Below are 109,397 nucleotides of genomic sequence, written 5' to 3'. Positions count from 1 at the left end.
CCGACCAGCAACGGCCAGACCAGCCGTGGCATCAGCAGCAGGGCGGCGAGCGCCAGTTCGGCCACGCCGGCGGCCTGTGACAACCAGGTGGCGTGTGCCAGCCCGTGGGCTTGCAGCAGCACCTGTTCACCGGGGCTGAGAATGATCAGCTTGGGCACCAGCCCATGGTAGGCGAACACGAAGGCCAGGCTGGCCCGGGCCAACCAATGGACCTGGTTTAGACGGTTCATGGCTGCTCCTCGAGGAAACGACGCTTGTGGTCCGGGCTGGGTAGCAGGCATTGGTCGTATCGGCCGAACAGCCGATAGCGGTTGAGCGCCACGCGGTCGTACAGCCAGTCCCGCAATCTGCGGGGACACAGGCGCAGCACGCGCAGCAGCGGCCAGGCACCGGGCAGCTGGCGGACCACCTCGAAGAAGGCCTCGGAGCGTACCCAGTAGTGTCGATCGCGGATCACCGCCATGGTGTCGAACGCTGTCACCGGCAGGCCTGCCCAGGCCAGCAGGGCCTGGCCTTGCGCTGATTGGACCGTGGCCAGGCGGATACGCCGGTGGCGATCATGGCGGATAACGAACCTCGCCCAGCCGTTGCACAGCCTGCACACGCCGTCGAACAGCAACACGGTTTCCCCTGGCGCAAGCAGTGGGGCAGCGGAAGGGCGTATCAGTGAGGCGGGCATGGCTTGCTTCCGTTCAGGCTGGAAGTGGCATTTTAGAGGGCTTGAGCGGGAAATGGCGAGCCACCGGCGCCGCTCCCTCGGGGATTGGTCGGTTCAAGGGCGATAGCCGAACCGTTATCATGCGCGCCCGACATTGGAGCGCCCCATGGCCAAAGACATCGACAACCCCTGCGTCTCGCTGTGCCAGCTCAACAGCGAGTTGTGCGTGAGCTGCGGCCGTACCCGGGACGAGATCCGCAAATGGCGGGGCATGAAACGCCCGGAGAAGATGGCGACCGTGCAGCGGGCCGCGACGCGGATGAAGGCCATCGTCAAGAAAAACGCCAGGCGTTCGATCTGAGAGACGCTGAACACCTTCAGAGGGCTGGCCTAGACTTGCGCTGACGACCGTATCCGTGGGAGAGCGCCCATGCGCAGACTCTGGCAAAAGTACCTCGCACTGCTCGACGCCGACCTCAGTGCCAAGGTCTTCGACAATTTCAAGAACCTGCTGGTGTGCGCGCTGCTGTTCGCCGCAGGCACCGAGGCGATCCACGGCAACCAGCAGGTCCTGCTGGGGCTGTGGGTGTTCAGTTTCACCGGCTGGGGGTTGATCCTGGTGTCGGCGCTGCTGTTTCTGCTGAATGTCAGCGATACCTTGCACCGCTTGGCGAAGTTGCCCTATCACACGGTACTGCAGGTGATCCTGTGCCTGGTCTACCTGATCCTGGCGTCGCGGGTGGTCGAGATCGTCTGGAGTTTCAGGGCGGAGTAGGCATCGCGGCGGATTCGGGCCTGGGGTTGTCCCTTTTATGGCCTTTGGGGTGTAAGGGTTATTGACCGGGTGAGGGCCTCCAGGTGTCCACCGCAACCGTTACAGCGCCTATCAGATCGAGCGCCGCCCGCGCGGCGCATCGCGGCACAAGGCCACTCCCACAGGGATCGCGCCAGATTCTAAAAATTGAGCAAGACAGTTGCTCCCACATCTGTTTCGGGCCAATTTCTCCTGTGCCATTACCTGGTCCGCCTTGTTGGTACAACGCGGTTTCAGCGTGGGCGCCACTGTCGCTCCACCTGTCTCAAGACATGCGCCAAGGCGGGCAACCATGGCCTGACAGGTTCGGCACGTTGCAACAAATGTGGGAGCGGCCTTGCGTCGCGATGCGCCGCGCGGGCGGCGCTCGATCTCATAGGCGCTGCAACGCTAACGTCGAACACCTTGAAAGGCCTGGGCACCGCGTGCAGGTGAGCGGCCGACCTCCTACTCGTCGCCAGCCAACACTTCCCGGCAAAAATCCCGGATAATGCCCGCCATTTATCCGTTCCCGCCCGCTTTTGGTACCCCTGCGCATGGAAATCAAGGTCAATTTTCTCGACAACCTTCGTCTCGAAGCCAAGTTCGACGACTTCACGGTGATCGCCGACCAGCCGATCCGCTACAAGGGCGACGGCTCGGCCCCGGGGCCGTTCGACTACTTCCTGGCGTCGTCGGCCCTGTGCGCGGCGTACTTCGTCAAGCTGTACTGCCAGACCCGCGATATTCCGACCGAGAACATCCGCCTGTCGCAGAACAACATCGTCGACCCCGAGAACCGCTACAACCAGATCTTCAAGATCCAGGTCGAGCTGCCCGAGGACATTTCCGAAAAGGACCGCCAGGGCATCCTGCGCTCCATCGACCGCTGCACCGTGAAGAAGGTGGTGCAGACCGGCCCCGAGTTCATCATCGAGGAGGTCGACAACCTCGACGCCGATGCCCAGGCACTGTTGATGCCGGTGTCCGACAGCACCACCTACATCCCGGGCAAGGACCTGCCGCTGGAGCAGACCATCGCCAACATGTCGGCGATCCTCGCAGGCCTGGGGATGAAGATCGAGATCGCCTCGTGGCGCAACATCGTGCCCAACGTCTGGTCGCTGCACGTGCGCGACGCGCAGTCGCCGATGTGCTTTACCAACGGCAAGGGTGCCACCAAGGAAGCGGCGCTGGCCTCGGCGCTGGGCGAGTTCATCGAGCGGCTGAACTGCAACTTCTTCTACAACGACCAGTTCTGGGGCGAGGACATCGCCAACGCGGCGTTCGTGCACTACCCGAACGAGCAGTGGTTCAAACCAGGGCCCAAGGACGCGCTGCCGGCCGAGATCCTCGACGAGCACTGCCTGCAGATCTTCAACCCCGACGGCGAGCTGCGCGGTTCGCACCTGTACGACACCAACTCGGGCAACAAGGAGCGTGGCATCTGCTCGCTGCCGTTCGTGCGCCAGTCGGACGGTGAGACGGTGTACTTCCCGTCCAACCTGATCGAGAACCTGTACCTGAGCAACGGCATGAGCGCCGGCAACACCCTGGCCGAGGCGCAGGTGCAGTGCCTGTCGGAGATCTTCGAGCGGGCGGTCAAGCGCGAGATCCTCGAAGGCGAGCTGTGCCTGCCGGACGTGCCGCAGGAAGTGCTGGCCAAGTACCCGGGTATCCTCGCCGGCATCCAGGGGCTGGAGGAGCAGGGCTTCCCGGTGCTGGTCAAGGACGCGTCGCTGGGCGGTGAGTTCCCGGTGATGTGCGTGACCCTGATGAACCCGCGCACCGGTGGCGTGTTCGCCTCGTTCGGCGCCCACCCGAGCTTCGAGGTGGCGCTGGAGCGCAGCCTCACCGAGCTGCTCCAGGGCCGCAGCTTCGAGGGCCTGAACGACCTGCCGCAACCGACCTTCGACAGCCTGGCGCTGACCGAGCCGAACAACTTCGTCGAGCACTTCATCGATTCCAGCGGCGTGGTGTCGTGGCGCTTCTTCGGCGCCAAGGCCGACTTCGAGTTCGTCGAGTGGGACTTCTCGGGCCATGGTGAGGACTCCAACCAGCAGGAGGCGCAGACCCTGTTCGGCATCCTCGAGGACCTGGGCAAGGAAGTGTACATGGCCGTGTACGACGACCTCGGCGCCACCGCCTGCCGTATCCTGGTGCCGGGCTATTCCGAGATCTACCCGGTCGAGGACCTGATCTGGGACAACACCAACCGCGCCCTGGGTTTCCGGGCCGACATCCTCAACCTGCACAAGCTGGACAACCGTTCGCTGAAGCTGCTGCTCAAGCGCCTGGACAATGCCGAGGTGGACGACTACACCACCATCACCACGCTGATCGGCGTCGAGTTCGACGACAACACGGTGTGGGGCCAGCTGACCATCCTCGAGTTGAAGCTGCTGATCCACCTGGTGCTGCAGCGCTTCGAGGAGGCCAAGGAGCTGGTCGAGATGTTCCTGCAGTTCAACGACAACACCGTCGAGCGCGGGCTGTTCTACCAGGCGCTGAACGTGGTGCTGGAGGTGGTGCTGGACGATGAGCTGGAGATGGCCGACTACGAGCACAACTTCCGGCGCATGTTCGGCAATGAGCGGATGGACGCGGTGCTGGGCTCGGTGGATGGCAGCGTGCGCTTCCATGGGCTGACGCCGACCAACCTGCAGCTCGAAGGGCTGGACCGCCACCTGCGCCTGGTGGAAAGCTACAAGAAACTGCACGCGGCGCGGGCGCGGGCGGCAGGGCTCTGAACCGAGCCGCTCGAATGAGTGAAATGGGTCGCCTGGCGACTAATGCCAGTCAGTTAAGACCGTTGGGTCGCTGCGCGACCCTTCGCGGGTAAACCCGCTCCCACAAGTACAGCGCTCGCTTCAGCGTTTGCGCGATCCTGTGGGAGCGGGTTTACCCGCGAAGGGCTGCAAAGCAGCCCCAATAAGTGCGATGAAGCGCAATCCCACAGGCATTAGCCTGGCAACCCTTTTTCTTTAGCGCAACCGCAGCACCCGGTCCAGGGACAGTGCCCCGCCGCCCCGGGCGATCAGCAGCAGGAGCAGGCCGGCCCAGGAAAGGTGGGTGGGCCAGGCATCCGGGTAGACGAAGATCTCGATCACCAGGGTCATGCCCAGCAGGGCCAGGGCCGACAGTCGGGTGAACAGGCCGAGCACCAGCAACAGCGGGAACAGGTGCTCGGCGTAAGTCGCCAAGTGCGCCGCCAGCCAGGGTGACACCAGTGGCAAGGCGTACTCGCTCTGGAACAGCTCGTAGGTGCCGGGGGTGATGCTCAGCAGGCCTTCGACCTTGGTCCGACCGGACAGAAAGAAGATCGAGGCGATGCCCAGGCGGGCGACCAGGCACAGGACACTGTCGCCGAGCAAGCGTTGCAGCTGTGCGGCGGCGCGGTTCCAGTAAAGGCGCAGGCCGTGGGGCGATGGGCTGGCGTGGCTGATGTCCATGGCGTTTTCCTCAGGTGAAGGCGAGCGGGCGCAAGGCCCGGGCATTCAGCAGCCCGCCAAGCAGGTCACTGAAGTCCAGGTCGGGTTGGGCGTGCAGGGCAAGCTGTGAGGCCTTGTCCAATGTGTAGCCGGCGGCACAGGCATCGAGGAAGGTGCATCCCCCCAGGCTCAACGGCTGGTGGACGACGCCTTCACGGGCGCCGCTGAGCAGGGCGCCCTCGGCCACCCAGGGCCGATCCTCGGGCCAGGCCCTGCCGTCGCGGCTGTGGTGCCAGAGGCTGTAGGCAGGATGCTGGTCGAACCAGTGCCAGCGTACGCCGGAGCGCGGGCTCAAGTGGCTGCGTTCGAGGTCCGAGGCGGTCATGCCGGCCAGGTCGGCCAATGTCAGCCAGGGCTCGTCGTCGGCGCCGAACGCTTCGCACCAGGCGAAGTCCAGCCGTGCGACGTCCGCCAGGTAGCAAAGCCCATGGACGGGCTGCAACGCCTCGAGAAATGCCGGAAACGCCGCGCCATAGCGGATCAGTCGCACATCACAGGGCGGCGATTGCCGGGCATATTCCGCGGTGGCGTCGTGCATCCATTGGCGCCCGACCAGGGTTTCGACGCTGGGAAAGTTGGCGCGCAGGGCCTCGACGCAACCGGCCAGCACCGTGTTGCGGTACACCGTGAACGCGGGCTGTGCTGTCAGTGCCGCCAGCTCAGGCGCGGGGCGCTGATAGACGGCGTCGATGAAGGCATTCTGGAACTGTCCGAGGCGCAGGTTCATGGCAAGGCTCCTGCCAGGTCGAGGGTGGCCTGGGCGAGGGCGCGTTCGGCGAGCAGTTCGTCAAACGCGGGGATGTTGCCGTCGCGTTCAATCAGGGTCGGACGCGGACCGATGCGGGCGATCAACTGCTGGTACAGCGACCACACCGGCGCGGCGATGGCGGCATCGTGGGAATCGACCAGCAGTGCGCCCTGGTCGTCGTGACGGTGTCCGGCCAGGTGGATCTCGGTGATGGCCTGGGCAGGGAAGCGGGCGAGGTAGTTGGCGGCATCGAAGCCGAGATTGTAGGCACTGACGTACACATTGTTGACGTCCAGCAACAGGCCGCAGCCGGTGCGTCGCACCAGCTCGGCGAGGAAGTCGATCTCATCCAGGTCATGGCCCTGCAGGTGCAGGTAGTGGCTGGGGTTCTCGATGGAGATGCGGCACCCCAAAGCGTCCTGGGTGCGCTGGATGTTGTCGGCAATGCGGGCCAGGGCCTCGTCGCTGCGGGGGAAGGGCAGCAGGTCCGGATGATACTGGCCGCGCCAGGTCGACCAGGCCAGGTGTTCCGACACCAGGGCCGGGTGTACCTGGTCGATCAGGGTACGCAGGCGCCGCAGGTGCGTGGCGTCAGGTTCGGCATCCGCCGCCAGTGACAGTGCCACGCCGTGCAGCGACAGCGGATGGCGCTCGGCCATCCGCGCCAGCCAGGCCAGGCGAGGGCCGCCGACCATGTAGTTTTCCGGATGGACTTCGAACCACAACCCTTCGGCGTGGCAGGCCCAGGCCTGGTCATAGTGCTCGGCCTTGAGGCCGAGCCCTGCGCCCATCGGCGTATTTCCGTTCATGGTCGATGGCCTGTGCTCAGGATTTGATCGGGGTCAGCGAACCCATGCCGTTGGGGGTCTTGATCGAGGTGCAGGTACCCGTCGGCACGTTTTTCCACTGCATGCCGTCGTAGTCTTTTTTCGCGCTGCCGGCGCAGGTGGTGCCGGCGCCGGCCTTGCAGTCGTTCTTGCCGGCCATGGCCACGCCGTAGCATTTCTCCATGGTGGCCGCCTTGGTGGTGTCGTCGGCCAGGGCTGCGCCTGCCAGCGAGGCAAGGGCGAGGGCGGCGGTGGCGAGGGCGAGGGTTTTCATGGTGTCGTCTCCAGAAGATGGGGCCGTGGCGATGTACCGGCGGCTCATGGAGTAGTTCGCGGCGATAGGCGAGGCGGTTACAGCGCTTGCAAAATATTTTTCGCCACCTGCGCCGGCCACCTAAGGTAAGGAAGCGGCGTCGGTGCTTGCGCAGGGCGTTGCGGCGATGGTTGGATAAAAAAGAAACCCACAGACGGTGTAACCCCGGCGGCCGATGCAACGAACTAACCCACAGGATGTGCTCAGTGCACGCGAATCACAGCTGCAGGCCCTGCTGTTGCTTGGTCTGGCCGGTGACGCCGGGGCCTATCGCGAATTCCTCGCGGCGCTGGCGGTGCACTTGCGTGGTTTTTTGCGTCGGCGCCTGGCGCAACGACCGGCCGAGGTCGAAGACTTGCTGCAGGAGGTGCTGCTGGCGGTGCACAATGCCCGCCACACCTACCAGGCGCAGCAACCGTTGACCGCCTGGGTGCAGGCGATCGCCCGCTACAAGCTGGCCGACCACTGGCGCGGCCAGGCCCGGCGCGAGGCGCGCCACGAGCCGCTGGAGGATGACAGCGAGTTGTTCGCCTGTGGCGAAGAAGAGCCGGCCCAGGCCAGCCGGGACCTGAACAAGCTGCTTGGGCAGTTGCCCGACCGCCAGCGCCTGCCCATCGTCCACGTCAAGCTGGAAGGGCTGTCGGTGGAGGAAACCGCGCGTATCACCGGGTTGTCCAGTTCGGCGGTGAAGGTGGGCATACACCGGGGGCTCAAGGCCCTGGGAAGGTTGATTCGAGGTAAAGACGACCATGAAGACCGATGAGTTGATCAGCCTTTTGGCGACCGCCGCAGAGCCGGTGGATCGTCACGTGCTGGCGCGCCGCCTGCTGCTGGCGCTGCTGGCCGGCATGCTGGGCGCATTGTTGATGACCGTGGCCATCTACGGCGTGCGCAGCGATCTGGCCGAGGTGGCGCGCACGCCGTTGTTCTGGGCCAAGCTGGCCTTGCCCACCAGCCTGGGCCTGCTGGCCCTGTGGCTGACCCAGCGCCTGGCCAGGCCAGGTGTGCGCGGCGGCGCGCTGTGGGGATTGCTCGGCCTGCCGCTGCTGCTGGTGTGGCTGGGGGCAGCCGTCAGCCTGGCCGGCGCGCCGGTGGAGGCCCGCGCCGACCTGATCTTCGGCCGCACCTGGCGCACCTGTGCGTTGAACATCGCCCTGCTCTCGGCACCCGTATTCGCCGCCGTGTTCTGGGCCCTGCGCGGCCTGGCGCCGACCCGGCTGCGCCAGGCAGGCGCCGCCGGCGGGTTGCTCGCCGGATCCACCGCGACCCTCGTGTACTGCCTGCACTGCCCGGAAATGACGGTGCCGTTCTGGGGGCTGTGGTACCTGCTGGGGATGTTGCTGCCGACCGTCGTCGGGGCGTTGGCAGGGCCTCGGCTGCTGCGTTGGTGATTGGGTGCGGTTTTGCCGCACTAGACATTGGTCTATTGGTGCATTTGCGGGGATGGTCTTTTCTGTTGCATGCCCGACGTTCGAGCGTATGGGCGCAATCGATGTTTCGACCAGGGAGGTCATCATGAATGGAAAATGGCTGGCAGCCGCGATGCTGCTGTGGATGTTCTCGCTGACGGCACAGGCCGACTGCGCGGTACTGGGGCCAGGGGAGGATCCGTGCGCAGGTCCGGTGCTGGGCCCCACGACCTGCGTGTGCGAGCCCTGATCGCCTGAGGGCGCAAGGAAGAATCAATCATTGACCAGGAGGTTATCCGTGAAGAAAGCCATGTTGGCTGTGCTGCTATCGTGGGGGCTCGTCGCCACGGCCCAGGCGTCGTGCCCGGTGTTTGGTCCAGGTAAGGATCCATGTGCCGGGCCGGTGTTCGGCCCAACCACCTGCCAGTGTCCCTGAAGCTCGATCAGGGCAGGAGCCGCGCTTGTGTTCCCCTGTAGGAGCGGCCTTGTGCCGCGAAAGGGCCGCAAAGCGGCCCCGGCGATTGTTGCATCAACGCTGAAATCCTGGGGCCGCTGCGCAGCCCTTTCGCGGCACAAGGCCGCTCTCATGGAACAAACCGTAACTCATTGATTTAGCTCGACCCTGTGGGAGCGGGTTTACCCGCGAAGAAACCAGCGCGGTGTATGGCACCGGCTCCGCCGGTGTTCGCGGGTAAACCCGCTCCCACAGGGATAACAGTTCCCTGCGCGACAGCGCAGCCCGAAGGGCTGGGCGATCTCCTACAGGGCAACGTGTGAAGCCTTCAAGCTGTGGTGACCAGAGGCAATGTCACCTGCAGCGCCAGCCCGCCCTCGGCCCGGCGCTGCGCCGAAATGCGGCCGCCATGGGCCTCGCAGATCGCCTGGGCGATCGACAGGCCCAGGCCACCACCACCGCTGACCCGTGCCCGTGACTGTTCGGCGCGCCAGAAGCGCACGAACATGTTGCCCAGGTCCTTCTGCTCGACCGCTTGCCCACGATCAAGAAACTCCAACTGCACGCAGCCTTTGGCCTGACGCACGGCAACGCTGAGCTCGCGGCCGTCGGAGGCATATTTCAGGGCATTCTCGATCAGGATGTTGATCAGCTGGCCAACCCGCGCGGGGTCGGCCTCGATCACCACGTCATCGGCAAGCGCCGTGTGCAACTGCATCCCGGCGGCCTCGAACTGCGGCGCGAACCAGGCCAGGCGCTCCTCGACCAGTCTGGCCGGGGAGAACAGGCTGATGTGCAGGGGCAACTGCCCGGCATGGGCCAGGGACAGCAGGTGCAGGTCGCCGACCAGGGTGTTGAGGTTGTACAGCTGGTTCTGCACCAGGCGCAATTGCTCGGGGCACAGCGGGAACACCTCGTCGAGCATGCCCTGTACCCGACCCAGGGCGGCATTGAGCGGGGTGCGCAGTTCATGGGCCAGGTTGGAGCTCGACTCGGCCACTTCGCTTTCGTACAGCGCCAGGCGTTCGACCAGTTTGTTGAAGTCGGTGCACAGGCGCTGCATTTCCTTGGGCTGGCGCGGGTGCTGGCTGACCCGCACGCTGAGGTCGCCCTCGGCCACCCGCCGTGCCCCTACGGCGATCTGGCGGAACTGCCGGGACAGCGGCCTGGACAGGTACAGGCCGACCATCAGGGTGAACGGGATGACCACGATGACGAAGCCGTACAGCACCAGCCAGTCGATGCTGTTGCCGGGGCCGGGGAGAAAATCGTGGATGTCGTAGTAGGTCTGCAGCAACTGCCACAGTCGGGACTCGTTGTGCGGCACATCGGCCAGGCCGGCCAGCAGCGCGGCACGGTCCTCGGGCCGCATCGACTGCAGTACCAGGTAGTCGCTGATCCAGAAGTACAGGTACATGCACAGGGTGATGGTGATCACCGCGCCAACGGCAAGCAGGGTCATTCTCAGGCCGACCCACAGCCATAGCGGACGCTTGCTCATGGCGGTCAGCGGAACCGATAGCCAACGGAGCGGACGGTCACCAGCACGCCAGTGACGCCCAGGGCCGCTAGCTTGCGCCGCAGGTTGAGCACGTGGGTGTCGATGATGCGCATCAGTGCATCGCTCTCGGGCATGCACAGCTCTAGCAGTTCCTCGCGGCTGAAGGCCTTGGTCGGGGTGCGCAGCAGCGCGGCGAGCAGCAGCAGTTCCGAACGGGTCAGGTCGAGCACCTGCTCTTCGCCATCGCCGGCCCGCACTCCAGCCACGAAGCGCTCTGCATCGACCCAGACACCCTGGCACTCCAGGCGCTGGCGACTGTCGGCCGGCGCGCCGTAGCGGCGCAGCACCGCGTGTACCCGGGCCACCACTTCCTTGGGGTTGCAGGGTTTGACCACGTAGTCGTCGGCGCCGTAGCGCAGGGCGCCGATCTTGTCCGGCTCGTCGCCGATGGCGGTGACCATGATCACCGGGGTGTCGGCGCCGCGGCGGATCTCGGTCAGCAGTTCCGGCCCGGACATTTTCGGCAGCATCATGTCCAGCAGCACGATCGCCGGCATGCGCTGGCGGAACAGGGCCAGCCCACGGGCACCGTCTTCGGCGATGTCCACCTCGAAGCCGTCGCGCTTCAGGTAGGCCTCGAGGATGCTTGCACCATCGGCGTCGTCCTCGACGATCAATACGCGCTTGGCGGTCATGGGTTGCCTCGTGGGTCGCGCAGCCCGGCCAGTACCTCGGCGGCGGTGGTGACGTGGCCGAAATGGTGTTTCCACAGGTCGATGCCCAGCTGCCCGGAACGGTCCAGCGAGGAGCCCATGGTCAGGTCGGTAACCAGCGTCGGCGTCAGGCCCGCATCGAACAGGGCGAAGCCGGCGGCCAGTACGCAGGTCTCGGTCTGCAGCCCGCACACCAGCACGCGCTCGACGCCCAGGCGCTTGATGTAGTCCAGTGTCTCGGCGGTCTGGCCATAGCCATGCTTGACGAACACCTTGTCCGCCTCGACCAGGGCCACGTCCTCAGCGGCCGGGTGCCAGCCGAGCTGGCGCTGGAACGGGGTGACCTGCTCGTCGTGCAGCTCGATCGAGGCGATGGTGGGGATGTGCGCCGACAGCACGCGGATGCCATCCACCAGTTTCTCGGAGGGGCTGAAGGTGGATTGCACATCGACGATGAGCAGGACTTGCTGCATGGCGGATTCCCGGGCGCGGTTCGAAGGTGGGCGAGTATACCGCCGCGTGGGGGAATTTTGCGCCAAGGGGCATGTACCGGGCCCAGCCAAGGCTCACGGAAGGTGCATGGGTAACGTGGGAGCGGGCTTGTCGGAACGCCGCACCGCCCGGAACACCGGCAGAGCCGGTGCCATGCATCGCGTCGCCTGCATCGCGGGGCAAGCCCGCTCCCACGCAGCCCGCTCCCACGCAGCCCTCTCACCGCCAGGGCTCATACAAGCGGCTAGGCCGCCAACCGCCCGCTGGCAATCGCCTCCGAGGCCGCCAGCATGGCCCGCAGCAGCACCGCGCAACCGGCCGCGAGGTCCTCGGGGGCGGCGTTCTCGATTTCGTTGTGGCTGATGCCGCCCTCGCAGGGCACGAAGATCATCCCGGCCGGGCCCAGCTCGGCGAGGAAGATCGCGTCGTGCCCGGCGCCGCTGACGATGTCCATGTGCGCCAGGCCCAGGTTGCGCGCAGAGTTGCGCACCGCCTCGACACAGCCCTTGTCGAAGTACAAGGCGGGGAAGTCGGCGGTGGGCACCAGCTCGTAGCTCAATCCGTGCTTGGCGGTGGTGGCCTCGATCACTTGGCGCACCTCGGCGATCATCGCGTCGAGTTGCTGGCCTTCGAGGTGACGGAAATCCAGAGTCATGCGCACTTCGCCGGGGATCACGTTGCGTGAGCCGGGATAGGCCTGCAGGCAGCCGACAGTGCCGCAGGCATGGGGTTGGTGGGCGAGGGCGGTGCGGTTGACTGCCTCGACCACGGCGGCGGCGCCGACCAAGGCGTCCTTGCGCAGGTGCATGGGGGTGGGGCCGGCGTGGGCCTCGACACCGCGCAGGGTCAGGTCGAACCACTTCTGGCCGAGGGCGCCGAGCACCACGCCGATGGTCTTGCGCTGGTCCTCGAGGATCGGGCCCTGTTCGATGTGCGCCTCGAAGTAGGCGCCCACCGGGTGGCCGGTCACGACGCGGCTGCCGGCATAACCGATGGCGTTCAGCGCCTCGCCGACGCTCACGCCCTGGGCGTCGCGCTTGGCCAGGGTCTGTTCGAGGGTGAACTTGCTGGCGAACACCCCCGAGCCCATCATGCACGGGGCGAAGCGCGAGCCTTCCTCGTTGGTCCACACCACCACCTCCAGCGGTGCCTCGGTCTCCACGCCCAGGTCGTTGAGGGTGCGGATCACCTCCAGCCCGGCCATCACACCGAAGCAACCGTCGAACTTGCCACCGGTGGGCTGGGTGTCGATATGGCTGCCGGTCATCACCGGTGGCAGCTTGGGATTGCGGCCTGGGCGGCGGGCGAATATGTTGCCGACCGCGTCGATGCTCACCGTGCAGCCGGCCGCCTCGCACCACTGCACGAACAGGTCGCGGGCCTGGCGGTCGAGGTCGGTCAGCGCCAGGCGGCAGACGCCGCCCTTGGCCGTGGCGCCGAGGCGGGCGAGGTCCATCAGTGACTGCCACAGGCGGGCGCTGCTGACATGCTGTTCGGTGGACTGCAGGACTTCCTTGGCGGGAGTGGTCATGGGTGCCTCCTCAGGTTGTTTTATTCTTCGGCCCTGTTCGCCGGCAAGTCGGCTCTCATGGCGCTGCACATCACTTATCGATTTTGCAGGGGCCTGTGGGAGCGGCTTTAGCCGCGAACACCGGCCAAGCCGGTGCCATCCACCGCGTCGCTTGCTTCGCGGCTGAAGCCGCTCCCACAGGGAGCATCACGGCAACGGCTTGGCCAGCCGCGCCGGCCCGCGCACCGCGAGGCCGCCGAGTGCGTAGTAGAGCCCGCCGCCGAGCAGCGAGCCGGTGAACCAGCCATAGTCGTAGAACCAGCTGAAACTGCTGTTGCCGATGGCCATCACGGTCAGCGCCACCGGCACGCCGAAGGCGACGAACCCGGCCCAGTTCCAGGCCGGGTACACGTCGTCGCGGTACAGCCCGGCCAGGTCCAGGTGCTGGCGGCGCACCAGGAAGTAGTCCACCACCATGATCCCGGCGATCGGCCCGAGCAGGCTGGAGTAGCCCAGCAGCCAGTTGGAGTACACGCTCTCAAGGCTCAGGTCGGAGACGATCCAGCCGAGCTTCTTGAGCAGCTCGTGGCCCATCAGCGCCAGGCCGATGAAACCGGTCAGCCAGACCGCGCGGCTGCGCCCGATCAGGCGCGGGGCGATGTTCTGGAAGTCGTTGGTGGGCGAGACGATGTTAGCCGCAGTGTTGGTCGACAGCGTGGCGATGATGATCAGCGCCATGGCCAGGGCCACCCAGCCGGGGCTCTGGATATGGCCGATCAGGCTCACCGGGTCGGACACTGTCTTGCCCACCAGCGAGGCGGACGCGGCGGTCATGATCACGCCCAGCGAAGCGAACAGGAACATGGTCAGGGGCAGGCCGAAGATCTGCCCGAGGATCTGGTCCTTCTGGCTTTTCGCGTAACGGCTGAAATCGGGGATGTTCAGCGACAGCGTGGCCCAGAAGCCGACCATGGCGGTAAGCCCGGCGCAGAAGTAGCCGACCACGCTGGCGCCCTCGGGGCGCTTGGGTGGCTGCGCCAGCAGCTCGCTCATCGACATGTGCGGCAGCGCCCAGAACAGCAGGCCGACACCCACCGCCACCAGCAGCGGCGCCGACAGCGTCTCCAGCCACTTGATCGATTCGGCGCCGCGCAGCACCACCCACAGGTTCAGCGACCAGAACAGCATGAAGCCGATCACCTCGCCGGTGCCGCCCAGGGCCTTCCACTCGGGGAACAGCGAACCGAGGAACAGGTGGATGGCCAGCCCGCCGAACATCGTCTGGATACCGAACCAGCCGCAGGCCACCACGGCGCGGATCAGGCACGGTACGTTGGAGCCGAAGACGCCGAACGAGGCGCGCAGCAGCACCGGGAACGGGATGCCGTACTTGGTGCCGGGGAAGGCGTTGAGGGTCAGCGGAATCAGCACGATGAGGTTGGCCAGCAGGATCGCCAGCAGCGCCTCGCCCACGCTCAGGCCGAAGTAGGCGGTGAGCACGCCGCCGAGGGTGTAGGTGGGCACGCAGATGGACATGCCCACCCACAGCGCGGTGATGTGCCACTTGTTCCAGGTGCGCTGGTGCACCTTGGTCGGGGCGATGTCGTGGTTGTAGCGGGGGCTGTCGAGGACGTCGCTGCCGGCGTCGAGCTCGAACAGGCCATGCTGCTCGACCACTTGCGATCTGCTCTGTTGCATGGGGTTCTCCAGGTCTTTTTTCTTGTAGTTGTCGCTCATCGGGCTGACGCGATGGCCGGAGTACACACACCACCAGTACTGCACCTGCGGCCCGGCCAGGCGGTTGTGGCCTGCGTTTTCAACAAACGTGCCGGGAAAGCCCGCGCCTTCCCGACGGCCGCCGCCAACCGGAGGTAACTCACTGTCTTGCAAAGGCATTCTTCAGCGCGACGACGAGGGCGGGGTGGGCACCCTGGTACGCCGTCTGTCTGGCCGGTCCATCACCCGCGTGGTTCAAACGGGTGCAACCTGGGAAACCACCGGCGCGGCCTGCGCCATCCAGCCAGGAAACAAACAGCTGATTTTGCATAGGAAATCTTGACCAATTTGGCTTCCTGTCAAGTGCGTCAAAATGGTGAAGGGGTGTCACATTTTGGTGATTTTGATAAATTATTGTTAATAATCAATAAGATACAAAATAAGATATTTGCATATATTTTTTCTTGATCAATATCCGATCAGATACTAGCCTCGATTCTTGTCAGGCCTGACAGGATTGAACGAATCGCCTCCAGCGCCCGGCCCGAAACAATTCCAAGAACCGGCCAGAAGACCGGTCAGCCTGCGAGGAAAACGGCATGTCCCTGTTGATCCGTGGCGCCACCGTGGTTACCCATGAAGAGAGCTACCGTGCAGATGTCCTGTGTGTCGATGGCCTGATCCGCGCCATCGGCAGCCACCTCGAAACCCCCACCGATTGCGAAGTCCTCGACGGTTCTGGCCAGTACCTGATGCCCGGTGGCATCGATCCGCATACCCACATGCAACTGCCGTTCATGGGCACGGTGGCCAGCGAGGACTTCTTCAGCGGCACCGCCGCGGGCTTGGCCGGGGGCACCACCTCGATCATCGACTTCGTCATCCCCAACCCGCAGCAATCGCTGCTCGAGGCGTTCCACACCTGGCGCGGCTGGGCGCAGAAGAGCGCCAGCGACTACGGCTTCCACGTCGCCATCACCTGGTGGAGCGAGCAGGTGGCCGAGGAGATGGGCGAGCTGGTGGCCAAGCATGGGGTGAACAGCTTCAAGCACTTCATGGCCTACAAGAACGCGATCATGGCCGCCGACGACACCCTGGTGGCCAGCTTCGAACGCTGCCTGCAACTGGGCGCGGTGCCGACGGTGCACGCCGAGAACGGCGAGCTGGTGTATCACCTGCAGAAGAAACTGCTGGCCCAGGGCTTGACCGGGCCCGAGGCGCATCCGCTGTCGCGCCCGTCGCAGGTGGAGGGCGAGGCCGCCAGCCGCGCCATTCGCATCGCCGAGACCCTCGGCACGCCGCTGTACCTGGTGCATGTCTCCAGCCGCGAGGCGCTGGACGAGATCACCTATGCCCGGGCCAAGGGCCAGCCGGTGTACGGCGAGGTGCTGCCGGGCCACCTGCTGCTGGACGACAGCGTCTACCGCGACCCGGACTGGGCCACCGCCGCCGGCTACGTGATGAGCCCGCCGTTCCGCCCGCGCGAGCACCAGGACGCACTGTGGGGGGGCCTGCAGTCGGGCAACCTGCACACCACGGCCACCGACCACTGCTGCTTCTGCGCCGAGCAGAAGGCCATGGGCCGCGACGACTTCAGCCGCATTCCCAACGGCACCGCCGGCATCGAGGACCGCATGGCGGTGCTGTGGGATGCCGGGGTGAACAGCGGGCGCCTGTCGATCCACGAGTTCGTCGCGCTGACCTCCACCAATACCGCGAAGATCTTCAACCTGTTCCCGCACAAGGGCGCCATCCGCGTCGGTGTCGACGCCGACCTGGTGCTGTGGGATCCGCAGGGCACGCGCACGATCAGCGCCCAGACCCATCACCAGCGGGTCGACTTCAACATCTTCGAAGGCCGCACCGTGCGCGGCATCCCCAGCCACACCATCAGCCAGGGCAGGGTGCTCTGGGCCGATGGCGACCTGCGTGCCGAGCCGGGCGCGGGGCGCTACGTGGAGCGGCCGGCGTATCCGTCGGTGTACGAGGTGCTGGAGCGTCGGGCCGAGCACCAGCGGCCGACACCGGTTCAGCGCTGAGGCCTTTCGCGGCACAAGGCCGCTCCTACAGCAGAACGCGATCCCTTGTAGGAGCGGCCTTGTGCCGCGAAAGGGGCGCAAAGCTCCCCCTGATAACAACACACTTGCTCCTGTTGACTGCCATCCCCAGAACGGACCGATGCCTGACCAGCATCGAGTTCAATAAAAATGAGAGAGGCTACAACCGTGATCGACGCCCTGAACCACTTGCCGCGCCCCCGGGCCGGCGCCGACCAGCTGGCCGAGGCCTTCAGCGACCTCGCGCCCCCGCTCACCGCCCGCCAGGCCGCCGTCGAAAGCGCGCGCTGCCTGTACTGCTACGACGCGCCCTGCGTCAATGCGTGCCCCAGCGAGATCGACATCCCCTCGTTCATCCACCGCATCAGCGACGAGAACCTGCAGGGCGCCGCCGAACGCATCCTTTCGGCCAACATCCTCGGCGGCAGCTGCGCCCGGGTGTGCCCGACCGAGATCCTCTGCCAGCAGGCCTGCGTGCGCAACAACGCCCAGGAATGCGCGCCGGTGCTGATCGGCCAGCTGCAGCGCTACGCCCTGGACCACGCCGGCTTCACCGAACATCCGTTCCAGCGCTCGCCGGCCAGCGGCAAGCGCATCGCCGTGGTCGGCGCCGGCCCCGCCGGGCTGTCCTGCGCGCACCGCCTGGCCATGCACGGCCATGACGTGGTGATCTTCGAGGCGCGGGAGAAAGCCGGTGGCCTCAATGAGTACGGCATCGCCCGCTACAAGCTGGTGGACGACTACGCCCAGCGCGAGGTGGAGTTCCTGCTGGGCATTGGCGGTATCGAGATCCGCCATGGCCAGCGCCTGGGCGGCAACCTGTCGCTGGGCGAGCTGCATGCCCAGTACGACGCGGTGTTCCTCGGCCTGGGCCTGGCTGCCGTGCGCCAGCTGGGCCTGGCGGACGAGGACGCGCCGGGCCTGCTCGCCGCCACCGAGTACATTAGCGAGCTGCGCCAGGCCGACGACCTCACCCAGCTGCCGCTGGCCGACCGCTGCCTGGTGCTCGGCGCCGGCAACACCGCCATCGACATGGCCGTGCAGATGAGTTGCCTGGGCGCCCGCGACGTCAACCTGGTGTACCGCCGTGGCGTGTCCGACATGGGCGCCACCGACCATGAGCAGGAGATTGCCAAGCACAATCAGGTGCGTCTGCACACCTGGGCCCGGCCCGATGCCGTGCTGCTGGATGAGGCAGGGCGTGTACGCGGCATGCGTTTCGCGCGCACCCAGCTGGTCGACGGACGCCTGGGCGATACCGGCGAGACTTTCGAGCTGGCGGCCGACGCCATCTTCAAGGCCATCGGCCAGCGCTTCGACGACACAAGCCTGGCTGATCCGCTGGCGGCGCAACTGGCCCGTGACGGCGAGCGCATCCAGGTAGACGCGCACCTGCAAACCTCCATACCGGGCATCTACGCCGGCGGCGACTGCACCGCGCTGGGCCAGGACCTCACCGTCCAGGCCGTGCAACATGGCAAGGTGGCCGCCGAAGCCATTCATGCCCAACTCATGCTCAACGTGGAGGCTGCGTAAATGGCCGACCTGTCCATCGAATTCGCCGGCATCAAGGCACCCAACCCATTCTGGCTGGCCTCCGCGCCACCCACCGACAAGGCCTACAATGTGGTCCGCGCCTTCGAGGCCGGGTGGGGCGGGGTGGTGTGGAAGACCCTGGGCGAGGACCCGGCGGCGGTCAACGTGTCGTCGCGCTACTCGGCGCACTTCGGCGCCAACCGCCAGGTGCAGGGCATCAACAACATCGAGCTGATCACCGACCGCTCGCTGGAGATCAACCTGCGCGAGATCACCCAGGTGAAGAAGGACTGGCCCGACCGCGCGCTGATCGTGTCGCTGATGGTGCCGTGTATCGAAGAGTCCTGGAAGTTTATCCTGCCGTTGGTGGAGGCCACCGGCGCCGACGGCATCGAACTCAATTTCGGCTGCCCCCACGGCATGCCCGAGCGCGGCATGGGCGCCGCCGTCGGCCAAGTGCCGGAGTACGTGGAGATGGTCACCCGCTGGTGCAAGACCCACTGCGCGCTGCCGGTGATCGTCAAGCTCACCCCCAATATCACCGACATCCGCCAGTCGGCGCGCGCCGCGCACCGGGGCGGGGCGGATGCGGTGTCATTGATCAACACCATCAACTCGATCACCAGCGTCGACCTCGACCGCATGGTCGCCCACCCCATCGTCGGCGACCAGAGCACCCATGGCGGCTACTGCGGTTCGGCGGTCAAGCCGATCGCCCTGAACATGGTCGCGGAAATCGCCCGTGACCCGGAGACCCATGGGCTGCCGATCTGCGGCATCGGTGGCATCGGCACCTGGCGCGACGCCGCCGAGTTCATCGCCCTGGGCAGTGGCGCGGTGCAGGTATGCACGGCGGCGATGCTGCACGGCTTTCGCATCGTCGACGACATGAAGGACGGCCTGGCGCGCTGGATGGACCAGCACGGCCACCGCAACCTCGAGGCGTTTCGCGGCCAGGCCGTGGGGCACACCACCGACTGGAAGTACCTGGACATCAACTACCAGTCGGTGGCGCACATCGACCAGGACGCCTGCATCGGCTGCGGGCGCTGCCACATCGCCTGCGAGGACACCTCGCACCAGGCCATCGCCAGCACCCTCAAGGCCGATGGCACCCACGCCTACAGCGTGATCGAGGCCGAGTGCGTCGGCTGCAACCTGTGCCAGATCACCTGCCCGGTGGAGGGCTGCATCGACATGCAGGCGCAGGACACCGGCAAGCCTTATATGAACTGGACGCAGGATCCCCGTAATCCCTATCGCGAGGCGGGTTGAGGTCGGCGCAAGGCAGACCTCATGCAGTTCTCTCGTGGGAGCGGGCTTGCCCCGCGATAGCGTTGGACGCAGGTCGAACGCTATCGCGGGGCAAGCCCGCTCCCACGAAGTTTTCGTCTACCCGGCCAGACCGCCGCGCAAGGTTTGCTCGATCACCTCGACGAACGCCCGCACCAGCGGGCTGCGCTCGTGCCTGCGGGTCAGCACCAGCAGCGGCGCGCAGGCGCCGGGCTCGGCCAGCGGCAGATAGGACACGCCACGCCTGACCAAGGTCCGGGTGCACTGCGGCACCACCGCGACACCACGACCCGCGGCAACCAGGGCGATGATCGAGGTGATCTGCCGACCGCTTGGCGCCGGGCGCGGCGTCAGCCCGTGGCGGCGGTACAGGCCGAGGATGATTTCGTTCAAGCCAGAGCCGTAGTCCGGGGGGAAGGTGATCAGCGGCAGTTCGCCGAGCTCGGCCAGGCTGACCTGCAACTGCTGGGCGAGGGGGCTGTCGCTGGGAACGGCCACGACCAGCGGCTCGTTGTCCACACAGATGGCCTGGACCTGAGGGTTGTCGCCCGGCGGGTGCATGCGGCTCATGCCGATATCCAGGCGGCCTTCGATCAGTTGCGTCCACTGGGTGCTGGAAGCACCTTCCTCCACATTCAGCTGCACATCCGGGTACTTCGAGCAGAACGCCTGGATGGTATGGCTGAAGGTGTCCGACAGGGCGATCGAACTGGCGTAGCCGACCGTCAGTTGGCCGGCCGAGCCTGCCGCCAGCTTGCTGGTGATCGCCGTGGTCAGGTCGACCTGTTCGAGCACGCCGCGGGCGTAGGGCAGCAGGTGACGGCCCGCGGTGGTAAGGCTGACGTTGCGCGTGCTGCGGTCGAACAGGCGAAACCCGAGTTCCGTCTCCAGGGCCGATATCTGTCGGGTCAGCGGCGGCTGGGCCATGTGCAGGCGCGCTGCCGCTCGGCCGAAGTGCAATTCCTCGCTGACCACCAGGAAACAGCGCAGACGGCGCAAATCCATCATGTTCTTCCTTGAGTATCAATCGGTCGGGAATAGGTATTGGATCCAAAGTTCGTCCTACCTTATAAACCTGTAACAATTTTTTACGAGTGTTTGTATGCGTTTTCCCGCCGATTTCCCCCGAATTGCCCTATTTCTTGGCGGATGTGCCGCATTTCTCAACCTCTATTCCACCCAGGGCCTGCTCACGGAATTGACCCGGGCCTTTCCGGTCACGCTGCGCCAGGCCAGTTGGAGCATTACCGTGACCATCCTTGCCGTGGCCTTGACCGCGCCTTTTGTCGGCTGGCTGACGGCACGCGGCGAACAGCACCGGGTCATCGCCGGGGCGGCGCTGTTGCTGGCGCTGCCTGCATTGTTGGCGGCGTGGGCGGGCAGCTATGGCGAATTCCTGCTGTGGCGTTCGGTGCAGGGGATGTTCATCCCGATGGTGTTCGCCACCAGCGTGGCCTACATCGGCGTGCGCTGGCAGGGCGGTGCTGTGACCGAAATGACCAGCGTCTATGTTGCCGGCACGATCTTCGGCGGTTTCTGTGGGCGTTTCCTCACCGGTCTGGTCACCGAGCTTGCCGACTGGCGCGTGGCATTGACGGTCCAGGCGGGGCTCAGCCTGGCGGTCGCGCTGGGCATCGCGCTGCTGTTGCCGCGCAACCCGCCCGCAGCCAGGCGCGAGCCGCTGGCGCTTGGCGAGCTCGCCAGCAGGCCATTGCTGGGGGCCTATGCCGTGGGGTTCTGCGTCTTGTTTGCCCAGGTCGCGACCTTCACCTACGTCGGCCTGCACCTGAGCGAGGCCCCGTTTGCCCTGGGCACCGCCGCGCTGGGTGCCATCTACGCCGTGTTCCTGCTGGCGCTGGTGGTGGTGCCGCTGGCCGGACGCCTGAGCAAGGCGCGGCCCCATGCCGACCTGGTGCGGGTAGCCGGTTGCCTGGGCATCGCCGGCTCGGCCCTGACCCTGTCCGCGTCGCTGTGGTTGATCGTGCTGGGCCTGGCGCTCAGCTCCACCGGCGTGTTTCTCGCCCAGGCCGCTGCCAATGCCTTCATCACCGCCCAGGCGCCACGGCAGAAATCCGCCGCGGTCGGCCTGTACCTGAGCTGCTACTACCTGGGTGGCAGCTTCGGCGCCTTCGTGCCCGGCGGGCTGTGGGAACGCTGGGGGTGGGGCGGCTGCGTCGCCCTGATCGTGGTGTTCCAGCTGCTGCCGCTGCTGATCGCGCGGGGCAGCTGGCGGGTGGCGCCGGTCCGTGGGCCGGCGGTCCAGCCATTGCAATGAATCGCTTCCTCAACGCGCTACATCATCATCCAACAAGGAAAAGAGTGAGATGACCGTGAGTAACTTGCCGACCGTGCACAGCCAGTTGCTGTATGTGATTGAACCGGTGTTGCAGGAGATGCCTGCCGGTGTGCTGAAACAGGCGCTATGGGATGAGTTCCGCAACCAGGAGGCCGCGCTGGTCGACATCGAGCAGGCGTTCCAGGTGCTGACTTCGCGGCGCCATGGCGCCGCGGCGTTGCGCAAGTTCTTCGCCAGTTGGTCGAAGACCAACAATTCAGCCGCCAGCGTCTCCGGCCTGGCCAATCGCCTGACCCTGCTGGCGCGTTCCGAGCAGGGCAGCGCCGCGGCGCAGCAGATCTACCAGGTGTGTGGCAGTCTGCAGCGGATCACCGACGAGGACCTGGGGGCGCTGGGCAACACCTTGCATGCCGACCTGTTCTACAACATGGCCACGCCCCTCTGCGGCGACGACCAGTGGTTGCTCAAGGAAAACTGCCTGCCGTCCGCGCAGGCGTTCAAGGACTGGACCGATGCCCGCCGCCTGCGTGATCGCGACCTGCTCCAGGGCCTGCTGACCACGCTGGTGCATGAGGTCTACACCCACGGTGAGGTGGAGTACATCCATCCGCTGTACACCCGCTGGTTCGAGCGCGACATGGGTGTCCCGCCCGAGCAGGTGCGCAAGACCGTGGCCTGGGTCACCGTGCACACCGGGGGGACCGAGAGCAATCATTTCGCCCACGCGGTCGAGGCGGTCGAGGCCTTCGTCAAGGCCATGGGCATCGCGGTGGACAGGACCACGGCCCGTGAAGTCTTTGCCCAGTACCTGCAGCGCAAGGCCGAGGTGATGCGCGACTGCGCCGCCTGCCTGATCTGACCGGCTGAATCCTGCGTGAAAGTCGCCTGCCATGTTCCCCGACATGGCAGCGCTTTCGCGCGCCTTGCAAACCGCCTGCGCGGGCAAGGCGAGGAGTATCAATAACGACTGAATCGGTATTGGCATCGGCCACCGACTCCTCAGCAGAATCATTGGTGAGCCTGGCCCTGATGCCTGGTCACTTTCTGACTCATGTAAGCACGCAAGGAACGCCCCATGCAGCTGATCGTCTTCTGTCCCCCCAAGATCATTCTCCAGCACAGCGCGCAAAGCTGGGCCGACGCGCTAGGGCCGGGAGGCATGCTGCTGAGCTGCAACTCCCGCGCCCAGGAAATCACCGCGCACCTTGGCGAACAGGTGGCGTACCGGTTGTTCGACTATTTCAACGACAACGCGCTGGTCGAGGTGGATGTCCATGACATGGCCCGCGAGATGCGCGATCCGCTGTGCGTGGCACTGGCCGAGATCGACGTGCTGCGGGTGGCGCGCATCAATGACCGACTGGGTGTCAGCCAGGGCGCCGAGGGGCGCGCGATGTTCTATCGCGACAAGTTCTTCATGAAGCAGCGGGCCCGCGACCGTGGTTTCGCCGTCGCCGACATGGCGCCGCTGACCCACGCCACCGGGGCGATCCAGTTCAGTGAGCAACACGGCTTCCCGGTGGTGGTCAAACCGCGCGATGGTCGTGGCTCGAACGGCGTGGAAGTGCTCAGGGACCTGCCGCAGCTGCGCCAATGGCTGGCCGCGCGCGGCGCCACCACTTTCCACAACCTGATGATCGAGCGCTATGTGCGGGGCAGCCACTACATCGTCAACGGCCTGTACATCGACGGCAAGCCGATCCTGGTGTCGCCGGTACGGGTGATGACCTCGGCGCTGGACTTCCTCGGCGGCAAGGCCCACGACCTGCACATGCTCGATGCCGGCAATCCGATGCGCGACAAGCTGGTGCGCTACGCCCGCGCGCTGGTCGAGGACGTGTTGCCTTCCGAGCCGACCCTGCTGTTCCACCTCGAACTGTTCGTCACCGACGCGGGCGAGATCGTCCTGTGCGAAATCGCTTCGCGGCTGGGCGGGGTGTTCTTCAACCAGGAGATCAGCCATGCCTGGGGCCTGGACCCGCGCATGAGCTTCCTGCGCGCGCTGCGCGATCCCGAGTATCGTCCGGCGGCCATGATCGAGCCGCGGCAGATGGTCGGGCACATCAGCATTCCACCGCGGGTCGGCCTGTTGCGCGAGGTGCCGAGCGACTGCCCGCTCGACGGCGTGCTGGAGTACCGCATCTCGGCGAGCCGGATGACCGCCTACCGGTCGATGGAGTTCACCAACTCGGAAATCCTCAACGCCATCGTCGCCGGGCGCAATGAGCGTGAACTGCAATTGCGCCTTGGCGAAGTCGAGCGCTGGTTCCACGAAAGCTGCGACTGGGCGGGCAACGAAGCGGCCGTCGTCTAGCCGCTGATCCGTCCCGTTCCTCCATCACTTTTGCTGACCGTGCCGCCAGTCGGGACGGTCATGCCTGCAGACAGGTGACGATGCCATGAAACCTTTGATCGAGAGCCTCATCCCCATTCCGGTCGCGGCCCTGGGCGCCTGGCTGGGATTTCTCACCGGGCTGCCGCTCGGTGAACTGATCGGCGCCATCTGCGCGGTCACGGCGCTGAGCAAGTGGGGCGTGCGCATGCGCATGCCGTTTCCGTTCGTGGCCACCGTGCAGTTGCTGCTCGGCATCAGCGTCGGCTCCACGGTCACCGCCTCGATGATGCACGAGCTCACCGACGTCAGCATCCTGCTCGGGCTGCTGGTGTGCATGACCACGCAGATCCTGGTGGGCTACAACTGGCTGCGACGCATGGAGAAGTGGGGCCATATCGAAAGCCTGCTCAGTGCCATCCCGGGCGCCATGGCGGCGGTGATGACGGTGTCGGGGGAAGAGGGGCCGGCCTCCGGACGCATCGCCTTCGTGCACATCGTCCGCCTGCTCGCGCTGTTGCTGGTGGTCACCCTGATCGCCGGCGGCCATGGCGACAGCGCGGCGCATGCGGCCGGAACCCTGGGCGACTACCTGCGCATCGTGCCGGTCGCGGTCGTCGCGGTCGTTGCCGGCTACTTGCTGGAACGTCTGGACGTGCCTGCGCCCTACATGCTGACCGGGCTGGTGTGCGCCGCCGCGGTGAACATCGGCATGCCCCAGTTCAACCTGCATGTGCCCGACCCGGTGGCGATGGTGGCGTTGATCCTGCTGGGCGGCTTGATCGGCATCCGCCTGCGCGACATCACCCTGGGGGACGTGCTGCGCTACGTGCGTGCTGGCCTGGTGGTGACCACGCTGACGTTCTGCACCACCTTGCTGGTGGCCGCGCTCGCCGCCCAGATCACCGGCAAGCCCTTCCTGGCGCTGTTCATGTCCTGGGTGCCGGGCGGTGTCGAGGTGATGACCGCGGCAGCCCTGTTGCTCAAGCTCGACCCTGCCTTCGTCATGCTCAACCACGTGGTGCGCATGTCGATCATCCATATCTCGCCGGCGTTCCTGCCCAAGCGGCTGCTCCAGCCCGAGCCGGCTGCCGACGCTCCACGCAACTGAACCTTCGATCACAAGGACTCGATCTCGATGACCGCTGCAATCGCCATTCATGATCCGACCCTGCGCGACGGCAACCATGCCGTTTCCCATTCGTTGAGCCTGGAGGATATCGCCGCCTATTGCCGTGCCGTCGACGGCTGCGGCCTGAGCGTGGTCGAGGTGGGCCACGGCAACGGCCTGGGGGCATCGTCCCTGCAGCTGGGCCTGGCCCGCCATGCCGACACCGAGATGCTCGAGACGGCGCGTGCCAACCTCAGTCGCACGCGCCTGGGCATCCATATGATTCCCGGCTTCGCCAGGCTCGACGATATCGATACCGCGTTGCGGATCGGTGTCGAGGTGTTGCGCATCGCCTCCCATTGCACCGAGGCGAGCGTGACCGAAAGCTATATCGAGCATGCCCGTGGCAACGGCGCCTATGTGCATGGCGTGCTGATGATGTGCCACATGGCCAGCCCCGAGCGCTTGCTCGAGGAGGCGATGAAGCAACAGGGCTATGGTGCCAATGCCATCGTGCTGATGGACTCGGCGGGTCACCTCGATCCGGACAGCACCCGCGAGCGTATTGCCTTGCTCAGCAGTGAACTGTCGATTCCGCTGGGCTTCCATGGCCACAACAACCTGGGCCTGGCCATCGCCAACTCGCTGGCCGCGGTCCAGGCCGGGGCGACCATCGTCGATGGCTGCATGCGCGGCTTCGGCGCCGGCGCCGGCAACACCCAGCTGGAGACCCTGTGCGCGGTGCTGGAGCGCTACCGCTTCGCCACCGGCGTGGACATCTTCGCCCTGTGCCGCGCCATCGAGCAGCTGGAGAGCATCGCCCCGGTCAGCACGCCCACGGTCGTCAAGACCGCCAACCTGATCAGTGGCCTGTACGGCGTGTGCAGCGGTTTCGAGAAACATGTCGCGCGCGCCGCCAGCGAGTTCGGCGTCGAACCACGGCGAATCTACGAAGCCCTGGCCCAGTGCAATGCGGTGGCCGGCCAGGAAGACCTGATCATCTCGGTGGCAAGCCGCCTTTCCCAACCTTCTGTTGCCTGACCCTGGAGTGCGTTCATGTCCCTGAAAACCGCCATTATCGGCAGCGGCAACATCGGTTGCGACATCCTGTGCAAGGTCCTGGCCCACCCGGACCTGGACTGCACGCTGGTTGCCGGACGTTCCCCGCATTCCGCGGGCCTTGCCTTCGCCCGGGAGCGCGGGGTCGCCACCACCGCCGATGGCATCGACGGTCTGTTCGCCCGGATCGGCGAGTTCGACCTGGTGTTCGACGCCACCTCGGCCGCCGACCATGAGCGCCACGCGCCACGCCTGATCGAGGCCGGCAAGGTGATCATCAACCTCACCCCGGCGGCCCTGGGCCAACTGTGCGTGCCTTCGCTCAACGGCCTGGAACTGACCGGGGCGAGCAACGTCAACATGATCACCTGTGGGGGGCAGGCCTCAATCCCGCTGGCCGCCGCCATCGCCCGGGCCAACCCGGGGGTGCGCTACATCGAGGTGGTGTCGTCGATCAGCGCCGAAAGCGCAGGCCCCGCCACCCGCCGCAACCTGAGCAACTACATCACCACCACCGAACAGGCGTTGCGGCGCTTCACCGGCTGCGCTCAGGTCAAGGCGATCCTCAACATCAACCCGGCCAAGCCCAATGTCTACATGCAGACGGCGGTCTCGGCACTGATCGCCCAGGCCGACCTGGCCGCCACCCGTCGCGAGGTGGAGCGGGCCGTGGCGCTGGTGCGCGAGGCCGTGCCGGGCTACGAGGTGATCGTCGACCTGCATTACAGCGAAGGTCGCCTGTTCACCATGGTGCGGGTCGAGGGGGCGGGGGACTACCTCGATCCGAGTGCCGGCAATCTCGACATCATCACCGCGACGGCCACCCACATGGCCGCGCTCATGGCGCGTGGCCGCATGGCCGTGCGCGCCGCCTGAAACGGACTTCTGGAGAATCCTGCATGCCTACGCTTTCAGCAGACCTGGAATTCGCGCGATTCTGTCCGATCCTCGGGGTGGCGCAGAAGGTCAGGGAGGCGCCGCAGCCGGTCATCGACCTGGGTGTCGGCGTGCCCGGCTTCCTGCCGGCACCCCATATCGTCGAGGCAGCAGTGCGGGCGGCCCACGAGGACACCGGCGGCTATGGCGCCAGCCGTGGCGACCCGGCATTGCTCAAGGCCTACCTGGGCTACCTGCGGCGCCTTGGCCACGTGCATTTCGACGAACGCAACCTGGTCGCCGGCCTCGGCGCCAAGCACCTGCTGTTCAGCGTGCTGCGGGCGATCATCCGCCCGGGCGACAAGCTGCTGGTGTCGACCCCGTGCTGGCCGACCTACTTCGATATCGCCGATCTGGTCGGGGCGGGCGTCGTCGATGTGCGCTGCACCGCGCAGAGCGGCTACAAGATGTCCCCCCAGGCCCTGGAACAGGCGCTCGACGAACAGGTGCGGGTGGTGCTGCTCAATTCACCCGGCAACCCTACGGGCGCCGTGTACTCGGTCGAGGAGCTCCAGGGGCTGGCGCAAGTGCTGCGCAAGCATGACGTCTGGATCATTTGCGATGACGTCTACCAGCGCTTCGTCTACGACATGGACCGCTGTCCCGACCTGCTGACGGTAGCGCCGGATCTCGCCGGGCGCATCATCAAGATCGACAGCGTCTCCAAACTCTATGGCATGCCGGGGTGGCGGGTCGGCTTGCTGGCGGCGGACCGGCGGATCGCCGACGCGGTCACCACGCTCAACTCCAACTCGATCTCCAACCTGCCGGCCCCCGCGGCGGCGGCGGCAACGGCGGCACTCGACGGTGACCAGGCGTTCTCCATCGCCGCCCGGCAGCGTCTGGCCGGGCAGCGCCAGGCCTTGCTCGAGGTGCTGCGCGGTACGCCGTTGCTGCGCTTTTGCGAGCCGGCCGGGGCGTTCTACCTGTTCCTCGATATCGGCCAGGCGCTGGGCCGGTCGTTCCGCGGGCAGGTGATCAGTGATGACGAGTCGTTCTGCGACGTACTGCTCAGGGACTTCGGCGTTGCCCTGATTCCCGGCAGTTTCTTCGGCGCGGCGGGGCATGCCCGGCTGTCGTATTCCGGCGAAGCCGGCAAGGTCCTGGGCGGTGCCGAGCGCATCAAGGCCTTCCTGGGCGAGCTCGCCTGAGGCTGGAACGCAATCCGTGGACAGGGACGCATTACTGGAGAGGGACGCACGTTGATGAAAAACACCTTTGCAATCGTCGGCTGCGGCGCGACGGCCATCGCCTTCCTGCAACGCCATCTGGACCGCGTGGCCGCCGGCAGCGCGCCGGCCGGCGTCATCCACCTGTTCGAGAAGCGGGATGATTTCGGGCGCGGCGCGGCCTACGAGGCCGACCTGGAGAGCAACCTGCTCAACACCAGGACCGGCCTCATTACGCCATACCCGCATCTGCCCGGGCATTTCCTGCAGTGGTTGCAGCAGAGCCCGCAGGCCTGGCGCCGCGCGTACCCCGATTTTCGTCCCGAGGCGGACGGTTTCGCGCCTCGGGCCCTGTTCGGCATCTACCTGCAGCATCAGCTCAAGCAGATCGTGCTGCGCGGCGCGACCCTGGGTTGCCAGTTGGTGCAATTGCACGCGGAGGTCTGCGCCATCGACCTGATCGATGGCGTGGAAACCCTGCGCACCCGCTGCGGCCTCAGCCTGCCGACCGGCAAGGTCGTGCTGTGTTGCGGACCGTTGGGCAAGAAGCCGGAGCCGTCCGGCGACCCGCGGGTGCTGGATACGCCGTATCCGGTTTCCCGCCTGCTGCGCGTGGTGGCGCCCCACGAGCGGGTGGCGGTGGTCGGCGCACGGCTGAGCGCCATCGACACCGTCATAGCCCTGATCGAGCGGGGGCATAGAGGCCCCATCCGCATGCATTCGCGCAGTGGCTACTTTCCCGTGGTGCGGGGTACCCAGGAGCCGGTCACGCTGCGCTACCTCACCCGCGAAGGCCTCCATGCGCTGGTGGCGCAGAACGGCCGCCTGCAGATCAGCGACCTGGTCGGCCTGTTCCGCAAGGAGCTGGCCTTCCAGGACCCGGGCAAGGCCAGCGCGGTGATCCCCATGCCCGCGCCACCGGCCGACATCGCCGGTTTCATCGAGGCTGAACTCGAGCATGCCCGCTCACCGCGGACCTGGCAGGCGATCCTCTATGCCACCAATGGGTTCGTCGAGGACATCTGGCAAGCACTGGACGATGCCGCGCAGGCGCGTTTCCTGCGCGAGTACTTCAGCTTCTTCATGGCCTATCGGGTTTCCATCCCGGCGCAGAATGCGCGCAAGATCCTCAGCTACCTGCGCAGTGGCCAACTGGAGTTCGTCGCCGGGCCATTCACCGCGCCGCAGCAGGGCGGCGACGGGGTGGTCCTGCAGGGCAGCGGCTGGCGCCATGTCTACGATCGGCTGATCCATGCCATCGGCTCTCCGCGCGACGCCGACCTGCTCGACTCGCCGTTGCTCGCCACGCTGCTGGAAAACGGCACGGTCACCCGCCACCCGCAGGGGGGGATCTGCATCGATCCGACGAGCTATCGCGTGCAGGGGCGGGCCGGCAGCAACCGGCAGATTCATGCGGTGGGCGAGCTGACGGTTGGCCAGTTCTTCTTCACCTCCGCGTTGGACATCAATGGTCGCCACGCCGCCAGCTGCGCCGATGGGCTCGACTGGAAGCAGGGCGTGCACACGATCGGGCGTGTGGAGGAGCATGTCTGAGCTATCGTTGCCGGGGCACCTTTGACCGGCAACTTCACAGGATGAACCATGACCTATCGATTCGAACGCATTCTGTTGACCAACGACGATGGCATCGACGCGCCCGGCCTGGCCGTGCTGGAACAGGTGGCGGCCAGGCTGGCCAGGGAGGTGTGGGTGGTGGCGCCGCACCGCGACCAGAGCGGCACTTCCCATTCGCTGAGCCTGCACGCCCCGCTGCGGGTGAGCAGCCATGGCGAGCGGCGCTTCGCCGTCACCGGCACGCCGGGTGACTGCGTGGCGCTGGCGCTGGGGCATCTGCTCAAGGATGCCAGGCCCGACCTTGTGTTATCCGGTATCAACCGTGGGGCGAACCTGGGCACTGAAACCGTATTCTCCGGAACGGTCGGCGCGGCGATGACCGGGCTGCTGCTGGGGGTACGTTCGATCGCCTTGAGCCAGGCCTATGGCGACCGCGACGCAGTGCCCTGGGACATCGGCCTGAACCTGGCGCCCGAGGTGATTCTCGGTGTGCTGGACATGCCATGGCCGGCCGATGCCTGCCTCAACGTCAACTTCCCTGATTGTGCCCTGGAGGCCGTCCGGCCGTTGAAGGTGACGCGCCAGGGTGTCGGGCCGTTGAACAGTGTCTCGGTGCGTACCGAGGTCGACCCGCGACACTTCGAGTACCACTGGTTGCAGCTGAACAATCACCGCACCGAGGATGAGCCCGGCAGCGAAATGGCGGAACTGGCACGAGGTCACGTGACGGTGACGCCGTTGCAGTTCGAGCGTACCCATGGCGCTGTAGAACAAGCCATGTCTGATTGATTGGCCGGGGCTGCAGACGCGCAGTCGCCTAGGCAATCGCGGTTTCATGCAGGCAGCGCCACACCACCCCGCGATCGCCGCATTCGAGCAAAGCCAGCGACCAGCGCGCCTGCGCCATGCCCTGCGAACGGTGGGTTTCCTTGTAGCGCACCGCCACATTCAACCCGGCCTGCCACACCACTTGCACATCGCTGACGGTGATCTGCAGGCCTGGCCTGGTCCCGGCGGCCCCCTTGAACAGCTGCTCGATCTGCTGGCGAGTGACCTGCGTGCCTGTCGTGGCAACCATGCTGAAATCATCGGCGAACACCGCCATCAGCCCACCGAGCACCGACTGGGATTCGGCCACCGGGCGAGTGAAGACCATCTGGATCAGTTCGTGGACGTGATGAATGCTGCGTTCGGCGCGGGCAATCGCGTGTTCAGGCATGGGCGTGGTTCTCCTTGGGTAGTGTGTTCAGTGTGAGCAGTGGCAGCAGTCCCAGCAGCGCGGCCAGGGCGAAAGTCAGGTGATAGGCTGCGGGCGGATTCAGGCCTGCCAGCAACAGGTTGAAGATCATCAGCAGCAAGGCGGCGCCGACACTGAAAGCCATCTGCCGATTGAGGTTCCACAGCACGCTGGCCTGCTGCATCCGCTCGCCGCTGAAGTCGAGCAGCGCGGTGGTCTGGGCGGTGTTGGCACCGATGCCGCCGCCGATGCCCATGAGGCCGTAGGCCGCAACCAGTGCTGCGCTATCGGTCGGCGTGTCGACCATTACCAGCAGGCCGATGCCCAGGCTGTGCAGGAGCATGCCGAGCAGCAGCAGGCGGGCGGCACCGACGCGGTTGTACAGGCGGCCGGCCAGCAGCATGGCGGCGAAGGCTCCGGCGGCGTAGACCAGCATGAACAGGCCGGTGGCCTGGGCGTTCAGGCCCAGCACATCCTGCAGGTAGAAGATGTTCAGCAGGTTGACCCCGGTGAACACCCCGGGGATTGCATGGTAGACCTGCATCGAGACCCGCAGGCGAGGGCTGCCGAGCAGTTTCAGCTCGATGATGCCCCCGGCCGAGCGTTGGTAGTGGGCGCGGTACAGCAGGGCGCAGGACAAGCCGGCCAGCAGGCAGGCGATGGCCAGTGCGACGCCATGGCTGGCACCGTACAGCGACAGGCCCAGCAGCAGGCAGGCGAGGGCGGCGCTGACCAGCAGCAAACCCTTGAAGTCCGGGCGCGGCGCTGCCGGGGCCGGTGTCTGGTCAATCCAGGCCCAGGCCAGCGCCGCCGTGAGCAGGGCCAGCGGAATGTTGCAGTGGAAGACCCACGGCCAGCGACCATGGTCGACGATCATCCCGCCTAACGTGGGCGACAGCGCCGGCGCCAGCAGCGCCACGGCCATCACCAGGGTGGACACGCGGGCGCGCTCCGGGCCCTGGAACCGCTCGAAGGTCAGCGCCTGGCCCACCGGGATCAGCAAACCACCGGCCATGCCCTGGAGCAGGCGCCAGGTGATCAGCGCGGCGAAACTTGTGGCTTCGCCGCAGCCCCACACGGCCACGCTGAACCCCAGCATGGCGGCACACAGCAGCCGCCGCGCACCCCAGCGGCTTGCCAGCCAGGTGCTCACCGGCACGGCCAGGGTCAGCCCGAGCATGTAGGCATTGCCGACCCAGGCGCTGCTGGCATTGCCAATGGCGAACTCGGCCGCGATCCGCGGCAACGCCACGGTCGGCATGAACAGGTTGATGCAGTCGATGAAGAAGCCCATCAGGAAGATCGTTGCCACGCGATACCGGTACGTCATTGCCACTCCTTTTCGGCGCGCAGCGTAGGTGCCGTGGACTGTCCCTGTCGATGTCGCTACCCTTGAAACTCTGTTTGATGGAAGTGAACAATGCCGCGCACGGCCCTCCACACCCAGCTCAACCGGGTGCAGACGTTTCTGGCGGTGGTCGATTTCGGCTCCTTCACCAAGGCGGCGGATTTTCTCGGCATCAGCAAAGCCATGGCCAGCCAGCACGTCAAGGCACTGGAGCAGGCCCTGGGGGTGACGCTGCTGGCGCGCAGCACCCGGGCCATCGCCCCGACCGAAACCGGCCAGGGTTTCTACGACGATTTCAAGGTGATCGTCAGCGATGTCGAGGGCGCCTTCGACAGTGTGCTGCGTCGACACAACGGCGTATCGGGCAGGCTGCGCATCAGCACCACCGGGGAGTACGGCGAGCGCTTCATCCTGCCGCTGATCCCGTTGTTTGCCGAGCGTTACCCGGCACTGTCGATCAGTTACGAGACCGATTCGTCGCTGAGCGACCTGATTGCCGAAAGGCTCGACCTGGTGGTGCGCCTCGGTGTCCTGACAGACTCGAACCTGCGCAGTCGCAAGCTGGCCGACTACGACATTCTGCTGGTGGCCTCACCGGCGTTTCTTGCCCGCCATGTAATTGCCCAACCCGCGGACCTTGCAGATGTGCCCTGGATCGCCAACAGCAACCTGCGCAGCCCGACCAGCTGGACCTTGCACGGCGCGCGGACGGGCAGCGCGAGCGTGGTGGGCAGGGCGGCCTACCAGTCCAATGCGTCCCACGCCATCCGCGCGATGGCCTGCGCCGCGCTGGGAGTGGCGGTGCTGCCTGCCTGGCTGGTCGAGGAGGATCTGGGCGCCGGCAGGTTGCGGCGGGTGCTGCCGGACTACAGCCTGCCGGCGCAGCCGATCAGCGTGGTCTACCCCAACGGCAACCATGTGCCGCACAAGACCCGGGTGTTCATCGACTTCCTGTGCGAGCACCTGGGGCGCTAAGGCTCCAGGCCGATACCGCGCAGGATGACGCCGGTGACGGTCTGCACCGCTTGCTCGAACGCCAGGTCGGATAGCGGCTCGCCGCCATTGAGCAGGCTGACCTGGTAACCGAAGTCGGCGTAGTGCTGGGTCGCGGCCCAGATCATGTACAGCAGCGCCGACGGCTCCACCGGCAGGATGCGCCGGTCCTCGACCCAACTGCGGATCTTCGCCTCCTTGAGCTGCGCCCAGGGCACCAGGATGTCGTCCAGGCTGGCGCCGAGCAGCGGGGCGCCATGGAGCATCTCCTCGGCCCAGATCTTCGAGCCCAACGGCCTTGAGCGCGAGTGTCCCATCTTGGCGCGGATGTAGCTGGTCAACACCACCCGCGGGTCGTCGAAGTGCTCGAAGCACAGGGCGTCCTGCTTCCATACATCCAGCAGGTCCTGCAGCACGGCGCGGTACAGTTCATCCTTGGTGCTGAAGTAGTAGTGCAGGTTGGAGCGCGGCAGTTGCGCCAGTTCGGCGATATCGCCCATGGAAGTGGCGCCGTAGCCCTTGTCGGCGAACACCTGCTCGGCGGCTTGCAGGATCTTCTCGACGTTGCGCCGGCGGATCTCGATCTTGTGGTTGGCCATGGGCTGTCCGTGGTGACCTGAACAGGGCAAGGCTAACAGCTTTGCCGTGCCCGAGGTAAACGGCCGTGCGCGATCCCTGTAGGAGCGGCCTCGTGCCGCGAAAGGGCCGCAGAGCGGCCCCGGCAATTTCGGCTGCGAAGCTGAAATCCTGGGGCCGCTACGCAGCCCTTTCGCGGCACGAGGCCGCTCCTACAGGTGAGCGCGTCAGCCCTGGCTGTTCGGCAGCAGGGTCAATGCCTGGCGGCTTGCGTTGCGCAGGTCGTGCGCGGGTACGCCGTCGCGGGCCTGCACGGAAATGCCGTGGAGGAAGGTGGCATAGAGGTGGCCGAGTGCCTCGACCTGCGTGTCGGCCGGCAGTTGCCCTTGTTCACGGGCCAGACGCAGGCGCTCGACGATCGACTCGGTGCGTTGCCGGCGGTGCCCGGACAACCACTGCTGGACGGCCAGGTTGTCCGGCGCCACGCCGCTGGCGGCGCTGACCACCAGGCAGCCCCTGGGCTCGTCGGCGCGGGTGTAGGTGCTGATGGCGTCCTCGAACATCCGCGCCAGGGCCTGGTGGATGTCCGGCAGGGCCAGGGCGCGGTCGGCGAAGCCGCCCTCGGCTGACTCGTACAAAGCCACGGCCTCCTCGAACAGTTGCTGCTTGCTGCCGAAGGCCGCGTAGATCCGTGCGGAGGCAATGCCCAGCGCGGATACCAGGGCCGACATCGAGGTGCCCTCGTAGCCATGCTCCCAGAACAACCGCATCGCCTTGCGCAGCGCCTGTTGCTTGTCGAATTCCCGAGGTCGCCCTGCCATCGCTCGTCTGCCTGATTACGCAAAACGCGCATTCTAGCCAATTTGCGATTGACGGGAAGCGTCGTTCGATTCTATTGTTTGTCGATCGACAAATAATGAGATCGCATCATGAGAACACTCAAGGGACCCAGCCTGCACCTCGCGCAGTTCAGCAGCGACAAACCGCCGTTCGACAGCCTGGACAGTATTGCCGATTGGGCGGCGGGGCTTGGCTTCAAGGGGCTGCAGGTACCGGCCTGGGATGCCCGGCTGTTCGACCTGGAACTGGCCGCGCAGAGCACGGGCTACTGCGATGAGATCAAGGGGCGACTGGCCGAGCGCGGCTTGCAGGTCAGCGAGCTGACCACCCACATGATCGGCCAGCTGGTCGCCGTGCATCCGGCCTACGATCCGATGTGCGATGCCTTTGCCCCGGCCGCGCTGGCCGGACACCCGGCGCAGCGCACCGCCTGGGCGATCGAACAGATGAAGCTGGCGGCGCGGGCCAGCCGCAACCTGGGGCTGGACGATATGGGCACGTTCTCCGGCGCGCTGGCCTGGCCCTACCTGTTCCCGTTCCCGCAGCGTCCCCAGGGCCTGGTCGAGGCCGCCTTCGAGGAACTGGCGCGGCGCTGGCGGCCGATCCTCGACTGCTGTGACGAGCAGGGCGTCAACCTGTGCTTCGAGATCCACCCGGCCGAGGACCTGCACGACGGCACCAGCTTCGAGCGCTTCCATGCCCTGGTGGGGGAGCACACGCGTTGCCGCATCCTCTTCGACCCCAGCCATTTCGTCCTGCAGCAGCTCGACTACCTGGCCTACCTGGACCTTTACCACCCGTTGATCCGCATGTTTCACGTCAAGGATGCCGAGTTCAATCCGAGCGGCCGGCAGGGTGTGTACGGTGGCTACAGCGACTGGACCGAACGTGCCGGGCGCTTCCGCTCGCTGGGCGATGGCCAGGTGGATTTCAAGGCGATTTTCTCCAAGCTGGCGCAATACGACTTCGCCGGCTGGGCAACCCTGGAGTGGGAATGCTGCCTGAAGAACCAGGAGGACGGCGCCCGTGAAGGCGTCGAGTTCATCAACCGCCATATCATCCAGGTCACCGACCAGGTGTTCGATGACTTCGCCGGCGCGCCGATCGACGCCCGGCAGATCCAGCGCATGCTCGGCATCGACAAGGAGGTACGGGTATGAGCCTGTCCGTCGAGTCCTTGGGCGATGCCTTCGAGCATGTCTATGTGCAGGTACAGGGCCAGCGTCTGCACTGCGTCGTGGCCGGTGCGGGCGAGCCGGTGCTATTGGTACCGGGCTGGCCGCAGACCTGGTACGCCTGGCGCCATGTGCTGCCGATCCTGGCCGCGCGCGGCTTTCGCGCCATCGCCATCGATCCGCCGGGCCTGGGGGATTCGGATCGTCCCGAGCAGGGCTACGACACCGGCAACGTCGCCCGCGTGCTGCACGCCGCCATGACCCGACTGGGGCATGAGCGCTACCACCTGGTCGGCCACGACGTGGGGATGTGGGTCGCCTATGCCATGGCCAGCGACCTGCCGCAGGCGGTCCGTTCATTGACGGTGGCCGAGGCGGTGATTCCCGGGCTGGCCGAGGCGCCGCCGATCTTCGTGGCGCCGCAGGAGAACATCTTCCTCTGGCATTTCCTGTTCAACCAGGTGCGCGACCTGCCGGAGTTCCTGATCGCCGGGCGTGAGGAGGGTTACCTCAACTTCATGTTCGATCGCTGGGCGGTACGCCGCCACGCGGTGGCGGCGGATGTCTATATCCGCGCCTACGCCTCGCCGGGCGGAATGCGGGCGGGCTTCGCCTATTACCGGGCGATCCCCGAGACCATCCGGCAGAACCGCGAGCGGGCCAAGCGTCCGCTGCCCATGCCGGTGCTGGCGATCGGTGCCGAGCACGCCACGGCCGATGCGCCACTGCTGACGATGCAGGGGCACGCCGACTCGGTGCGCGGCGTGATCCTGCCGGGTTGCGGGCATTTCGTGATGGAGGAAGCGCCGGTGTCGTTCAACGAGCACCTGCTGGCGTTCCTGGCGGAGGTCGAGCTCAGCCGCTGATCGCGGTCCTGGCCCTGGCGGCGTCGGTCACCACCTGCGGGCGGCCGGCGCGCGACACAGCCAGTTTGCGCTGCTCGTATTCCTCCAGGTTCAGGCCCTGACGCTGCAATGCTTCGAGTTGCAGTTGGCGGGTTTCCTCGGCGGTATTGGGGTGTTCGACGTTAGAGTTGCAGAGCCTGCGAGACCGAGCGCCGCCCGCGCGGCGCTCGATCTGATAGGCGCTGCAAGGGTCACGGCGTACACTGGGTGGCCCTCACTCGGTCAAAAGCCCGGCCCCTAAAGACCTTGAAAGGCCCGGTCCTTAGCGCGGCATGTAGCCCAGTTGCCAGGCCCGCGGAATGAACACCGTCACCAGCGCCAGCAGACAGGCCAGGCCGCAACTGGCCGCCAGCGCCTGCAAGCCGAGCCGCTGCTGCAGCCAGGCGCCGAGCGCGGCACCCAGCAGCATGCCGCTCCAGGGCACCAGTTGCACCCGCCAGCCATCGCGCCGCTCACCCAGCATCCAGCGCCCAAGGCCACGACCGAAACGCGACAGCGCGCCGGTGACGTAGGTCAGGCCGATCGGCAGGCCGTTCACCTGCTCGACCACGGCATTGAGCATGCCCATGGCCAGGGTGGCCGCGATCAGTGCGGGGAAGGTGATCGACGCCGGCCAGACAGCGGCGAAGGCCAGCAAGGTGGCGACGATCAGCAGCAAGGGCGCGGCGCGCCGGTTCAGGCGCCGGGCCAGCAGGACACCCAGGGTGTTGCCCAGCACGAAACCGAGGATCGCCAGGGCCAGGCGCAGGATCAGCGCCAGGTCAGCCTGGCTGATGGCAACCGCCAGGCGCGTGGTGTTGCCGCTCATGAACGAGACGAAGTCGCCCAGCGCCAGCAGGCCGATGGCATCGGTCATGCCGGCCAGCACCGACAGCCCGGCCACCAGCCCCAGGCCGACCCGTCCGCGCAGGGCCTGCAAGCGAACGCGGCGGGCACTGTGCTGGGAGGAAGCGGTGGGCAGCATGGGACGGGTCTCCGGGGCAGGGGGCTCTGATCTTATACCCGGGCCATGGCCTTGCGCATGGGGATGCAGGACAGTTCGAGGCCAAAGGGCGACTGGTAGGTCGATAGCGCGTCGCCGACGTAGCCGCAGCGGCGATAGAACGCGGCGGCGTTGAGGGTGGCATCCAGATGGACCGTTTCCAGGCCTTCGGCCCGGGCGATGCCTTCGAGGTGTTCGACCATCCTGCGGGCGATGCCCCGGCCCTGCTCGGCTACGGCATCATGGATTCGCCCGCCTGCTCGACTGACCGGGTTCAGAACGATCCCGTCTGCACCTCGCCGCTACGCACGTAATGCGCCAGCAGTACCCCATTGGGCGTGCTGTTCGATTCCACCAGCTTGAAGGCCGCGGCCTGTGCATCGTCACCGAACAGGCGCTTGCCGCGTCCCAGCAGCAAGGGATGGATCAACAGGCGCAGCTCGTCCACCAGCCCGGCCGCCAGCAGCTGGCGTACCAGTTCACCGCTGCCCTGGGTCAGCAGCGCCGGGCCGGTCTGTTGCTTGAGCGTGCGTACTGCCCCCGTCACATCGGCGCCCAACGGGTGGCTGTTTTGCCAGTCGATGGATTCGGGGCGGTGGGTGGCGACATGCTTGGCCACGCCATTGAACAGGTCGGCCAATGGACGATCCGGCGCATCGGGCCCGACTTCTGGCCAGAACCCGGCGAAGATGTCATAGGTGCGCCGCCCCAGCAGCAGTTCGAACGGTTGGCTGAACAAGGTCTGCATGGCCTGGCCGAAGGCCTCGTCCGCCAATGGCGGGATCCAGCCGCCATGGGTGAAGCCGCCGCTGGTGTCCTCCTGCGGACCGCCAGGGGCCTGCATGACGCCATCGAGGGTGATGAAGGCGGCGACGATGAGCTTGCGCATGGGATGAGTCTCCTCGGGTGGGTGTGCTGGATAGTCGAACGGGGTTGGCGAGAATCGACAGCAGTGCTGAACGATAGTCAGGGTTCGACGGGTAGGTGCACGGGAGGAGAGAAAGCAGGGGCGGAATATGCGTTCGTCTGTAGGAGATCGCCCAGCCCTTTGGGGCTGCGCTGTCGCGCAGGGAACTGAGTTCGCGGGTAGCCCGCGCGCCCTGTGGGAGCGGGTTCACCCGCGAACACCGGCGCAGCCGGTGCCAGGCACGGTGTTGGATTCTTCGCGGCTAAAGCCGCTCCCACAGGGTCCTGCTAAATCAATGAGTTATGTTCAGTTCCATAGGAGCGGCTACTACAGCCAGTAGGTCACCGCCCACCAGCCCAGGCCACCCATGACCACGGTGTAGGGCAAGGCCATCCACACCATGCGTCCATAGGACAGTCGCACCAGCGGCGCGATCGCCGAGGTCAGCAGGAACAGGAACGCCGCCTGGCCATTGGGCGTGGCCACGCTGGGCAGGTTGGTGCCGGTGTTGATCGCCACCGCCAGTGTCTCGAAGTGCTCGCGGCTCATCGCGCCATTGACGAACGCCTGCTTGACCTCGGTGATGTAGATGGTGGCGACGAACACGTTGTCGCTGATCGCCGACAGCAGGCCGTTGGCCAGGTACAGCATGCCTGGCTGCTGCTCGCTGGGCAGGGCCAGCACCCAGGCGATCAGCGGGCTGAACAGCTGCTGCTGGTGGATCACCGCGACCACGGCGAAGAACACCACCAGCAACGCGGTGAACGGCATGGCGTCCTGGAACGCGCGGCCCAGGCGGTGCTCGTCGGTGATGCCGGTGAAGGCGGTGATCAGCACGATGACCATCAGGCCGATCAGGCCGACCTCGGCGATGTGCAGGCCCAGGCAGACGATCAGGATCAATGCGGCCAGGCCTTGCACCACCAGGGCGACGCGCTGGGCCGGGGTACGCGCGGCGTCGTCCTCGGCGGCGTAGGCGGCCAGCACCTGGCGCACGCGTTCGGGCATCAGCGTGCCGTAGCCGAACAGGCGCAGCTTCTCCAGCAGCACGCAGGTCACCAGGCCCGCCGCCAGCACCGGCAGCGACACCGGCGCGACCTTGAGGAAGAAGTCGGCGAAGTGCCAACCCATCTCATGACCGATCAGCAGGTTCTGCGGCTCGCCCACCAGGGTGCACACGCCGCCCAGCGCCGTACCCACCGCGCCATGCATCAGCAGGCTGCGCAGGAAGGCGCGGAACTGGTCGAGGTCGTCACGGTGCAGTTGTTCGACCTGGTGATCGCTGTCCAGCGCCGACTCCTCCCGTGGGTTGGTGCCCGAGGCGACACGGTGGTACACCGCGTAGAAGCCCACTGCGGCACTGATGATCACCGCGGTCACGGTCAGGGCGTCGAGGAACGCCGAGAGAAACGCCGAGAGCACGCAGAACAGCAGGCTCAGTATCGCCTTGGAGTGCACCCCCAGCAGGATCCGCGAGAATAGATACAGCAGCAGCTCCTTCATGAAGTGAATGCCGGCGACCATGAACATCAGCAGCAGGATCACCGGGAAGTTGTGCTGCAGCTCTTCGTACAGGGCCTCGGGCGTGGTCATGCGCAGCAGCAGCGCCTCGACCAGCAGCAGGCCGCCGGGCATCAGCGGGTAGCACTTGAGCGCCATCCCCAAGGTGAAGATGAACTGGATCACCAGCACCCAGCCGGTGACCACCGGGCCAAGGGTCGCCAGCAGCAACGGGTTGAGGACCAGGAACAGGCAGATGACGGCCTTGTACCAACGCGGCGACTGGCCCAGGAAGCCGTGGGCGAGGGCACCGGTCAGGGAACGGGACATGAATTTGTATCCTTTTGATTCAGCAGTGGCGCAAGGTGCCGCATCGGGCTTCGGGGTGCAAGTCATCCAGTCCGGCTTTTGGCACATGTGCAGCCTTGCGGGTGCGCTAAGATCCGGCGTTGTGAATCCTTTCCCCACAGGAGTGCCGCTCGTGACCGAATACACCGCGTTCAAGGTCGAACTGACCGACAACATCGCCCACGTGCAGATCAACCGCCCGGACAAGATCAACGCGATGAACGCCGCCTTCTGGGAAGAGCTGGTCGAGATCTTCCAGTGGATCGACGATACCGACGCGGTGCGCGTGGTGGTCATCAGTGGCGCCGGCAAGCACTTCTCCTCCGGCATCGACCTGACGATGCTGGCCACCCTGGCGCAGCAACTGGGCAAGGACGTCGGCCGCAACGCCCGGGTGATGCGCCGCACCATCCTGCGCCTGCAAGGCTCGTTCAACGCCGTGGACAACTGCCGCAAGCCAGTGCTGGCGGCGATCCAGGGCTACTGCATCGGCGGCGCCATCGATATGGTCTCGGCCTGCGACATGCGCTACTGCGCCGCTGACGCGCAGTTCTCGATCAAGGAGATCGACATGGGCATGGCCGCCGATGTCGGCACCCTGCAACGTTTGCCGCGTATCATCGGCGACGGCATCATGCGCGAGCTGGCCTACACCGGCCGCCGGGTCGATGCCCAGGAGGCGCTGCGCATCGGCCTGGTCAACCGCGTCTATGATGACCAGGCGGCGCTGCTCGACGGGGTCTTTGCCATCGCCCGCGAGATTGCCGCAAAATCGCCGATCGCCGTGGCCGGCACCAAGGAGATGATCAGCTACATGCGCGACCATCGCATCGACGATGGCCTGGAGTACATCGCCACCTGGAACGCGGCCATGCTGCAGTCCGAAGACCTGCGCGTGGCCATGGCCGCGCACATGAGCAAACAGCAACCGACGTTCGCCGACTGACTGGACAGAGGCGGGCGCCATCAAGGGACCCGAACCATGTCAGCACGCTGGACAACCGCAGTACTCGACCCGCAGATCACCGGGGGGCTGGCCGTCGCCCGCAGCCCGGAGGGGTTCCTGGTGGACGCCAACGGCGCGCTGTTTCCCCGCGACTGGCTCAAGCGCCAGGACCTTGATGTGCTGTGCGAGCATGGTATCGGCCATTTTGATGGCCAGCCGGTGTTCCTGCTGGAGCTGCGTGGTGCCGGTGAAGTGCCGGGGTGTCACTGGCAGGGGCTGCGCCGGTTCATGCTTGAGGGCGACTTCGACACCTACAAGGTACTCGGGTACGCCGCGCAAATCGGTACCTGGGCTCGCGAGCACCGTTTCTGCGGCAGTTGCGGGCAGGCCATGACGCAGATTCGCTGGGAGCGGGCGATGTACTGCCAGCCGTGCGACTTGCGCAGCTATCCGCGGATTTCACCGAGCATGATTGTGTTGATTACTCGTGGCGACGAGGTGCTTTTGGCCCGTTCGCCGCGCTTTGTCACCGGGGTCTATAGCACCCTGGCGGGATTCGCGGAGCCTGGGGAGTCGGCCGAGGACTGCCTGGTGCGCGAGGTGCGTGAAGAGGTGGCGGTGGAGGTCAGGAACATCCAGTACGTTGGCAGCCAGTGCTGGCCGTTTCCGCATTCGATGATGCTGGGGTTTCATGCCGAGTATGCTGGGGGGGAGATTGTCATGCAGGCGGATGAGATCGAGGATGCGCGGTGGTTCAATGTGCATGAGTTGCCGCCTTTGCCGGCGGGGCGGTCGATTGCTCGGTATCTGATTGATTTGTATGTTGCTCGGCGGTTGGGGCTTCCTGAGCCGGTGTTGTCTGCCTGAGTTGTTTTAGTTGGTTTTAGTTCGTTTCAGTTGGTTTTTGAAGTTGTATGCGCATTCATTTGTGATGTCGACGCTTATTCACCTTTCCGCCCTTACGGCGGGTTACTTTGGTCTTGGCCAAAGTAACCAAAGCCGTTGCGCTCCGTTCATCCGGCCCTCCGCTTCGCTCCGGGTTCCCTCACTCCGGCCTTGCTCCCGGGAGGACCGCGCTGCAGGGCCCATCCTGGGCCCCAGCGCTTGACGGGCATCCATGCCCGTCACCTCCCTCCGCAAGACCTCCGTTCGGCCTCCTGAAGTCGCGAAGTTACGGGCGGCGCCTGAACTGGCGCAGCTGTCGCTAGTTGAAAGTTTAGTTGATCTCTCGATCGTATCGCGGGGCAAGCCCGCTCCCACGCAATAGTCGTCGTTATATATAACCCTGTAGGAGCGGGCTTGCCCCGCGAAAGGGCCGGAACAGCCAATACATAACTAATGGTAAAACAACTAACTTCGCGCCTCTTGCTCTTGCTCTTGCTCTTGCTTCTAAGCGCGCGATAGTCCAGGCAACACCAATTGCGACTTCAGGAGGCCGAGCGGAGTTCTTGCGGAGGGAGGTGACGGCCATGGATGGCCGTCAAGCGCTGCGCCCCAGGATGGGGCGTTCAGCGCGGTCCTCCCGGGAGCAAGAACGGAGCGAGGGGACCCCGGAGCGCAGCGTAGGGGCCGGATGAACGGAGCGGAACGGTTTTGCCTACTTTTCCCAAGAGAAAAGTAGGCCGCCGTAAAGGCGGAAAGGTGACTAAATGTCGATATCTTCTACGAATGTGCTTACAAAAATCAAAACGCTCACCAGAGTCCAAGCCCGACCCCTACCCAAACCAATGCTGCCAAGCCAACCGCACAGTCAACGCCAACACCACGGCAATAAACACCGGCCGAATAAACTTGCTCCCCCCGCTGATCGCCGTACGCGCCCCAAAGAACGCCCCGACCATCACCGACACCCCCATGCACAGCCCAACGATGTAATCCACCTGCCCGGAAATGATGAACACCGTAAGCGCCGCGATATTGCTGACAAAGTTCATGCTGCGCGCCACGCCACTGGCGCGAACCAGGTCGATCGGGTAGAGCAGCAATGTGCTAACGGTCCAGAAGGCACCGGTGCCCGGCCCGGCGACGCCGTCATAGAAGCCCAGGGTGAAACCTTGCGGGAACTGCCACTTCTTCCTGATCGGCGCCTCGGCGTCCAGAGGCGCCTTGGGCGTGCCGCCGAACAGCAGGTAGACGCCACAGGCGAAGACGATCACCGGCAACATCTTGTTCAGCCATTCGGCGGGCATGTAGTGGGCCACCACCGCGCCGATCAGCGCGCCCACCAAGGTGCCGACGATCGCCAGGCGCCACTGCGCCGGATGGAACAGCTTGCGCCGATAGTAGGTGATGCTGGCAGTAGCGGCGCCGAAGGTCGAGCTGAGCTTGTTGGTGCCCAGCACCAGGTGCGGCGGCATGCCGGCGGTGAGCAGCGCGGGAGTGGTCAGCAGGCCACCGCCGCCGGCAATGGCGTCGATGAAGCCAGCGACGAAGGCGACCAGGGCGAGGATCAGCAGGGTGAGCGGTTCTACGGTGAGTTCGAAGGGCATGGGTGGCGTGCGCAGGCTGGAAGGCGGGGTGCGGCAAAAGGCCGCGCTAGAGGTGGTGCATGGTAATCCTGGGCGGCGCGTGATTCCAGTGCCAGCCTCTTCGCGGGTAAACCCGCTCCCACAGGTACGGCACTGGATTCTGGCTCAGTGGAACACCTGTGGGAGCGGGTTTACCCGCGAAGAGGCAGCAACAGTGCCTACAGGAACCAGCGATATTCCCGCGCACTGACCTCCTGCAGGAACGCCAGATGGTCCTGGCGCTTGTTCTCGCAATAGACCATCACGAATTCCGCACCCAACCCTTCGTTGACGGCCGGATGCCCGCGCATCGCCGCCACCGCGCCGAGCATGTCCTTGGGAAAGTCGATCCCGCTGCCACGATCCTCGTTCAGCGGTGCAATCGGCTCCTGCGCGGTGTCCAGCCCATGCTCCATCCCGCAGAGGATCGCCGCCAGTACCAGATACGGATTGGCATCCGCCCCGGCCAGCCGGTGCTCGATCCGCAGGTTGCGCGGATCCGACTCGGGAATGCGGATGCACGCGTCGCGGTCCTCGAAGCCCCAGCTTGCGCGGCTGGCGGCGTTGACCATGGCGCCGTAGCGACGAAACGCGTTGTGGTTGGCGGCGAACACCGGCATGCAGTGCGGCAGCAGCGCCAGGCAGCCGGCCACAGCGTGGCGCAGCGGGCGCTGGGCGTCGGCGGCGAGCAGGTTGTTGCCGGCCGGGTCGTAGAGGCTGACATGCACATGCATGCCGCTGCCCGGCGCGTGCAGGTAGGGTTTGCTCATGAACGAGGCACGCAGCCCATGCTTTAGCGCCACGCCACGGGTGCTGCGGCAGAACAGCGCCGCCCAGTCGGCGGCGCGCAGGCCGTCGTCGCAGTGGCCGAAATTGATCTCGAACTGGCCAGGGCCCAGCTCGGCGGTGATGACATTGGCGTCCACTCCCTGGGCGTTGGCGGTCTCGACCATTTCGCGCAGCACATCGGAAAAGCGTGACAGGCGCTCGATATGCATGTTCGGCTGGTCGTCGGCATCGCCACTGGCCGGGTCGCGGGGGAACTGCGGCAGGCCCTCTTTCAGCGCCCGGTCGAACAGGTAGAACTCCAGTTCGAACGCCACCACCGGGCGGATGCCCCGGCGCTCCAGGCGTTGCAGGACACGGGCCAGCACCTCGCGGGGCTCGAATTCGATAGGCGCCGCGGTGCCGTCCGAGGTGATCAACATCTGCCCCAGCGGCTCACGCTCCCAGCTCACCGGTTTCAGCGTGCCGGGTACCAGGCGGCGCGGGGCGTCCGGGTCGCCGTCGTTGAAGCAGTAGTCGCCGATGGGGAACAGCCCGCCCTGCACGCCGAGCAGCACGCAGTTCTGCGGCAACTTGAGCGGGCTGCCGGCGGCTACCTTTTCCAGCATGTCGATGGGATAGCGCTTGCCGTAGAAGTGCCCAGGGATGTCCAGGCTGAGCAGGTCGACGTAGCGCACCTGCGGGTGTTGGACGCGGAAGGCGCGTACTTCGCTGAGCAGATCGGGGAAGCCTGTTGTACTTGTCATTGGCATGCTCTCAACGGAAGACCCAGAGAACCCGGGTCGTTCGGGCGGTCAGGTTGGCGTAACGGAACTGGCTGTGGGGCGGCAGCTGGAAGCTGTCGTTGGGGTACAGGGTGATCGCATCCTCCTGGCCTTCGAGCCACAGGGTCAGCTCGCCCTCGAGAACGAAACCGCCCTGTTCCGAGCTGTCATCCAGATGCCCTTCGCCACTGCTGGCGCCGGGCGCCAGGTGGCTTTCGAGCATGGCGAAGCGGCCGGTGAGGGTCGGTGAGACCAGCACGTCGGTGACCCCGGCGGCGTAGTACAGGGTGCGCCGCTCACCGGGACGGGTGACCCAGTCGATCGCCCGGGGCGGCACGGTCTGGTAGAAGTAGGTGGTGGGGACCTGCAGCGCCTCGCTGATGGCGGTGAGGTCGGCCACCGTGGGGCGTGACAGGCCGCGCTCGACCTGGGAGAGAAAACCCAGCGAGCGCTTGACCCGACCGGCCAGCTCGTCCAGGGTCAGCCCGCGGTGCTTGCGCAGGTCGCGTACCAGCCGCGCCAGGCCCTGGTTGTCGTCGATCGGTTCAGACATGGTCGCGCATCCTGTACCAGGCCTTGGCGGCCGCTTCCAGCGGCGCGGCCAGCAGGTCGCCGCCGGGGAAGCGGCCATTTTCGATGCCCTGATAAAGCGCGAGCAGGTCGTCGTCACCCAGAATTGCGTCACTGACGGCGAGTGCGCCAGCCAGGGTCGGCAGCACGCCGTGGCCGGAGAATCCTTGCAGCCAGTAGCGTTGGGCCTGACGGCCGATATCCGGGGTGCGCTGGATGCTGCAGTCGATGTGGCCGCCCCAGGCATGTTCGATGGCCACCCCACGCAACTGCGGAAAGGCTCGCTCCAGATAGGGGCGGGTGGCGCTGGCGACGTCCTTGGGGATGCCGCCCAGGTAGGTGCAGCCGCCGCCGAACAGCAGGCGGTGGTCGGGCGTCAGGCGGAAGTAGTCGGGAACGAACTGGTTGTCGATCACGCAGCTGTTGCGCGGCAGCAACGAGGCGGCGAACTCGGCATCCAGGGGGGCCGTGGCCACCTGGTAGGAGCCCACCGGCAGTAGCCGGTGCGAGAGCGTGCGGTCGAGGCGGTCGATATAGGCATTGCAGGCCAGCACCAGTACGCGACTGCGCACTTCGCCCTGTTCGGTGCGGGCGACGAAGCCGTTGGCGTGTTCGTGGTAGTCGAGCACCTGGCTCTGCTCGTAGATCCGCCCGCCGTTCGCCTCGATCACGCTAGCCAGGCCCTGGGCCAGCTTCAGCGGGTTGAGGTGGGCGCCATTGGGGTCGTACAGCGCGGCCTGGTAACGGGGGCTGTCGATCCACTCGGGCAGTTCGTCGCGGCCGATCAGGCGCAGGCAGTCGTAGCCGAACTTCTCCTGTGCTTCGCGTCGGGCCGCCTCCAGCAGTTTTACCCGGCGTGGCAGCACGGCGGTCCACAGGCTGCCCTGGTGATAGTCGACATCGAAGCCATGACGCTGGGGCAGTTCGCGCAGCTCGCGGGCGGCCCAGCACATGCTGTCCCACAGGCGTCGGCTGCGCTCCAGGCCCAGGGCTCGCTCAAGTGGGGGCATGTCGCACGACCAGCCCAGCAGTGCCTGGCCACCGTTGCGGCCCGAGGCGGCCCAGGCCACCCGGCTGGCTTCCAGCAGGGTCACGCGCTGGCCGGCCAGTGTCAGGCGCAGGGCCGTGTGCAGGCCGCTGAAACCGGCACCGACGATCAGGATGTCGGTGTCATGGGCGCCCTGCAGGGTGGGGCGCAGGGGGATGGTGGCGGGGTAGGTGCGGGCGTAGTAGCTGGCGACGTGCTGGGCGGATTGCTTGAACATGCCGGGGCCTCGTGAAATTTTTTATGATTATTTTCATGAAAAAATAGCAGAGGATTTTCATTGCGCCAGTAGATGGCGCCATCGCGAGGCAAGCCCGCTCCCACGCGCCGAATACAAACCGGCGTGGGAGCGGGCTTGCCCCGCGATTGGAACGCGCTAGGTCGCTGCCTTGCGCCGCGGCTGCCGGGGCTTGCCGGCTACTGTCTTGCCCTTGGCAGCACCCTTGCGCTTCTTCTTCCACGGCGCCGCCGCCTTGCCCGCTGCCGGCCCGCTGATGGTCAGGCGCAGGCCGCTGCAGCGTTGCACCAGCTTGCCCATCCAGGCCGACTGGCGGGTGACGAACTCGTCCAGGCTCATCTCGCCGCTCTGCACCATGTCCAGCGCCTGTTCCCAGATCGCCGTGGTGCCAGGGTCGGCGATGGCCCGAGGCACGGCGTCGATCAGGCTGAAGGCGGCGGGCGTGGCCGACAGGGCCTTGCCGTTCTTGACCAGATAGCCACGGTCGAGCAGGCCCTGGATGATGCTGGCGCGGGTGGCCTCGGTGCCGATGCCGGTGGTTTCCTTGAGCTTCTGTTTAAGTCGAGGGTCGTCGACCAGTTTGGCGACGTTCTTCATTGCCTTGATCAGGTCGCCTTCGGTGAAGGGCTTGGGTGGCTGGGTCCACAGGTCTTTCAGCTGCAGGTCCCGCACTGCGCAGTCCTGGCCTTCGCGCAGTGCTGGCAGCACCTGGGCCGGTGGCGCCTCGCGGCCCTTGGCCGGGGTCAGTGCCTCGGGCAGCGCCCGGCGCCAGCCCGGCTCGACGATCTGCTTGCCCACCGCCCGCAGCGCATGGCCGGCGCAATCGAACTCGGCCTGGGTGCGGTCGTACTCGTGGTTGGGCAGGAACTGCGCCAGGTAGCGGGCGCGGATCAGGGTATACACCGCCTTGTACTTGGGCGGCAGGCGCGCCGGGTCGCTGGCGGCGGCGGTGGGGATGATACCGTGGTGGGCGCTGACCTTCTGGTCGTTCCACGCCCGCGAGCGGCGACCTGGATCCAGGTGCGCCCGCAGCGGCGCGAGGCTGTTGTCGGCCCGTTGCAGGGCGGCGAGGATACCGGCAGCCTCGCCGTGCTGGCTGAGGGGCAGGTAGCCGCTGTCGCTGCGTGGGTAGGTGATGAGCTTGTGGGTCTCGTACAGGGCCTGGGCGATGTCCAGGGTCTCCTGGGCGCCGAGGCCGAGTTTCTTCGAGCACACCTCCTGCAGGGTACCGAGGTCGAAGGGCAGTGGCGCCGCCTCGCGCACGCGTTCGGTGGCGATCTTGCGCACCCGGGCGCTGGCGGCCGCCTGCATGTCGGCGGCGGCCTGCTGGGCCAGCTCCTGCCTCAGGCAGCGGCCCTGGTCGTCGCAGGCGTCTTCCGGCGCGCGCCACTGGGCGTTGAACACGCTGCCGGCGCTTTCCAGCTGCACCTCGATGGCCCAGAAGGGCACCGGCACGAAGTCGGCGATGCTGCGGTCGCGGTCCACCACCAGGCGCAGCGTCGGTGTCTGCACCCGTCCCACCGGCAGCACGCCCTGGTAGCCGGACTGGCGGCCGAGCAGGGTGAACAGGCGGCTCATGTTCATGCCGATCAGCCAGTCGGCGCGCGAGCGGCCGAGGGCCGAATGGTACAGGCTGAAGGTCTCCTGGCCCGGCAGCAGGCGGCCGAGCGCCTTGCGGATCGAGGCATCGTCCAGCGCTGACAACCACAGGCGCTGGATCGGCCCCCGGTAGCGGCAATGCTCGACCAGCTCCCGGGCGATCATCTCGCCCTCGCGGTCGGCGTCGGTGGCGATCACCAGCTCGCGGGCCTCGCCGAGCAGACGCTTGACTGCCTTGTACTGGCTGGCGGTCTTGGGCTTGACCGTCATCTTCCACTTCTCCGGGATGATCGGCAGGTCTTCGAGGGTCCAGCGCTTGTAACGCTCGTCGTAGCTGTCGGGCGGGGCGGTCTCGAGCAGGTGGCCGATGCACCAGGTCACGCAGACATCGGTTCCTTGCCAGCAGCCGTCGCCACGACGCTGGGCGCCGAGGACCTTGGCGATGTCTTTTGCCTGGGAGGGTTTTTCGCAGAGGAAGAGGCGCATGGCCGAAACGCTTGATCGCGGAAGATAGGCACTAGGATGCGCAAGCCAGGGCGTGCAGGCAAGCTTTATCTGTATGCATGTACAGGTTTTTCGCCCGCATGTTTGGCAGGGTAGCCACCCCTTGGGGTTGGACGAGTCGGCAAATGCGTGCCAGCTTTGCCTTTCGCCCGCCAGTCGTGTCACTGGACGATGTCGCTGGGGTGTCCTTCCTACAAGAACAACAGGGATGTAAACCTATGCCCGTTTTCGATTACCGAAAGCTCGACAGCACTGCCTCTTCCTCGCTCTATAAAGATGCCATGGCCCTGGCCACCTATGCCTACCATGGTATCGACGATGGCTTCAGCGCCGGCTACCAGAAGTACGGCTTCGGCCTGGGCCTGCCGGCCACCCTGGTCAAGGCGCTGATCGGCGGCACCGACAGCCAGGGCGTGATCCCCGGCATCCCCTGGAACCCCGACTCCGAAGCCCGCGCCCTGGCCCAGGTCAAGGCCGCCGGCTGGACGCCGATCAACGCGGCGCAGCTGGGCTACCAGGGCAAGACCGACGGCCGTGGCACCTTCCACGGCGAAGCGCCGGGCTACACCTCGGCGCAGGTGGAAATCCTCGGCCGCTACGATGCCGCCGGCCAGCTCAGCGGCATCGGCATCGCCTTCCGCGGCACCAGCGGGCCGCGCGAGAACCTGCTGGGCGACACCATCGGCGATGCCATCAACGACCTGCTGGCGGCGATCGGCCCGGCCGGCTATGCCCGTGACTACGCCGGTAACGCATTCGGGCAACTGCTCGCCGATGTGGCGGCCTTTGCCAAGGCCAATGGTCTGAGTGGCGCCGATGTTACCGTCAGTGGTCACAGCCTCGGCGGCCTGGCGGTCAACAGCCTGGCCGACCTGAGCGGCTCGCGCTGGGGCGGTTTCTACCAGGATGCGCGCTACGTCGCCTTCGCCTCGCCGACCCAGGCCGCCGATGCCAGCAAGGTGCTCAATATCGGCTATGAGAACGACCCGGTATTCCGCGTGCTCGATGGCACCTCGGCAACCTGGGGCACCCTGGGCGTGCACGACGGCGCCAAGGCCTCGGCCACCAACAACATCGTCAACTTCAACGACCACTACGCCTCCGACGCCTGGAACCTGCTGCCGTTCTCCATCGGCAACATCGCCACCTGGCTGTCGCACCTGCCGACGGCCTATGCCGATGGCCTTAGCCGGGTGCTGGGCTCGTCGTTCTATCAATGGACCAGCCGCGACTCGACCATCGTGGTCAGCAACTTGTCCGATGTCACCCGTGGCTCGACCTGGGTCGAGGACCTCAACCGCAATGCCGAGCCGCACAAGGGCAGCACCTTCATCATCGGCTCAGAGCAGGACGATCTGATCCATGGCGGGCGCGGCAACGACTACCTCGAAGGGCGGGCCGGCAACGACACCTTCCGCGATGACGGCGGCTTCAACCTGATCGATGGCGGCGCCGGTCATGACACCCTGAAGCTGCAGGACGCCCTGGCCAACCTGAGCATCGCCCGGGACGGCGAGGGCACGCTGTACGTGCGCGATGGCCAGGGCGGCATCAGCCTGGTGCGCAATGTCGAGAACCTGGTGAGCAAGGAGTCGAGCCTGCTGATCTTCAGCAAGGAGGTCAGCCACGGGGTGGCGGCTCAAGGTCTGTTCGAGAGCGGCAAGGTCACGCCCTATGCGTCCTCGCTCAACGGCACACAGGCCGGCGACCAGCTGGTGGCGGGCAACCAGGGCCAGTGGCTGTTCGGCCTGGGCGGCGACGACCGGCTGCAGGGCGGCGCCGGCAATGACGTGCTGGTCGGTGGTGCAGGCAATGATGTGCTCTTTGGCGGCGGCGGGCGCGACACCTTCCTGTTCAGCGAGCATTTCGGCCAGGACCGGGTGCTGGACTTCACCGGGCAGGACCGGCTGGTGTTCATCGGTGTGGATGGTGGTACGGCGACGCCGGACTGGCGTGCCCATGCCAGCCAGGTTGGCGATGACCTGGTGCTGAAGTTCGGCGGGGACAGCGTGACGCTGGTGGGGATCTCTGCTCAGGGGGTGGGGGATGGGCAGATCGTGATTGCCTGAGGGGGCGGGCGTAACCCTGTAGGAGCGGCCTTGTGCCGCGAAAGGGCCGCATAGCGGCCCCGGCGATCTTTGCGCCAACGCTGAAATCCTGGGGCTGCTATGCAGCCCTTTCGCGGCACAAGGCCGCTCCTACAAAGAGTAGGCAGCCAACCTGGTGGCTCAGGCCATCTCGCGCGAGTCGCGAACCATGTCCACGTGCGGGATGCCGGCCTCGAGGAACTCCTCGCTGACCACGCGGAACCCCAGGCGCTCGTAGAACGGCGTGGCGTGTACCTGGGCGCTGAGCATCTGCTGCTTGAGGTCGCGGTTCTGCGCCTCGATGATCACCGCGCGCATCAGCGCGTCGCCCACGTTCAGGCCGCGCCAGTCCTTGAGCACCGAGACCCGGCCAATCGTGCCGTCGGGCAGCAGGCGGGCGGTACCGATCGGGTAGTCGCCCTCCATGGCCAGGAAGTGCACGGCGGTCGGGTCTTCTGCGTCGAATTCCAGCTCCGGCGGCACGTGCTGCTCGGCGACGAACACGGCGCTGCGGATGCGGTGGATGTCGGCGTTGTCCTTGTGCCAGTCGGCCAGTCGAACACTGATCTTATTCATCGGCGAATCCCAGGCTGCCTTGCATGACCAGCTGTTGTACCAGCATCAGACCGTCTTCGTCCTGCAGCCACTGGCCAAGGTTGTCGATGTGCAAGGCATCGGCGGCGCACACCAGCTTAAGCAGTTCGCGCAGTTTGGCTGGCAGCGGGCAACTGCGCCCGCTGGCGAACAGCATCAGGTCGTCGTTGAGCTCGGACCAGGCCATGCGTGCGCTTGGGTTGCGGATCAGCACGGCGCCCTGTTCGAGATAGTTGATCAGGTCCTGCTCGCTCAGCTCTTCACCGACAACCTGCTCGGGATAACGCGGCTCGGTCATGAACTGGCCGAACCAGGTCAGCAGCAGGTCCTTGTCGGCCATGTGCTTGTCGATCAGCGCCTTGAGGCGGTCGAGGGCATCATGCTGGATCTGGTGCGGGTCGCTGACCGGCTGGGCGTCGGCGTCGCTGTAGCGCTCCTCATCGGGCAGGAACTGGCCGAGGAAGTCGGTGAAATGGGTCAGCACTTCGGCGGCGCTCGGGGCACGGAAGCCCACCGAGTAGGTCAGGCACTCGCTCTCGGCAACGCCGTAGTGGGCCAGGCGCGGCGGCAGGTAGAGCATGTCGCCCGGCTCCAGGGTCCACTCCTCGCTCTGCTCGAAGTCGGCCAGGATGCGCAGGTCGGCGTGGTCGATCAGCGCGCTGTCGCTGTTGCACATCTGCCCGACTTTCCAGTTGCGCGTGCCGTCGCCCTGCAGCAGGAACACGTCGTAGTTGTCGAAGTGCGGGCCGACGCTGCCGCCGGGCGCCGCGTAGCTGATCATCACATCGTCGATGCGCCAGCTGGGCAGGAAACGGAACTCTTCGAGCAGCTCGGCGACTTCCGGCACGAACTGGTCAACCGCCTGCACCAGCAGGGTCCAGTCGCGCTCGGGCAGGTCGGCGAAGGCGTCCTCGGCGAACGGGCCGCGACGCAGCTCCCACGGGCGCTCGCCGTGCTCGAGCACCAGGCGCGACTCGACTTCTTCTTCCAGGGCCAGGCCGGCCAACTCGTCGGCGTCGATGGGGCTGACGAAGTCGGGGAAGGCCTGACGCACCAGCAGTGGCTTCTTCTGCCAGTAGTCGCGCAGGAATTCACGGGCCGTAAGGCCGCCCAACAGTTGCAGTGGAGTATCAGAATTCATGTTCAACCTATTGAAAAAACTTGGTTTTCGTACGGGAATAAAAACGCCCGGCCAGGCCGGGCGTTAGGCGCGGGGCACAGGTCAGATGCGTTTGGCCTGGGCTACCGCGTTGCCGATGTAGGTGGCAGGAGTCAGTTGCTTGAGCTCGGCCTTGGCTTCGGCCGGCATGTCCAGGCCGTCGATGAAGGTCAGCAGCGCTTCAGGGGTGATGCCCTTGCCACGGGTCAGCTCCTTGAGCTTCTCGTAGGGGTTCTCGATGTTGAAGCGGCGCATCACGGTCTGGATCGGCTCGGCCAGGACTTCCCAGCAGGCGTCCAGGTCGGCGGCGATGCGGGCGGCGTTGACTTCCAGCTTGCCGATGCCCTTCAGGCTGGCTTCATAGGCGATGACGCTGTGGGCGAAGCCCACGCCCAGGTTGCGCAGCACGGTGGAGTCGGTCAGGTCGCGCTGCCAGCGCGAGATCGGCAGCTTGCTGGCCAGGTGCTGGAACAGTGCGTTGGCGATCCCCAGGTTGCCTTCGGAGTTCTCGAAGTCGATCGGGTTGACCTTGTGCGGCATGGTCGAGGAGCCGATTTCGCCGGCGACGGTCTTCTGCTTGAAGTAGCCCAGCGAGATATAGCCCCAGACGTCACGGTCGAAGTCGATGAGGATGGTGTTGAAGCGGGCGATGGCGTCGAACAGCTCGGCGATGTAGTCGTGCGGCTCGATCTGGGTGGTGTAGGGGTTGAACACCAGGCCCAGCTCGTCCTCGATGAAGGCGCGGGCATTGGCTTCCCAGTCGATCTGCGAGTAGGCCGACAGGTGGGCGTTGTAGTTGCCCACGGCGCCGTTGATCTTGCCCAGCAGCGGCACGGCGGCCACCTGGGCGATCTGGCGCTCCAGGCGGTAGACGACGTTGGCCAGCTCTTTACCCAGGGTGGTCGGCGAGGCCGGCTGGCCGTGGGTGCGCGACAGCATCGGCACGTCGGCGTGGGCGTGGGCCAGGGCGCGGATGGATTCGGCGATCTGGCGCATCAGCGGCAGCAGTACGTCGTCACGGCCGGCGCGCAGCATCAGGGCGTGGGACAGGTTGTTGATGTCCTCGCTGGTGCAGGCGAAGTGGATGAACTCGCTGACCTTGGCCAGCTCAGGCAGTTGAGCCGCTTGCTCCTTGAGCAGGTACTCGATGGCCTTGACGTCGTGGTTGGTGGTGCGCTCGATTTCCTTGACGCGTTCGGCGTGCTCGAGCTTGAAATCGGTGGCCAGGCTGTCCAGCACGGCGTTGGCTTCGGCGGAGAACGCCGGCACTTCGCCGATCTGCGGGTGGGCGGCCAGGCGCTGCAGCCAGCGTACTTCGACCAGGGCGCGGAAACGGATCAGGCCGAATTCGCTGAAGATGGGGCGCAGGGCCTGGGTTTTGCCGGCATAACGGCCGTCTACAGGGGAAACCGCAGTGAGCGAGGAGAGCTGCATGGGGTGTTCTCGGACAGTCAGGCTTTTGGAAGGGCGCATATCATACATGAAAAACGCGCCCGAGTCGGGTGGCTGACCAAAGGTCGGGCCTGTGAATCATGTCGCAATACCCTGTGTAGGAGCGGCCTTGTGCCGCGAAAGGGGCGCGCAGCGGCCCCAGAACCTTCGCCCCGGCACAGATTGCCGGGGCTGCTGCGCAGCCCTTTCGCGGCACAAGGCCGCTCCTACACAGGGCGCAGTTTCAATCAGCGGTACGCATCATCCCGTACAGTTCATTGAGCAACTTGCGCCGGCTGAACACCAGTTGCCAGCGGTGTCCGCCCAGCTGTCGCCACAGGCGCGCGGCACGGATGCCGGCCAGCAGCAGGGCGCGGATCTTCGAGGCATTGCTGGCCTGCTGCAGGAAACGCATGTCGCCGTGCACCTGGATACGCTGGCGCAAGGTGCTCAGGGTGTCCTGATACAAGGCTCCGCTGGAAGCGATGACGTTTTCATGAACCAGGCCGAAATGCTCGGCCTGGGACTGGATCTGCGGCAGGCGGTTGCCGATGGTTTCGAGCAGGTCGCCACGCTTGTTCAACTGGCGCTCCAGGCCCAGCATCGACAGGGCGTAGCGCAGCGGTTCGCGCTGCAGGCTGCTGGGGTCGCGCTCCAGGGCGCCGACCAGTGCGCGGTAGCCGTCGCGCAGGTTGAGGTCGTCGCCGCCGAATACCTCCAGGGTGTCCTTCGGGTCGCGCACCAGCAGGCTGCCGAGCATGCAGCCGATATTGGCTTCGCTGGCCTGGCCGGTGCGGGCGATGCGGTCGACCAGCACCGCGGCCTGGAACACGCCGCCCAGGGCGATCAACTGCTCCTGGAGGTTGTTCATCGGCGCGGGCTCCATGGCTCGGCGATCTCGATCACGCCGCCGCCCAGGCATACCTCGCCGTCATAGAACACCACCGACTGACCCGGGGTGACGGCGCGCTGTGGCTCGTCGAAGACGGCGCGGTAGCCGCTCTCGGTGCGTTCCAGGGTGCACTGCTGGTCGCCCTGGCGGTAACGCACCTTGGCAGTCAGGTGGCGCGGGCTGGACAGGTCGATCGGGTTGACCCAGAAGATCTCCGAGGCCAGCAGGGCGCGGGAGAACAGCCACGGGTGCTCGTTGCCCTGGCCGACCACCAGCACGTTGCGCGAGAGGTCTTTCTCCAGCACGTACCACGGCTCGTCGCCGGCGTCTTTCAGGCCACCGATGCCCAGGCCCTGGCGCTGGCCGATGGTGTGGTACATCAGGCCATGGTGCTGGCCGATCACTTCACCTTCGGTGGTCTGGATCTCGCCGGGCTGGGCCGGCAGGTACTGCTTGAGGAAATCGCTGAAGCGGCGCTCGCCGATGAAGCAGATGCCGGTGGAGTCCTTCTTCTTGGCGGTGGCCAGGCCGTGTTTTTCGGCGATGGCGCGTACCTCGGGCTTTTCCAGCTCGCCGACCGGGAACAGGGTACGGGCGATTTCCTTGCCGCCGACGGCGTGCAGGAAGTAGCTCTGGTCCTTGTTCGGGTCCAGGCCCTTGAGCAGCTCGGTCAGCGCGCCTGTGTCGCGGCGGCGCACGTAGTGGCCGGTGGCGATCAGGTCGGCGCCCAGGGACAGGGCGTAGTCGAGGAACGCCTTGAACTTGATCTCGCGGTTGCAGAGGATGTCCGGGTTGGGCGTGCGGCCGGCCTTGTACTCCTCGAGGAAGTGCTCGAACACGTTGTCCCAGTATTCGGCGGCGAAGTTGGCGGTGTGCAGCTTGATGCCGATGCGGTCGCACACGGCCTGGGCGTCGGCCAGGTCTTCGCGGGCGGTGCAGTATTCGGTGCCGTCGTCCTCTTCCCAGTTCTTCATGAACAGACCTTCCACCTGGTAGCCCTGCTCGATGAGCAGAAGGGCGGAGACGGAAGAGTCCACGCCGCCGGACATGCCGACGATGACGCGGGTCTTGGCGGGGTCTTTGAGTGCTGGGCTGGTCATGGCTACCGGTGTGTATCAGAGGGGAAAAACGCCGATTCTATCAAACCCGCGGGCTGGCGTCAGTCGCGCAGCAGATCGAGGCTGTGCAGCGGGCCTGCCAGGTAGTCGTCGAGGCAGCGCGGTACCAGCTCGCTGCGCCAGCGCGACGGCTCGGCCAGCAGTTCGTCGCGGGTCAGCCAGACGGCGCGGACAATGTCGCTGTCCAGCGCCAGGTCAGCGTGATGGCGCACGGGGCGGGCGGCGAAGCAGATGCGCTGGTAGGTGACGCCGTTGCTCGGGGCGGTATAGAGGTAGATGCCGACCACGCCGGTGAGCTCGACCTCCCAGGCGGTTTCCTCGAGGGTTTCGCGCAGGGCCGCCTGGGCGATGGTTTCGTTGGCTTCGAGGTGGCCAGCGGGTTGATTGAGTACGTGCTGGCCGGCCTTGAATTCCTCGACGAAGAGGAACTTGCCGTCGTGTTCGACGATGGTGGCGACGGTGATGTGGGGTTGCCAGGTCATGAACAGCTCCAGTAGGGCTGGCGTGAACCCTGTGGGAGCGGGTTTACCCGCGAATGCGATGGTGAATTCAATGACGCATTCGCGGGTAAACCCGCTCCCACAGGCTTCGTGTTGGTCGCCAGATATCATTTATCCAGAAAGCACAAACCCCGGTGCGTGGCCGGGGTCTGTGCTGTTACGTCAAGCGAACCTTACAGGGCGGCAATGGCGCTGTTCAGGGTCTGGCTTGGGCGCATCACCTTGGCGGTCAGCTCGGCATCCGGGGCGTAGTAGCCACCGATGTCGGCCGGCTTGCCCTGGACGGCGTTGAGCTCGGCGACGATGGTCGCCTCGTTCTCGCTCAGGGTCTTGGCCAGCGGGGCGAAGCGCGCCTGCAGGGCGGCGTCGTCGGTTTGGGCGGCCAGTGCTTCTGCCCAGTACAGGGTCAGGTAGAAGTGGCTGCCACGGTTGTCGATACCGCCGACCTTGCGCGAAGGCGACTTGTTGGTGTCGAGGAACTTGCCGGTAGCCTGGTCCAGGGTGTTGGCCAGGACCTTGGCGCGCGGGTTGTCGTAGGTGTTGCCCAGGTGCTCCAGGGAGGCGGCCAGGGCCAGGAACTCACCCAGCGAGTCCCAGCGCAGGAAGTTCTCTTCGACCAGCTGCTGCACGTGCTTCGGTGCCGAACCGCCGGCGCCGGTCTCGAACAGGCCACCGCCGTTCATCAGCGGGACGATCGACAGCATCTTGGCGCTGGTGCCCAGCTCCATGATCGGGAACAGGTCGGTCAGGTAGTCGCGCAGCACGTTGCCGGTCACCGAGATGGTGTCCTTGCCTTCGCGGATGCGGGCCAGGGAGAACTTGATGGCGTCGACCGGGGCCAGGATGCGGATGTCCAGGCCGGAGGTGTCGTGATCCTTAAGGTACTGTTGCACCTTCTCGATCATCACGCCGTCGTGGGCGCGGGCCGGGTCCAGCCAGAACACCGCCGGGGTGTTGCTCAGGCGGGCGCGGTTGACGGCCAGCTTGACCCAGTCCTGGATCGGCGCGTCCTTGGTCTGGCACATGCGGAAGATGTCACCGGCTTCGACGTTCTGCTCCAGCACGACCTGGCCCTTGCCATCGACCACGCGCACGACGCCGTCGGCCTTGATCTGGAAGGTCTTGTCGTGGGAACCGTATTCTTCGGCTTTTTGCGCCATCAGGCCGACGTTCGGCACGCTGCCCATGGTGGTCGGGTCGAAGGCGCCGTTGGCCTTGCAGTCTTCGATGGTGGCCTGGTAGATGCCGGCGTAGCAGCGGTCCGGGATGATCGCCTTGGCGTCCTGCAGTTCACCGGCGGTGTTCCACATCTTGCCCGAGTCGCGGATCATCGCAGGCATCGAGGCGTCGACGATGACGTCGCTCGGTACGTGCAGGTTGGTGATGCCCTTGTCCGAATTGACCATGGCCAGGGCCGGGCGAACGGCGTACAGGGCCTGGATGTCGGCTTCGATCTCGGCTTGCTTTTCAGCAGGCAGGTCCTTGATGCGGGCGTACAGATCGCCGATGCCGTTGTTGGCGTTGAAGCCGACTTCGGCCAGGGCGGCGGCGTGCTTGGCCAGCACGTCGTTGTAGAACTCTTCGACGATCACGCCGAACATGATCGGGTCGGAGACCTTCATCATGGTGGCTTTCAGGTGCACCGACAGCAGCACGCCGGAGGTCTTGGCATCGGCGATCTGCTCGGCGATGAAGGCTTTCAGGGCCTTGCGGCTCAGGGTGGCGCAGTCGATGACTTCGGCGGCCTTGACTGCGGTTTTTTCTTTCAGGACGGTGGTGCTGCCGTCTTTACCGACCAGTTCGATGCGCAGGCTGTCGTCAGCCTCGATCAGCGCGGCTTTTTCGCTGCCGTAGAAGTCGCCCTGGGTCATGTGGGCAACGTGCGACTTGGAGTCGGCGGCCCAGGCGCCCATCTTGTGCGGGTGCTTGCGGGCGTAGTTCTTGACCGACAGCGGGGCGCGGCGGTCGGAGTTGCCTTCGCGCAGGACCGGGTTCACGGCGCTGCCCTTGATGCGGTCGTAGCGGGCGCGGGATTCTTTTTCCTCGGCGCTGGCTGGCTCGTCGGCGTAGTCGGGGATGTTGAAGCCCTTGGCTTGCAGCTCCTTGATCGCGGCCTTCAGCTGTGGAACCGATGCGGAGATGTTCGGCAGCTTGATGATGTTGGCTTCAGGGGTGGTGGCCAGCTGGCCCAGTTCCGCCAGGTGATCGCCTACCTGCTTACCTGCGCCCAGTTGCTCCGGGAAGGCGGCAAGGATACGGCCGGCCAGGGAGATGTCGCGGGTTTCGACGGCGATATCGGCCGAAGCGGTGAAGGCCTCGACGATCGGCAGCAGCGAGTAGGTGGCGAGGGCGGGGGCTTCGTCGGTGAAGGTGTAGATGATCTTGGAACGGGTGGGCATGCGGGTTAACTCTCTATGTGCTGAGCGTACTCGAGTCTCGAGGTGCGCAGGGTAGGCGCTTCGCCCTGGCGACGCCATGAGCGGAAAGTCGAGAGGCTGCGAGCGGTGATGGTGGATGCATCAGTCGAGCGTCAAGTGCTGGGCCGCGGTAACAACCCAGGCTTTGTGGTCATTCATGACCAAGGGCGAGCCGCATTTTCCTAGGGTTCGCCCCGATGACCCCATGGTCGCGCCGGAGTATATCAAACCCTTTGGGCTATTCAGCAAGGCGAAGTGGTATCAGCGCATTTATAAGACCAAAGACGTAGGAGCAATGTGGCGTGTTGCCGCAGGCTTGGGCGGTGAAACACACCCAGTTCTTTGGTGGTCGACGTGGGAGCGGGCTTGACCCGCGATGCGTGCGCCGCAGTGCGTGGCACCGGCTTCGCCGGTGTTCGCGGGGCAAGCCCGCTCCCACGTAGTGCTTGCAGGGATGGCGGTCCAGATCGGCGAGCGTACCTTGCAGGTCGGCAGATGTGGTTTAGGCTCAGTGGATCGCACGATTTCCAATCACCCCAGGAAAAGCGGAGTAGTGCAGCATGGGATACCAGAAAATCAAGGTTCCGTCTGATGGTGCCAAGATCACCGTCAATGCAGACCATTCGCTCAATGTTCCCGACAACCCCATCATTCCCTACATCGAAGGCGACGGTATCGGCGTGGATGTCTCGCCGGTGATGATCAAGGTGGTTGATGCCGCCGTGCAGAAAGCCTACGGCGGCAAGCGCAAGATTGCCTGGATGGAAGTGTACGCCGGCGAGAAAGCCACCCAGGTCTACGACCAGGACACCTGGTTGCCCCAGGAGACCCTGGATGCGGTAAAGGATTATGTCGTGTCGATCAAGGGGCCGCTGACCACCCCGGTCGGTGGCGGCATCCGTTCGCTCAACGTGGCTCTGCGCCAGCAGCTCGACCTTTATGTGTGCCTGCGTCCGGTGGTCTGGTTCCAGGGCGTGCCGAGCCCGGTGAAAAAGCCGGGTGACGTCGACATGGTGATCTTCCGCGAGAACTCCGAGGACATCTATGCCGGCATCGAGTGGAAGGCCGGCTCGCCCGAGGCGAACAAGGTGATCAAGTTCCTCAAGGAGGAGATGGGCGTCACCAAGATCCGCTTCGACCAGGACTGCGGCATCGGCGTCAAGCCGGTCTCGAAGGAGGGCACCAAGCGCCTGGTACGCAAGGCGTTGCAGTATGTGGTGGACAACGACCGCAAGTCGCTGACCCTGGTGCACAAGGGCAACATCATGAAATTCACCGAAGGGGCCTTCAAGGATTGGGGCTACGAGGTGGCGCGCGACGAGTTCGGCGCCGAGCTGCTCGATGGCGGCCCGTGGATGAAGTTCAGGAACCCGAGAACCGGCCGTGAGGTGGTCGTCAAGGATGCCATCGCCGACGCCATGCTCCAGCAGATCCTGCTGCGTCCGGCCGAGTACGATGTGATCGCCACCCTCAACCTCAACGGCGACTACCTGTCCGACGCCCTGGCGGCGGAAGTGGGCGGGATCGGCATCGCGCCGGGGGCCAACCTGTCGGACACCGTGGCCATGTTCGAGGCCACCCACGGCACCGCGCCGAAGTACGCCGGCAAGGACCAGGTCAACCCGGGGTCGGTGATTCTGTCGGCCGAAATGATGCTGCGGCACATGGGCTGGACCGAGGCGGCCGACTTGATCATCAAGGGCACCAATGGCGCCATCGCGGCCAAGACCGTGACCTACGACTTCGAGCGCCTGATGGACGGCGCGACCCTGGTCGGTAGCTCGGGCTTTGGCGAGGCGCTGATCAAGCACATGTAAGCGGGGCAAAAAAACCGGTCGCCTCTTTTATTAAAGGGGCGACCGGTTTTTTCGTTTACCGGCAGGCAGGTCGGGGATCAGACTTCGACGGTGTTGCCCGGGTTCGTCGCGCTGGCCTGGACGCTGCTGGTGGCGCTTCTGATGTCGGTCGCGTGCAGCCCTTTGGGGCCCTGGATGATCTCGAAGTTCACGGCTTGGCCTGCTTTCAGCGTCTTGTAACCGTCCATCTGGATCGCTGAATAATGGGCGAACAGATCATCAGTCTTGCCGTCCTCGTTGATGAATCCGTAGCCCTTGGCATTGTTGAACCACTTGACTTTACCGCTTGCCATCCCTATGTCCCTCTGCAAAGGACTCCATCACTGGAGTATCATCCACTTCATCCGCATACGAACCTTGCGAGAAAATCTGGTTGACTGCGCGGATCTTTATCGACCACGGTGGGTTCTTATTGGTTGTAACACCGTTTTGCCGATAGTCAAGGTCAGCCGGCGCCCGCGCCGGAAGTGGCCTGCGCGGTCAACCCACAACCTTAACCTGTCGCTCATGATGAAATTCTTTCCATGCATGTACCCAGTGAGATTCGACTAACATTCAATCAGGATCGCCCGCAGTCGAACGAGGACGGGCATGAGGACGATGGCGCCGGCCTTGCGGTCCAGGAGGCCAAGCCGATCCTGCAGGCGCCACCGATGTACAAGGTGGTTTTGTTCAACGATGACTACACGCCAATGGATTTCGTCGTCGAAGTGCTCGAGACGTTCTTCAATCTGAACCGCGAGCTGGCAACGAAGATCATGCTGACCGTCCATACCGAAGGGCGGGCAGTATGCGGATTGTTTACCCGTGACATCGCCGAGACAAAGGCCATGCAGGTCAACCAATACGCCAGGGAAAGCCAGCATCCGCTACTCTGTGAAATCGAGAAGGACGGTTAATCGCCGACCACTTGGGTATGAGGTGAAGCTATGTTAAACCGCGAGCTCGAAGTCACCCTCAATCTGGCCTTCAAGGAGGCTCGTTCGAAGCGTCATGAGTTCATGACCGTCGAACATCTGCTGCTGGCACTCCTTGACAATGAGGCTGCCGCGACCGTTCTGCGCGCCTGTGGCGCCAATCTCGACAAACTCAAGCACGACCTGCAGGAGTTCATCGATTCGACCACCCCGCTGATCCCCGTGCATGACGAGGACCGCGAGACGCAACCGACCCTGGGCTTCCAGCGTGTGCTGCAGCGTGCCGTGTTCCACGTGCAGAGTTCCGGCAAGCGCGAAGTGACCGGCGCCAACGTGCTGGTGGCGATCTTCAGCGAACAGGAAAGCCAGGCGGTATTCCTGCTCAAGCAGCAGAGCGTGGCGCGCATCGACGTCGTCAACTACATCGCCCACGGCATCAGCAAGGTGCCGGGCCACGGTTCGCACAGCGAGAGCGAGCAGGACATGCAGGACGAGGAGGGCGGCGAAGCGTCGTCTTCCAGCAACCCGCTGGACGCCTATGCCAGCAACCTCAACGAACTGGCCCGGGCCGGGCGCATCGACCCGTTGGTCGGGCGTGAGCAGGAGGTCGAGCGCGTGGCGCAGATCCTCGCCCGCCGGCGCAAGAACAACCCGCTGCTGGTCGGTGAGGCCGGTGTGGGCAAGACCGCCATCGCCGAAGGCCTGGCCAAGCGCATTGTCGATGGCCAGGTGCCCGACCTGCTGGCCCAGAGCGTGGTCTACTCGCTCGATCTGGGCGCGCTGTTGGCCGGTACCAAGTACCGCGGCGACTTCGAGAAGCGCTTCAAGGCGCTGCTCGGCGAGCTGAAAAAACGTCCGCAGGCCATCCTGTTCATCGACGAGATCCACACCATCATCGGCGCCGGCGCGGCTTCCGGTGGCGTGATGGATGCGTCCAACCTGCTCAAGCCACTGTTGTCATCCGGTGAGATCCGTTGCATCGGTTCCACCACCTTCCAGGAGTTCCGCGGCATCTTCGAGAAGGATCGCGCCCTGGCGCGGCGCTTCCAGAAGGTCGACGTCACCGAACCGTCGGTGGAGGACACCGTGGGCATCCTGCGCGGGCTCAAGGGCCGCTTCGAGAGCCACCACAACATCGAGTACAGCGACGAGGCCCTGCGCGCCGCCGCCGAACTGGCCTCGCGCTACATCAATGACCGGCACATGCCGGACAAGGCCATCGACGTGATCGACGAGGCTGGCGCCTACCAGCGCCTGCAGCCGGAAGCCAATCGGGTCAAGCGCATCGACGTGCCGCAGGTCGAGGACATCGTCGCCAAGATCGCGCGGATTCCGCCGAAGCACGTCACCAGCTCCGACAAGGAGCTGCTGCGCAACCTCGAGCGTGACCTGAAGCTGACCGTGTTTGGCCAGGATGCGGCGATCGACTCGCTGGCCACCGCCATCAAACTGTCCCGTGCCGGCCTCAAGGCACCGGACAAGCCGGTTGGCTCGTTCCTGTTCGCCGGCCCCACCGGCGTGGGCAAGACCGAGGCCGCCCGCCAGCTGGCCAAGGCCCTGGGCGTGGAACTGGTGCGCTTCGACATGTCCGAGTACATGGAGCGGCACACCGTGTCGCGCCTGATCGGTGCGCCGCCCGGCTATGTCGGGTTCGACCAGGGTGGTCTGCTGACCGAGGCCATCACCAAGCAACCGCACTGCGTGCTGCTGCTCGACGAGATCGAGAAGGCCCACCCGGAAGTCTTCAACTTGCTGCTGCAGGTAATGGACCACGGCACCCTGACCGACAACAACGGGCGCAAGGCGGACTTCCGCAACGTGATCCTGATCATGACCACCAACGCCGGCGCCGAAACCGCCGCGCGGGCGTCGATCGGCTTCACCCACCAGGACCACTCGTCCGATGCGATGGAGGTCATCCGCAAGAGCTTCACGCCGGAGTTCCGCAACCGCCTGGACACCATCATCCAGTTCGGCCGCCTGTCCCACGAGACGATCAAGAGCATCGTCGACAAGTTCCTCATCGAACTGCAGGCGCAGCTGGAAGACAAGCGTGTGCTGCTGGAGGTCACCGACGCCGCCCGCGGCTGGCTGGCGGCCTCGGGCTACGACGTGCAGATGGGCGCGCGGCCGATGGCGCGGCTGATCCAGGACAAGATCAAGCGGCCGCTGGCCGAGGAGATCCTGTTTGGCGAGCTGGCCGAGCACGGTGGTGTGGTGCACATCGACCTGCGCGATGGCGAGCTGGTGTTCGATTACGAGACCACGGCCGAGGTCGCGTAACGACCATCGCGGGGCAAGTCGCATCGGCGCACCGCCGCTCCCACGCCAGCAGAAACTGGCGTGGGAGCGGGCTTGCCCCGCGATGCTTTTCAGCGCCCACAAAAAAGCCCGGCACATTGGCCGGGCTTTTTCATGGCTTGAGCTTAGCGCGCACGGTAGGTGATGCGGCCCTTGCTCAGGTCGTACGGCGTCAGTTCGACGCGGACCTTGTCGCCAGTGAGAATACGGATGTAGTTCTTGCGCATCTTGCCAGAGATGTGCGCGGTAACGACGTGCCCGTTTTCCAACTCCACGCGGAACATGGTGTTGGGCAGGGTGTCGACGACAGTGCCTTCCATTTCGAAGCTGTCTTCTTTCGACATGCAGTAAAGCCCTCGGTATCCAGTGATGGCCCGACGCACGACTGCACCGGGCAAAAAAGTGGCGTGGATTATGCCCGAAATTTGTGTTTCAAGCCAATGTCTTTCAGTTGAGGCTGACCCAGCGCTGGTTGATCAGCAGTTCGATGGGGCGGTACTGGGTCTTGTAGTTCATCTTCTTGCAGTTCTTGATCCAGTAACCGAGGTACACCGCCTCGAGGTCCTGGCGCAGGGCCTCGGTGATCTGCCAGAGGATGGCGTAGCGCCCCAGGCTGCGGCGTTCCTCCTCGGGTTCATAGAAGGTGTACACCGCCGACAGGCCGTTGGGCAGCAGGTCGCACACCGCCACGGCCAGCAGCCGGCCCTCCAGGCGGAACTCGTAGAACCAGCAGAACGGCAGGTCGCGGACCAGGAAGGTGGAGAACTGGTCGCGGCTGGGCGGGTACATGTCGCCGTCGGCGTGGCGTTGCTCGATATAGCGCCGGTACAGGTCGAAGTATTCTTCCTTGAAGGACGGGCGGGCGGCAGTGACGGTCAGGTCGGCATTGCGCTTGAGGATGCGCCGCTGCTGGCGGTTGGGAATGAAGCGCGCCGCCGGGATGCGCGCCGGCACGCAGGCGTTGCATTGCTGGCAATGCGGGCGATAAAGGTGGTCGCCGCTGCGGCGAAAGCCCATTTCCGACAGGTCGGCGTAGACGTGCACGTCCATCGGCTGGCTCGGGTCGAGGAACAGCGTGGTCGCCTGTTCATCCGGCAGGTAGCTGCAGGAGTGGGGTTGAGTGGCATAGAACTTCAACCGCGCCAGCTCTGTCATGATCAACCCCTTAGGTGAGACGTTGTCTCTAAGTGTAAGCCAGCTCCGGGAACTCGCCTAGGCAACCCAGCGGGCGCCGCTGGGCTGGTCCAGGTACTGCGCCAGATGGCTGGCGAAGTCGACCCGGCTGATGGCGCGGGCCCCCAGGCTGTGCAGGTGGTCGGTGGGCATCTGGCAGTCGATCAGCACGAAGCCGGCCTGCCTGAGGTGCTCGACCAGGGTCACGAAGCCCACCTTGGAGGCGTTGTCGGCGCGGCTGAACATCGACTCGCCGAAGAACAGCCGGCCCATGGCCAGGCCGTACAGGCCGCCGACCAGCTCGCCGTCGCGGCGCACCTCCACCGAATGGGCGATGCCGCGCCGGTGCAGCTCGCAGTAGGCGGCGCGCATGTTGTCGGTGATCCAGGTGCCGTCGGCATAGTCCCGTGGCGCGGCGCAGGCGTCGATCACGGCGCTGAAGTCGCTGTCGAAGCTCACCTGGTAGCGGCCCTGGCGAATCAGCTTGGCCAGCGAGCGCGAGACGTGCAGCTCGTCCGGGAACAATACGGTGCGCGGGTCGGGTGACCACCAGAGGATTGGCTGGCCATCCTGGTACCAGGGGAAGCAGCCATGGCGATAGGCCGCGACCAGACGGTCCGGGGTAAGGTCGCCGCCGGCGGCGAGCAGGCCATTGGGGTCGTGCAGGGCCTTTTCCAGGGGCGGGAAGGTCAGCGAATCGCGGGTCAGCCAGGTGAGCATGGGGTTCTTGAGCGGCGGGGGAGGGGAGAGGGCAGCATGGCGTGGGTGCCTGGCAGGGTCAACTGCTGTGGCGCCTTCGCGGGTAAACCCGCTCCCACAGGCGTGCCGATAACCCTGTGGGAGCGGGTTTACCCGCGAAGGCGCCGGATCAGGCGAAACCCTTGGTAATTGCCCTGCCATTGACAGGTCACTTGGCACCATCTGGCGCTTTTGCTGTCACACCTGTGCAAAAACACAGCATAAGCCTTTGTCACAAAAGAAAATGCATGCTCAAATTGCAGCTATATGAAAGTAGCCCCCGTTCACGCCCCACACGGCGTGCCGCCATGGCGGCTGGCGGGCAGTAATGTTAAAAGTAGTGGTTCATTGGCCAGTGACCGGCCAATCACTATTGGACGCGCAGCACGCGCAGGAATAGACGCGTTTTGAAGAAATCCACCGCAACTCCAGCCCCCTTGCCAGTGCCCCTGTGGCGGCAACAGCTGCATTACCGCCTGAAGGAAGGTGCGCTGATTGCCGTCGGTGCCCTGTGCCTGTACCTGTGGATGGCACTGGTGACCTACGACACCGCCGACCCAGGCTTCAGCCACACCAGCAATGCCGAGCAGGTGCAGAACGCCGCCGGCCGCGCCGGGGCCTACTTCGCCGACATCCTGTTCATGGTGCTTGGCTACTTCGCCTATATCTTCCCGCTGCTGCTGGCGATCAAGACCTGGCAGATCTTCCGCGAGCGCCACCAGCCCTGGCAGTGGAGCGGCTGGCTGTTCTCCTGGCGCCTGATCGGCCTGGTGTTCCTGGTGTTGTCGGGCGCGGCGCTGGCGCATATCCACTTCCACCCGCCGGCGAGCATGCCGTTCTCCGCCGGTGGCGCCTTGGGCGAGAGCCTCGGCGATCTGGCGCGCAACCTGCTCAACGTGCAGGGCAGCACGCTGATGTTCATCGCCCTGTTCCTGTTCGGCCTGACCGTGTTCACCGACCTCTCGTGGTTCAAGGTGATGGACCTCACCGGCAAGATCACCCTCGACCTGTTCGAACTGGTGCAGGGCGCCGCCAACCGCTGGTGGGAGGCGCGCAACGAGCGCAAGCGCCTGGAAGCCCAACTGCGTGAAGTCGACGACCCGGTCTTCGATCTGGGCGACAAGCGCGAGCCGGCCAAGCCGCAGCCGCGTGAACGCGCCGAGCCCGTGGTGATGCGCGAGGAGCCGCCGGCCCGTCCGGTCGCACCGCGCGAAACCGTGGTAGCTCGCCCGCAGCCCGCCGCCCCGGTGATCATCCCGCCGACCGCGGACAAGGCGCCGGAGCCGAGCAAGCGTGTCATGAAGGAAAAACAAGCGCCGTTGTTCATCGACAGCGCTGTGGAAGGCACCTTGCCGTCGATTTCCATCCTCGACCCGGCCGAGCAGAAAAAGATCGAGTACTCGCCGGAGTCCCTGGCCGGCGTCGGCCAGTTGCTGGAGATCAAACTCAAGGAATTCGGCGTGGAAGTCGCGGTCGACTCGATCCACCCGGGCCCGGTGATCACCCGCTACGAGATCCAGCCGGCCGCAGGCGTCAAGGTCAGCCGTATCGCCAACCTGGCCAAGGACCTGGCGCGCTCGCTGGCGGTGACCAGCGTGCGCGTGGTCGAGGTCATTCCCGGCAAGACCACCGTGGGTATCGAGATCCCCAACGAGAACCGCCAGATGGTGCGCTTCTCCGAGGTGCTGTCGTCGCCGCAGTTCGACGAGAACAAGTCGCCGGTCACCCTGGCCCTGGGCCATGACATCGGCGGCAAGCCGGTGATCACCGACCTTGCCAAGATGCCGCACCTGCTGGTGGCCGGTACCACCGGTTCCGGTAAGTCGGTGGGTGTGAACGCGATGATCCTGTCGATCCTGTTCAAGTCGGGCCCGGAAGACGCGCGGTTGATCATGATCGACCCGAAGATGCTCGAGCTGTCGATCTACGAAGGCATCCCGCACCTGCTGTGCCCGGTGGTCACCGACATGAAGGACGCCGCCAACGCCCTGCGCTGGAGCGTGGCCGAGATGGAGCGCCGCTACAAGCTGATGGCGGCCATGGGCGTGCGCAACCTGGCGGGCTTCAACCGCAAGATCAAGGACGCCCAGGAAGCCGGCGAGATCATCCACGACCCGCTGTACCGTCGCGAGAGCATGGACGACGAGCCGCCGGCGCTGAAGACCCTGCCGACCATCGTGGTGGTGGTCGACGAATTCGCCGACATGATGATGATCGTCGGCAAGAAGGTCGAAGAGCTGATCGCGCGTATCGCCCAGAAGGCCCGTGCCGCCGGTATCCACCTGATCCTGGCCACCCAGCGCCCGTCGGTGGACGTGATCACCGGCCTGATCAAGGCCAACATCCCGACCCGCATGGCGTTCCAGGTGTCGAGCAAGATCGACTCGCGGACCATCATCGACCAGGGCGGCGCCGAACAGCTGCTCGGTCACGGTGACATGCTCTACATGCCGCCGGGCACCAGCCTGCCGATCCGCGTGCATGGCGCGTTCGTTTCCGACGACGAGGTGCATCGTACGGTCGAGGCCTGGAAGCTGCGCGGCGCGCCGGACTACAACGATGACATCCTCAACGGCGTCGAGGAGGCCGGCAGTGGCTTCGAAGGCGGCGGTGGCGGCGGCGATGGCGACGACCCGGAAGCCGACGCGCTCTACGACGAAGCCGTGCAGTTCGTGCTGGAAAGCCGCCGGGCGTCGATCTCGGCGGTACAACGCAAGCTCAAGATCGGCTACAACCGCGCCGCGCGGATGATCGAGTCGATGGAGATGGCCGGCGTGGTCACGCCGATGAACAGCAACGGCTCGCGGGAAGTGATTGCCCCGGGCGGCCCGCGCGACTGATGAACAACCTGCCGGGCACCATTGACGGCGTCCGGCCCCTTCACTGTGCAATGAGGATTTCCATGCGCGCGATTCGCATGCTGTTGGTTTCTGCCCTGGCTACGGCCAGCCTGTCGGCCCAGGCCGGCGAACAGGACGTCCAGCGCCTGACGCAATTGCTGGAAAAGTCGCAGACCATCGAAGCCAATTTCTCCCAGCTGACCCTGGATGCCGGCGGCACCAGCTTGCAGGAGACCAACGGCAAGATGACCGTCAAGCGCCCAGGCCTGTTCTACTGGCACACCGATGCGCCCCAGGAGCAGGTAGTGGTGTCCGACGGCAAGAACGTCACCCTGTGGGACCCGGACCTGGAGCAGGCCACCGTCAAGAAGCTCGACGTGCGCCTGAACCAGACCCCGGCGCTGCTGCTGTCCGGCGATGTGTCGAAGATCAGCCAGAGCTTCGACATCACCTCCAAGGAGCAGGGCGAAGTGATGGACTTCACCTTGAAGCCCAAGACCAAGGACACCCTGTTCGACTCGCTGCGCGTGTCGTTCCGCAGGGGCCTGATCAATGACATGCAGCTGATCGACAGCGTCGGCCAGCGCACCAACATCCTGTTCAATGGGGTCAAGGCCAACCAGCCAGTCCCGGCGGACAAGTTCCAGTTCAAGATTCCGGAAGGCGCTGACGTCATCCAGGAGTAATGAGAGAGCGTGATGGACCTGTTTCGAAGCGAACCCGTCGCCCAGCCCCTGGCCGCCCGCCTGCGTCCGTCCAACCTGGACGAGTACGTCGGCCAGGAGCACCTGCTGGCGCGTGGCAAGCCGCTGCGCGAGGCGCTGGAGCAGGGTGCGCTGCACTCGATGATCTTCTGGGGGCCGCCGGGGGTGGGCAAGACCACCCTGGCGCGGCTGCTGGCGCAGTTCTGCGATGCCCACTTCGAAACGGTGTCGGCGGTGCTGGCCGGGGTCAAGGAGATCCGCCAGGCGGTCGAGGTGGCAAAGCAGCAGGCTGGCCAGTATGGCCGGCGCACCATCCTGTTCGTCGACGAGGTGCACCGCTTCAACAAGTCGCAACAGGACGCCTTCCTGCCCTTCGTGGAGGACGGCACGCTGATCTTCATCGGCGCCACCACCGAAAACCCGTCGTTCGAGCTGAACAACGCGCTGCTGTCGCGGGCGCGGGTCTATGTGCTCAAGAGCCTGGACGAGGCCGCGTTGCGCAAGCTGGTCGATCGCGCCCTGAGCGAGGAGCGCGGCCTGGGCAAGCGCAACCTGCGGGTGGGGGATGAGGCGTTCAAGATGCTCATGGCCGCCGCCGACGGCGATGGCCGGCGCATGCTCAACTTCCTCGAGAATGCCTCGGACCTGGCCGAAGACGGCGGCGAGATCGGCGTCGAGCTGCTGCAGAGCCTGCTCGGCGACAGCCGCCGGCGTTTCGACAAGGGCGGCGAGGCCTTCTACGACCAGATTTCCGCGCTGCACAAATCGGTGCGCGGCTCCAATCCGGACGGCGCGCTGTACTGGTACGCGCGCATGCTCGACGGCGGCTGCGACCCGCTGTACATCGCCCGCCGGGTGGTGCGCATGGCCAGCGAGGACATCGGCAACGCCGACCCCCGCGCCCTGAGCCTGTGCCTGGCGGCGTGGGACGTGCAGGAGCGCCTGGGCAGCCCTGAAGGCGAGCTGGCGGTGGCCCAGGCCATCACCTACATTGCCTGCGCGCCGAAGAGCAACGCGGTGTACATGGGCTTCAAGGCGGCCATGCGCGAGGCCGCCGAGCACGGTTCGCTGGAAGTGCCGCTGCACTTGCGCAACGCGCCGACCAAGTTGATGAAGCAACTGGGCTATGGCGAGGAGTACCGCTACGCCCACGACGAGCCGGATGCCTACGCCGCTGGCGAGGACTATTTCCCCGAGCAGCTCGAGCCGCGCCACTATTACCAGCCGGTGCCGCGAGGGCTTGAGCTGAAGATCGGCGAGAAGCTCAAGCACCTGGCCGAGCTGGACCGCAACAGCCCCCGCCAGCGGAGAAAACCGTGATTGCACTTATCGCTGCCGTCAGCGCCGGCGGGGTTGCCGGCACGCTGCTGCGCTTCGCCACCGCCAACTGGGTCGCGGCCCACTGGCCACGGCACTTCTATGCCGGTACGCTGGCGGTCAACCTGGTTGGCTGCCTGCTGATCGGCCTGCTCTACGGCTTGTTCCTGCACAAGCCGCTGGTGCCGGTCGAGCTGCGCGCCGGGCTGATCGTCGGCTTTCTCGGCGGCCTGACCACTTTTTCCTCCTTCTCGCTCGATACCGTGCGCCTGATGGAAAGCGGGCAGGTCCCGCTGGCCTTGGGCTATACCATTATCAGCGTGGTAGGCGGCCTGCTCGCGACCTGGGCCGGCCTGTCCCTGACCCGATTCTGAACCAACACCTACTTATAACGAGAGAACGATATGCTCGATTCCAAACTGTTACGCGGCCAACTTCAGGAAGTGGCGGACCGCCTGGCCTCCCGTGGCTTCAGCCTGGATGTCGCGCGCATCGAATCGCTGGAAGAGCGCCGCAAGGCGGTGCAGACCCGCACCGAGCAGCTGCAGGCCGAGCGTAACGCCCGTTCCAAATCGATCGGTCAGGCCAAGGCCAAGGGCGAGGACATCGCGCCGCTGATGGCCGACGTCGAGCGCATGGCCAATGAGCTGGCCGCCGGCAAGACCGAGCTGGACGGTATCCAGGCCGAGCTGGACGGCATCCTGCTGACCATCCCCAACCTGCCGGACGCCAGCGTGCCGGTCGGTGCCAGTGAAGACGACAACGTCGAAGTGCGCCGCTGGGGCACCCCGACCACCTTCGACTTCGAGATCAAGGACCACGTCGCCCTGGGCGAAGTCAGCGGTGGCCTGGACTTCGAGGCCGCGGCCAAGCTGTCCGGTGCCCGCTTCGCCGTGCTGCGCGGCCCGATCGCCCGCCTGCACCGCGCCCTGGCGCAGTTCATGATCAACCTGCACACCGGTGAGCACGGCTACGAGGAACACTACACCCCGTACCTGGTACAGGCCCCGGCCCTGCAAGGCACCGGCCAGCTGCCGAAGTTCGAGGAAGACCTGTTCAAGATCAGCCGCGAAGGCGAGGCCGACTTCTACCTGATCCCGACCGCCGAAGTGTCGCTGACCAACCTGGTGGCCGGCGAGATCCTCGACGCCAAGCAGCTGCCGCTCAAGCTGGTTGCCCACACCCCGTGCTTCCGCAGCGAAGCCGGCGCCTCGGGCCGCGACACCCGCGGCATGATCCGTCAGCACCAGTTCGACAAGGTCGAGATGGTGCAGATCGTCGAGCCGGCGAAATCCATGGAAGCCCTGGAAGGCCTGACCGCCAACGCCGAGCGTGTGCTGCAGCTGCTGGAACTGCCGTACCGCGTGCTGGCGCTGTGCACCGGCGACATGGGCTTCGGTGCGGTGAAGACCTACGACCTGGAAGTGTGGGTGCCGAGCCAGGACAAGTACCGCGAGATCAGCTCCTGCTCCAACTGCGGTGATTTCCAGGCGCGGCGCATGCAGGCCCGCTGGCGCAACCCGGAAACCGGCAAGCCGGAGCTGGTACACACCCTCAACGGTTCGGGCCTGGCTGTCGGCCGGACCCTGGTGGCGGTGCTGGAGAACTACCAGCAGGCCGACGGTTCGATCCGCGTGCCGGACGTGCTCAAGCCGTACATGGGTGGCGTCGAGGTCATTCGCTGAATGGACTACCTGCCGCTTTTCCATAAGCTGCAGGGCGGCCGCGTGCTGGTCGTCGGTGGCGGCGAGATCGCCCTGCGCAAGGCGCGCCTGCTGGCCGATGCCGGCGCCGCGCTGCGGGTGGTGGCGCCGGAGGTCGACGGCCAGCTGGCCGCGCTGGCACGCGAGGGCGGTGGCGAGGTGCTGGTGCGTGGCTACCAGGCGAGTGACCTGGAGGGCTGCCGCCTGGTGATCGCGGCCACCGACGACTCGGCGCTCAATGCCCAGGTCTCGACCGAGGCCCAGGCGCGCAGCCTGCCGGTCAATGTGGTGGATGCCCCGGCCCTGTGCACGGTGATCTTCCCCGCCATCGTCGACCGTTCACCCCTGGTGGTGGCGGTCTCCAGCGGTGGCGACGCCCCGGTGCTGGCGCGCTTGATCCGCGCCAAGCTGGAAGCCTGGATCCCGTCCGCCTACGGCGAGCTGGCCGGGCTGGCGGCGCGTTTCCGGCACAAGGTCAAGGCCTTGTACCCGGACGTCAACCAGCGCCGTGGCTTCTGGGAGAGTGTGTTCCAGGGCCCGGTCGCCGAGCGCCAACTGGCCGGGCAGGGCGCCGAGGCCGAACGCCTGTTGCAGGCGATGGTCGATGGCGCGCCGGTGCAGCAGGGCGGCGAGGTGTACCTGGTGGGCGCGGGGCCGGGCGATCCGGACCTGCTGACCTTCCGTGCCCTGCGCCTGATGCAGCAGGCCGACGTGGTGCTGTACGACCGCCTGGTGGCCCCGGCCATTATCGAGATGTGCCGGCGTGACGCCGAACGCATCTATGTCGGCAAGCGCCGCGCCGATCACGCTGTGCCACAGGACAAGATCAACCGCCTGCTGGTCGACCTGGCCCGCCAGGGTAAGCGCGTGCTGCGGCTCAAGGGGGGTGATCCGTTCATCTTCGGTCGGGGTGGCGAGGAGATCGAGGAGCTGGCGGACGAGGGTATTCCGTTCCAGGTGGTGCCGGGCATCACCGCGGCCAGTGGTTGTTCCGCGTATGGCGGGATTCCGCTGACCCACCGCGATTACGCCCAATCGGTGCGCTTCGTTACCGGTCACCTGAAGGATGGCACCAGCAACCTGCCCTGGGATGACCTGGTGGCGCCGGCCCAGACCCTGGTGTTCTACATGGGTTTGGTCGGGTTGCCGACCATCTGCGCCGAGTTGATCCGCCATGGTCGCGCGGCGAGCACGCCGGCAGCCCTGGTGCAGCAGGGGACCACGCGCAATCAGCGGGTGTTCACCGGTACCCTGGCTGACCTGCCGGAGCTGGTGGCGCGGCATGAAGTGCATGCGCCGACCCTGGTGATCGTTGGGGAAGTGGTGCAGCTGCGCGAGAAGCTGGCGTGGTTTGAAGGGGCGCAGGACAGCTGAAATTGCTGGGGCCGCTTTGCGGCCCTTTCGCGGCACAAGGCCGCTCCTACAGGGATCGCATACCCTCTGTAGGAGCGGCCTTGTGCCGCGAAAGGGCTGCAAAGCAGCCCCGGCTTTCTCAAGCCTGCCAGATCCCTTTCCCCGACAACCGCTCCCGATCATGCGGCAAGCCAAAGTCCTGCAACGGCCCCTTGGGCACGATCCCATTCGGGTTGATGGTCTTGTGGCTCATGTAATAGTGCTTCTGGATATGCTCCATGTTCACCGTGCCCGCCACCCCCGGCCACTGGTACAGCTCGCGCAGCCAGTTGGACAGGTTCGGGTAGTCGCTCAGGCGGCGCAGGTTGCACTTGAAGTGCCCGTGGTACACCGCATCGAAACGCACCAGCGTGGTGAACAGGCGTACATCGGCCTCGGTCAGGTACTCGCCGGCCAGGTAGCGCTGGCGACCCAGCAGCCCTTCCAGATGATCCAGCTCATTGAACACCTCGTCGAAGGCGGTCTCGTAGGCGTCCTGCGAGGTGGCGAAGCCGGCGCGGTACACGCCGTTGTTCACCGCCGGATAGATACGCTCGTTGAGCCCATCGATGGTCGCCCGCAGCGGCTCGGGGTAGAGGTCCAGGGTATTGCCGGTCAACTCATCGAAGGCGCTGTTGAAGATACGGATGATCTCGGCCGACTCGTTGTTGACGATGCGTTTCTCCTGCTTGTCCCACAGCACCGGCACGGTCACTCGCCCGGTGTAGTGCGGGTCGTCCTGGGTGTAGCGCTGGTGCAGGTACTGCAGCGCGTCCAGCTGATCGCCGCTGGAGCCTTGCTGTTGGTCGAAGGTCCAGCCGTGCTCGCCCATCAGCCAGCTGACCACCGAGACATCGATCAACGGCTCCAGGCCCTTGATGGCGCGGAAAATCAGGGTGCGGTGCGCCCACGGACAGGCCAGCGACACATACAGGTGATAGCGGCCGGCCTCGGCGGCGGGCAATGGATTGCGCCGCTGCGCGTTCTCGCGCTGAAAGGCGCCGTCCTTGCTGCTCTGGTACCACTGGTCATGCCAGCGGCCATCGATCAAAAGGCCCATCTCGGAGCTCCTCGAAACACAATCGTTTGTCGTTGGAGCTCAGTCTAGGGCAAAGCGTTCGAAGAAATAGCGCAAAGACTGCCCTATTCCTATCGGTTTATTCGATGTCTTTACGGGCGGCCCAGTAGGTGCGGGCATTGCCGAACGCCTGCTCGCGTTCCTGGCCGAGCCCGCGCAGGGCCAGGGCCATGGTCGCGACCACGGCCAGTTCGCCGTAGCTGTCCTGCGCCTCGCCGCGCCACACCGCCAGCAGGTGCTCGGGCTGCAGGCTGGCCGGCTTCACATGGCGCTGGGCGCTGAGCGCCGGCCACTCTTCGTCCCAGGCCTCGCCGGCCGAGGTGCCGTACAGGTGGCTGATGACATCCGGGTTGACCTCGATCTCGCCACCGTCGCCCTTGATGACCACGGCATGATCGCCGAGCAGGCGGCTGGCTTCGCGGTGCACGGCCTGGTAACCGGGGTGGAAGATGCTCTGCAGGCCGCAGCGGGCGGCAAGCGGGTTGAGCACCCGGGCCAGCGAGTGGATGGGCGAGCGCAGGCCCAGGGTGTTGCGCAGGTCGATCATGCGTTGCAGTTGCGGCGCCCAGTCCTGCAACGGGAAGAAGGCCAGCCGGCGGCTGTCCAGGGCCTGCTCCACGGCTGTCCAGTCACGGCAAAGCGGGATGTCCAGCAGGTCGAGCAGCTGCTCGGTGTACAGTCTTCCTGCCGTATGGGCGCCACCACCGTGCATCAGGATACGCACGCCATTGCCTGCCAGGCATTTGGCCGCCAGCAGGTACCAGGGCAGGTGGCGCTTCTTGCCGGCGTAGCTCGGCCAGTCGAGGTCGACGGCGATGCGCGGCGCCTGCAGGTGGGCGCGCAGGGCCTCGGTGAAGCCGGCCAGTTCCTCGGCGCTTTCTTCCTTGTGCCGCAGCAGCATCAGGAAGGCGCCCAGCTGGGTGTCTTCGACCTTGCCCTCGAGCAGCAGGGTCATGGCGGCGCGCGCCTCCTCGCGGGTCAGGCCGCGGGCGCCGCGCTTGCCCTTGCCGAGGATGCGCACGAATTCGGCGAACGGGTGTTCGGCCGGGGTTTCCAGGGTCAGCGGGCGTACGTCGTTCAGCTGTGGCTCGGTCATATGCAGTTGGTCGGCTTGGGCAGGCCCGCCAGCTTGGCGGCAAGTTTGGCGGGAGTGCCGTTGAACAGGCGGTTCAGGTGCGGGCTGTTGCCTTTTTCCGCACCGAGCTTGAGCGCGGTGTACTTGATCAGCGGGCGGGTGGCCGGCGACAGCTGGTACTCCTGGTAGAACTGGCGCAGCAGCTCGAGGATTTCCCAGTGGTCCGCGGTCAGGGCGATGCTTTCGCGGGTGGCGAGGGCCTCGGCGACTTCGTGGGACCAGTCCTGCAGCTCGACCAGGAAGCCGTCCTTGTCCAGGGCGATGTGGCGATCGCCGACAGTCAGGGTACTCATAGCCAGCTGTTGACCTTGTCGTGATGCAGGGACAGTTCGACGAAGGCGGCGTAGTCCACGGCCTTGGCCAACTGGCTGTCGAGGGCGCGGGCCTGCAGGTCTTCGTCGAGGGCGAACAGGCGCGCGCCGAGGTTGGCGGCCTGCAGGGCGGCGAACGGCTCGCTGCCGGCCTTGAGCGCGTAGGTGGCGTCGCCGCACAGCAGCAGCGCGTCTTGCGGGCCCAGCAGGCGCAGGCAGCTGGCCAGGCGCTCGTCACCGAAGGGCGAGTGGGCGATTACATGCAGGGTCGTCATCAGAGCGTCACCACCTGGTCGAAACGGGCAATCAGCGCGGCCAGCGCGGTAGCGTCGAGCACCTCGACCGGCAGCGCCAGGGCGTCGCCGTCCAGCCCACGACGGGTCAGGCTGTGGCCGCAGGCGAACAGTTCCTCGACCCCGAACATCGGCAGGGCCTGGAGGTTGGCGGTCAGGTTCTTCTGCTGCAGGGCATCAGGTTGCTGCCCGGCGGCGAGCTGGAACACACCGTCATCGAGGAACAGCATGCCCAGCGGCAGGTCGAAGGCGCCACCGGCCAGGGCGATGTCCAGCGCCTCGCGGGCGGACGGGCCGCTCCATGGCGCCTGGCGGCTAATGATCAGCAAGGACTTGGCCATCTCAATCACCTCCGAAGCAGACCAGGCGGTCGGCCAGTTGCGCGGCTTCGTGCAGCTGGCCCAGGCCGGACAGCTCCCATGGCATCGGCAGGTTCACCGCCGGGCGCTGGTAGCGGTTGGCCTCGGTGTCGTCGAGCACGCCCCGGCGCAGGGCCGCGGCGATGCACACCACGGCGTCCAGGCGGTGGTCGCTGACGAAGGCGCGCCATTGCGCGGCCACATCGAGTTCGTCCTGGGGCGTGACGATGTTGGCCGAGGCGCTGTGCACCCCATCCTGGTAGAAGAACAATCGGGCGATTTCATGCCCGCCGGCCAGCACCGCCTCGGCAAAGCGCAAGGCGCGGAGCGAGGAGGGCGCATGGGCCGGGGAAAAGACCGCGATGGCGAATTTCATGGAAGGCTCGTGCAAATGAATGCGGCCATGATAAAGCAAAAAGCCCGCGCTGGTGGGCGCGGGCTTTGTGCTCTGGCGGGCGCGGCTCAGGCCTGTTCCTTGCCCTCGGGCAGGAACCAGTTGAGCAGCAGGGCACAGATGCCGCCGGTGGCGACGCCCGACTCCAGCACGTTGCGCAGCGCCGCCGGCATGTGTGCGAGGAACTCCGGCACCTGGGCCACGCCCAGGCCCAGCGACAGCGACACGGCGATGATCAGCAGGGCGCGGCGGTCGAGGCGGGTGCTGGCGAGGATATTGATGCCCGAGGCCGCCACGGCGCCGAACATCACCATGGCCGCGCCACCGAGCACCGGCTCCGGCACCGCCTGGATCACCCCGGCGACGCTGGGGAACAGGCCAAGCAGGATCAGCATGACGGCGATCCAGATGCCGATATGGCGGCTGGCGATGCCGGTCAACTGAATCACGCCGTTGTTCTGGGCGAAGATCGAGCTGGGGAAGGTGTTGAACAGACCGGCCAGCAGCGAGTTGGCACCGTTGACCAGCACCCCGCCCTTGATCCGTTGCATCCACACCGGGCCTTCCACCGGCTGGCGCGAGACCTTGCTGGTAGCGGTCACGTCACCGATGGCTTCCAGCGACGTGACCAGGTAGATCACCAGCATCGGGATGAACAGCGACCAGGAGAAGCCCAGGCCGAAGTGCAGCGGCGTCGGCACCTGAAACAGCGCGGCCTGGTGCATGCCGGTGAAGTCCAGGCGGCCCAGGTAGCCGGCCAGGGCATAACCCACGGCCAGGGCGATGACGATGGCGCAGCTGCGCATCCACACCACCGGAATGCGGTTGAGGATGACGATGATCGCCAGTACCACGCCCGACAGCAGCAGGTTCTCGCCATCGGCGAAGGTGCCGTTGGCCATGGCGCCAAAGCCGCCGCCCATGCTGATCAGGCCGACCTTGATCAGGGTCAGGCCGATCATCAGCACGACGATACCGGTCACCAGCGGGGTGATCAGGCGCTTGACGAAGGGCAGGATGCGTGACACGCCCATTTCCACGAACGAGCCGGCGATGACCACACCGAAGATCGCCGCCATCACGCTCTCGACCGGTGTGCCCTGCTTGACCATCAGCGCGCCGCCGGCGATCAGCGGGCCGACGAAGTTGAAGCTGGTGCCCTGGACGATCAGCAGCCCGGCGCCGAACGGCCCGAAGCGCTTGCACTGGACGAAGGTGGCGATACCCGAGATCACCAGCGACATCGACACGATCAGGTTGGTGTCACGCGCCGACACGCCCAGCGCCTGGCAGATCAGCAGGCCCGGCGTGACGATCGGCACGATGATCGCCAGCAGGTGCTGTAGCGCCGCCAGCAGGCCGATCAGCAGGCGAGGCTTGTCCTCGAGGCCAAGGACCAGTTCATTGGCAGGCGCCGCCGCGCCTGGGCCGTGTTCGTGTGAACTCATGGGAAAATGCCGCCCCGGAAGAAAAAAGGAGCGCATTCTACGGGCAGAAAGCCCATAGGGGTAGAGGCAAGCACGATGGCGGCACAATCGAAGGGGAATGGGGTAATAAGCTGACTTTTAAGTCAATCTTTGCCGGCTTTGCGGTCAGGCCTTCCAAAGTGTTCGACGTTAGAGCTTCAGCGCCTATCAGATCGCGCGCCGCCCGCGCGGCGCGATCTGATAGGCGCTGCAAGGGCTGTGGCGAGCACCTGGCGGCCCTAATGCGGTCGCGCCCCATCCGAGCCCCCCAAGACCGTAAAGGCTCTGTTCAGCAGGCACGAAAAAGCCCGCCGAAGCGGGCTTTCTGTGAGGCGCTGTCGACCGAGTCGATCAGTCGTCGCGGCCCATGATGCCGAACAGCTGCAGCAGGCTGACGAACAGGTTGTAGATCGACACGTACAGGCTGATGGTGGCCATGATGTAGTTGCGCTCGCCGCCATGGATGATGGCGCTGGTCTGGAACAGGATGCAGACCGACGAGAACAGTACGAAGCCAGCGCTGATCGCCAGTTGCAGGCCGCTGATCTGGAAGAAGAAGCTGGCCACCACGGCACCCAGCAGGACGAAGAAGCCGGCGGTGATGAAGCCGCTGAGGAAGCTCATGTCCTTGCGGGTGATCAGCACGTAGGCCGACAGGCCGCCGAACACCAGGGCGGTCATGGCGAAGGCCGAGCTGACCACTTCGGCGCCACCGGCCATGCCCAGGTAGCGGTTGAGGATCGGGCCGAGGATGAAGCCCATGAAGCCGGTGAGAGCGAAGGTGGACACCAGGCCCCAGGCCGAATCACGCAGCTTGTTGGTGAGGAAGAACAGGCCGTAGAAGCCGATCAGCACCACGAAGATGTTCGGGTAGCCGACACGCATCTGCTGGGCGACGAAGGCCATGATGCCGCTGAAGGCGAGGGTAAGGGCCAGCAGGCTGTACGTGTTGCGCAGGACCTTGCTGACCTCCTGCTGCTCGACCTGCTGGCCGTGTTGGACGGCGTAATCCTGTTCGCGCATGGCGCACTCCTTTGGGGTGAAACCGCGGTCCGGGACCGGCGGTAGTGGAACGTATGAGGCAGAGCATATCAGAGCTGTCGCAGGGCGCGACACAGAGAGTTTGACAGCTTGTTACATTACGGTATGATTGCCGCCGCAAAACAAGCTGGAAGCGTGGCCGAGTGGTTTAAGGCAACGGTCTTGAAAACCGTCGATGGGCAACTATCCTAGGGTTCGAATCCCTACGCTTCCGCCATACAAAAGCCCCTGAATTCGGGGCTTTTCGTGTTTCTGGGGTATGCGTTTACGCCAGACGATTCGCGCCTGTGTTCCGCATCTTTTTAGTGGTGTTCCGCAACTTGGCTTGTTGAACCCATCACCGGGTGGGCTTTACAACCTAGCCGACGCGGCGGTAAACCACCTCCGTGATACGCTTGTCGGTGTGGCCGATAAGCCTGCTTGCATGGGCCAGGTCCTCGATTTCGCTGGCGGCCTTTGGGCGGATGTCTCGGAACTGGAAGCCCTTGATCATATCGGCCAGGGCCGGGCCCATGTCCTCAATCGCCCTGTCTGCCGCCGCCTTTCTCGCGTCATCCCATCGGAGTCGAAGCATCGACTTGGTGACGTTTCGGCCGTCCTCTGTGTTGATCAGGTAAGGGCCGCGCACACCTCTCTCCCTACGCTGCAGCAGCAGACGCTCAAGCAGCAGCGACAACTGGCTCTGCTCACCGTCAGTGGCCAGGCGTATCAACACGCTCGAGCAGATCCGCTTCCGCATCCAGAAGTGCCGGGTGCTGGGTACCGACTTCGCCCCGAGCAGCGGCAAGTTCATCAAGCTGTGCCAGCCGACGCCGGAAGAGATGGGTATTCCGCCGCTTGCACGAGCCCTGGCCGAGGCGCTGGAGAACTTCCACCCTAGCAGGGCAGGTTCCCGCACCTGGTCGCACGCAGCTGTGCGCCGCGCGGCCCTGCAGTGCGAGGCGCAGAACCTGGGTTCGATGGAGGTCGAGCGGGCCGAGAAGGTCTTCGCCCGGGCCTACGACATCACCATCCGCATGCTGGTGTCTGGCGAGCCGCTGGGTGACATCGCCACCGGCATCGGCCACGACAGCCAGAAGAGCGCCGCCCAGCTGGCCGATGAATACGCCGCCCAGAAGCAGGTCCACCTGCTGGAGATCCAGCAGATCCCAACCAGCGCCGCCCAGTGCCGCGCCAGCCTACTGGCCAAGTTGAACATCAAGCGCGCCGGGCAGCTGGCCGGGGAGGGGGTATGACCATCGACAAGCAAAAACTCCAGCCCCTGCTGTGGTCGGTAGTCGCCTCTTGGCGCGCTGGCAGTGATGCCCTCGAGCGCCACACGGACGCCTTGGACGAGTTCCTCGGCGAGACGACGGTGGAGGAGGTCGCACTGGGCCTGCTGGAAGAGATTAGTCAGCTCAATGCCCGGGTGCGCGCCGCGGAGCAGCAGCTGCAGGAGGTGGCGAATGTCTGAGTTCGCTATTCGCAGCACACAGGACCTCAACCGCCTCTACGGCGCCCTGCACGCCATCGACCTGACCAAGCCAAGGTGGTGGTCATCACGGACGAGAAGCGCCCGGACGCCTGCAACCGGAAGATGTGGGCCATGCTCCGCGACGTCTCCCAGCAGGTGGAGTGGTACGGCCGCAAGATCACTGACGAGGACTGGAAGCACATCTTCAGCGCGGCGGTGCAGAAGTAGGACGCGGTGCCTGGTATCGACGGTGGGTTCGTCGTCCTTGGCGTCTCGACCCGCAAGCAGTCGCAGAAATGGTTCAGCGACCTGTTCGAAGTGATGCATGCCTTCGGCGCCGAGCATGGCGTGCGCTGGACTGAGCCGGATCGGTGGGGAGGGCGGTACTGATGAGCCATAAATTCAAGCCAGGCGACCTTGTGGTCATCGTGGGAGCCAACTCGTTGACCGAGAACATCGGAAAGCACGGCGAGCTGCGCGAGTACGTTGAGCCTGGCGATATCTACCTGGCGCCGAACGGTCGCATGTATCGGCAGGACGACGTCCCCTGCTGGACAATCAGCGGGGAAGGGCTGGTGGCCGTAATCGACGGCGAGACTGTGTGCTTCGACTTCGGTATCCATGAGCCCCGGCACCTCATGCCCCTGCGCGGCGACTTCGCCCCCGAGCAGCAGAAAGCCAAGGAGGCCGAGCCATGCGCGTAGCCGAGATCAAGCCGAAGAAGTGCAAGGCGCCGGGCTGCGGCAAGCCCTTCAAGCCGTCCATGACCACTCAGAAAGTGTGCAGCATCGCCTGTGCCAAGGCCATGGCCAAGGACCCGAAGCTGCAGAAGATCGCGGCCAAGGCCATCACCAAGCAGAAGCGCCAGGACCTGCAGGAGCGCCGGGAGAAGCTGAAGACCCGCCGCGAGCACATGGCTGAGGCCCAGACCGCGTTCAACGCCTACATCCGCGAGCGCGACGCCGGCCTGCCGTGCATCAGCTGCGACTCGCTGCCGAGCGATCATGACCTCATCACCGGCAGCCGCTGGGACGCCGGCCATTACCGGTCGGTCGGCGCATGCCCAGAGCTCCGCTTCGAGCCGCTCAACGTCCACCGGCAGTGCGTGAAGTGCAACCGCAACCTGTCTGGGAACGCGGTCGAGTACCGCATCCGCCTGGTGAAGCGAATCGGCGCTGACCGAGTGGATTGGTTGGAAGGGCCTCATAAGCCCCAGCGTCTGACCATCGAAGACCTGCAGGCCATCAAGGCGCTGTACCAACAAAAACTCCGTGACCTCAAGAGGAAAGTCGCATGACCTGGTCCATCGAACAAATCGTCGGCCTGCTCCTGCTGGCCATGTTCATCAGCTCCACCTGGTGCGTCACGCGCGGCCAGCTCATCGCGAATCGCCGAAAGAAGGAGAACGGGCAATGAAGTACCAAAGCGTTTTGGCAGCAGTGGTTCGCGCCCTGGCGGCGGATACCGTGAGCGGTGTAGGTGGTGGCGACTTCGAGCCAAAGGTGCAGGCCTCGAAGCTGAAGGGAGAGATCACCGGCAAGGATGCTGCGATGCTCGTGGACTGCTGGGTGCACGCCCGCCTGCACAGCAAGTTGATCCCGCGTCACTGGAGCGCGCTGACGGCCAGGTTCTCGACCCACAAGGCCAAGAAGGTGGAGGCGATCGGCAAGTTGGTGCCCTTGATCGCCACTCAGGCGCCGAATCTGTTCCGGTACAAGGCGGTCACCGCCTGGGCCATTCCTCCGGTGAAGGGCGTGCAGGCTCAGTCGGGCCGAGAGGTGGCAAGCAGATCTGCCCGTGATCGCGCTGACTTTGATGCACTTACCGATGCCGTGCGGAAGCAACTGGCTGGCCAGTCGGTAGCGGATGGCGAAGACCGGGCACGCCGCGAGCAGTACGTGAAGCGCTCCACCGACATGATCGTGCTGCCGGCCGAGTTCTACGACATCAACACCTGGGACGGTCAGGGCCTGAATCGGACCACTTATTGGCGCTGGAAGAAGGCTATAGAGAATGTGCTGGACGAGATGGTGGCCGAGGCCCTGGTGGCTGCCAGCAAGATTCTGGAGGACGAAGGCATTTTGATGGCAGATGTCGCTTGACACGCGTGCAACGATGCAACATTATTTGCTCATCCTGTCATTCCTGCGCGTGTTGAGGATTGACCCACAAAGTCCGGCCATAGCGTCGGGTTTTTTGTTGCCGTGAAAAATTAGCCGTCCAAAAAGCGACGCCACTATATTGACATTGTCGTGGTGATATAGGAGTTTGAGGGGGCCCATTTTTTTGGATCCCATCATGCGTAAAGTTCTCGTTCTCGTTGCATCTCTGCTCGCAATGCCAGCCTTTGCCGACTATCGTGTGAGTGTGTCGGATTTCCATATCGCCAAGACCGCACCTTACGGCTCACCTGCTGGTCTTGCCAAAAATGTCACCAATGGCACTTTGTCCACCGTCACTATCAAGCTCAAGCTGTACAACGATGAAGGGCAGGTAGTTGGCAATACTCTTGCGATAGGGCAGGACATCGGCCCTGGCGAAACGTGGAAGTTTTCCGCTCCAGCCACCGTTGCGTTCGCGGAGGCGAAAATTTCTGACGTTGAGGTGAGGGAGTAATTCCCCAGTAACTGACTTGGATTCATTGACCCTGCCTAGCGCAGGGTTTTTGTTGTCTGCTGGGGTGTGCATGAAGCCATCGACCGCATGGAGCTTCCTGGCATTCGCCATGGCCCTGGCCAGCTACGCCCTGCACCGCGACATCAGCGCCAATGTCTTCCTTGGCTGCGTCTTCATCATTCAGGGCCTCAAAAGGCCCGACGGTTCGGCCCAAGAGCGCCGGGCCACATTCCTGGCTGCCGCACTGAGCGCTGGCATCCTCCTTTTTCGCGCTATGGGTACTCGCCACCGGCCTCGACCTCCGCGGCCCGGCGCCATTCCGCTACAAACACTAAGGGACTGAACATGGCCGATGCCGCTACCCCAGCAGCTTGTGCAGTTGTAGGGGCTGGAGGTATCGCCCTTGCCAGCTGCCTGCCAACAATTGACCTGAATGCCGTTGTCTGCGCCTTCGGGAGCTCGCTGCTCTTTGTCCTCTGGGCCAAGGACTTGACCCTATGGCAGCGCCTGGGTTACCTCCTGGTCGGCTGGATCGGCGGGTACTACGGCTCTGCCGAGATCCTGGCCCAGGCCTGGACGAAGACCAGCGGTATCGCGGCATTCGGCTGCGGCCTCGTGACGGTCCTGGTGAGTATCAGCGTTCTGGAGTCGTTCAACACCGGCAAACTGCCGAAGTGGGTAACCGAGCTGCCAGCAGCGATTGGCAGCCTGTTCCCCAAGCGAGGGGGCCAATGACCCTAGACCAAACCATCACCCTGGCCCATGCCGGATTCTGCGGCGGGATCTGCTTCGTCATCGCGTTCATGTACCGGCGGGGCGGCTCGAGCTACAAGTTTCTCCCCAGCCTGTGCGCCTTCTGTCTGGCCTCGCTGTTTGGCCAGGAATGGCTGAGCATCATCGGCGCGATCCTACTGTACGGTCAGTGGCCGGTCACCTCGGTGCCCAGCACGCTGATCTTCGGGATCCTGTTCATCCTGGCGCTGCGCTCGAAGGGCAACGTGGCCAGGTTGTTCGATCAGTCGCGACGCAGATAGCGCGCCACAAAACAGAGATGCATCGGTTCGTGGCGCGCTGCTCGAAATGTCGCTATAGACCGAATGGCGAATATCTTTTTGAAAGCAGAGCTATCAGCTCAACTTTCGCCTGAGCGTAGTCTGTTGCGTTTACGCCGCGCTCCTGATCAGGCGCCAGAACATTCGGTCCGTTCAGCATCGCCGAGACAGTTGAAAGAATTTCGGTTCTGATCGATCTGCCCTGAAACTCAGTCCACAATTCGGGATTCCGGTTTTGGTCCGTCAAGGCATCAAAAGCTAGCGCTATGAGGTCGGCAGGGTTGTCCTTGTTGAAAACAGAGTCGGCGCTCAGATTTAGACTTGCAAGCTCCGGCGATTGCGCGCCGGCTTCACGAAGCACGCGCCTGAAGGTCTCGAGCATTTGGGCCACATTCGCCTCCGTAGCTGAAATTCCGTTTCGTAGCGCGGTATCTCCTTTGCTGTAAGCATCCACGCAGTGGGTCACAATATCCATTTACCGTTCTCTGGCTAGTGATTGGGCTGTTGATTGAGGCCCCGACACTATAGCAGCCACTTTAAATTGCGCGAGGCACCCAGTCTCAAAGAATTCCCTATGGCGCTGACAGCAAAACAGCAGCTGACGATGCTACTCGGACCGGAGTAACCAATGGCTCGACCATTGCCTCCGGCCGACCTGCTCGAATCACTGTGGCTGACTCTCCGCCCGGCTGCCGGGGTGTGGGAGTGGGTACAGAGCGAGATCCTGGCCGACACCGGCAGCATTCACAATCCCGAGCACGCCCACCTGATCGACGCCAACATCGGCGTGCTGTGGGCATCGAGCGGATTCGCCAAGCAGGGGCGGGTGATTCTGGGCCAGGCCGAACAGCTGATGTTCCGCGCTGGTGGATGGCAGAAGGCCCGGCAAGAGCAGCAGATGCGGCAATGGTTCGGCGAGGAGCCGAGCTACCTGATCACCCTGGCAGCCGACTACTGCGCCCAGTGCACCGACGCTGAGTTCTGCGCCTTGGTCGAGCATGAGCTTTATCACATTGCGCAGGCGACCGATGAGTACGGCGCAAGCGCAACATGCTGGTGCGCAGCTTCATCCCCCATCGGCTGCTGAGCCGGCAGGCGTTCGAGCAGATCGTCATGGACTGGGGATGGTGCGGGAACCTGTACCTGGAGAAGCGCGACAACATGCTGGGCCAGGCCATGGGCCTGCAGCCTTGCCTGGCCAAGTACATGCGCCGCGGGCTAGACGTGGAGACCTACTACCAGGTGCGGGGCTGGAAGGATGAGCACGTCTTCAAGACCGGCAGCATCTGCCACCTGCGTGAGGCCGACATCAACCAGGAGATCTACGGGCTGCCCGAGTGGCTGCCTGCGCTGCAGAGTGCGCTATTGAACGAAAGCGCCACGTTGTTCCGGCGCAAGTACTACCAGAACGGCAGCCACGCCGGCTTCATCCTCTACATGACCGATCCGGCCCCCAGCGAGAAGTTCGTCGACGACCTGCGCGATGCGATGAAGAACAGCAAAGGGCCGGGCAATTTCCGCAACCTGTTCATGTACGCGCCCAACGGGAAAAAGGATGGCATCCAGCTGCTGCCGATCAGCGAGGTAGCGGCGAAGGATGACTTCGGGGCGATCAAGAACATCAGCCGGGATGACTTGCTCGCGGCCCTACGCATTCCGCCGCAGCTGATGGGTATCGTGCCCCAGAACGCTGGCGGGTTCGGGTCGATCAAGGAGGCGACGGAGATCTGGACGATGAACGAACTGGAGCCGGTCCAGACACGTTTGGCCCAAGTCAACGACTGGATCGGAGAAGAGGTGGTACGTTTCGCATGCTTCGAGATGCCTGCGAGGGGGTGATATCTCTTGAGATAGTCTGGTACGGCCAGATCGCGGGCTCCATGGGATACTTTTCTCGGCGCGTGCATTGGTTGGCGCCGCGAGATTTTTCAGACCGGTGCAGACTCTGGCCCCATATCAGAAAATTCCAGTCACGAGTGCCTCCCACCTGTTGCGAAGGCACAGTGAATTGACTATCAGGCTAAAAATGGTGCTTAGCCTTTCTTGTCATCCTTGAGACCAATACCTATAGGAACGCTTGATTGAAAGCGGCGGTAACTGCTCGTGGGACTAGGTCGTGGATTAATCAGCTGTTTCGGTACTTTTGCTTCATCCATCCAGAGTTGAACGCCATTGGTTTCCGCCAACAACCTCACATAGCCCCTAAGCATGTTTTCACTGAATTGATACCAGCCTGTACGATTGTCGCTCATCTTTTTCAATACTGAGCCGTGGCTAGGTTTGGTTAGCGTGTTGAGGCGCTGGCTGAATTTTTTGCGATCAATAGGGGTCAGCGTTTCTTGAGGGTTGGCATGATTGAGGTCGCGAATGATTCGTTCGTACGACGCATAGATACTGTCAGTTTTGCGATACAAAATTGACGTGTCTGCACAGGCCCACAATGCATGGTGAAAATCTTGACTATGTCTAGTTGTCGCTAGATCATACGGTTTTCGAATATGCTCCTGAACTGTTTCAACCGCTTTCTGTAGTGCCTCGTTGTAATGAGAGAAATTAGCAAGCTGCAAAGTCTCAGAATCGTCGTAAATCGCCCATAGTAGATGCTCGGTGATCAGGTGGACGTAATAGGGGAAACCGTCGCTAATACCAGCAACTCGATATTTTATCTCTTCGTCGTAGTCGATATTGAAGGCTTCGAGTGCTTCTACCAAGATGTCCCAGCGAGAGTCCCAGGAAATCGGCGAAAGCTGTATGGGAAATAGCTGGCGAATGCTGGACTGGTGCCCGCCGAGAACATCGTCTAGTGACGCTGCGATTCCGCTAAAAATGATAGGGACGTAGATGCCAGAGTCTCCCATTTTCTTCAAGAATTCGGCAAATTTGTATCTCTCCTCAGCCTCTTGGATTGCATCGAATTCGTCAATGACTATTATCGGTTTTTCCGAGTGTATCTCTCTGATGTCAGATATTACATTCAAGGCCTGTTCCATGTTGCATACTGATGGTGCCTCAGGCTTAGATGAGGATTTGGCCAGGAACTCGAAGTTAAAAAACTTAAGGTTAATGCCGGCTTTGGTTTGGATTTCCTTGTTATCTAAGTTTTCGATTAGACTCGCGGCAATGCTTTGCATGATTTCATAGAAAGTGCTAGTGCGCGTACACCCGATCTGAATAATGTCCGAGTCCGAGGACTGATATTGCAAAGCAGCAGTCTGCGCAAGCGATGACTTACCGATGCCGCGATCACCGTAGATGAACATGTGACGGCCCTTGGCAAACAAAGCACGACGTATTTCCTCAAGCTCCTTATGCCGGCCTTTAAGCAGCTCAATGGAGCTAATCGGCTCTGCTGGACGTACATGCTCGTGCACAGTGGTGCCAAACTCTTCCTCTGAGTAGCCTTTAATCATTGCAATTTCTCGATGTGATTGCTTTGCATGGTCGCTGTGGATTATAGGTCGGCCACATGAGGTCACGCTACAAAGCGCAATTGCTGGGCGGTTGTTTTGTATTGATTAAGTGTAACTCGGTTCGCATAAGGTCTCATTGGGTTACTTGTTGCGCTCAGTGATTTTTAGGACTTCTACTAGCTTGTCCAATACCTTCGGTTCGAATCCGTCAGTTGTTATTTTGGAGAAGGCGCTTTCGGTCGCAATGTTCCAGTTTTCAAATATGTCAATTAGCTCTTTGCGATCCACTGAGTTTCCGTAAATTTCCAGGTACAGTTTTCCGAAATTAATCGCATGGGCTCGATCGGCTCTTTTAATCGCCTCGTGCATGTATGCGTTGCTTACGGTAAAGGCATGCTTTGCCCATAGCCCTAGAACTCCCAAGATCACTAGTCCTTTGAATGAGACGAAAAGGAGACTTTGCCAAGCTAGGCTGGATAATTTTTCACCATATAAATAGCCATATAAAGAAATTCCAATGGTTCCTGTGATTGCCAGAAGTAGAACGATAGAGCCATGGATGCTCCAAAGTTTAGCTTTTCCTCGGTAGTGTGCTTCTCTTTCTTCCAGGATGCGTACTGCTGCTTCAACATATTGCGGGACTTTTAACTCGATCCGCTGCTGCACCTGTTTGCTGGTGGTTAACTCAAACTCTTGTATTCGCTTGGCAAGTTCGAGCTCTCGGAGCTTTATTTGTTCTTCCTGTTTTGCGATGTGGCTCTGTAATTCCTTTAGATATTCATTGGCTTTGTTCGCCATTGATTCGGAGTGTTCGCGTTTAATGCGTGCTTCATCATCAAAATTTCGAAGTATAGATTCTTTGTTTTGGATGGCTGCTTCAATATCATTTAGTAGTCTTCGCTTCTCATCCAGCAGTGACTGTGAGGAGTCATGAGTGCTTTGTTTTAGTTCTGCAATTAATTTTTCTTGGTCGTGAATGTATTCAAGCCACTGTCTTCGTTGGCCCATGGGAAGTTCCGCTACGATAGATAATCTAGATTTCTTCGTTTTGGCGGAATCCACAAGTTTTCCAATTAACTCGTTAGAGGCGTTCGAAATTAGCTTGGAAAGCTGTTTTGGTTGTATCTGAGCTACGAAATTTGCAATCGCTGGCTCGCTGACGCTTATTAAAATTTGTTGCAGTCTACTTATGTCTATTATGGCGAAAATTCTACAAAACGACTGGAGATCCAGCCCTTGGAAAAGCGTATCGAGCGTATCGAGTGTTTCGGGAGTGTCAGAATTTATTATGCTTAGCAATTCAGGCTCTGAGGCTTGATTTACTATTTCTGGTATATCTCGCTTAGAGGCCGTCCTTATTTCCAAGCTCAGATCAGTCACTTAATAACCTTATTTAATGTTGAGGGTTGATCGCCTGACATATAGAGCCTTGTCCAAGCGCTAAACAGCCCTTGAGGCTACGTTTCGTGACGCTGAACGTCAATATTGAAATGCCAGTATCTTGGGGCAGCTTAACCGTCGTTTCCGGCTGTAAGCTGCGCATCACTAAGGGCCGCTACGGGCCGCCATCCACCGGTGCCGAGCGGCTGCCAACGGGCTAAAGCAACGAGTCGCGACTGATAGCTATCCAAAAGAAATCTTTGCGGAAGCGGGTTTACCCTCGAACCCTGGTACAGCCGATGCCATCCATGACGGTGCCTGCTTCCTGAGTAAACCAAATCGCTCAGAACGCATGGCACCTTCAAAAGCAGTTGTTGTCGTTCTGGAATGGTTCTGCAGGCAGAGGGCTAGATCTCAGGGGAGGGTAGGTGCGGTGGCTGAGGGAGGACGTGGCGCGCGCAATCGTCCCCCCGCCACGCCTGCGGGCTAAACGTGTCGAGATTTCTGCACCACTGCACAACCGCCAGGGCGGTGCTGTGAGTGGGCGATAGGCCTGGGTAGGGGACGAGCATCTTTCTGCAGAACCCTGCGCGGTGGGTAATTCACTGCGTTGAGGGCTGTGGTCGCTCGAACACCCAACACCTGGTGGTCTTCCCAGTGATCCCACTATGCACTGCATGGTTTTTGTGCAAACAGCGGGGAGAAGTGCTCTGCCACAAGGCTTGGCGTAGGGCCATCGATGGCCTGACCGACGATCAACCTCACAGGCTGGCGACGGGGTGGATAAGTGAATCGGATTCGAGTAACCGAATTGATGGAGTACATTTGTGCTGCAGTCGGAATATAGAGCATTTCCCTGTAGGACGCGCACACGCCTGCTGGTAACATGCCGTCATGGATATGCATACAGGCTGAGAGTGGTGGGATGGTCCCGCGCCTCTGGGACCTGACCGTTCATGACAGGTATGTGAGGCAAGTGAATGCTTTCATCCAATGATTTCATTCCCCTGGAGTTCTCTATCTCCGCGCTGAGGCAGAAAGCTCCGAAGGTACTTTTCGCCATAGCAGCGGCTATCAAGACGTACCGGCCCTCCGACTTCATTTCAAGCGATCTGATCTGCTACCGCTCATATGGTCAGCAGAACCCTGGGTTTGGGCTCACCTATGCGCAGTTAAGCATGTACCTCGATGTTGCTGTCACAAAGCATGCTTCGGTCCTCATCGAGACAAATTCAGGTGCTGTCCGCGCTGAATGCGTGTTCATCCACCGTGCGTGGTTGCTTGCCCAAGGTGAGCAGGTGGCGCTTCAACCAGGCATTGCTGAACCAATCGCTATGCGGTCCTCTGGCACAGCTAGAGCAAGCGTCACCCCGCTATACCCTCAGCTTGATGATCAGACGCCTGAGGCGATTCGAGTTGAGTTACGCCGACTCAAAATTCAAACCGACAGAATTTCTATCCTCCCTGGCATGGACTCACGAGATCGAGAGATCGAGAGCCTTCGTGCCCGATTAGCTTCGCTGGAGGAAGACAAGGCTCAGGCTAATGTGGTGAACGCAGCCCTGGCAACAAATCTGAGGATGCTGACGCTTGAAAATGATCAGCTCCGAAAGGTGAGAGTCGAGGCGCCGACATCTCCGCAGTCGTCGCCCGCTAGATCCGCTTCAAAGTCTTCGAACGTTGAACTCAGAAACTTGGCTAAGCGCGAAGCAAGGGAGCAGGCGGCCAAGCTCGCACGTGAGTTGTGGGCAAGCCCAGATCTAGCAGGTTGCAGAACGGGAAAGATGGCTCAGCTAGTCCGCAACAGCTTGGACCCAAAGTATTCTCAGCTTTTGCCTGAAACGAACATTACCCTCGCGAAATGGTTAACCGAGGATGCTGCTCCGTCTTCTGCAAAGCGAGGAGGGCGGCCGTCAAAATTGGATCCGAACAAATAAACTAGCTATCCGGCCGGATACGTAGGTTTCCGGCCCCGTCCAGCGATTTTACGCGTTGGATAAAACCGCCAGCATATTCATCGTCAATCACATTCTGACGTCGGAGGACGTTGACGATGACCGATCATTTCTCATTTTTGTCTCCCCTCTGTGCATCGAGTAGCCCTCAACGCACAGGTAGAAACTCAAGCCAGTTTTCCTACGCTCATGCCGTGCCCTTCGGAGCATATCCGATGCTTGTCCAGGTAGTCGGAGCCGCCGTATGAAAATGCGCAAGATTGTCTCGCTCGAATATGAAGGCGCTTCCATCAGTTTCGACTTTGAGGGGTGGATGAACGCATCTCACGCAGGCGACTGCATGGGGAGGAATCCAGCTGAGTGGCTCGGATTGGAACTGACCAAGCAGTACATCGCTGGCCTGGTCAGAAGAAAGGGAGTGCTCGCGGAATCACTGATAGTAACGCGACGCGGCAATGAGCGTGTCCGCGGTATTTGGCTGCATCCTAAGTTGGCCAGTCAGTATGCACGGTGGCTGTCAATCGATTTTGAAATTTGGTTCGAGGATCAAATGGATGTACTGATTTCAAAAGACATTGTGGCCCTTGAAGCTGCGCAGCGTCAGGCGGCGGTGAGCTACCGAAGCCTCTGCGAAGCATTGGTGATAACACATCAGGCGATAGGAAAGGAAACGAAGCCCCATCATTTCATGAATGAGGCCAGACTCATAAATGAAGTCCTAACGGGCCAGTTTCGTGGGCGAGACCGGAGCCAGCTGACTCTACCGGAACTTGAGATGGTCACCATGATGGAAAACAGAGACGTGTTGTTGCTTGGTCAAGGGAAGGACTATGCAATGCGTAAAGCTGATCTTTCCTTCTACCTCCGGCAGCTCTGTGAGGGGGAGAGCAGCTTCCGGGGCCGCACGATCCACTGAAAACGGTACGGGAAAGCGCTGGTCCATCTCCCGAAGGTGCGCGAGCTGTCCCCTGTCGTATAACTCGGTTAGGTTTTGTACGAAAAGTAGCCGAGCGGCGATCAGGTCAGGCGAAAACAGACGAGGAATCGGAGTTTACGAATTGTAAATGAGCATTCGAGCCTGTTTGCAACGCGGCATGATCGTCGCGCAGGCGCTTTTCGTACACAGCCTAAGTTTTGTCGTCGTGAGCAGCAGATGGGGGCATGATATGGCTGTACTACGGAGCCAGTGGCCAGCGGTGGCGTGTGGGGCGGCATTACAGTGCCAGTGAGTGAAGGTATGAGGATTGATCAGGGCGGACATAGCGTAGATCGGTTGTGTGCTTGAAATCACCCGGGAGGCTGCGTGGACAAAGATTTGTCCAAATAAAATAGCTCTGTTTTCATCGCCGCATACCCAGCTTTCAACGCTACGCCATCCCTGGACACCTCGGTCAGAGTGCCATGCTCTGTTCCCCTTCTAGACTCGTTCGGCTAAGCTCAGTGACCCTTAAGTGGTATTTCGCCATCGGGTCATATGAGGTTCTAAAATGGAATTTACGAACGCACAAAAATTGATGATCGCGCTTCTGACAGATATTCATGCGAAGCTCGATATCCAAGACAGCCTTGACGCTGATTTCGTTCAGCGTATGGTTGCTCAAAATCACGGTTGGGCGCTCAGCTGGAAATACCCAGGTTTGTTTGAGGATGCTGACGAGCCGCCTCGGAACGTGAAATTTGTTGCTGATGTCCTGGAAATGTGGTCGTTCTTGGAAATATCTGTCAACGCACTCGATGAAGCTGGGCGCCAAGCGCTTGCGGATGCTGCAGAGCCGTTTGGGCGTCATGTCGAATTTCCCGGATTCGACGGAAATAACGAGAGTGAGTATTTAGCGATTGCTCGCATTTTTGTTGATGATTTGGACCGCTGGTCTGACTTTGCAGGCCGGGTCAACAATGCCCACATGCGAACGACAGATGGTTATGAGCGGATGCTAGGCGTTTTCGAGGAAATTCGATCCGCGAAAATCGACAATGCTGATTATGGAACGCTCACTGTAGAGGAGCTTTCCAGCATTCTGCGTGAGCGAGTGCATCCTTCCAATCGTTGAAATTAGCAAGGCCGACAGCGGCCCCACCGGCATCGACAAACGATTTCCCTTGCTGTCGGTCAGGTCGCATCGGCTCGTAAAAATCATCGGTATTCCCATATCCCTAAGGATTCTCCGATCAAGTCAGCACAGGCCGTCTGACCTGTGCTGAAATAGCCCTCAGTCCAACAGCCCTCTACAAGCCCTCCATCCTATGAGTCAGATGAGCTTTTCCGATTCGAGTACGCAGGTAAGCGCAAGCAAACCCGTCGCGAGCGTTTCCTGGCCGAGATGGAACAGGTGGTGCCGTGGAGCGGTTTGGTAGCATTGATCGAGTCGCACTACCCAAAGGCCGGCGGTGGTCGCAAGCCGTATCCACTGGAAACCATGCTGCGTGTTCACCTGCTGCAGAACTGGTTCTCGTTGAGCGACCCCGCCATGGAAGAGGCGCTGTACGAGATCACTTCGATGCGCCAGTTTGCTCGCCTGACGCTCAGCGCTCCGATCCCCGAAGACACCACCATCAGAATTTCCGGCACCTGCTGGAGAAGCACCAACTGGCATCGGGCATTCTGGAAACCATCAACAACTACCTGCGAGACAAGGGCCTGTCTTTGCGCCAGGGCACCATTGTCGACGCCACCATCATCCACGCGCCCAGCTCGACCAAGAACAAGGAAGGCAAGCGCGATCCTGAAATGCATCAAACGAAGAAGGGCAACCAGTACTATTTCGGCATGAAGGCCCACATCGGCGCGGATGCTGAATCGGGTCTGGTGCATCACGTTCATGGCACCGCCGCGAACGTGGCCGACGTAACGGAAGTTGCACAACTGCTGCATGGCGCAGAGAACGTCGTCTGTGCCGACGCGGGCTACACCGGCGTTGAGAAAAGGCCAGAGCATGAAGGGCGGCCCGTGATCTGGCAGATTGCTGCGCGACGCAGCACCTACAAGCACTTGAGCAAACGCAGCGTGCTCTACAAAGCCAAGCGCAAGATCGAAAAGGCCAAGGCGCAAGTGCGTGCGAAGGTGGAGCACCCGTTCCGGGTGATCAAACGCCAGTTCGGCTATATAAAGACGCGTTTTCGCGGCTTGGCCAAGAACACGGCGCAACTGACCACGCTGTTTGCGCTGTCGAATCTGTGGATGGTGCGCCGGCAATTGTTGCCTGCTGCGGGAGAGGTGCGCCCGTGAGGGCAGAAAACCAAGGCTTTGCCTTGGTCATCCAATAATCAGCGGCTGGAAATCGGGCTTCTCGGCATCCCTAACCGTCCATTTCCGGCTGGTGAGCAACTTGTTCGGAGTTTCCCTAAGAAAGATCCCGGACTTTGGGCCGCTGCGCCAGTTCCAGCCGCTGCGCGATCAGACGCATCTGCTCAGTCCACAATAAAGAGCTTGGCTCCAGTAGCCGTCGACGACCGGTACGCCTCCGCATCGTCCCCCACTTGATAGCTCATACCCGGCTGCAAGGTGAACGTGCGGCCATCCTCCAACTCGGTGTCCAGCCGACCTTCCAGGCAGAACAGAATATGACCCTTCCGGCACCAATGATCGGCTACATATCCTGGGGTGTACTCAACCCATCGAACCCGAACGTCCCCAAACAGACAGGTACGCCAATACGCCGTACCGTTCTCGCCCGGATAAGCGACAGGATCGATTTTTGACCAGTCCGTGGTGCCAAACGGGATTGCTGTCAGTTCCATTACAACCTCGCAGAAACAGTGAGGCCTGAACCGTACCGATGAAATTGATCTGTCAATAGACACAGACCGCTGAGAATTTGGACAGACAGACAGTCCAGCGAACCTGCCTCAGGGGCCAAGCTGCTTCAAAACCGCCGCCACAATCGCTTCCGGCCTGTCTTCCTGCATCAGGTGGCCCGAGTTCTCTACTCGCACGCAGGGCTGTCGGGAGATAAGCCCAGCAAGACGCTCCCCTTGGGAATAGGGAATCCAGGCGTCCTCCGAGCCCCAAAGTACCGATACGGGGCAATCCAGCTTCCCGTAGAGCGGTTCGATTTCGTCGGTGTAGCGCTGATTCATCTGTGCGATCTGCCTGTAGAAGGCCGCCTGGCCAATCGGCCCCAGCCATGGAGCGCTGTACGCTTGCAGGGCTTCGTCACTGAGGGGATTGGCCGCAGCGGTTTGCAGATAGGCTGCCAGCAGCGCCCGGTGCATGTAGTCGGGCATCCCGGCAAAGGCGGCCTCATGTTGACGGACATGCTGAACAAAAGGAGAGCCCCAGGGGGCCAGGGCTACGGCATCGAAAATGGTGAGGGAGGCATAGCGCAGACCGTTCAGGTAGTAAGCGCGCAGTGCTGTCGCGCCTCCAAAGTCATGGGCCAGGACGTCAGGGCGCTCGATGCCCCATTCCTCGAAAAGCGCAGCCATGACGTTGTTCTGAATCGCCAATGAAACGTCCTGGCCCTCTCTCATTTCAGACAGGCCATAGCCAACCAGGTCGAAGTAATAAACGGTTCTACGGTCAGTGAGATGAGGTATGACGCGCCTCCATACCTGCGAAGAGAAGGGGGTGCCATGGATGGCGACCAGCGGCGCACCGGTCCCCAATTTCCCCCATCTGACGGTATTGCCTTCGATGCTCGATGCGTAGGGTAGATCCAACATGGCTCACCTCACATTGTCATTTAGCTAAATGACTATATGATGCAGGCATGGACAGATCAATACAGATGAAAGCGATGAGCAGTGAGGTTCGCATGGCGATCCTTCGCCTGCTCGCAGCACCTCGTGACCACTTTGCTGAACAATGGTCGGCAGACCCCGTCGAGTTCGGCGTCTGCATGACGCTTATCGCAAGTGCGCTGGGTATCGCCCAGCCAACAGCGAGCCGGCACCTTGAGATCCTCAGGCAGGCGAGGTTCATCTCGGTTTCAAAGCAGCAAAAATGGTCGTACTGCAAGCGTAACGATGCCGAGATTCTCGAGTACCTGGAGTGGCTCAGGCTTGAGTTGGCGCCGGGTGGATGTGTCTAGCAATTTTGGTTCGCTGGTGCCGCGCAGCACCGCAGGCGATTCGCTTCACCGCAGAACAAACAAGGAGAGTGAGTGCCAATGGGCAGAAGGTTGGAAAAGGTCCGAGAGTGGCTCACGCCACGCAGGCGCATCTGGGCAGGTGTAGGCCTGTTAGCCGCGTTTATTTTGATTCCGGCAGTCAGCTCAGGAACGACGGTGGATTGGCTGATAGGGCCAGCAGCCGTTTTCCTCATAGGCGGCCTCATGCCCGAGGCGAGCAGGAGACAATGAGGCGCTGACGGGCAGTGCAGCGAGTCGAAGGAGGGCAGCAGGCATTTTTCGCCGCTGCCCTGTCTGTCGTTACTTACCGCGAGGCTTGCCAGCATCGCTGCGCTTATCACGGACTTGGCCGTCCTTGTTGCGAGAGCGTGGTTGTTCACCACCGCCAGGCTTTGGAACGTTCACGTTAGGGTTGAGAGGGCGACGATCTGTCATACGGAATCTCCTTCGTTCAGCAATGTGAGTTACGAGAGGTGTTCAGTAAGTCGCAAGCCATTCAGAACGTTTATCCACACTATGTGGTGTTTTCTGATTTGGCTGAATACAACATAGTGGGTCTTGATCGTTTCGGCAAGTATTTTGGATCCAATGATGGCATGGGCTTTTTCAGCATCTTTTCAAGGGCGTCGTGTGGAGCTTTATGGCCCTTTCCGAATCAAGGAAGCGATAGCGGCAGATGCAAAAGAGGGAAGGGTTGGGCGACTACCATTTGGGTTTGAGGACCAGCCCTTACAAGGTGTTGGGAATGGGCGTTCGACTTGGACTTGCCGGGGTCGCTTTGCGACCTTTTCGCGGCACAAGGCCGCTCCTACAGGTGACCGCGCCATCCTGTAGGAGCGGCCTTGTGCCGCGAAAGGGCTGCAAAGCAGCCCCGGCAATCTTGAATTGAAGCGACCATCTCCTAGCCGGCCTGGGGGTGATGCTCAAGCCTCCGGAACCCCTTTCTCCCAAACCGCCCAATTCTTCAGAATCTCCTGCACCAGCGGATTCCCAGTCCGATAAAGATTCTCCAGCGCCGGAACAAAACCGCCCTGGTCGGCATACTTGAGCAAATTTCCCACCTCGCTGCCCCCCGGCTCAGGCCGATCAAAATCAGACCCAGCCCGCACCACCGCCACCCGCTGCACATCCACCAACCCTTCACGACTGGCCCGCAGCAGCGCTTCATAGGTGGAGTTATCTTCCTGCTGGGTCGTGCAGTACTCCCCCTTGTCATCCGTCAGCAACCGAGTCCAGACCTCGGCCCGCTCACTCAGGCGCGTCCCGGAAAACCAGGTGTTGCCCGCCACGGTGTCGCACCGGGTCACCACCGGCGGCTGGTTGGCCGGCGCCATCGGGTACTTGAGCCGCCAGGCCGCCGACTCCTTGCTCTCGCTCAGGCTAACCCCGTGTGACAGGGCATAGGCCTTGGCCTGAAGCTTCGGATTGAGCTCGAAGACCTCGGTCTTGTAGTCCAGCGGCGGCTTCTCGTTCGGCCCCTTGGTGTTGATCCCCAGGTAGCCCGTCGGCCAGTCCTTGGGCGCATCCCGCGAGTCCAGCTCCCACTGGGTGCCGAACTCCACCAGGTAATGGGCCCAGGCGGTGGTGCCGAGGGTCCCGTGCTTCGGGTTGATCCCGGCAATCCCCGCGACCAGGAAGTAGCTCTTGCGCAGGTCGAACTTCGGCGACAGCGCCAGTGCCAGGGTCGAGGCCGCGGCGTTGGTCTGGCCCATGCCGGTCACCAGGAGGCAGACATCCTGGCTGTTGCAACGTATCACCGGATACTCCGCCGACAGGCCCGGCACACGCACCTCCTGCTTCAGTTCCAGGCGCTCGATCCAGTGCTGGGCCTCGGGGGCGAACAGGGTGATCAGCATCACCTTGGGCCTGATCGGCGGCGCAGCCGTCTCGCCGGCCTGGGCCGTCGAGGTGAGCAGGATGCCGCAGGCCAGGCCCGCGGCGAGGGAAAGACGGTGCATCGGGTGCATGCAAGCCTCCATGGCGCAAGCGATCAGAACTGGTAGCCGACCCCGGCGTAATACCCCCAGCCATTGGACCTACCGCGGAAATCCCCATCGCCGAAATTCAGCTGGCTGCCATCCTGCCAGTTGCCGCCATTGTGGAAATGGCGGCCCACCAGGGTGAAGCGCAGGTGGGTGAAGGCGTACAGCAGCACGTTGGTGGATACCGTGGCATTGGCCGTGCGGTTGGGGTTGTCCTTGTGCAGGTCCGAGCCGAAATCGAAGTTGGTGAAGCCGATATAGGTCAGCGAGGCGCCGTTGTCGAACTTGCCGAGGGGCACGATGTACTTGAGCTGGGCCCGGTAGCCATCCCACGAGTACTCGTTGCTGGCGCCGTAGTTTTCCCACTGGTAACGGCCGTAGAAGTTGGCCGACAGGTTGACCCGCGAATGGGTGTCGATGTCGGTGCCCAGGCCGCTGTACAGGGTGTTGGCGCGGTTGGCGCTGTTGCTGCCGTGGTCGTAGATCCAGTCGAAGGCTACGTACCACTCCTTGAACGGGCCGACGGCCAGGCTGCGTCCGGCCAGGTAGTCGATGGAGATCCGCGGCTCGTGTTCCATGAACAGCGGCGAGCCGTGGTCCCACGCGCCCTTGTCATGGCTGTTGCCGATGTCGAGGATCTTCGGGATGTCGATGTAGCCGTACAGCTCGAACGGCCCCTTGCGGCCGAAGTACTCGTATTCGAGGTAGATATCGTCGACAGGGCGGGGGCCGAAACTGATGTCCTTGGTGCCGATCAGGGTGAAGTTCTGGTTGTACCAGTTCGACAGGTAGGGCCCCGATTTGGCCGGTGCGGCGGCCGGGCTCAGGGCCTCGCCCTGGGCTGACTCGCTGGGGGGATTTTCCTGGGCCTGGGTGGTGACGCTGAGTAGTCCCGTAACAGCGCCCAGTAGCAAGGAGACAGCCAGGGGGGAGCGAGCCGCTGGGCGCAGGGATGCAGGTTGACGCATTGAAAGTCCTTGTTCATGCGGTGGTAGCCCCGAAAGGCTGAGGTGAGCAAAAGCTTCGGCGATTGTTCGCTTAATTGTTTTGAGCAAACGTTTGCATACTCTGTACCAACCTGCCAGAGGTGTTTGAAATAAAAGCCGAACTCGGGGTTTTAGCTGACCTTTCGGTTAGAAAGTTGCACTGGAGCTGGGCGTGGGATGGGGGCGGGCACGAGCATGGGGCGGTCATGCTGCGGGTGGCGACGAAAAATGAGGGAGTGGGTCTTATATTGAGCGTGGGCGGTGTACGCGATGGGCTTGCGGCGCCTCACCAGGGCGAGCCGCAAATCCATCACCATCTTGCTGGCATCACTTCACTGCAGTGTTTCGGGTTTCCTTCCCTGGGAGGCCTCCTTCAATCCCTGCTCCATCCGCCCAATTACCTGCGCCAGTATCGCTGCTCTTTCCAGCTCTCCCGACGCTTTCATCCGTGCATGATCCCGGCGCAGGTTCAGCAGGCATTTCTGCAGTCCAAGCGCCGAGCTGTCGTAGTTGTCCATGTCGTTCTCACTGGCCGTGGGCATCCGTGCCGTTGTAGGAAAGGCTCGACGGTATCAGGTCAATTCCCCAGCCAATACTGATTATTCATACACCGGATCACAAACCCGTAGAAACGTCCTACAGCAACAAAAGAGGCGTCTTACAGGATGGCCGGGGTGAATGTTTCGGCATGCGTCCGCTCATTCTGCGGCAGGCCCCGGAGTATAAGGCCTGCCACGGAACAGACGGGTTGCAGAGGCAATCCGCGTCTCCCGGCACCCGACATGCGCTGCCGAAACGATATGTTGCAATTGCCCTTACAGATGGTCCGCATCCACCACGGCCTTGACGAATGCCTCGGGCGCTTCCTGCGGCAGGTTGTGGCCGACGCCGCCGCTCACCAGGCGGTAGGCGTACTTGCCGGTGAAGCGCTTGGCGTAGGCCTCGGCCGGTGGGTGCGGCGCGCCGTTGGCATCGCCTTCGAGGGCGATGGTGGGCACGCCGATGGCGGGGAAGGTGGCCAGCTTCGCCTCCAGCGGGTCGTAGCGGGTCTCGCCCTGGGCCAGGCCGAGCCGCCAGCGGTAGTTGTGCACGGTGATGGCGACCTGGTCGGGGTTGTCCAGGGCCTTGGCGCTGCGCTCGAAGGTGGCGTCGTCGAACTTCCACTGCGGCGAGGCGGTCTGCCAGATCAGCCGGGCGAAGGCGTGGCGGTTGCTGTCGTAGCCGGCGCGGCCGCGCTCGGTGGCGAAGTAGTACTGGTACCACCACTGCAGTTCGGCGCTGGGCGGCAGCGGGGCCTTGGCGGCTTCCTGGCTGCTGATCAGGTAGCCGCTGACCGACACCAGCGCCTTGACCCGCTCGGGCCACAGGGCCGAGACGATATCGGCGGTGCGCGCGCCCCAGTCGAAGCCGCCGAGCACGGCGCGCTTGATCCCCAGGGCGTCCATGAAGGCGATGACGTCGCTGGCCAGGGCGGCGGGTTGGGCATTGCGCGGGGTGTTCGCGCAGAGGAAGCGGGTGTCGCCGTAGCCGCGGGCGTAGGGCACCAGCACCCGGTAACCCTGGGCGGCCAGTTGCGGCGCCACCTGCTCGTAGCTGTGGATGTCGTACGGCCAGCCGTGCAGGAGGATCACCACCGGGCCGTCGGCGGGGCCTTGTTCCACGTAGGCGACGTCCAGCACGCCGGCCTGGACATGCTTGAGCGGGCCGAAGGGGGGGGACCGGCGGGCTGCGGCAGGCGAGCGGGTTTCCTCGGCCTGACCGGGGGTGGTGGTCAGCAGGGCCAGGGGCAGCAGGGCGCAGGCGAGCAGGGCTGAGCGGTTGAGGCGGTTGGCGCTGGCGAACATGGTGCATCTCCTTGGCGGGCCATCGGTGTGGGCGGGATGGCGTGTAGTTAAGGAGGTGGCTGTGTCCGGGGTGTGTCGGGTGCTGGTGGGGTGGGCGTTCGTGTGTATCGGGAGGCGGTTGGTACACAGAATGCTACACAAGGGCAGGGCTTCGTGAGCAGTTTCAGCTATCTGCGTGGGAGCGGGCTTGCCCCGCGATGCAATGGATGGCACCGGCCATGCCGGTGATCGCGGGGCAAGCCCGCTCCCACGCAGACCTCGCTAGCCCGCTAAATCAGAGCGTTGTGATTTGGGCGTTCTTGGGTTTCATCGTTCGCTTGCGCCTGCAGCCAGTGCACCACTTGCTCGGCGGCCGAGCCTGCCTGCGGAGCATGGCCGGCGAGCAGGTGGAAGCCGGCGTTGCTGTGCAGTTCATGGTCTTCAAGGGCGAGTACCAGCGTGCCGGCCTTCAGGGCATTCGCCACCAGCAGGCGGGGCACCAGGGCGATGCCCATGCCTTGCTCGGCGGCCTCGATGGCGAGGATGGTCTGGGAGAACACCGGGCCGCTGAAGCGCGTGCCGGGCAGCGCGTAGTGATCGAACCAGCGCTTCCAGTTGTTGTGGCTGTCGGAGATCAGCGGCTGCTGCGCAAGATCCGCGGCTTGCCGCCAAGGGTGTTCACCGCGCAATGCCGGCGCGCACACCGGCACCGCCACGCCGGGCAGCAGGGGCAGGGCATAGGCGTCGGCGAAGGGCGGGGCTCCCCAGCGCACCGCCAGGTCCACGGCGCCCTTGCCGCTCAACGGGCGGGTACTGTCGGAGGCATCGATCATCAGCGCCACCGGCGGGTGGGCCTGGGCCAGCAGGCCCAGGCGCGGGATCAGCCAGCGGCTGGCGAAGGCGGGGGTGGTGCTGAGCAGGATCTGCCGGGGATCGCGCTGGCTGTCGCGCTCCAGCAGTTCGCCGGTGGCGTCCTCGATGATGTCCAGGGCCAGGCGCACGCGGGTCAGGTAGTCGGCGCCGTCCCGGTTGGGCCGCAGGCCTCGGGGCAGGCGCTCGAACAGCGGGCGGCCGAGCTTGTCCTCGAGGGTGCGCACCTGCTGGGCGACGGCGCCGGGGGTGACGTGCAGTTCGTCGGCGGCGGCGCGGAAGCTGCCCAGGCGGGCGGCGGCCTCGAAGGCCACCAGGTGATTGACGATGGCGGGGGCATTGCGTCGCTTGGGCGCGCTCATCCAGTAGATTTCCTGCAGGCTGCTGCCAGTATTTGTGATTGGTGCGATAAGCCGGATTCTGGCTTCATGGGCCTACTTGATCAACTCCCATAAGGAGCAGCATATGTCTTCCCAGAAAGTTGCAATCATCACCGCAGGCGGCAGTGGCATGGGTGCCGAGGCCGCGCGGCGGCTGGCCGCCGATGGCTTCAGGGTGGCGATCCTGTCGTCGTCCGGCAAGGGCGAGGCGCTGGCGGCCGAGTTGGGCGGCATCGGCGTGACCGGCTCCAACCAGTCGGTAGAAGACCTGCAGCGTCTGGTCGACACAGTGATGCAGCAATGGGGGCGGGTCGATGTGCTGGTCAACAGCGCAGGCCACGGCCCGCGCGCGCCGGTTCTCGAGCTGAGCGACGACGACTGGCACCGTGGCATGGAGGTGTACTTCCTCAACGTGGTGCGCCCGACCCGCCTGGTGACGCCGATCATGCAGCGCCAGGGCGGCGGCGCCATCATCAACATTTCGACTTTCGCCGCCTTCGAGCCGGATCCGACGTTCCCGACCTCCGGGGTGTTCCGCGCCGGGCTCGCGGCCTTCACCAAGCTGTTCGCCGACCGTTACGCGGCCGAGAACATCCGCATGAACAACGTGCTGCCGGGCTTTATCGACAGCCTGCCGGAGAAAGCGGAATTCCGTAGCCGGATTCCCATGGAGCGGTACGGCAAGGCCGAGGAGATTGCGGCCACTGTCGCCTTCCTGGCCTCCGAGGGCGCGGGCTATATCACCGGGCAGAACCTGCGGGTCGATGGGGGTATCACCCGTTCGGTCTAACTGGCATGGCGGGCATACAGCTGGGCGACGACTTCCGTTAGCATGTCGCCCCTGTTTCCCGCTATCCGGATCCGCCCCATGAGCACCACGATGTTCCGCCAGGCCACGGCAACCGACGTGGACCGTTGCTACCAGATCGAAACCAGCGCCTACGAAGGCGACGAGGCCGCCACCCGGGAGAAGATCGCCACGCGCATCGCCCAGTACCCGGAGGGCTTCCTGGTGCTTGAGGCCGATGGCCAGGTGATCGGCTTCATCAACAGCGGCTGCGCCGACCAGGTGGTGATGTCGGACGAAGCCTTCAAGGAGCTGGTCGGGCATGATCCGCTGGCGCCCAACGTGGTGATCATGTCGGTGGTGCTCGACCCTGCGTACCAGGGCCTGGGCCATGCCGGCCGGCTGATGGCGCGTTTCGTCGAACAGATGCGTGAGCGCGGCAAGGTGACTATTCACCTGATGTGCAAGGAGCGCCATGTCGGGCTGTACGAGAAGATGGGCTACGCCTATGTGCGCCCGTCGGCCTCCGACCATGGCGGCATGGCCTGGCACGAAATGATCATGGTGCTCTGAAGGACCTTCGACTAGCATCGACGCTTTTCGCAGCCAGGGAGAGGCCTGTGAACTACGTCGTGATTGCCGCACACCGCAGTGAGTATCCTGCGCCCATCACCTTCGCCCGAGGCACGCTGCTGGACATCGGCCAGCGTTACGAGGGTGATGAGCACTGGGAGGACTGGTACCTGTGCAGTTGCCAGGGCCAGGAGCCAGGCTGGGTGCCCGGCCAGCTCATCGAGCGGCTTGGCGTCGGCCGGGGCAGGGCGGTGGAGGCCTATTCGGCCCATGAGCTGGACGTTGACCCCGGCCAGTCGCTGGAGGGCCTGCGCCCCCTGAACGGCTGGCTCTGGTGCCGTCGTGCAGGCAATGGGGAGCTGGGCTGGGTACCGCTGGCGAAGCTGCGCCAGCTGGACTGAGATCAGACCGCAGCCAGCAAGGCCGCGCTGTCGAGAATCCGCGCATAGTCCATGGCCAGGTTGCCCAGGGCCAGGGCATGGACGTCTTCCGCCGGCCACAGTCGGCCCTGCAGGTCGTGCTGGTCGAAGGTGTAGCAGGCATCGGCCACCACCAGCGTATCGAACCCCAGGTTGCCCGCCGAGCGCGCGGTCGACTCCACCGAGTTGTTGGTGATCACGCCGACGATGACCAGCTGGCTGATGCCGCGCTGGTGCAGCCAGCGTTCAAGGCCACTGTTGCAGAAGGCGTCGGGCACGTGTTTGTCGAACACGTTCTCGCTGGCCTGCGGGGTGAAGGCGGGCTGGAACTCGCAACCGGGCTGGCCAGGCCAGAACACCGAATCGGGATCGCGGGAAATGTGGCGCACGTGTATCACCGGACGCGTGCTTGCACGCCAGGCGGCGAGCAGTTCGCTGATGCGCTGTTCGGCTTCGGGGTTGTTGCGACGGCCCAGGCGAGGGTGGTTGATGCCGTTCTGCATGTCGATGATCAGCAGGGCGGCGTTGCTGGCGAGCGCGGTCATCTCCGGGAGTTCTCCTTGTCTGGGCTTCGGACCGTAGCACAGGTAGGTCATCGCGGGGCAATCCCGCTCCCACGCCGATCGCGTTGGCCTCAAGGTATGCGCCCCGCGATGGGAGGAATCACCATCTGATCCGCTTTTTTTCCACGAACCTGAATCTGTAACCGTATCAGCCGCTGCCGGAAAATACACCCAGGCCCAGCCTTCCAACCCGGTGTGCGCTGGGCAGGCTGCCCCGCTGCACTGCCGCAGCGGCCAGCCCCGCCGTTACGTCATCACACTGTAGAGGTTCCGATGGGCAAGCTCGCGCTGTTTCTGGGTGGTTTTCTGCTGCTGACTATCATGATTGGCCTGCTGGGTACCATTCCGCCAAGCTGAGCCGCAACTTTTTCCTGTCCCGGCCCGCCTGGCACAATGGCGGGCCAGACCCTTCCCCAAGTTTTTCCCGCCTCCTGGCCGCAGTCGTCTAGACAAGCGGTAGCTGCAAGTCGTTCTCAAGTACAAGTCGCTCGTGTAATCTCGCGCCCCCAATCCCAGGGCCCGGGCACACGGGCCGTTTACTTGCCTTGGAGACAATACACACTATGGAATGCAAGAAAGGCACTGCAGCGATGCTGGAGTGGCGCGGTCGTTTTCTCGGTGAGGGCATCCTCCACGAAGCGGACTACGATCAGGCACTGCGCCGTGCCGAAGAGTTGGAGCGTTCCGGTGTGATCAGCGCAAGCGAATGGATCGAGTTGGTCAAGTTGGCCAATGCGGCCTTGCTGCGCTTGTAAAAATTCCTTCAAGGCTTGCAGAAACTGTCCACAAAATTCGTGGGTAGGTCTGTGGATAAAGCGCTACAGGCCATGGTTCTCAGGGCCTCTGTTAGATTGAGCAGAAATTGAGCAGCCCAGTTCAGGGCTGTTCCCCTCCCCGCAGACCGGCCTCGCGCAGGGTCTGCAGCAGCTCGCGGACCTTCGCCGGCAGGTCGCCGGCCGGGTACACGGCGTGCATCTGCGGGTCCTGCCCGGTGCTGGATGTCAGGTGGTAGTCGGGGCAGACCCGCACCAGGCGCCCGGCACGTACCTCCGGCTCCCCCAGCCAATCCGCCAGCCGGGCGATACCGGCCCCCGCCAGGGTGCTTTGCAGCACAGCTACCCCCGAGCCCAGGCGCAGCCGTGGTCGCGGGCGCAGGCTGACGATGTGTCCGTCCTTGCTGAAATGCCAGGCCTTCAGGATGCGCGGCGCGGTGTGCAGGATCAGCGTATGCCGCTCGAGGTCTTCCAGCACCTGCGGCGTGCCGGCCAATGCCAGGTACTGAGGGCTGGCGTAGAGATGGCGGCGGTAACGCCATAGTGGATAGCCGATCAGTTCGCTGGACTGCGGGAAGGCCCCGCGGATCACGAAATCCAGCTTGCCTTGCAACGGGTCGAAGGCCTGGTCGCCGTACTGTACGTCGAGGGTGACGTGGGGGTGGCGGCGGGAAAATTCGGCCAGCACCGCCGGCAGCACCTGCTGGGCCAGCACCTCGGGCGCGGCCAGGCGGATCCAGCCCTGGGCGTCGCCGGTCAGCGCTGCCAGTTCGTCGGCGGCGTCCCGTTGCACATCCAGCAAGCGCTCGGCATGGGGCAGCAGCCGCTCGCCGGCCTCGGTGAGCGATACTGAACTGGCGCTGCGGTTGAACAGCTTGGCGCCGCTGTTATCCTCCAGGGCCTGCACGGCCCGGGTCACCGCGCTGGGCGAACGACCCAGGGCGCGGGCAGCGCTGACGAAGCTGCGCTTGTGCGCGACGCTGACGAACGCCTGTATTTCTCGCAGCATGTCCAGTGCCATCGCGGGGTTCCTTGTTGCAGTTTTCGCAATATGGCATTTCAACACAAGCGCGCCGCTTTGATTAGTCTGGCAGCCTGTTTTATGCCGCCCGGACCCCAGAGATGATGGATATCGCCCTGCTTTCACTGTTCGCCTTCGCCGCTGGCCTGATCGATGCCGCCGTGGGAGGCGGGGGGTTGATCCAGATCCCGGCGCTGTTCAACGTGCTGCCCAACGCCCAGCCGGCGGCGTTGCTGGGCAGCAACAAGCTGGCCTCGGTGTGCGGCACCAGCTTTGCGGCGCGTTCGTTCATCCGCAAGGTCAAGCTGGACTGGGGGCTGATCGTGCCGGCGGCGCTGAGCGCCTTCGTCATGTCGTTCTGCGGCGCGGCCACCGTGTCGCTGGTACCGGCAAGCGTGATGCGGCCGATGGTGCTGGTGTTGATCGTGCTGATGGCCATCTACACCTTCTGCAAGAAGGACTTCGGCACCTTGCACAAACCCATGGCGATCGGCCGCAAGGAACAGTGCCTGGCGGTGTTGATCGGCGGCGCCATCGGCTTCTATGACGGATTGTTCGGCCCAGGCACCGGCAGCTTCCTGATCTTCCTGTTCATCCGCTTCTTCGCCCTGGACTTCCTGCATGCCTCGGCTTCGGCGAAGCTGGTCAACATCGCCACCAACCTGGCGGCGTTGGTGTTCTTCATTCCGTCGGGCAATGTGCTGTGGGCCATTGCGCTGCCGATGGCGCTGTTCAACATCCTCGGCGCGCTGACCGGCACCTGGCTGGCGGTGCGCAAGGGCGCGGGGTTCGTGCGCGGGCTGTTCCTGGTGCTGCTGTGCGTGCTGATCGCCAAGCTGAGCTGGGACCTGCTGGCCGGTTGAGTCACACCACCTGGCGCTGTCCCTCGGCCTGTTCGACCCGGTTGCGACCCTGGGCCTTGGCCCGGTAGAGCGCCTGGTCGGCGCTGGCCAGCAGTTCGTCGAGGCTGGGCGCCGGGGTGTCGGCGGTGCAACCGCTTACTCCGATGCTCACGGTGATCCGCAGCGCCTGCCCGGGCTGCGCGATGTGCTGGTCCTGTACCGCCCGACGCAGGCGCTCGGCGGTGAACCTGGCCAGTTCCGGTGCCAGCCCCGGCACGACGATGACGAATTCCTCGCCGCCCAGGCGGGCGAACAGCTCGCCGTCGTGCAACTGGTCCTGCAGGGTCATGGCGAACTGGCGCAGCACCTGGTCGCCGACTGCGTGGCCATGCTGGTCGTTGATGGTCTTGAAGTGATCGATGTCGAGCATCATCAAGGTCAGCGGCGCTTGCCGACGGTTGTCGAGCA

General features: G+C 64.0%; 111 protein-coding genes, 1 tRNA gene and 4 pseudogenes (2 of these 116 cut by a window edge). 58 read left to right on the top strand and 58 right to left on the bottom strand.

From position 1 onward, the window contains the following. Nucleotides 1-230, bottom strand: the 5' portion of a protein-coding gene (locus AC0MAZ_RS19985; RefSeq protein ID WP_234562932.1) for a DoxX-like family protein. It extends 178 nt beyond the left edge of the window; only the first 230 of its 408 coding nucleotides appear in the window; it begins with the start codon at nt 228-230; its stop codon lies beyond the left edge, outside the window. Then, nucleotides 227-679 (bottom strand): thiol-disulfide oxidoreductase DCC family protein, encoded by a 453-nt coding sequence (locus tag AC0MAZ_RS19980; RefSeq protein WP_475858922.1) that lies wholly within the window; start codon nt 677-679, stop codon nt 227-229. Before AC0MAZ_RS19980 ends, AC0MAZ_RS19985 begins: the two co-directional genes overlap by 4 nt. 145 nt (nt 680-824) lie before the next feature. Here AC0MAZ_RS19980 and AC0MAZ_RS19975 point away from each other — a divergent pair, with 145 nt between their 5' ends. From AC0MAZ_RS19975 to AC0MAZ_RS19965, 3 genes are all read left to right on the top strand, one after another. Then, on the top strand, nt 825-1,019 hold the full coding sequence (locus AC0MAZ_RS19975; RefSeq protein WP_186734552.1) for a DUF1289 domain-containing protein: 195 nt from the start codon (nt 825-827) through the stop codon (nt 1,017-1,019). A gap of 69 nt (nt 1,020-1,088) precedes the next feature. Further along, the gene (locus AC0MAZ_RS19970; protein ID WP_050706379.1) at nt 1,089-1,433 is read left to right on the top strand and encodes a hypothetical protein; all 345 of its coding nucleotides are present in this window, start codon (nt 1,089-1,091) and stop codon (nt 1,431-1,433) included. A gap of 575 nt (nt 1,434-2,008) precedes the next feature. Beyond that, nucleotides 2,009-4,201, top strand: coding sequence for an OsmC domain/YcaO domain-containing protein (locus AC0MAZ_RS19965; RefSeq protein ID WP_475858921.1), 2,193 nt, complete (start codon nt 2,009-2,011; stop codon nt 4,199-4,201). Nucleotides 4,202-4,435: 234 nt separating this feature from the next. Here the strand turns inward: AC0MAZ_RS19965 and AC0MAZ_RS19960 are convergent, their stop codons facing one another. From AC0MAZ_RS19960 to AC0MAZ_RS19945, 4 genes are read right to left on the bottom strand one after another with little or no spacing between them, the layout of a single operon-like run. Next, on the bottom strand, nt 4,436-4,903 hold the full coding sequence (locus AC0MAZ_RS19960) for a DoxX family protein (RefSeq protein ID WP_203652135.1): 468 nt from the start codon (nt 4,901-4,903) through the stop codon (nt 4,436-4,438). A 10-nt stretch (nt 4,904-4,913) separates the two neighbouring features. Further along, nucleotides 4,914-5,669 carry an HvfC/BufC N-terminal domain-containing protein gene (locus AC0MAZ_RS19955; RefSeq protein WP_232857495.1) on the bottom strand — a complete coding sequence of 252 codons (756 nt, stop codon included), beginning with the start codon at nt 5,667-5,669 and terminating at the stop codon, nt 4,914-4,916. Then, complete coding sequence (gene bufB / locus AC0MAZ_RS19950) at nt 5,666-6,499, bottom strand: MNIO family bufferin maturase (protein ID WP_232857494.1); 834 nt, start codon at nt 6,497-6,499, stop codon at nt 5,666-5,668. The genes AC0MAZ_RS19955 and bufB overlap by 4 nt, the downstream gene beginning before the upstream one ends. A gap of 16 nt (nt 6,500-6,515) precedes the next feature. After that, nucleotides 6,516-6,791: a BufA1 family periplasmic bufferin-type metallophore gene (locus AC0MAZ_RS19945; protein WP_203652138.1), complete on the bottom strand. Its 276-nt coding sequence runs from the start codon at nt 6,789-6,791 to the stop codon at nt 6,516-6,518. 214 nt (nt 6,792-7,005) lie between these two features. Between AC0MAZ_RS19945 and AC0MAZ_RS19940 the strand changes: the two genes are divergently transcribed. From AC0MAZ_RS19940 to AC0MAZ_RS19925, 4 genes are all read left to right on the top strand, one after another. Then, nucleotides 7,006-7,593, top strand: coding sequence for a sigma-70 family RNA polymerase sigma factor (locus AC0MAZ_RS19940; protein WP_110738064.1), 588 nt, complete (start codon nt 7,006-7,008; stop codon nt 7,591-7,593). Continuing rightward, entirely contained in the window at nt 7,580-8,221 is a 642-nt protein-coding gene (locus AC0MAZ_RS19935; protein ID WP_203652140.1) for a DUF1109 domain-containing protein, read from the top strand. The genes AC0MAZ_RS19940 and AC0MAZ_RS19935 overlap by 14 nt, the downstream gene beginning before the upstream one ends. A gap of 124 nt (nt 8,222-8,345) precedes the next feature. Next, entirely contained in the window at nt 8,346-8,489 is a 144-nt protein-coding gene (locus AC0MAZ_RS19930) for a PA0050 family protein (protein ID WP_110738062.1), read from the top strand. A gap of 48 nt (nt 8,490-8,537) precedes the next feature. Next, complete coding sequence (locus AC0MAZ_RS19925; RefSeq protein WP_232857492.1) at nt 8,538-8,675, top strand: PA0050 family protein; 138 nt, start codon at nt 8,538-8,540, stop codon at nt 8,673-8,675. A 346-nt stretch (nt 8,676-9,021) separates the two neighbouring features. On the opposite strand, the gene AC0MAZ_RS19920 is transcribed toward AC0MAZ_RS19925, so the two are convergent. The 5 genes from AC0MAZ_RS19920 to AC0MAZ_RS19900 all read right to left on the bottom strand — a co-directional run bounded on the left by AC0MAZ_RS19920 (nt 9,022) and on the right by AC0MAZ_RS19900 (nt 14,607). After that, nucleotides 9,022-10,194 carry an ATP-binding protein gene (locus tag AC0MAZ_RS19920; RefSeq protein ID WP_475858920.1) on the bottom strand — a complete coding sequence of 391 codons (1,173 nt, stop codon included), beginning with the start codon at nt 10,192-10,194 and terminating at the stop codon, nt 9,022-9,024. A 5-nt stretch (nt 10,195-10,199) separates the two neighbouring features. Further along, on the bottom strand, nt 10,200-10,889 hold the full coding sequence (locus AC0MAZ_RS19915) for a response regulator transcription factor (RefSeq protein ID WP_186734542.1): 690 nt from the start codon (nt 10,887-10,889) through the stop codon (nt 10,200-10,202). Then, nucleotides 10,886-11,380, bottom strand: a complete 495-nt coding sequence (locus AC0MAZ_RS19910; RefSeq protein ID WP_050706389.1) for an isochorismatase family protein — start codon at nt 11,378-11,380, stop codon at nt 10,886-10,888. The genes AC0MAZ_RS19915 and AC0MAZ_RS19910 overlap by 4 nt, the downstream gene beginning before the upstream one ends. A 263-nt stretch (nt 11,381-11,643) precedes the next feature. Continuing rightward, nucleotides 11,644-12,930, bottom strand: a complete 1,287-nt coding sequence (locus AC0MAZ_RS19905) for a Zn-dependent hydrolase (protein ID WP_203652149.1) — start codon at nt 12,928-12,930, stop codon at nt 11,644-11,646. Nucleotides 12,931-13,116: 186 nt separating this feature from the next. Further along, nucleotides 13,117-14,607, bottom strand: coding sequence for an NCS1 family nucleobase:cation symporter-1 (locus AC0MAZ_RS19900; RefSeq protein WP_232857488.1), 1,491 nt, complete (start codon nt 14,605-14,607; stop codon nt 13,117-13,119). 617 nt (nt 14,608-15,224) lie between these two features. Between AC0MAZ_RS19900 and hydA the strand changes: the two genes are divergently transcribed. From hydA to preA, 3 genes are all read left to right on the top strand, one after another. Then, entirely contained in the window at nt 15,225-16,664 is a 1,440-nt protein-coding gene (hydA, locus tag AC0MAZ_RS19895) for a dihydropyrimidinase (RefSeq protein ID WP_475858919.1), read from the top strand. A gap of 186 nt (nt 16,665-16,850) precedes the next feature. Further along, nucleotides 16,851-18,218 carry an NAD(P)-dependent oxidoreductase gene (locus AC0MAZ_RS19890; RefSeq protein ID WP_475861468.1) on the top strand — a complete coding sequence of 456 codons (1,368 nt, stop codon included), beginning with the start codon at nt 16,851-16,853 and terminating at the stop codon, nt 18,216-18,218. After that, on the top strand, nt 18,219-19,493 hold the full coding sequence (preA, locus tag AC0MAZ_RS19885; RefSeq protein ID WP_203652156.1) for an NAD-dependent dihydropyrimidine dehydrogenase subunit PreA: 1,275 nt from the start codon (nt 18,219-18,221) through the stop codon (nt 19,491-19,493). It abuts the gene before it with no gap. A gap of 117 nt (nt 19,494-19,610) precedes the next feature. Here preA and AC0MAZ_RS19880 read toward each other — a convergent pair whose 3' ends face one another. After that, nucleotides 19,611-20,519: a LysR family transcriptional regulator gene (locus tag AC0MAZ_RS19880; RefSeq protein WP_475858918.1), complete on the bottom strand. Its 909-nt coding sequence runs from the start codon at nt 20,517-20,519 to the stop codon at nt 19,611-19,613. 94 nt (nt 20,520-20,613) lie between these two features. On the opposite strand from AC0MAZ_RS19880, the gene AC0MAZ_RS19875 reads away from it, so the two are divergent. From AC0MAZ_RS19875 to surE, 9 genes are all read left to right on the top strand, one after another. After that, on the top strand, nt 20,614-21,786 hold the full coding sequence (locus tag AC0MAZ_RS19875; protein WP_234562864.1) for an MFS transporter: 1,173 nt from the start codon (nt 20,614-20,616) through the stop codon (nt 21,784-21,786). Nucleotides 21,787-21,835: 49 nt separating this feature from the next. Beyond that, nucleotides 21,836-22,666, top strand: coding sequence for a hypothetical protein (locus AC0MAZ_RS19870; RefSeq protein ID WP_267967276.1), 831 nt, complete (start codon nt 21,836-21,838; stop codon nt 22,664-22,666). 216 nt (nt 22,667-22,882) lie between these two features. Beyond that, nucleotides 22,883-24,121, top strand: a complete 1,239-nt coding sequence (locus tag AC0MAZ_RS19865) for an ATP-grasp domain-containing protein (RefSeq protein WP_475858917.1) — start codon at nt 22,883-22,885, stop codon at nt 24,119-24,121. Between the two features lie 85 nt (nt 24,122-24,206). Beyond that, nucleotides 24,207-25,250: an AbrB family transcriptional regulator gene (locus AC0MAZ_RS19860; RefSeq protein WP_203652167.1), complete on the top strand. Its 1,044-nt coding sequence runs from the start codon at nt 24,207-24,209 to the stop codon at nt 25,248-25,250. 27 nt (nt 25,251-25,277) lie between these two features. Continuing rightward, the gene (dmpG, locus tag AC0MAZ_RS19855) at nt 25,278-26,291 is read left to right on the top strand and encodes a 4-hydroxy-2-oxovalerate aldolase (RefSeq protein ID WP_232857477.1); all 1,014 of its coding nucleotides are present in this window, start codon (nt 25,278-25,280) and stop codon (nt 26,289-26,291) included. 15 nt (nt 26,292-26,306) lie between these two features. Next, nucleotides 26,307-27,185, top strand: a complete 879-nt coding sequence (locus tag AC0MAZ_RS19850; protein WP_232857475.1) for an acetaldehyde dehydrogenase (acetylating) — start codon at nt 26,307-26,309, stop codon at nt 27,183-27,185. Between the two features lie 23 nt (nt 27,186-27,208). After that, a complete protein-coding gene (locus AC0MAZ_RS19845) occupies nt 27,209-28,396 on the top strand; it encodes a pyridoxal phosphate-dependent aminotransferase (RefSeq protein WP_475858916.1) in 1,188 nt (395 codons plus the stop codon). 54 nt (nt 28,397-28,450) lie between these two features. After that, nucleotides 28,451-29,968 (top strand): FAD/NAD(P)-binding protein, encoded by a 1,518-nt coding sequence (locus AC0MAZ_RS19840; RefSeq protein WP_203652175.1) that lies wholly within the window; start codon nt 28,451-28,453, stop codon nt 29,966-29,968. Between the two features lie 48 nt (nt 29,969-30,016). Further along, a complete protein-coding gene (gene surE / locus AC0MAZ_RS19835; protein ID WP_203652177.1) occupies nt 30,017-30,778 on the top strand; it encodes a 5'/3'-nucleotidase SurE in 762 nt (253 codons plus the stop codon). A gap of 28 nt (nt 30,779-30,806) precedes the next feature. Here the strand turns inward: surE and AC0MAZ_RS19830 are convergent, their stop codons facing one another. Together AC0MAZ_RS19830 and AC0MAZ_RS19825 are read right to left on the bottom strand one after the other, a co-directional pair. Then, nucleotides 30,807-31,208, bottom strand: a complete 402-nt coding sequence (locus AC0MAZ_RS19830) for a DUF4440 domain-containing protein (protein WP_475858915.1) — start codon at nt 31,206-31,208, stop codon at nt 30,807-30,809. Further along, the gene (locus AC0MAZ_RS19825; RefSeq protein ID WP_475858914.1) at nt 31,201-32,556 is read right to left on the bottom strand and encodes an MFS transporter; all 1,356 of its coding nucleotides are present in this window, start codon (nt 32,554-32,556) and stop codon (nt 31,201-31,203) included. The genes AC0MAZ_RS19830 and AC0MAZ_RS19825 overlap by 8 nt, the downstream gene beginning before the upstream one ends. Before the next feature lie 90 nt (nt 32,557-32,646). On the opposite strand from AC0MAZ_RS19825, the gene AC0MAZ_RS19820 reads away from it, so the two are divergent. Continuing rightward, a complete protein-coding gene (locus AC0MAZ_RS19820) occupies nt 32,647-33,549 on the top strand; it encodes a LysR family transcriptional regulator (protein ID WP_475858913.1) in 903 nt (300 codons plus the stop codon). On the opposite strand, the gene AC0MAZ_RS19815 is transcribed toward AC0MAZ_RS19820, so the two are convergent. After that, nucleotides 33,546-34,166 carry a TetR family transcriptional regulator C-terminal domain-containing protein gene (locus tag AC0MAZ_RS19815; protein WP_475858912.1) on the bottom strand — a complete coding sequence of 207 codons (621 nt, stop codon included), beginning with the start codon at nt 34,164-34,166 and terminating at the stop codon, nt 33,546-33,548. The two genes, AC0MAZ_RS19820 and AC0MAZ_RS19815, sit on opposite strands and share 4 nt — an antisense overlap. Nucleotides 34,167-34,370: 204 nt before the next feature. Beyond that, entirely contained in the window at nt 34,371-34,964 is a 594-nt protein-coding gene (locus AC0MAZ_RS19810) for a TetR/AcrR family transcriptional regulator (protein ID WP_475858911.1), read from the bottom strand. Between the two features lie 108 nt (nt 34,965-35,072). Here AC0MAZ_RS19810 and AC0MAZ_RS19805 point away from each other — a divergent pair, with 108 nt between their 5' ends. Both AC0MAZ_RS19805 and AC0MAZ_RS19800 read left to right on the top strand, forming a co-directional pair. Continuing rightward, entirely contained in the window at nt 35,073-36,143 is a 1,071-nt protein-coding gene (locus AC0MAZ_RS19805) for a sugar phosphate isomerase/epimerase family protein (protein WP_203652185.1), read from the top strand. Beyond that, nucleotides 36,140-37,024 carry an alpha/beta fold hydrolase gene (locus tag AC0MAZ_RS19800; RefSeq protein WP_203652186.1) on the top strand — a complete coding sequence of 295 codons (885 nt, stop codon included), beginning with the start codon at nt 36,140-36,142 and terminating at the stop codon, nt 37,022-37,024. The genes AC0MAZ_RS19805 and AC0MAZ_RS19800 overlap by 4 nt, the downstream gene beginning before the upstream one ends. 301 nt (nt 37,025-37,325) lie before the next feature. Here AC0MAZ_RS19800 and AC0MAZ_RS19795 read toward each other — a convergent pair whose 3' ends face one another. The 4 genes from AC0MAZ_RS19795 to nhaB all read right to left on the bottom strand — a co-directional run bounded on the left by AC0MAZ_RS19795 (nt 37,326) and on the right by nhaB (nt 40,782). Continuing rightward, nucleotides 37,326-38,027, bottom strand: coding sequence for a YoaK family protein (locus AC0MAZ_RS19795; RefSeq protein WP_475858910.1), 702 nt, complete (start codon nt 38,025-38,027; stop codon nt 37,326-37,328). A gap of 32 nt (nt 38,028-38,059) precedes the next feature. Next, on the bottom strand, nt 38,060-38,248 hold the full coding sequence (locus AC0MAZ_RS19790; RefSeq protein ID WP_203652192.1) for a GNAT family N-acetyltransferase: 189 nt from the start codon (nt 38,246-38,248) through the stop codon (nt 38,060-38,062). A 71-nt stretch (nt 38,249-38,319) separates the two neighbouring features. Beyond that, entirely contained in the window at nt 38,320-38,934 is a 615-nt protein-coding gene (locus tag AC0MAZ_RS19785) for a dihydrofolate reductase family protein (RefSeq protein WP_203652194.1), read from the bottom strand. A 345-nt stretch (nt 38,935-39,279) separates the two neighbouring features. Continuing rightward, on the bottom strand, nt 39,280-40,782 hold the full coding sequence (gene nhaB / locus AC0MAZ_RS19780; protein WP_475858909.1) for a sodium/proton antiporter NhaB: 1,503 nt from the start codon (nt 40,780-40,782) through the stop codon (nt 39,280-39,282). 151 nt (nt 40,783-40,933) lie between these two features. Between nhaB and AC0MAZ_RS19775 the strand changes: the two genes are divergently transcribed. Further along, nucleotides 40,934-41,746 carry a crotonase/enoyl-CoA hydratase family protein gene (locus AC0MAZ_RS19775; protein WP_028692407.1) on the top strand — a complete coding sequence of 271 codons (813 nt, stop codon included), beginning with the start codon at nt 40,934-40,936 and terminating at the stop codon, nt 41,744-41,746. Nucleotides 41,747-41,782: 36 nt separating this feature from the next. Then, a complete protein-coding gene (gene nudC / locus AC0MAZ_RS19770) occupies nt 41,783-42,613 on the top strand; it encodes an NAD(+) diphosphatase (RefSeq protein ID WP_203652196.1) in 831 nt (276 codons plus the stop codon). 848 nt (nt 42,614-43,461) lie between these two features. Here the strand turns inward: nudC and AC0MAZ_RS19765 are convergent. From AC0MAZ_RS19765 to AC0MAZ_RS19745, 5 genes are all read right to left on the bottom strand, one after another. Beyond that, nucleotides 43,462-44,235 (bottom strand): TSUP family transporter, encoded by a 774-nt coding sequence (locus AC0MAZ_RS19765; protein ID WP_203652198.1) that lies wholly within the window; start codon nt 44,233-44,235, stop codon nt 43,462-43,464. 197 nt (nt 44,236-44,432) lie between these two features. Next, nucleotides 44,433-45,785: a glutamine synthetase family protein gene (locus AC0MAZ_RS19760; protein WP_475858908.1), complete on the bottom strand. Its 1,353-nt coding sequence runs from the start codon at nt 45,783-45,785 to the stop codon at nt 44,433-44,435. Nucleotides 45,786-45,795: 10 nt separating this feature from the next. Continuing rightward, nucleotides 45,796-46,356: a helix-turn-helix domain-containing protein gene (locus AC0MAZ_RS19755; protein WP_475858907.1), complete on the bottom strand. Its 561-nt coding sequence runs from the start codon at nt 46,354-46,356 to the stop codon at nt 45,796-45,798. Then, nucleotides 46,349-47,638 carry an NAD(P)/FAD-dependent oxidoreductase gene (locus AC0MAZ_RS19750; RefSeq protein WP_475858906.1) on the bottom strand — a complete coding sequence of 430 codons (1,290 nt, stop codon included), beginning with the start codon at nt 47,636-47,638 and terminating at the stop codon, nt 46,349-46,351. Before AC0MAZ_RS19750 ends, AC0MAZ_RS19755 begins: the two co-directional genes overlap by 8 nt. A gap of 156 nt (nt 47,639-47,794) precedes the next feature. Further along, on the bottom strand, nt 47,795-49,741 hold the full coding sequence (locus AC0MAZ_RS19745; RefSeq protein ID WP_475858905.1) for a DNA topoisomerase III: 1,947 nt from the start codon (nt 49,739-49,741) through the stop codon (nt 47,795-47,797). Nucleotides 49,742-49,977: 236 nt separating this feature from the next. Between AC0MAZ_RS19745 and AC0MAZ_RS19740 the strand changes: the two genes are divergently transcribed. Then, the gene (locus AC0MAZ_RS19740) at nt 49,978-51,828 is read left to right on the top strand and encodes a polyurethane esterase (protein WP_475858904.1); all 1,851 of its coding nucleotides are present in this window, start codon (nt 49,978-49,980) and stop codon (nt 51,826-51,828) included. A 159-nt stretch (nt 51,829-51,987) separates the two neighbouring features. On the opposite strand, the gene AC0MAZ_RS19735 is transcribed toward AC0MAZ_RS19740, so the two are convergent. The 7 genes from AC0MAZ_RS19735 to AC0MAZ_RS19705 all read right to left on the bottom strand — a co-directional run bounded on the left by AC0MAZ_RS19735 (nt 51,988) and on the right by AC0MAZ_RS19705 (nt 59,939). Further along, nucleotides 51,988-52,422 carry a GNAT family N-acetyltransferase gene (locus AC0MAZ_RS19735; protein WP_203652207.1) on the bottom strand — a complete coding sequence of 145 codons (435 nt, stop codon included), beginning with the start codon at nt 52,420-52,422 and terminating at the stop codon, nt 51,988-51,990. Next, entirely contained in the window at nt 52,415-53,581 is a 1,167-nt protein-coding gene (locus AC0MAZ_RS19730) for a ribosomal protein uL16 3-hydroxylase (protein WP_232855652.1), read from the bottom strand. Before AC0MAZ_RS19730 ends, AC0MAZ_RS19735 begins: the two co-directional genes overlap by 8 nt. 81 nt (nt 53,582-53,662) lie before the next feature. After that, complete coding sequence (purB, locus tag AC0MAZ_RS19725) at nt 53,663-55,033, bottom strand: adenylosuccinate lyase (protein ID WP_062359667.1); 1,371 nt, start codon at nt 55,031-55,033, stop codon at nt 53,663-53,665. 241 nt (nt 55,034-55,274) lie between these two features. Beyond that, nucleotides 55,275-55,901, bottom strand: a complete 627-nt coding sequence (gene hflD / locus AC0MAZ_RS19720) for a high frequency lysogenization protein HflD (protein ID WP_475858903.1) — start codon at nt 55,899-55,901, stop codon at nt 55,275-55,277. After that, the gene (gene mnmA, locus AC0MAZ_RS19715) at nt 55,898-57,022 is read right to left on the bottom strand and encodes a tRNA 2-thiouridine(34) synthase MnmA (RefSeq protein WP_232855650.1); all 1,125 of its coding nucleotides are present in this window, start codon (nt 57,020-57,022) and stop codon (nt 55,898-55,900) included. Before mnmA ends, hflD begins: the two co-directional genes overlap by 4 nt. A 59-nt stretch (nt 57,023-57,081) precedes the next feature. Continuing rightward, the gene (locus AC0MAZ_RS19710; protein WP_234560763.1) at nt 57,082-57,522 is read right to left on the bottom strand and encodes an NUDIX hydrolase; all 441 of its coding nucleotides are present in this window, start codon (nt 57,520-57,522) and stop codon (nt 57,082-57,084) included. A gap of 191 nt (nt 57,523-57,713) precedes the next feature. Next, complete coding sequence (locus tag AC0MAZ_RS19705) at nt 57,714-59,939, bottom strand: NADP-dependent isocitrate dehydrogenase (RefSeq protein WP_475858902.1); 2,226 nt, start codon at nt 59,937-59,939, stop codon at nt 57,714-57,716. 578 nt (nt 59,940-60,517) lie between these two features. On the opposite strand from AC0MAZ_RS19705, the gene icd reads away from it, so the two are divergent. Continuing rightward, nucleotides 60,518-61,774, top strand: a complete 1,257-nt coding sequence (icd, locus tag AC0MAZ_RS19700) for an NADP-dependent isocitrate dehydrogenase (protein ID WP_203652214.1) — start codon at nt 60,518-60,520, stop codon at nt 61,772-61,774. A gap of 77 nt (nt 61,775-61,851) precedes the next feature. Here the strand turns inward: icd and cspD are convergent, their stop codons facing one another. After that, nucleotides 61,852-62,106: a cold shock domain-containing protein CspD gene (gene cspD, locus AC0MAZ_RS19695; protein WP_186716100.1), complete on the bottom strand. Its 255-nt coding sequence runs from the start codon at nt 62,104-62,106 to the stop codon at nt 61,852-61,854. Between the two features lie 231 nt (nt 62,107-62,337). Between cspD and clpS the strand changes: the two genes are divergently transcribed. Continuing rightward, the gene (gene clpS / locus AC0MAZ_RS19690) at nt 62,338-62,712 is read left to right on the top strand and encodes an ATP-dependent Clp protease adapter ClpS (RefSeq protein ID WP_203652216.1); all 375 of its coding nucleotides are present in this window, start codon (nt 62,338-62,340) and stop codon (nt 62,710-62,712) included. A 30-nt stretch (nt 62,713-62,742) separates the two neighbouring features. Beyond that, a complete protein-coding gene (gene clpA / locus AC0MAZ_RS19685) occupies nt 62,743-65,013 on the top strand; it encodes an ATP-dependent Clp protease ATP-binding subunit ClpA (RefSeq protein WP_203652218.1) in 2,271 nt (756 codons plus the stop codon). Between the two features lie 143 nt (nt 65,014-65,156). Here the strand turns inward: clpA and infA are convergent, their stop codons facing one another. From infA to aat, 3 genes are all read right to left on the bottom strand, one after another. Beyond that, nucleotides 65,157-65,375 carry a translation initiation factor IF-1 gene (gene infA, locus AC0MAZ_RS19680; protein ID WP_002553999.1) on the bottom strand — a complete coding sequence of 73 codons (219 nt, stop codon included), beginning with the start codon at nt 65,373-65,375 and terminating at the stop codon, nt 65,157-65,159. A 103-nt stretch (nt 65,376-65,478) separates the two neighbouring features. Beyond that, nucleotides 65,479-66,186: an arginyltransferase gene (locus AC0MAZ_RS19675; protein WP_203652220.1), complete on the bottom strand. Its 708-nt coding sequence runs from the start codon at nt 66,184-66,186 to the stop codon at nt 65,479-65,481. A gap of 57 nt (nt 66,187-66,243) precedes the next feature. After that, nucleotides 66,244-66,924, bottom strand: coding sequence for a leucyl/phenylalanyl-tRNA--protein transferase (gene aat / locus AC0MAZ_RS19670; RefSeq protein ID WP_203652222.1), 681 nt, complete (start codon nt 66,922-66,924; stop codon nt 66,244-66,246). Nucleotides 66,925-67,349: 425 nt separating this feature from the next. Between aat and AC0MAZ_RS19665 the strand changes: the two genes are divergently transcribed. The 6 genes from AC0MAZ_RS19665 to cysG all read left to right on the top strand — a co-directional run bounded on the left by AC0MAZ_RS19665 (nt 67,350) and on the right by cysG (nt 74,880). Further along, a complete protein-coding gene (locus AC0MAZ_RS19665; protein ID WP_234560759.1) occupies nt 67,350-69,782 on the top strand; it encodes a DNA translocase FtsK in 2,433 nt (810 codons plus the stop codon). A 62-nt stretch (nt 69,783-69,844) separates the two neighbouring features. After that, nucleotides 69,845-70,468 (top strand): outer membrane lipoprotein periplasmic chaperone LolA, encoded by a 624-nt coding sequence (gene lolA / locus AC0MAZ_RS19660; RefSeq protein WP_203652232.1) that lies wholly within the window; start codon nt 69,845-69,847, stop codon nt 70,466-70,468. Between the two features lie 12 nt (nt 70,469-70,480). Continuing rightward, nucleotides 70,481-71,806: a replication-associated recombination protein A gene (locus AC0MAZ_RS19655; protein ID WP_475858901.1), complete on the top strand. Its 1,326-nt coding sequence runs from the start codon at nt 70,481-70,483 to the stop codon at nt 71,804-71,806. Then, nucleotides 71,803-72,177, top strand: a complete 375-nt coding sequence (gene crcB / locus AC0MAZ_RS19650; RefSeq protein WP_110733660.1) for a fluoride efflux transporter CrcB — start codon at nt 71,803-71,805, stop codon at nt 72,175-72,177. Before AC0MAZ_RS19655 ends, crcB begins: the two co-directional genes overlap by 4 nt. A 30-nt stretch (nt 72,178-72,207) precedes the next feature. Continuing rightward, nucleotides 72,208-73,488, top strand: coding sequence for a serine--tRNA ligase (gene serS / locus AC0MAZ_RS19645; RefSeq protein ID WP_254464197.1), 1,281 nt, complete (start codon nt 72,208-72,210; stop codon nt 73,486-73,488). Beyond that, nucleotides 73,489-74,880, top strand: a complete 1,392-nt coding sequence (cysG, locus tag AC0MAZ_RS19640) for a siroheme synthase CysG (RefSeq protein WP_203652241.1) — start codon at nt 73,489-73,491, stop codon at nt 74,878-74,880. A gap of 118 nt (nt 74,881-74,998) precedes the next feature. Here the strand turns inward: cysG and AC0MAZ_RS19635 are convergent, their stop codons facing one another. The 8 genes from AC0MAZ_RS19635 to AC0MAZ_RS19600 all read right to left on the bottom strand — a co-directional run bounded on the left by AC0MAZ_RS19635 (nt 74,999) and on the right by AC0MAZ_RS19600 (nt 80,957). Then, the gene (locus tag AC0MAZ_RS19635; protein WP_232855643.1) at nt 74,999-75,958 is read right to left on the bottom strand and encodes a glutathione S-transferase family protein; all 960 of its coding nucleotides are present in this window, start codon (nt 75,956-75,958) and stop codon (nt 74,999-75,001) included. Nucleotides 75,959-76,055: 97 nt separating this feature from the next. Then, nucleotides 76,056-77,039, bottom strand: a complete 984-nt coding sequence (locus AC0MAZ_RS19630; RefSeq protein WP_475861467.1) for a glycosyl transferase family protein — start codon at nt 77,037-77,039, stop codon at nt 76,056-76,058. A 29-nt stretch (nt 77,040-77,068) separates the two neighbouring features. Beyond that, nucleotides 77,069-77,404, bottom strand: coding sequence for a TusE/DsrC/DsvC family sulfur relay protein (locus AC0MAZ_RS19625; protein WP_028692378.1), 336 nt, complete (start codon nt 77,402-77,404; stop codon nt 77,069-77,071). Then, nucleotides 77,401-77,697, bottom strand: a complete 297-nt coding sequence (gene tusB / locus AC0MAZ_RS19620) for a sulfurtransferase complex subunit TusB (protein ID WP_475858900.1) — start codon at nt 77,695-77,697, stop codon at nt 77,401-77,403. Before tusB ends, AC0MAZ_RS19625 begins: the two co-directional genes overlap by 4 nt. Then, complete coding sequence (gene tusC / locus AC0MAZ_RS19615) at nt 77,697-78,056, bottom strand: sulfurtransferase complex subunit TusC (RefSeq protein WP_475858899.1); 360 nt, start codon at nt 78,054-78,056, stop codon at nt 77,697-77,699. The genes tusB and tusC overlap by 1 nt, the downstream gene beginning before the upstream one ends. Nucleotide 78,057: 1 nt before the next feature. Then, nucleotides 78,058-78,450: a sulfurtransferase complex subunit TusD gene (gene tusD / locus AC0MAZ_RS19610; RefSeq protein WP_475858898.1), complete on the bottom strand. Its 393-nt coding sequence runs from the start codon at nt 78,448-78,450 to the stop codon at nt 78,058-78,060. Nucleotides 78,451-78,536: 86 nt separating this feature from the next. Then, the gene (locus tag AC0MAZ_RS19605; protein ID WP_110733680.1) at nt 78,537-79,916 is read right to left on the bottom strand and encodes a nucleobase:cation symporter-2 family protein; all 1,380 of its coding nucleotides are present in this window, start codon (nt 79,914-79,916) and stop codon (nt 78,537-78,539) included. 369 nt (nt 79,917-80,285) lie between these two features. Continuing rightward, nucleotides 80,286-80,957 (bottom strand): Bax inhibitor-1/YccA family protein, encoded by a 672-nt coding sequence (locus AC0MAZ_RS19600; RefSeq protein WP_028692373.1) that lies wholly within the window; start codon nt 80,955-80,957, stop codon nt 80,286-80,288. Between the two features lie 147 nt (nt 80,958-81,104). Here AC0MAZ_RS19600 and AC0MAZ_RS19595 point away from each other — a divergent pair. Next, nucleotides 81,105-81,192 (top strand) — tRNA-Ser (locus AC0MAZ_RS19595). A gap of 141 nt (nt 81,193-81,333) precedes the next feature. On the opposite strand, the gene AC0MAZ_RS19590 is transcribed toward AC0MAZ_RS19595, so the two are convergent. Further along, on the bottom strand, nt 81,334-81,690 hold the full coding sequence (locus tag AC0MAZ_RS19590; RefSeq protein WP_475858897.1) for a site-specific integrase: 357 nt from the start codon (nt 81,688-81,690) through the stop codon (nt 81,334-81,336). On the opposite strand from AC0MAZ_RS19590, the pseudogene AC0MAZ_RS19585 reads away from it, so the two are divergent. The 11 genes and pseudogenes from AC0MAZ_RS19585 to AC0MAZ_RS19535 form a co-directional block, all read left to right on the top strand. Beyond that, a pseudogene (locus AC0MAZ_RS19585) lies at nt 81,668-82,210 on the top strand (replication protein P); the annotation flags it as partial. The gene AC0MAZ_RS19590 and the pseudogene AC0MAZ_RS19585 sit on opposite strands and share 23 nt — an antisense overlap. Further along, a complete protein-coding gene (locus AC0MAZ_RS19580; RefSeq protein ID WP_475858896.1) occupies nt 82,207-82,428 on the top strand; it encodes a hypothetical protein in 222 nt (73 codons plus the stop codon). The pseudogene AC0MAZ_RS19585 and the gene AC0MAZ_RS19580, both read left to right, overlap by 4 nt. After that, nucleotides 82,421-82,818: pseudogene (locus AC0MAZ_RS19575) on the top strand (recombination protein NinB). The gene AC0MAZ_RS19580 and the pseudogene AC0MAZ_RS19575 overlap by 8 nt, the downstream one beginning before the upstream one ends. Next, complete coding sequence (locus AC0MAZ_RS19570) at nt 82,818-83,132, top strand: hypothetical protein (RefSeq protein WP_475858895.1); 315 nt, start codon at nt 82,818-82,820, stop codon at nt 83,130-83,132. Before AC0MAZ_RS19575 ends, AC0MAZ_RS19570 begins: the two are co-directional and overlap by 1 nt. Further along, complete coding sequence (locus tag AC0MAZ_RS19565; protein WP_475858894.1) at nt 83,123-83,725, top strand: recombination protein NinG; 603 nt, start codon at nt 83,123-83,125, stop codon at nt 83,723-83,725. The genes AC0MAZ_RS19570 and AC0MAZ_RS19565 overlap by 10 nt, the downstream gene beginning before the upstream one ends. After that, on the top strand, nt 83,722-83,844 hold the full coding sequence (locus AC0MAZ_RS19560; RefSeq protein WP_475858893.1) for a hypothetical protein: 123 nt from the start codon (nt 83,722-83,724) through the stop codon (nt 83,842-83,844). The genes AC0MAZ_RS19565 and AC0MAZ_RS19560 overlap by 4 nt, the downstream gene beginning before the upstream one ends. Next, entirely contained in the window at nt 83,841-84,530 is a 690-nt protein-coding gene (locus AC0MAZ_RS19555; protein ID WP_475858892.1) for a hypothetical protein, read from the top strand. The genes AC0MAZ_RS19560 and AC0MAZ_RS19555 overlap by 4 nt, the downstream gene beginning before the upstream one ends. A 196-nt stretch (nt 84,531-84,726) precedes the next feature. Further along, a complete protein-coding gene (locus AC0MAZ_RS19550; RefSeq protein WP_475858891.1) occupies nt 84,727-85,044 on the top strand; it encodes an FxLYD domain-containing protein in 318 nt (105 codons plus the stop codon). Nucleotides 85,045-85,114: 70 nt separating this feature from the next. Next, the gene (locus AC0MAZ_RS19545) at nt 85,115-85,387 is read left to right on the top strand and encodes a hypothetical protein (RefSeq protein ID WP_475858890.1); all 273 of its coding nucleotides are present in this window, start codon (nt 85,115-85,117) and stop codon (nt 85,385-85,387) included. Nucleotides 85,388-85,389: 2 nt separating this feature from the next. Then, nucleotides 85,390-85,779, top strand: a complete 390-nt coding sequence (locus tag AC0MAZ_RS19540) for a putative holin (RefSeq protein WP_051555722.1) — start codon at nt 85,390-85,392, stop codon at nt 85,777-85,779. Further along, a complete protein-coding gene (locus AC0MAZ_RS19535) occupies nt 85,776-86,078 on the top strand; it encodes a phage holin family protein (RefSeq protein WP_023379912.1) in 303 nt (100 codons plus the stop codon). Before AC0MAZ_RS19540 ends, AC0MAZ_RS19535 begins: the two co-directional genes overlap by 4 nt. 52 nt (nt 86,079-86,130) lie before the next feature. Here the strand turns inward: AC0MAZ_RS19535 and AC0MAZ_RS19530 are convergent, their stop codons facing one another. Next, complete coding sequence (locus tag AC0MAZ_RS19530; RefSeq protein ID WP_475858889.1) at nt 86,131-86,571, bottom strand: hypothetical protein; 441 nt, start codon at nt 86,569-86,571, stop codon at nt 86,131-86,133. 153 nt (nt 86,572-86,724) lie between these two features. Here AC0MAZ_RS19530 and AC0MAZ_RS19525 point away from each other — a divergent pair. Both AC0MAZ_RS19525 and AC0MAZ_RS19520 read left to right on the top strand, forming a co-directional pair. Continuing rightward, nucleotides 86,725-87,144, top strand: a pseudogene (locus AC0MAZ_RS19525) (putative metallopeptidase); the annotation flags it as partial. A 2-nt stretch (nt 87,145-87,146) separates the two neighbouring features. Further along, nucleotides 87,147-87,935, top strand: coding sequence for a phage portal protein (locus AC0MAZ_RS19520; RefSeq protein ID WP_475858888.1), 789 nt, complete (start codon nt 87,147-87,149; stop codon nt 87,933-87,935). A gap of 194 nt (nt 87,936-88,129) precedes the next feature. Here the strand turns inward: AC0MAZ_RS19520 and AC0MAZ_RS19515 are convergent, their stop codons facing one another. Beyond that, nucleotides 88,130-89,506 carry an AAA family ATPase gene (locus tag AC0MAZ_RS19515; RefSeq protein ID WP_475858887.1) on the bottom strand — a complete coding sequence of 459 codons (1,377 nt, stop codon included), beginning with the start codon at nt 89,504-89,506 and terminating at the stop codon, nt 88,130-88,132. A gap of 141 nt (nt 89,507-89,647) precedes the next feature. Beyond that, on the bottom strand, nt 89,648-90,886 hold the full coding sequence (locus tag AC0MAZ_RS19510; protein WP_475858886.1) for a hypothetical protein: 1,239 nt from the start codon (nt 90,884-90,886) through the stop codon (nt 89,648-89,650). 980 nt (nt 90,887-91,866) lie between these two features. Here AC0MAZ_RS19510 and AC0MAZ_RS19505 point away from each other — a divergent pair. The 4 genes and pseudogenes from AC0MAZ_RS19505 to AC0MAZ_RS19490 all read left to right on the top strand — a co-directional run bounded on the left by AC0MAZ_RS19505 (nt 91,867) and on the right by AC0MAZ_RS19490 (nt 96,067). Further along, a complete protein-coding gene (locus AC0MAZ_RS19505; RefSeq protein ID WP_475858885.1) occupies nt 91,867-92,823 on the top strand; it encodes a hypothetical protein in 957 nt (318 codons plus the stop codon). A gap of 262 nt (nt 92,824-93,085) precedes the next feature. After that, the gene (locus AC0MAZ_RS19500) at nt 93,086-93,757 is read left to right on the top strand and encodes a KilA-N domain-containing protein (RefSeq protein ID WP_475858884.1); all 672 of its coding nucleotides are present in this window, start codon (nt 93,086-93,088) and stop codon (nt 93,755-93,757) included. A 571-nt stretch (nt 93,758-94,328) separates the two neighbouring features. Continuing rightward, the gene (locus AC0MAZ_RS19495; protein ID WP_475858883.1) at nt 94,329-94,892 is read left to right on the top strand and encodes a YfbU family protein; all 564 of its coding nucleotides are present in this window, start codon (nt 94,329-94,331) and stop codon (nt 94,890-94,892) included. 193 nt (nt 94,893-95,085) lie between these two features. After that, a pseudogene (locus tag AC0MAZ_RS19490) lies at nt 95,086-96,067 on the top strand (IS5 family transposase). Between the two features lie 182 nt (nt 96,068-96,249). Here AC0MAZ_RS19490 and AC0MAZ_RS19485 read toward each other — a convergent pair. Then, nucleotides 96,250-96,579 (bottom strand): DHCW motif cupin fold protein, encoded by a 330-nt coding sequence (locus AC0MAZ_RS19485; protein WP_475858882.1) that lies wholly within the window; start codon nt 96,577-96,579, stop codon nt 96,250-96,252. 108 nt (nt 96,580-96,687) lie between these two features. Further along, nucleotides 96,688-97,503 carry an alpha/beta fold hydrolase gene (locus AC0MAZ_RS19480; RefSeq protein ID WP_475858881.1) on the bottom strand — a complete coding sequence of 272 codons (816 nt, stop codon included), beginning with the start codon at nt 97,501-97,503 and terminating at the stop codon, nt 96,688-96,690. A gap of 65 nt (nt 97,504-97,568) precedes the next feature. Between AC0MAZ_RS19480 and AC0MAZ_RS19475 the strand changes: the two genes are divergently transcribed. Beyond that, nucleotides 97,569-97,871, top strand: a complete 303-nt coding sequence (locus AC0MAZ_RS19475) for an ArsR/SmtB family transcription factor (RefSeq protein ID WP_475858880.1) — start codon at nt 97,569-97,571, stop codon at nt 97,869-97,871. A 962-nt stretch (nt 97,872-98,833) separates the two neighbouring features. Here the strand turns inward: AC0MAZ_RS19475 and AC0MAZ_RS19470 are convergent. From AC0MAZ_RS19470 to AC0MAZ_RS19450, 5 genes are all read right to left on the bottom strand, one after another. Next, nucleotides 98,834-99,877, bottom strand: coding sequence for a purine-nucleoside phosphorylase (locus AC0MAZ_RS19470; protein WP_475858879.1), 1,044 nt, complete (start codon nt 99,875-99,877; stop codon nt 98,834-98,836). Between the two features lie 23 nt (nt 99,878-99,900). Beyond that, a complete protein-coding gene (locus AC0MAZ_RS19465) occupies nt 99,901-100,860 on the bottom strand; it encodes a nucleoside-specific channel-forming protein Tsx (protein WP_475858878.1) in 960 nt (319 codons plus the stop codon). Between the two features lie 350 nt (nt 100,861-101,210). Continuing rightward, a complete protein-coding gene (locus AC0MAZ_RS19460; RefSeq protein ID WP_102682584.1) occupies nt 101,211-101,396 on the bottom strand; it encodes a hypothetical protein in 186 nt (61 codons plus the stop codon). A gap of 297 nt (nt 101,397-101,693) precedes the next feature. Then, nucleotides 101,694-102,722 carry an alpha/beta fold hydrolase gene (locus AC0MAZ_RS19455; RefSeq protein ID WP_475858877.1) on the bottom strand — a complete coding sequence of 343 codons (1,029 nt, stop codon included), beginning with the start codon at nt 102,720-102,722 and terminating at the stop codon, nt 101,694-101,696. 269 nt (nt 102,723-102,991) lie between these two features. Beyond that, nucleotides 102,992-103,933, bottom strand: a complete 942-nt coding sequence (locus AC0MAZ_RS19450; protein ID WP_203652259.1) for a LysR substrate-binding domain-containing protein — start codon at nt 103,931-103,933, stop codon at nt 102,992-102,994. 103 nt (nt 103,934-104,036) lie between these two features. Here AC0MAZ_RS19450 and AC0MAZ_RS19445 point away from each other — a divergent pair, with 103 nt between their 5' ends. From AC0MAZ_RS19445 to AC0MAZ_RS19435, 3 genes are all read left to right on the top strand, one after another. Then, nucleotides 104,037-104,741, top strand: a complete 705-nt coding sequence (locus AC0MAZ_RS19445; protein ID WP_475858876.1) for an SDR family oxidoreductase — start codon at nt 104,037-104,039, stop codon at nt 104,739-104,741. A 78-nt stretch (nt 104,742-104,819) separates the two neighbouring features. After that, complete coding sequence (locus AC0MAZ_RS19440) at nt 104,820-105,311, top strand: GNAT family N-acetyltransferase (RefSeq protein WP_475858875.1); 492 nt, start codon at nt 104,820-104,822, stop codon at nt 105,309-105,311. Nucleotides 105,312-105,358: 47 nt separating this feature from the next. Then, nucleotides 105,359-105,712: an SH3 domain-containing protein gene (locus tag AC0MAZ_RS19435; RefSeq protein WP_203652265.1), complete on the top strand. Its 354-nt coding sequence runs from the start codon at nt 105,359-105,361 to the stop codon at nt 105,710-105,712. A 2-nt stretch (nt 105,713-105,714) separates the two neighbouring features. On the opposite strand, the gene AC0MAZ_RS19430 is transcribed toward AC0MAZ_RS19435, so the two are convergent. After that, nucleotides 105,715-106,275: a cysteine hydrolase family protein gene (locus tag AC0MAZ_RS19430; protein ID WP_475858874.1), complete on the bottom strand. Its 561-nt coding sequence runs from the start codon at nt 106,273-106,275 to the stop codon at nt 105,715-105,717. 581 nt (nt 106,276-106,856) lie between these two features. On the opposite strand from AC0MAZ_RS19430, the gene AC0MAZ_RS19425 reads away from it, so the two are divergent. Further along, complete coding sequence (locus tag AC0MAZ_RS19425) at nt 106,857-107,048, top strand: hypothetical protein (protein ID WP_028691846.1); 192 nt, start codon at nt 106,857-106,859, stop codon at nt 107,046-107,048. Between the two features lie 121 nt (nt 107,049-107,169). Here the strand turns inward: AC0MAZ_RS19425 and AC0MAZ_RS19420 are convergent, their stop codons facing one another. Next, on the bottom strand, nt 107,170-108,087 hold the full coding sequence (locus AC0MAZ_RS19420; RefSeq protein WP_203652269.1) for a LysR family transcriptional regulator: 918 nt from the start codon (nt 108,085-108,087) through the stop codon (nt 107,170-107,172). 101 nt (nt 108,088-108,188) lie between these two features. Here AC0MAZ_RS19420 and AC0MAZ_RS19415 point away from each other — a divergent pair, with 101 nt between their 5' ends. After that, on the top strand, nt 108,189-108,950 hold the full coding sequence (locus AC0MAZ_RS19415; protein ID WP_232855618.1) for a sulfite exporter TauE/SafE family protein: 762 nt from the start codon (nt 108,189-108,191) through the stop codon (nt 108,948-108,950). A gap of 1 nt (nt 108,951) precedes the next feature. Here the strand turns inward: AC0MAZ_RS19415 and AC0MAZ_RS19410 are convergent, their stop codons facing one another. Further along, on the bottom strand, nt 108,952-109,397 hold the end of the coding sequence (locus tag AC0MAZ_RS19410) for a GGDEF domain-containing protein (RefSeq protein ID WP_232855617.1). It continues 973 nt past the right edge of the window; the window shows 446 of its 1,419 coding nt (coding positions 974-1,419); the start codon falls outside the window, past its right edge; its stop codon occupies nt 108,952-108,954.

The organism is Pseudomonas sp. A (genome assembly GCF_056270345.1).
The sequence above is the reverse complement of the archived record's forward strand: the minus strand, read 5'-3'. Positions and strand labels throughout refer to the sequence as shown.

Bases quoted from the DNA above. Each gene is read 5' to 3' on its own strand.
- AC0MAZ_RS19980 (WP_475858922.1), bottom strand. From the start codon at position 679: ATGCCCGCCTCACTGATACGCCCTTCCGCTGCCCCACTGCTTGCGCCA.
- AC0MAZ_RS19975 (WP_186734552.1), top strand. From the start codon at position 825: ATGGCCAAAGACATCGACAACCCCTGCGTCTCGCTGTGCCAGCTCAAC.
- AC0MAZ_RS19970 (WP_050706379.1), top strand. From the start codon at position 1,089: ATGCGCAGACTCTGGCAAAAGTACCTCGCACTGCTCGACGCCGACCTC.
- AC0MAZ_RS19965 (WP_475858921.1), top strand. From the start codon at position 2,009: ATGGAAATCAAGGTCAATTTTCTCGACAACCTTCGTCTCGAAGCCAAG.
- AC0MAZ_RS19960 (WP_203652135.1), bottom strand. From the start codon at position 4,903: ATGGACATCAGCCACGCCAGCCCATCGCCCCACGGCCTGCGCCTTTAC.
- AC0MAZ_RS19955 (WP_232857495.1), bottom strand. From the start codon at position 5,669: ATGAACCTGCGCCTCGGACAGTTCCAGAATGCCTTCATCGACGCCGTC.
- bufB (WP_232857494.1), bottom strand. From the start codon at position 6,499: ATGAACGGAAATACGCCGATGGGCGCAGGGCTCGGCCTCAAGGCCGAG.
- AC0MAZ_RS19945 (WP_203652138.1), bottom strand. From the start codon at position 6,791: ATGAAAACCCTCGCCCTCGCCACCGCCGCCCTCGCCCTTGCCTCGCTG.
- AC0MAZ_RS19940 (WP_110738064.1), top strand. From the start codon at position 7,006: ATGCAACGAACTAACCCACAGGATGTGCTCAGTGCACGCGAATCACAG.
- AC0MAZ_RS19935 (WP_203652140.1), top strand. From the start codon at position 7,580: ATGAAGACCGATGAGTTGATCAGCCTTTTGGCGACCGCCGCAGAGCCG.
- AC0MAZ_RS19930 (WP_110738062.1), top strand. From the start codon at position 8,346: ATGAATGGAAAATGGCTGGCAGCCGCGATGCTGCTGTGGATGTTCTCG.
- AC0MAZ_RS19920 (WP_475858920.1), bottom strand. From the start codon at position 10,194: ATGAGCAAGCGTCCGCTATGGCTGTGGGTCGGCCTGAGAATGACCCTG.
- AC0MAZ_RS19915 (WP_186734542.1), bottom strand. From the start codon at position 10,889: ATGACCGCCAAGCGCGTATTGATCGTCGAGGACGACGCCGATGGTGCA.
- AC0MAZ_RS19910 (WP_050706389.1), bottom strand. From the start codon at position 11,380: ATGCAGCAAGTCCTGCTCATCGTCGATGTGCAATCCACCTTCAGCCCC.
- AC0MAZ_RS19905 (WP_203652149.1), bottom strand. From the start codon at position 12,930: ATGACCACTCCCGCCAAGGAAGTCCTGCAGTCCACCGAACAGCATGTC.
- AC0MAZ_RS19900 (WP_232857488.1), bottom strand. From the start codon at position 14,607: ATGCAACAGAGCAGATCGCAAGTGGTCGAGCAGCATGGCCTGTTCGAG.
- hydA (WP_475858919.1), top strand. From the start codon at position 15,225: ATGTCCCTGTTGATCCGTGGCGCCACCGTGGTTACCCATGAAGAGAGC.
- preA (WP_203652156.1), top strand. From the start codon at position 18,219: ATGGCCGACCTGTCCATCGAATTCGCCGGCATCAAGGCACCCAACCCA.
- AC0MAZ_RS19880 (WP_475858918.1), bottom strand. From the start codon at position 20,519: ATGATGGATTTGCGCCGTCTGCGCTGTTTCCTGGTGGTCAGCGAGGAA.
- AC0MAZ_RS19875 (WP_234562864.1), top strand. From the start codon at position 20,614: ATGCGTTTTCCCGCCGATTTCCCCCGAATTGCCCTATTTCTTGGCGGA.
- AC0MAZ_RS19870 (WP_267967276.1), top strand. From the start codon at position 21,836: ATGACCGTGAGTAACTTGCCGACCGTGCACAGCCAGTTGCTGTATGTG.
- AC0MAZ_RS19865 (WP_475858917.1), top strand. From the start codon at position 22,883: ATGCAGCTGATCGTCTTCTGTCCCCCCAAGATCATTCTCCAGCACAGC.
- AC0MAZ_RS19860 (WP_203652167.1), top strand. From the start codon at position 24,207: ATGAAACCTTTGATCGAGAGCCTCATCCCCATTCCGGTCGCGGCCCTG.
- dmpG (WP_232857477.1), top strand. From the start codon at position 25,278: ATGACCGCTGCAATCGCCATTCATGATCCGACCCTGCGCGACGGCAAC.
- AC0MAZ_RS19850 (WP_232857475.1), top strand. From the start codon at position 26,307: ATGTCCCTGAAAACCGCCATTATCGGCAGCGGCAACATCGGTTGCGAC.
- AC0MAZ_RS19845 (WP_475858916.1), top strand. From the start codon at position 27,209: ATGCCTACGCTTTCAGCAGACCTGGAATTCGCGCGATTCTGTCCGATC.
- AC0MAZ_RS19840 (WP_203652175.1), top strand. From the start codon at position 28,451: ATGAAAAACACCTTTGCAATCGTCGGCTGCGGCGCGACGGCCATCGCC.
- surE (WP_203652177.1), top strand. From the start codon at position 30,017: ATGACCTATCGATTCGAACGCATTCTGTTGACCAACGACGATGGCATC.
- AC0MAZ_RS19830 (WP_475858915.1), bottom strand. From the start codon at position 31,208: ATGCCTGAACACGCGATTGCCCGCGCCGAACGCAGCATTCATCACGTC.
- AC0MAZ_RS19825 (WP_475858914.1), bottom strand. From the start codon at position 32,556: ATGACGTACCGGTATCGCGTGGCAACGATCTTCCTGATGGGCTTCTTC.
- AC0MAZ_RS19820 (WP_475858913.1), top strand. From the start codon at position 32,647: ATGCCGCGCACGGCCCTCCACACCCAGCTCAACCGGGTGCAGACGTTT.
- AC0MAZ_RS19815 (WP_475858912.1), bottom strand. From the start codon at position 34,166: ATGGCCAACCACAAGATCGAGATCCGCCGGCGCAACGTCGAGAAGATC.
- AC0MAZ_RS19810 (WP_475858911.1), bottom strand. From the start codon at position 34,964: ATGGCAGGGCGACCTCGGGAATTCGACAAGCAACAGGCGCTGCGCAAG.
- AC0MAZ_RS19805 (WP_203652185.1), top strand. From the start codon at position 35,073: ATGAGAACACTCAAGGGACCCAGCCTGCACCTCGCGCAGTTCAGCAGC.
- AC0MAZ_RS19800 (WP_203652186.1), top strand. From the start codon at position 36,140: ATGAGCCTGTCCGTCGAGTCCTTGGGCGATGCCTTCGAGCATGTCTAT.
- AC0MAZ_RS19795 (WP_475858910.1), bottom strand. From the start codon at position 38,027: ATGCTGCCCACCGCTTCCTCCCAGCACAGTGCCCGCCGCGTTCGCTTG.
- AC0MAZ_RS19790 (WP_203652192.1), bottom strand. From the start codon at position 38,248: ATGGTCGAACACCTCGAAGGCATCGCCCGGGCCGAAGGCCTGGAAACG.
- AC0MAZ_RS19785 (WP_203652194.1), bottom strand. From the start codon at position 38,934: ATGCGCAAGCTCATCGTCGCCGCCTTCATCACCCTCGATGGCGTCATG.
- nhaB (WP_475858909.1), bottom strand. From the start codon at position 40,782: ATGTCCCGTTCCCTGACCGGTGCCCTCGCCCACGGCTTCCTGGGCCAG.
- nudC (WP_203652196.1), top strand. From the start codon at position 41,783: ATGTCAGCACGCTGGACAACCGCAGTACTCGACCCGCAGATCACCGGG.
- AC0MAZ_RS19765 (WP_203652198.1), bottom strand. From the start codon at position 44,235: ATGCCCTTCGAACTCACCGTAGAACCGCTCACCCTGCTGATCCTCGCC.
- AC0MAZ_RS19760 (WP_475858908.1), bottom strand. From the start codon at position 45,785: ATGACAAGTACAACAGGCTTCCCCGATCTGCTCAGCGAAGTACGCGCC.
- AC0MAZ_RS19755 (WP_475858907.1), bottom strand. From the start codon at position 46,356: ATGTCTGAACCGATCGACGACAACCAGGGCCTGGCGCGGCTGGTACGC.
- AC0MAZ_RS19750 (WP_475858906.1), bottom strand. From the start codon at position 47,638: ATGTTCAAGCAATCCGCCCAGCACGTCGCCAGCTACTACGCCCGCACC.
- AC0MAZ_RS19745 (WP_475858905.1), bottom strand. From the start codon at position 49,741: ATGCGCCTCTTCCTCTGCGAAAAACCCTCCCAGGCAAAAGACATCGCC.
- AC0MAZ_RS19740 (WP_475858904.1), top strand. From the start codon at position 49,978: ATGCCCGTTTTCGATTACCGAAAGCTCGACAGCACTGCCTCTTCCTCG.
- AC0MAZ_RS19735 (WP_203652207.1), bottom strand. From the start codon at position 52,422: ATGAATAAGATCAGTGTTCGACTGGCCGACTGGCACAAGGACAACGCC.
- AC0MAZ_RS19730 (WP_232855652.1), bottom strand. From the start codon at position 53,581: ATGAATTCTGATACTCCACTGCAACTGTTGGGCGGCCTTACGGCCCGT.
- purB (WP_062359667.1), bottom strand. From the start codon at position 55,033: ATGCAGCTCTCCTCGCTCACTGCGGTTTCCCCTGTAGACGGCCGTTAT.
- hflD (WP_475858903.1), bottom strand. From the start codon at position 55,901: ATGAACAACCTCCAGGAGCAGTTGATCGCCCTGGGCGGCGTGTTCCAG.
- mnmA (WP_232855650.1), bottom strand. From the start codon at position 57,022: ATGACCAGCCCAGCACTCAAAGACCCCGCCAAGACCCGCGTCATCGTC.
- AC0MAZ_RS19710 (WP_234560763.1), bottom strand. From the start codon at position 57,522: ATGACCTGGCAACCCCACATCACCGTCGCCACCATCGTCGAACACGAC.
- AC0MAZ_RS19705 (WP_475858902.1), bottom strand. From the start codon at position 59,939: ATGCCCACCCGTTCCAAGATCATCTACACCTTCACCGACGAAGCCCCC.
- icd (WP_203652214.1), top strand. From the start codon at position 60,518: ATGGGATACCAGAAAATCAAGGTTCCGTCTGATGGTGCCAAGATCACC.
- cspD (WP_186716100.1), bottom strand. From the start codon at position 62,106: ATGGCAAGCGGTAAAGTCAAGTGGTTCAACAATGCCAAGGGCTACGGA.
- clpS (WP_203652216.1), top strand. From the start codon at position 62,338: ATGCATGTACCCAGTGAGATTCGACTAACATTCAATCAGGATCGCCCG.
- clpA (WP_203652218.1), top strand. From the start codon at position 62,743: ATGTTAAACCGCGAGCTCGAAGTCACCCTCAATCTGGCCTTCAAGGAG.
- infA (WP_002553999.1), bottom strand. From the start codon at position 65,375: ATGTCGAAAGAAGACAGCTTCGAAATGGAAGGCACTGTCGTCGACACC.
- AC0MAZ_RS19675 (WP_203652220.1), bottom strand. From the start codon at position 66,186: ATGACAGAGCTGGCGCGGTTGAAGTTCTATGCCACTCAACCCCACTCC.
- aat (WP_203652222.1), bottom strand. From the start codon at position 66,924: ATGCTCACCTGGCTGACCCGCGATTCGCTGACCTTCCCGCCCCTGGAA.
- lolA (WP_203652232.1), top strand. From the start codon at position 69,845: ATGCGCGCGATTCGCATGCTGTTGGTTTCTGCCCTGGCTACGGCCAGC.
- AC0MAZ_RS19655 (WP_475858901.1), top strand. From the start codon at position 70,481: ATGGACCTGTTTCGAAGCGAACCCGTCGCCCAGCCCCTGGCCGCCCGC.
- serS (WP_254464197.1), top strand. From the start codon at position 72,208: ATGCTCGATTCCAAACTGTTACGCGGCCAACTTCAGGAAGTGGCGGAC.
- cysG (WP_203652241.1), top strand. From the start codon at position 73,489: ATGGACTACCTGCCGCTTTTCCATAAGCTGCAGGGCGGCCGCGTGCTG.
- AC0MAZ_RS19635 (WP_232855643.1), bottom strand. From the start codon at position 75,958: ATGGGCCTTTTGATCGATGGCCGCTGGCATGACCAGTGGTACCAGAGC.
- AC0MAZ_RS19625 (WP_028692378.1), bottom strand. From the start codon at position 77,404: ATGAGTACCCTGACTGTCGGCGATCGCCACATCGCCCTGGACAAGGAC.
- tusB (WP_475858900.1), bottom strand. From the start codon at position 77,697: ATGACGACCCTGCATGTAATCGCCCACTCGCCCTTCGGTGACGAGCGC.
- tusC (WP_475858899.1), bottom strand. From the start codon at position 78,056: ATGGCCAAGTCCTTGCTGATCATTAGCCGCCAGGCGCCATGGAGCGGC.
- tusD (WP_475858898.1), bottom strand. From the start codon at position 78,450: ATGAAATTCGCCATCGCGGTCTTTTCCCCGGCCCATGCGCCCTCCTCG.
- AC0MAZ_RS19605 (WP_110733680.1), bottom strand. From the start codon at position 79,916: ATGAGTTCACACGAACACGGCCCAGGCGCGGCGGCGCCTGCCAATGAA.
- AC0MAZ_RS19600 (WP_028692373.1), bottom strand. From the start codon at position 80,957: ATGCGCGAACAGGATTACGCCGTCCAACACGGCCAGCAGGTCGAGCAG.
- AC0MAZ_RS19580 (WP_475858896.1), top strand. From the start codon at position 82,207: ATGACCATCGACAAGCAAAAACTCCAGCCCCTGCTGTGGTCGGTAGTC.
- AC0MAZ_RS19570 (WP_475858895.1), top strand. From the start codon at position 82,818: ATGAGCCATAAATTCAAGCCAGGCGACCTTGTGGTCATCGTGGGAGCC.
- AC0MAZ_RS19565 (WP_475858894.1), top strand. From the start codon at position 83,123: ATGCGCGTAGCCGAGATCAAGCCGAAGAAGTGCAAGGCGCCGGGCTGC.
- AC0MAZ_RS19560 (WP_475858893.1), top strand. From the start codon at position 83,722: ATGACCTGGTCCATCGAACAAATCGTCGGCCTGCTCCTGCTGGCCATG.
- AC0MAZ_RS19555 (WP_475858892.1), top strand. From the start codon at position 83,841: ATGAAGTACCAAAGCGTTTTGGCAGCAGTGGTTCGCGCCCTGGCGGCG.
- AC0MAZ_RS19550 (WP_475858891.1), top strand. From the start codon at position 84,727: ATGCGTAAAGTTCTCGTTCTCGTTGCATCTCTGCTCGCAATGCCAGCC.
- AC0MAZ_RS19545 (WP_475858890.1), top strand. From the start codon at position 85,115: ATGAAGCCATCGACCGCATGGAGCTTCCTGGCATTCGCCATGGCCCTG.
- AC0MAZ_RS19540 (WP_051555722.1), top strand. From the start codon at position 85,390: ATGGCCGATGCCGCTACCCCAGCAGCTTGTGCAGTTGTAGGGGCTGGA.
- AC0MAZ_RS19535 (WP_023379912.1), top strand. From the start codon at position 85,776: ATGACCCTAGACCAAACCATCACCCTGGCCCATGCCGGATTCTGCGGC.
- AC0MAZ_RS19530 (WP_475858889.1), bottom strand. From the start codon at position 86,571: ATGGATATTGTGACCCACTGCGTGGATGCTTACAGCAAAGGAGATACC.
- AC0MAZ_RS19520 (WP_475858888.1), top strand. From the start codon at position 87,147: ATGCTGGTGCGCAGCTTCATCCCCCATCGGCTGCTGAGCCGGCAGGCG.
- AC0MAZ_RS19515 (WP_475858887.1), bottom strand. From the start codon at position 89,506: ATGATTAAAGGCTACTCAGAGGAAGAGTTTGGCACCACTGTGCACGAG.
- AC0MAZ_RS19505 (WP_475858885.1), top strand. From the start codon at position 91,867: ATGCTTTCATCCAATGATTTCATTCCCCTGGAGTTCTCTATCTCCGCG.
- AC0MAZ_RS19500 (WP_475858884.1), top strand. From the start codon at position 93,086: ATGAAAATGCGCAAGATTGTCTCGCTCGAATATGAAGGCGCTTCCATC.
- AC0MAZ_RS19495 (WP_475858883.1), top strand. From the start codon at position 94,329: ATGGAATTTACGAACGCACAAAAATTGATGATCGCGCTTCTGACAGAT.
- AC0MAZ_RS19485 (WP_475858882.1), bottom strand. From the start codon at position 96,579: ATGGAACTGACAGCAATCCCGTTTGGCACCACGGACTGGTCAAAAATC.
- AC0MAZ_RS19480 (WP_475858881.1), bottom strand. From the start codon at position 97,503: ATGTTGGATCTACCCTACGCATCGAGCATCGAAGGCAATACCGTCAGA.
- AC0MAZ_RS19475 (WP_475858880.1), top strand. From the start codon at position 97,569: ATGAAAGCGATGAGCAGTGAGGTTCGCATGGCGATCCTTCGCCTGCTC.
- AC0MAZ_RS19470 (WP_475858879.1), bottom strand. From the start codon at position 99,877: ATGCACCCGATGCACCGTCTTTCCCTCGCCGCGGGCCTGGCCTGCGGC.
- AC0MAZ_RS19465 (WP_475858878.1), bottom strand. From the start codon at position 100,860: ATGCGTCAACCTGCATCCCTGCGCCCAGCGGCTCGCTCCCCCCTGGCT.
- AC0MAZ_RS19460 (WP_102682584.1), bottom strand. From the start codon at position 101,396: ATGGACAACTACGACAGCTCGGCGCTTGGACTGCAGAAATGCCTGCTG.
- AC0MAZ_RS19455 (WP_475858877.1), bottom strand. From the start codon at position 102,722: ATGTTCGCCAGCGCCAACCGCCTCAACCGCTCAGCCCTGCTCGCCTGC.
- AC0MAZ_RS19450 (WP_203652259.1), bottom strand. From the start codon at position 103,933: ATGAGCGCGCCCAAGCGACGCAATGCCCCCGCCATCGTCAATCACCTG.
- AC0MAZ_RS19445 (WP_475858876.1), top strand. From the start codon at position 104,037: ATGTCTTCCCAGAAAGTTGCAATCATCACCGCAGGCGGCAGTGGCATG.
- AC0MAZ_RS19440 (WP_475858875.1), top strand. From the start codon at position 104,820: ATGAGCACCACGATGTTCCGCCAGGCCACGGCAACCGACGTGGACCGT.
- AC0MAZ_RS19430 (WP_475858874.1), bottom strand. From the start codon at position 106,275: ATGACCGCGCTCGCCAGCAACGCCGCCCTGCTGATCATCGACATGCAG.
- AC0MAZ_RS19425 (WP_028691846.1), top strand. From the start codon at position 106,857: ATGGAATGCAAGAAAGGCACTGCAGCGATGCTGGAGTGGCGCGGTCGT.
- AC0MAZ_RS19420 (WP_203652269.1), bottom strand. From the start codon at position 108,087: ATGGCACTGGACATGCTGCGAGAAATACAGGCGTTCGTCAGCGTCGCG.
- AC0MAZ_RS19415 (WP_232855618.1), top strand. From the start codon at position 108,189: ATGATGGATATCGCCCTGCTTTCACTGTTCGCCTTCGCCGCTGGCCTG.